Annotated in this window: 77 protein-coding genes, 1 tRNA gene and 2 pseudogenes; 43 read left to right on the forward strand and 37 right to left on the reverse strand. The window is 64.0% G+C overall.

Annotated features, from left to right (window positions below; genetic code table 11):
• From RBB42_RS28135 to RBB42_RS16290, 13 genes are all read left to right on the forward strand, one after another.
• Positions 1-284: Flp family type IVb pilin (locus RBB42_RS28135; protein ID WP_371932221.1), on the forward strand; the 284-nt coding region annotated here is incomplete at its 5' end.
• 187 nt (positions 285-471) lie between these two features.
• Positions 472-1,326, forward strand: a complete 855-nt coding sequence (cpaB, locus tag RBB42_RS16235) for a Flp pilus assembly protein CpaB (protein WP_305970334.1) — start codon at positions 472-474, stop codon at positions 1,324-1,326.
• 219 nt (positions 1,327-1,545) lie between these two features.
• Positions 1,546-2,982, forward strand: coding sequence for a type II and III secretion system protein family protein (locus RBB42_RS16240; RefSeq protein ID WP_305970335.1), 1,437 nt, complete (start codon positions 1,546-1,548; stop codon positions 2,980-2,982).
• 14 nt (positions 2,983-2,996) lie between these two features.
• A complete protein-coding gene (locus tag RBB42_RS16245) occupies positions 2,997-3,653 on the forward strand; it encodes an OmpA family protein (protein WP_305970336.1) in 657 nt (218 codons plus the stop codon).
• 330 nt (positions 3,654-3,983) lie between these two features.
• Positions 3,984-5,237, forward strand: coding sequence for a CpaE/TadZ family protein (locus tag RBB42_RS16250; protein ID WP_305970337.1), 1,254 nt, complete (start codon positions 3,984-3,986; stop codon positions 5,235-5,237).
• Between the two features lie 14 nt (positions 5,238-5,251).
• A complete protein-coding gene (locus RBB42_RS16255) occupies positions 5,252-6,688 on the forward strand; it encodes a TadA family conjugal transfer-associated ATPase (protein WP_305970338.1) in 1,437 nt (478 codons plus the stop codon).
• A 5-nt stretch (positions 6,689-6,693) separates the two neighbouring features.
• Positions 6,694-7,659, forward strand: a complete 966-nt coding sequence (locus RBB42_RS16260) for a type II secretion system F family protein (protein WP_305970339.1) — start codon at positions 6,694-6,696, stop codon at positions 7,657-7,659.
• Positions 7,660-7,672: 13 nt separating this feature from the next.
• Complete coding sequence (locus RBB42_RS16265) at positions 7,673-8,650, forward strand: type II secretion system F family protein (protein ID WP_305970340.1); 978 nt, start codon at positions 7,673-7,675, stop codon at positions 8,648-8,650.
• A 31-nt stretch (positions 8,651-8,681) separates the two neighbouring features.
• Positions 8,682-9,221: a tetratricopeptide repeat protein gene (locus RBB42_RS16270; RefSeq protein WP_305970341.1), complete on the forward strand. Its 540-nt coding sequence runs from the start codon at positions 8,682-8,684 to the stop codon at positions 9,219-9,221.
• Positions 9,222-9,306: 85 nt separating this feature from the next.
• A complete protein-coding gene (locus tag RBB42_RS16275) occupies positions 9,307-10,158 on the forward strand; it encodes a tetratricopeptide repeat protein (RefSeq protein WP_305970342.1) in 852 nt (283 codons plus the stop codon).
• Positions 10,159-10,163: 5 nt separating this feature from the next.
• Positions 10,164-10,667, forward strand: a complete 504-nt coding sequence (locus RBB42_RS16280) for a prepilin peptidase (protein WP_305970343.1) — start codon at positions 10,164-10,166, stop codon at positions 10,665-10,667.
• The gene (locus RBB42_RS16285) at positions 10,664-10,819 is read left to right on the forward strand and encodes a hypothetical protein (RefSeq protein ID WP_305970344.1); all 156 of its coding nucleotides are present in this window, start codon (positions 10,664-10,666) and stop codon (positions 10,817-10,819) included. Before RBB42_RS16280 ends, RBB42_RS16285 begins: the two co-directional genes overlap by 4 nt.
• A 389-nt stretch (positions 10,820-11,208) precedes the next feature.
• The gene (locus tag RBB42_RS16290; RefSeq protein ID WP_305970345.1) at positions 11,209-12,522 is read left to right on the forward strand and encodes a DUF8689 domain-containing protein; all 1,314 of its coding nucleotides are present in this window, start codon (positions 11,209-11,211) and stop codon (positions 12,520-12,522) included.
• Positions 12,523-12,557: 35 nt separating this feature from the next.
• On the opposite strand, the gene RBB42_RS16295 is transcribed toward RBB42_RS16290, so the two are convergent.
• Positions 12,558-13,574 (reverse strand): alpha/beta hydrolase family protein, encoded by a 1,017-nt coding sequence (locus tag RBB42_RS16295; RefSeq protein ID WP_305970346.1) that lies wholly within the window; start codon positions 13,572-13,574, stop codon positions 12,558-12,560.
• A 135-nt stretch (positions 13,575-13,709) separates the two neighbouring features.
• Here RBB42_RS16295 and RBB42_RS16300 point away from each other — a divergent pair, with 135 nt between their 5' ends.
• Positions 13,710-14,711: a helix-turn-helix domain-containing protein gene (locus tag RBB42_RS16300; RefSeq protein WP_305970347.1), complete on the forward strand. Its 1,002-nt coding sequence runs from the start codon at positions 13,710-13,712 to the stop codon at positions 14,709-14,711.
• 100 nt (positions 14,712-14,811) lie between these two features.
• Positions 14,812-14,888 (forward strand) — tRNA-Met (locus RBB42_RS16305).
• A gap of 118 nt (positions 14,889-15,006) precedes the next feature.
• On the opposite strand, the gene RBB42_RS16310 is transcribed toward RBB42_RS16305, so the two are convergent.
• From RBB42_RS16310 to eutB, 9 genes are all read right to left on the reverse strand, one after another.
• On the reverse strand, positions 15,007-15,504 hold the full coding sequence (locus tag RBB42_RS16310; RefSeq protein ID WP_305970348.1) for a pseudoazurin: 498 nt from the start codon (positions 15,502-15,504) through the stop codon (positions 15,007-15,009).
• Between the two features lie 310 nt (positions 15,505-15,814).
• Positions 15,815-16,855 carry a lipocalin-like domain-containing protein gene (locus tag RBB42_RS16315; RefSeq protein ID WP_305970349.1) on the reverse strand — a complete coding sequence of 347 codons (1,041 nt, stop codon included), beginning with the start codon at positions 16,853-16,855 and terminating at the stop codon, positions 15,815-15,817.
• Positions 16,845-19,241 carry an FtsX-like permease family protein gene (locus RBB42_RS16320; RefSeq protein WP_305970350.1) on the reverse strand — a complete coding sequence of 799 codons (2,397 nt, stop codon included), beginning with the start codon at positions 19,239-19,241 and terminating at the stop codon, positions 16,845-16,847. The genes RBB42_RS16315 and RBB42_RS16320 overlap by 11 nt, the downstream gene beginning before the upstream one ends.
• Positions 19,238-19,894: an ABC transporter ATP-binding protein gene (locus tag RBB42_RS16325; protein ID WP_305970351.1), complete on the reverse strand. Its 657-nt coding sequence runs from the start codon at positions 19,892-19,894 to the stop codon at positions 19,238-19,240. Before RBB42_RS16325 ends, RBB42_RS16320 begins: the two co-directional genes overlap by 4 nt.
• 153 nt (positions 19,895-20,047) lie before the next feature.
• Positions 20,048-21,418: an aspartate aminotransferase family protein gene (locus RBB42_RS16330; RefSeq protein ID WP_305970352.1), complete on the reverse strand. Its 1,371-nt coding sequence runs from the start codon at positions 21,416-21,418 to the stop codon at positions 20,048-20,050.
• A gap of 18 nt (positions 21,419-21,436) precedes the next feature.
• On the reverse strand, positions 21,437-22,912 hold the full coding sequence (locus RBB42_RS16335; RefSeq protein WP_305970353.1) for an NAD-dependent succinate-semialdehyde dehydrogenase: 1,476 nt from the start codon (positions 22,910-22,912) through the stop codon (positions 21,437-21,439).
• Positions 22,913-23,035: 123 nt separating this feature from the next.
• Entirely contained in the window at positions 23,036-23,515 is a 480-nt protein-coding gene (locus RBB42_RS16340) for an Lrp/AsnC family transcriptional regulator (protein ID WP_305970354.1), read from the reverse strand.
• Complete coding sequence (locus RBB42_RS16345; RefSeq protein WP_305970355.1) at positions 23,512-24,492, reverse strand: cyclodeaminase; 981 nt, start codon at positions 24,490-24,492, stop codon at positions 23,512-23,514. The genes RBB42_RS16340 and RBB42_RS16345 overlap by 4 nt, the downstream gene beginning before the upstream one ends.
• Positions 24,482-25,486: a hydroxyectoine utilization dehydratase EutB gene (eutB, locus tag RBB42_RS16350; protein ID WP_305970356.1), complete on the reverse strand. Its 1,005-nt coding sequence runs from the start codon at positions 25,484-25,486 to the stop codon at positions 24,482-24,484. Before eutB ends, RBB42_RS16345 begins: the two co-directional genes overlap by 11 nt.
• Positions 25,487-25,650: 164 nt before the next feature.
• On the opposite strand from eutB, the gene RBB42_RS16355 reads away from it, so the two are divergent.
• The 3 genes from RBB42_RS16355 to RBB42_RS16365 all read left to right on the forward strand — a co-directional run bounded on the left by RBB42_RS16355 (position 25,651) and on the right by RBB42_RS16365 (position 29,085).
• A complete protein-coding gene (locus RBB42_RS16355) occupies positions 25,651-26,835 on the forward strand; it encodes a M24 family metallopeptidase (protein ID WP_305970357.1) in 1,185 nt (394 codons plus the stop codon).
• 1 nt (position 26,836) lies between these two features.
• Positions 26,837-27,991, forward strand: a complete 1,155-nt coding sequence (argE, locus tag RBB42_RS16360) for an acetylornithine deacetylase (RefSeq protein ID WP_305970358.1) — start codon at positions 26,837-26,839, stop codon at positions 27,989-27,991.
• Between the two features lie 62 nt (positions 27,992-28,053).
• Positions 28,054-29,085: an L-idonate 5-dehydrogenase gene (locus tag RBB42_RS16365; RefSeq protein ID WP_305970359.1), complete on the forward strand. Its 1,032-nt coding sequence runs from the start codon at positions 28,054-28,056 to the stop codon at positions 29,083-29,085.
• Positions 29,086-29,150: 65 nt separating this feature from the next.
• Here the strand turns inward: RBB42_RS16365 and RBB42_RS16370 are convergent, their stop codons facing one another.
• From RBB42_RS16370 to RBB42_RS16395, 6 genes are all read right to left on the reverse strand, one after another.
• The gene (locus RBB42_RS16370; RefSeq protein ID WP_305970360.1) at positions 29,151-29,732 is read right to left on the reverse strand and encodes a DUF1190 domain-containing protein; all 582 of its coding nucleotides are present in this window, start codon (positions 29,730-29,732) and stop codon (positions 29,151-29,153) included.
• Positions 29,733-29,778: 46 nt separating this feature from the next.
• Positions 29,779-31,005 carry a glutathionylspermidine synthase family protein gene (locus tag RBB42_RS16375; protein WP_305970361.1) on the reverse strand — a complete coding sequence of 409 codons (1,227 nt, stop codon included), beginning with the start codon at positions 31,003-31,005 and terminating at the stop codon, positions 29,779-29,781.
• Positions 31,006-31,111: 106 nt separating this feature from the next.
• Entirely contained in the window at positions 31,112-31,849 is a 738-nt protein-coding gene (locus RBB42_RS16380) for an SDR family oxidoreductase (RefSeq protein ID WP_305970362.1), read from the reverse strand.
• Positions 31,846-33,171, reverse strand: a complete 1,326-nt coding sequence (locus RBB42_RS16385) for an FAD-binding oxidoreductase (RefSeq protein WP_305970363.1) — start codon at positions 33,169-33,171, stop codon at positions 31,846-31,848. Before RBB42_RS16385 ends, RBB42_RS16380 begins: the two co-directional genes overlap by 4 nt.
• Complete coding sequence (locus RBB42_RS16390) at positions 33,168-33,590, reverse strand: GtrA family protein (RefSeq protein ID WP_305970364.1); 423 nt, start codon at positions 33,588-33,590, stop codon at positions 33,168-33,170. The genes RBB42_RS16385 and RBB42_RS16390 overlap by 4 nt, the downstream gene beginning before the upstream one ends.
• 1 nt (position 33,591) lies before the next feature.
• Positions 33,592-35,091 carry a UbiA family prenyltransferase gene (locus tag RBB42_RS16395; RefSeq protein ID WP_306043730.1) on the reverse strand — a complete coding sequence of 500 codons (1,500 nt, stop codon included), beginning with the start codon at positions 35,089-35,091 and terminating at the stop codon, positions 33,592-33,594.
• A 258-nt stretch (positions 35,092-35,349) separates the two neighbouring features.
• Here RBB42_RS16395 and RBB42_RS16400 point away from each other — a divergent pair, with 258 nt between their 5' ends.
• Positions 35,350-36,666 (forward strand): aromatic ring-hydroxylating dioxygenase subunit alpha, encoded by a 1,317-nt coding sequence (locus RBB42_RS16400; RefSeq protein ID WP_305970366.1) that lies wholly within the window; start codon positions 35,350-35,352, stop codon positions 36,664-36,666.
• The gene (locus RBB42_RS16405) at positions 36,666-38,096 is read left to right on the forward strand and encodes a glutamine synthetase family protein (protein WP_305970367.1); all 1,431 of its coding nucleotides are present in this window, start codon (positions 36,666-36,668) and stop codon (positions 38,094-38,096) included. Before RBB42_RS16400 ends, RBB42_RS16405 begins: the two co-directional genes overlap by 1 nt.
• A 1-nt stretch (position 38,097) precedes the next feature.
• Here RBB42_RS16405 and RBB42_RS16410 read toward each other — a convergent pair whose 3' ends face one another.
• Both RBB42_RS16410 and RBB42_RS16415 read right to left on the reverse strand, forming a co-directional pair.
• Positions 38,098-39,066, reverse strand: a complete 969-nt coding sequence (locus RBB42_RS16410; protein WP_305970368.1) for a ketopantoate reductase family protein — start codon at positions 39,064-39,066, stop codon at positions 38,098-38,100.
• Between the two features lie 90 nt (positions 39,067-39,156).
• Positions 39,157-39,564, reverse strand: coding sequence for a DUF1801 domain-containing protein (locus tag RBB42_RS16415; protein ID WP_305970369.1), 408 nt, complete (start codon positions 39,562-39,564; stop codon positions 39,157-39,159).
• A gap of 243 nt (positions 39,565-39,807) precedes the next feature.
• On the opposite strand from RBB42_RS16415, the gene gst reads away from it, so the two are divergent.
• On the forward strand, positions 39,808-40,506 hold the full coding sequence (gst, locus tag RBB42_RS16420) for a glutathione transferase, Atu5508 family (protein WP_305970370.1): 699 nt from the start codon (positions 39,808-39,810) through the stop codon (positions 40,504-40,506).
• Here the strand turns inward: gst and RBB42_RS16425 are convergent.
• From RBB42_RS16425 to RBB42_RS16435, 3 genes and pseudogenes are all read right to left on the reverse strand, one after another.
• Positions 40,443-40,790, reverse strand: coding sequence for a TRAP transporter large permease subunit (locus tag RBB42_RS16425; RefSeq protein ID WP_305970371.1), 348 nt, complete (start codon positions 40,788-40,790; stop codon positions 40,443-40,445). The two genes, gst and RBB42_RS16425, sit on opposite strands and share 64 nt — an antisense overlap.
• Positions 40,787-41,320: a TRAP transporter small permease gene (locus tag RBB42_RS16430; RefSeq protein ID WP_305970372.1), complete on the reverse strand. Its 534-nt coding sequence runs from the start codon at positions 41,318-41,320 to the stop codon at positions 40,787-40,789. The genes RBB42_RS16425 and RBB42_RS16430 overlap by 4 nt, the downstream gene beginning before the upstream one ends.
• Positions 41,320-42,333 (reverse strand): annotated as a pseudogene (locus tag RBB42_RS16435) (TRAP transporter substrate-binding protein). Before RBB42_RS16435 ends, RBB42_RS16430 begins: the two are co-directional and overlap by 1 nt.
• 162 nt (positions 42,334-42,495) lie before the next feature.
• Here RBB42_RS16435 and RBB42_RS16440 point away from each other — a divergent pair.
• Entirely contained in the window at positions 42,496-42,672 is a 177-nt protein-coding gene (locus tag RBB42_RS16440) for a helix-turn-helix domain-containing protein (RefSeq protein WP_306043731.1), read from the forward strand.
• A 27-nt stretch (positions 42,673-42,699) separates the two neighbouring features.
• Complete coding sequence (locus RBB42_RS16445) at positions 42,700-43,509, forward strand: substrate-binding domain-containing protein (protein ID WP_305970374.1); 810 nt, start codon at positions 42,700-42,702, stop codon at positions 43,507-43,509.
• Positions 43,510-43,516: 7 nt separating this feature from the next.
• Here RBB42_RS16445 and RBB42_RS16450 read toward each other — a convergent pair whose 3' ends face one another.
• Positions 43,517-44,158 carry a TetR/AcrR family transcriptional regulator gene (locus RBB42_RS16450; protein WP_305970375.1) on the reverse strand — a complete coding sequence of 214 codons (642 nt, stop codon included), beginning with the start codon at positions 44,156-44,158 and terminating at the stop codon, positions 43,517-43,519.
• A gap of 117 nt (positions 44,159-44,275) precedes the next feature.
• On the opposite strand from RBB42_RS16450, the gene RBB42_RS16455 reads away from it, so the two are divergent.
• A complete protein-coding gene (locus tag RBB42_RS16455) occupies positions 44,276-46,321 on the forward strand; it encodes an FAD-dependent oxidoreductase (protein WP_305970376.1) in 2,046 nt (681 codons plus the stop codon).
• A gap of 88 nt (positions 46,322-46,409) precedes the next feature.
• Here the strand turns inward: RBB42_RS16455 and RBB42_RS16460 are convergent, their stop codons facing one another.
• The 4 genes from RBB42_RS16460 to RBB42_RS16475 are packed head-to-tail and all read right to left on the reverse strand — an operon-like array spanning position 46,410 to position 51,528.
• Positions 46,410-46,964, reverse strand: coding sequence for a sarcosine oxidase subunit gamma (locus RBB42_RS16460; protein ID WP_305970377.1), 555 nt, complete (start codon positions 46,962-46,964; stop codon positions 46,410-46,412).
• A gap of 10 nt (positions 46,965-46,974) precedes the next feature.
• Positions 46,975-49,965: a sarcosine oxidase subunit alpha gene (locus RBB42_RS16465; protein ID WP_305970378.1), complete on the reverse strand. Its 2,991-nt coding sequence runs from the start codon at positions 49,963-49,965 to the stop codon at positions 46,975-46,977.
• A complete protein-coding gene (locus RBB42_RS16470) occupies positions 49,962-50,264 on the reverse strand; it encodes a sarcosine oxidase subunit delta (RefSeq protein ID WP_305970379.1) in 303 nt (100 codons plus the stop codon). Before RBB42_RS16470 ends, RBB42_RS16465 begins: the two co-directional genes overlap by 4 nt.
• 10 nt (positions 50,265-50,274) lie before the next feature.
• Entirely contained in the window at positions 50,275-51,528 is a 1,254-nt protein-coding gene (locus tag RBB42_RS16475; protein ID WP_305970380.1) for a sarcosine oxidase subunit beta family protein, read from the reverse strand.
• Between the two features lie 95 nt (positions 51,529-51,623).
• On the opposite strand from RBB42_RS16475, the gene RBB42_RS16480 reads away from it, so the two are divergent.
• From RBB42_RS16480 to RBB42_RS16495, 4 genes are all read left to right on the forward strand, one after another.
• Positions 51,624-52,676, forward strand: a complete 1,053-nt coding sequence (locus RBB42_RS16480; RefSeq protein ID WP_305970381.1) for a GlxA family transcriptional regulator — start codon at positions 51,624-51,626, stop codon at positions 52,674-52,676.
• A gap of 177 nt (positions 52,677-52,853) precedes the next feature.
• Positions 52,854-54,095: an aromatic ring-hydroxylating oxygenase subunit alpha gene (locus RBB42_RS16485; RefSeq protein ID WP_305970382.1), complete on the forward strand. Its 1,242-nt coding sequence runs from the start codon at positions 52,854-52,856 to the stop codon at positions 54,093-54,095.
• Positions 54,096-54,099: 4 nt separating this feature from the next.
• On the forward strand, positions 54,100-55,185 hold the full coding sequence (locus tag RBB42_RS16490; protein ID WP_305970383.1) for an FAD-binding oxidoreductase: 1,086 nt from the start codon (positions 54,100-54,102) through the stop codon (positions 55,183-55,185).
• A 119-nt stretch (positions 55,186-55,304) separates the two neighbouring features.
• A complete protein-coding gene (locus RBB42_RS16495; RefSeq protein ID WP_305970384.1) occupies positions 55,305-56,861 on the forward strand; it encodes a trimethylamine methyltransferase family protein in 1,557 nt (518 codons plus the stop codon).
• A 23-nt stretch (positions 56,862-56,884) separates the two neighbouring features.
• Here RBB42_RS16495 and RBB42_RS16500 read toward each other — a convergent pair whose 3' ends face one another.
• From RBB42_RS16500 to RBB42_RS16515, 4 genes are read right to left on the reverse strand one after another with little or no spacing between them, the layout of a single operon-like run.
• Positions 56,885-58,225, reverse strand: a complete 1,341-nt coding sequence (locus tag RBB42_RS16500; RefSeq protein WP_305970385.1) for an NAD(P)/FAD-dependent oxidoreductase — start codon at positions 58,223-58,225, stop codon at positions 56,885-56,887.
• Positions 58,222-59,718 (reverse strand): aldehyde dehydrogenase, encoded by a 1,497-nt coding sequence (locus RBB42_RS16505; RefSeq protein ID WP_305970386.1) that lies wholly within the window; start codon positions 59,716-59,718, stop codon positions 58,222-58,224. Before RBB42_RS16505 ends, RBB42_RS16500 begins: the two co-directional genes overlap by 4 nt.
• Positions 59,715-60,638, reverse strand: a complete 924-nt coding sequence (locus RBB42_RS16510) for a dihydrodipicolinate synthase family protein (protein WP_305970387.1) — start codon at positions 60,636-60,638, stop codon at positions 59,715-59,717. The genes RBB42_RS16505 and RBB42_RS16510 overlap by 4 nt, the downstream gene beginning before the upstream one ends.
• Positions 60,635-61,357 (reverse strand): GntR family transcriptional regulator, encoded by a 723-nt coding sequence (locus tag RBB42_RS16515; protein WP_305970388.1) that lies wholly within the window; start codon positions 61,355-61,357, stop codon positions 60,635-60,637. The genes RBB42_RS16510 and RBB42_RS16515 overlap by 4 nt, the downstream gene beginning before the upstream one ends.
• Positions 61,358-61,556: 199 nt before the next feature.
• On the opposite strand from RBB42_RS16515, the gene RBB42_RS16520 reads away from it, so the two are divergent.
• The 3 genes from RBB42_RS16520 (at position 61,557) to RBB42_RS16530 (ending at position 65,374) form a co-directional block, all read left to right on the forward strand.
• Positions 61,557-62,510, forward strand: coding sequence for a GlxA family transcriptional regulator (locus RBB42_RS16520; protein ID WP_305970389.1), 954 nt, complete (start codon positions 61,557-61,559; stop codon positions 62,508-62,510).
• 638 nt (positions 62,511-63,148) lie between these two features.
• Positions 63,149-64,522 carry an ammonium transporter family protein gene (locus tag RBB42_RS16525; RefSeq protein WP_305970390.1) on the forward strand — a complete coding sequence of 458 codons (1,374 nt, stop codon included), beginning with the start codon at positions 63,149-63,151 and terminating at the stop codon, positions 64,520-64,522.
• Positions 64,523-64,654: 132 nt separating this feature from the next.
• The gene (locus tag RBB42_RS16530; RefSeq protein ID WP_305970391.1) at positions 64,655-65,374 is read left to right on the forward strand and encodes a FadR/GntR family transcriptional regulator; all 720 of its coding nucleotides are present in this window, start codon (positions 64,655-64,657) and stop codon (positions 65,372-65,374) included.
• An 18-nt stretch (positions 65,375-65,392) separates the two neighbouring features.
• Here RBB42_RS16530 and RBB42_RS16535 read toward each other — a convergent pair whose 3' ends face one another.
• Positions 65,393-66,694: an ABC transporter substrate-binding protein gene (locus RBB42_RS16535; RefSeq protein ID WP_305970392.1), complete on the reverse strand. Its 1,302-nt coding sequence runs from the start codon at positions 66,692-66,694 to the stop codon at positions 65,393-65,395.
• Between the two features lie 166 nt (positions 66,695-66,860).
• Between RBB42_RS16535 and RBB42_RS16540 the strand changes: the two genes are divergently transcribed.
• From RBB42_RS16540 to RBB42_RS16560, 5 genes are all read left to right on the forward strand, one after another.
• Positions 66,861-68,210: a trimethylamine monooxygenase gene (locus RBB42_RS16540; protein WP_305970393.1), complete on the forward strand. Its 1,350-nt coding sequence runs from the start codon at positions 66,861-66,863 to the stop codon at positions 68,208-68,210.
• Positions 68,211-68,593: 383 nt separating this feature from the next.
• The gene (locus tag RBB42_RS16545) at positions 68,594-69,844 is read left to right on the forward strand and encodes a sarcosine oxidase subunit beta family protein (protein ID WP_305970394.1); all 1,251 of its coding nucleotides are present in this window, start codon (positions 68,594-68,596) and stop codon (positions 69,842-69,844) included.
• A gap of 13 nt (positions 69,845-69,857) precedes the next feature.
• On the forward strand, positions 69,858-70,145 hold the full coding sequence (locus tag RBB42_RS16550; protein WP_305970395.1) for a sarcosine oxidase subunit delta: 288 nt from the start codon (positions 69,858-69,860) through the stop codon (positions 70,143-70,145).
• Entirely contained in the window at positions 70,142-73,093 is a 2,952-nt protein-coding gene (locus RBB42_RS16555) for a sarcosine oxidase subunit alpha family protein (protein WP_305970396.1), read from the forward strand. Before RBB42_RS16550 ends, RBB42_RS16555 begins: the two co-directional genes overlap by 4 nt.
• On the forward strand, positions 73,086-73,646 hold the full coding sequence (locus RBB42_RS16560; RefSeq protein ID WP_305970397.1) for a sarcosine oxidase subunit gamma: 561 nt from the start codon (positions 73,086-73,088) through the stop codon (positions 73,644-73,646). The genes RBB42_RS16555 and RBB42_RS16560 overlap by 8 nt, the downstream gene beginning before the upstream one ends.
• 5 nt (positions 73,647-73,651) lie before the next feature.
• Here RBB42_RS16560 and RBB42_RS16565 read toward each other — a convergent pair whose 3' ends face one another.
• Positions 73,652-74,641, reverse strand: a complete 990-nt coding sequence (locus tag RBB42_RS16565) for a GlxA family transcriptional regulator (RefSeq protein WP_305970398.1) — start codon at positions 74,639-74,641, stop codon at positions 73,652-73,654.
• Positions 74,642-74,795: 154 nt separating this feature from the next.
• On the opposite strand from RBB42_RS16565, the gene RBB42_RS16570 reads away from it, so the two are divergent.
• The gene (locus RBB42_RS16570; RefSeq protein ID WP_371931780.1) at positions 74,796-75,419 is read left to right on the forward strand and encodes a helix-turn-helix domain-containing protein; all 624 of its coding nucleotides are present in this window, start codon (positions 74,796-74,798) and stop codon (positions 75,417-75,419) included.
• 57 nt (positions 75,420-75,476) lie between these two features.
• Here RBB42_RS16570 and dmmC read toward each other — a convergent pair whose 3' ends face one another.
• The 4 genes from dmmC to RBB42_RS16590 all read right to left on the reverse strand — a co-directional run bounded on the left by dmmC (position 75,477) and on the right by RBB42_RS16590 (position 79,373).
• Entirely contained in the window at positions 75,477-76,544 is a 1,068-nt protein-coding gene (gene dmmC, locus RBB42_RS16575; RefSeq protein ID WP_305970400.1) for a dimethylamine monooxygenase subunit DmmC, read from the reverse strand.
• 11 nt (positions 76,545-76,555) lie between these two features.
• Entirely contained in the window at positions 76,556-77,542 is a 987-nt protein-coding gene (locus RBB42_RS16580; protein WP_305970401.1) for a PDR/VanB family oxidoreductase, read from the reverse strand.
• The gene (gene dmmA / locus RBB42_RS16585) at positions 77,539-78,147 is read right to left on the reverse strand and encodes a dimethylamine monooxygenase subunit DmmA (protein ID WP_305970402.1); all 609 of its coding nucleotides are present in this window, start codon (positions 78,145-78,147) and stop codon (positions 77,539-77,541) included. Before dmmA ends, RBB42_RS16580 begins: the two co-directional genes overlap by 4 nt.
• Before the next feature lie 77 nt (positions 78,148-78,224).
• Positions 78,225-79,373, reverse strand: a complete 1,149-nt coding sequence (locus RBB42_RS16590; RefSeq protein ID WP_305970403.1) for an aminomethyl transferase family protein — start codon at positions 79,371-79,373, stop codon at positions 78,225-78,227.
• Between the two features lie 250 nt (positions 79,374-79,623).
• Between RBB42_RS16590 and RBB42_RS16595 the strand changes: the two genes are divergently transcribed.
• The 6 genes from RBB42_RS16595 to glnT all read left to right on the forward strand — a co-directional run bounded on the left by RBB42_RS16595 (position 79,624) and on the right by glnT (position 85,797).
• Entirely contained in the window at positions 79,624-80,997 is a 1,374-nt protein-coding gene (locus RBB42_RS16595; RefSeq protein ID WP_305970404.1) for an ammonium transporter, read from the forward strand.
• 12 nt (positions 80,998-81,009) lie between these two features.
• On the forward strand, positions 81,010-81,228 hold the full coding sequence (locus RBB42_RS16600; RefSeq protein ID WP_305970405.1) for a hypothetical protein: 219 nt from the start codon (positions 81,010-81,012) through the stop codon (positions 81,226-81,228).
• A gap of 147 nt (positions 81,229-81,375) precedes the next feature.
• A complete protein-coding gene (locus tag RBB42_RS16605; RefSeq protein WP_305970406.1) occupies positions 81,376-82,305 on the forward strand; it encodes a class II glutamine amidotransferase in 930 nt (309 codons plus the stop codon).
• Positions 82,305-82,982, forward strand: coding sequence for a GXGXG domain-containing protein (locus tag RBB42_RS16610; protein WP_305970409.1), 678 nt, complete (start codon positions 82,305-82,307; stop codon positions 82,980-82,982). Before RBB42_RS16605 ends, RBB42_RS16610 begins: the two co-directional genes overlap by 1 nt.
• Before the next feature lie 7 nt (positions 82,983-82,989).
• Positions 82,990-84,336: an FMN-binding glutamate synthase family protein gene (locus RBB42_RS16615; protein WP_305970407.1), complete on the forward strand. Its 1,347-nt coding sequence runs from the start codon at positions 82,990-82,992 to the stop codon at positions 84,334-84,336.
• 105 nt (positions 84,337-84,441) lie between these two features.
• Positions 84,442-85,797 carry a type III glutamate--ammonia ligase gene (gene glnT / locus RBB42_RS16620; RefSeq protein ID WP_305970408.1) on the forward strand — a complete coding sequence of 452 codons (1,356 nt, stop codon included), beginning with the start codon at positions 84,442-84,444 and terminating at the stop codon, positions 85,795-85,797.
• Between the two features lie 154 nt (positions 85,798-85,951).
• On the opposite strand, the pseudogene glyA reads toward glnT, so the two are convergent.
• Positions 85,952-86,218, reverse strand: a pseudogene (gene glyA / locus RBB42_RS16625) (serine hydroxymethyltransferase); the annotation flags it as partial.

The raw sequence follows: 86,218 nt of genomic DNA on the forward strand, positions 1-86,218 counted from the left end.
CGCCCGACGGCGATCAGCTGACGGTTCAGGCGCGTGCCCGACGCGGCGCGCGCCTTTTTCACAACCGCATTTCTGCTTGTGCGGTTCCAGCCCGGAGTTACACCATGCGTGATCTGATTAAGGCCTTTGCGGCTGAGGAAGATGGTGCCGTGACCGTGGACTGGGTCGTTCTGACCGCCGCAATCGTCGGCTTCTGCATTGCAGCCTATACTGCCGCGGAAAACTCGACACTCGGCCTGCGCGACGGCCTCGCCGCCGAACTCGTCCGCCAAGACGACTTCTGACCCCCTGCTGCCACGACATTGGCAAGGGCGGCCCGCTGCGCGGGCCGCTCGTCATCATGTTCGCCACCTGCGGCGAACAGGCGTCGCCAAACCGCCCAGCGAGTGTCCCGTTCTTGCCTCATTCTCCCGCCAGGATGATCCGGGCCGGGAGACCGGCGAATCCCTTTTTGTCCAAGTGAGGTGACATATGCGACTCGTATTCGGACTAGTGCTGATCGCCGGCCTCGCCCTGGCGGGCTTTGCCGTCTACATGGCGCAGAATTACATCGGGGCCTATGAAAGCGCCCTTGCAGAGGAGCGCGCCAAGGCCGGCGCCTCTGTTCCAGTGGCCAAGGTCTTCATCACGAAACGCGCCATCAACTACGGCGAAGAGATCAAGCCAGAGGACGTGGTGCTGGCCCATTGGCCGCAGAAGGCCCTCCCCGAGGACTATTTCGACGAGGAAAACCCCTTCTTCATCGACGGTCAGGAACCGCGTCTCGCGATGCGCCCGATCGAGAAGGCCGAAGTGCTGATGAAGGTGAAAGTGTCCGAACCCGGCGGCGACGCGGGCCTGACCTCGCGCCTTGACCGCGGCCAGCGCGCCTTTGCGATCAAGGTCGACGTGGCTTCGGGCGTGTCCGGTTTCCTGCGTCCTGGAGACCGGGTCGATGTCTACTGGACGGGCCGCCTGCCCGGAGAGATCGGCGAACGCTCTTCCGGCGAGGTGACCAAGCTGATCCAGACCGGGATCCGCCTGATCGCAATCGACCAGACCGCCGATACCGAATACAACACGGCAACCATCGCCCGCACCGTGACCGTGGCCGCCAGCCCGCAACAGGTTGCCGCCCTTGCGCAGGCCCAGTCGACCGGCAAGCTGTCGCTGTCGCTGATGTCCCAGTTGGACGATACCGTGGCCGAGGCGATCGAGGTCGACCAGCTGTCGCTTCTGGGCATCGTGGCCGAAGAACGCGCCGAGAAGAAAGTGGACAAGACCTGCACCACCCGGGTGCGTCGCGGCGCCGACGTGGTCGAGATCCCGATCCCCTGCACCAACTGATCCGGGAAATCGAACGGCGAATTCAAACGCTTGAAAAGATCAGGCCCCCGCCGCGGCGGGGGCCCTTTTGTTGCGAAAATACCCGGCGTGTTGCGGGTTATCCACATAAGCCGGTTGGCTGAAGCCTTTGATTCTTGCAATAAAACACGAGATGACGCATGGTCGGGGAAAATGCAGGCGTCAGACCTGCGTCCGAGCAGTGATCGAGAGGCAGGTCACATGACCATTGACAGATTCCTGAAGACGGCCCTTTTGGGCCTGTCGCTTGCGGTTGCGCCGCTTGCGGCGCAGTACGCACAGGCGGACAACCTGCGCATCCTGCGCAATGGCACGCAACCGGTGCTCAACGTTCCGATGAACCGCGCGCTGGTGGTCGAAAGCGACGTTCCCTTTGCGGAACTGTCCATCGCCAACCCTGCGATCGCGGACATCTCTTCGTTGAACGACCGCAATATCTATGTGCTTGGCAAAGCGCCGGGCACAACGACGCTCACCATCCTCGACGCCGCCGGAGAGCTGATCTCGAACGTCGATATCCGGGTCTCGCCGGACGTGTCCGAGTTCAAGGAACGCCTGCGCCAGATCCTTCCACAGGAAAAGATCGAGGTCCGCACCGCGAACGACGGCATCGTGCTGTCGGGCACCGTCTCTTCGACCGCGCGGATGCAGCGGGCGCTGGATCTTGCCCAGCGGTATGCCCCCGAACGAGTATCGAACCTGATGTCCGTGGGCGGCGTCCAGCAGGTCATGCTGAAGGTCCGCTTTGCAGAGATGGAACGCACCGCCGCCAAAATGCTGCGAACCTCGCTGGCCACCGGCGGATCCGTCGCTGGCGGCGATCTCGGCCTTGAACTGGGCACGTTGAGCGCCGCCTCGGATGCGGCCGTCGACGCCGTCGCCGACAAGTTGGCGCCGCAGGGGCTGGACGTCGAAGGCGCGGTTCTCTTCGGTTTCAACGCCGGCGGGCTCGAAGTGGGCATCATGCTGGAGGCGCTGGAACGCAAAGGCATCGTGCGCACCCTTGCCGAACCCAACCTGACCGCGCTGTCGGGCCAGGAGGCCAAGTTCCTGGCGGGTGGCGAATACCCTGTGCCGGTCAGCCAGCAGAACAACACCATCACCATCGAGTACAAACCTTTTGGCGTGGAGCTGAACTTCATCCCCCGGGTGGTCGATGGCGACCTGATCAACCTCGAACTCGAGGCCGCGGTCTCGTCGATTGACACCAACAACTCGATCGTGCTCTCGGACATCTCGATCAATGGTTTCAAACGGCGCGAAACCTCGACCACTGTCGAACTGCGTGACGGTGAAAGCTTTGCCATAGCGGGCCTCTTGATGGACGATTTCACCGACCGGAACTCGCAATTGCCCTGGCTGGGTGACGTTCCGGTGCTGGGCGCCCTCTTTCGCAGCGCGGAATACCAGCGTTCGCAGTCCGAACTGGTGATCATCGTCACCCCGCACCTGGTGACGCCGACGCGGGGCGAATACCTGGCCCTTCCGACCGACCGCGTCGTGCCCCCGACCGAACGTGACCTCTTCCTGCGCGGCAAGGTCGCCGGCAAGCCGGGCCAGAAAGCCCCCAAGGCCGGCGCTGCGGGCGAAGTGGCCAAGCAGGACTTCACCGGGTCCTACGGATATGTGATGGATTGATGCAGAGGCGAATGATGATCAGGCTCCCCCTTTCCGCCGCGCTGACCGCGGGCCTCTTGATCGCCGGTTGCAGCCAAGCCCCTGTCGGGTTTGACCGCGAGGCGGGCGCGCTGATCGACACCGGTCACTTCGGCAACGCCACGATGAACAACCACCAGTTGATGACCGGCGAAAAGCAGGTCCTCTACGATCTGTCGCAGCGTTTCGCCTCCGAGGTCATGACCACGGTCAACTTTGCCTTCAACAGCGCCGTGCTGGACCACGGTGCGCGCGATACACTGCGCGAACAGGCCCAGTGGATTCGCCAATTCCCGGAAATCCGGTTCCGTGTCTACGGCCACACCGACAAGGTCGGCAGCAATGGCTACAACAAGAGCCTTGGCCTGCGGCGTGCCAATGCGGTCGTGAACTACCTCGTCAGCCAGGGCATCAGCCGTTCGCGGCTCGAAGCCGTCGTTTCCTACGGCGAGACACAGCCATTGATCGTGACCGAGGGCCGCGAACGCCGCAACCGGCGCACCGTGACCGAAGTATCGGGTTTTGTGTCCAGCCACCCCACGGTGCTGGACGGCAAATATGCCGAGGTCATCTACCGCGAATACATCAACAGCGCCGAGCCCAAGACGGGGCTGACCGGACAGCAGGGCCAGGACCTCGCGATCACCGAGTGACCCCGACAACGGACCGGCAAGGAAAGGGGCCAGACGGCCCCTTTTTTCATGTCCGCCCCTTGGGCGCCCATCCTGACCCCCGCCACACCCGCGTGAATTGAGCCGGAAATCCCCTTGACCACCAGAGGGGCGCGGCGGCGTTCCAGGCCCCGCCATCAGTCCCCGTTCACCGTACAATTTCGGTTTTTTAGCCCAAATGTTGCCTCGTTTGTGGGGGACTGTCGCCTTGGAGAACCAGTGCGTGCGCAAGACCCGAGTCGCGCACCGCGGGTCCGGGGGACAAGTCTTCGCCACGTTCACCCGGTCCGGCAAGAGTAAAGGACGACAGGCATGACCAACGCGACACCACAGCAAACGGAGCCGGCACCAATCGTCGCCTGCACCATCAGCCGCGACGTCCAGAACTTTGACCTGCTCATCGACGACATGGAAGCCCTGCTTGGCGAAGGCTGGGGGGACCTCGGGTTCGACGAGGCCACGGCCTTTCTGAACCAGCCGGACGGCCGGTCGCTGGAATTCGTGGCGATGGCCATCGACGCCATCGACGAGCCGGACTTGCCGATGTTGTCTCAGGTCATTCACGTTGCCAAGGAAATCGGCGTCAAGGTCATCCTGATCGCCGAGGACGTGACGCCCGCCTCACTGCATCAACTCTTGCGCGACGGGGCCGATGAATTCGTCCCCTATCCGTTGCCCGAAGGTGAGCTTGCCGGGGCACTCGAACGGCTGCGCCGCCCTGCACCCACTGCCGCACAACCCGACAGCGCGCCCGCCACCAATGCCGAGGGTGTCCGCCTGTCCGGCGGGGGCGACGGCGTACTGATCGCGGTGCACGGCCTTGCCGGTGGTGTCGGCGCGACCACCCTGGCCGTCAATCTTGCCTACGAGCTGGCAACAGGCGGCAAGGACAAACAGCCGAAGGTCTGCCTGATCGACCTTGGGCTGCAATTCGGCTCGGTCGCGACCTATCTCGACCTGCCCCGCCGCGAGGCCGTCTACGAAACGCTCTCGGACATCGAGGCGATGGACGGCGACAGCTTTGGCCAAGCGCTGGTCAGTTTCGAGGACAAGATGCAGGTGTTCACCGCGCCCTCGGACATCCTGCCGCTGGACATCATCGGCCCGGCCGAGATCAAACGCCTGCTGGACATCACGCGCGAGCATTTCGATTACGTCATCGTCGACATGCCCTCCACCGTCGTGCAGTGGACGGAAACCGTCCTGACCGAAGCACAACTCTATTTCGCGCTGATCGAACTGGACATGCGCTCGGCCCAGAACACGCTGCGCCTGAAGCGGGCATTGCAATCCGAGGATCTTCCTTTCGAGAAAATCCGTTTCGCGCTGAACCGCGCACCCAAATTCACCGACCTGCAGGGCAAGAGCCGCGTCAAGCGGCTGGCCGACAGCCTTGCGATTTCGTTGGACGTGCAGCTGCCCGATGGCGGCCGTACCGTCATGCAGGCCTGCGATCACGGGCTGCCGCTGGCCAGCCACGCTGCAAAAAACCCACTGCGCCGCGAAATCGTGAAGCTTGCCCAGCAGCTCAATGCCATCGGCGACAGCGACGCCGAAGCCGCCTGACCCAGGGGAAAAACATGTTCTCGCGCTACAAGAAAACCTCCGCTCCCGGCGCGCAGCCGGTCAAGGCCCCTGCCCCGGCGGCCCCCGTCGCCGCGCAGCCTGCCGCCCAGCCAGCCGCCGTGCGCCGCAAGGCGAAACCCGCCGCGCAGGCCGCCCCCGTGGACAAGGAAAAGAAGCGCAAGGAGCGACTAGGCGAGATCAAGCTGGAACTGCACCGCGCGCTTCTGGAAAACCTGAACCTTGCTGCGCTGGACAAGGCCTCGGAGGGCGAGTTGCGCGAGGAAATCAGCGCGATCGCCAATGAAACGCTGCAGGACAAGGGCGTCGTGCTGAACCGCGACGAACGCCGCACGATGATGGCCGACCTCTACGACGAGGTGAAGGGCCTTGGCCCGTTGGAGCCGCTGCTCAAGGACGAGACAATCTCTGACATCCTGGTCAACGGTCCGCAGCAGATCTTCATCGAACAGAGCGGCAAGCTGACGCTGTCGGACGTGACATTCAAGGATGAAAAGCACCTGATGCGGATCATCGACAAGATCGTCTCGGCCGTGGGCCGGCGCGTCGATGAATCGAACCCCTACGTCGACGCCCGTCTTGCGGACGGGTCCCGTTTCAACGCGATGGTGCCGCCCGTGGCCATCGACGGCAGCCTGGTGTCAATCCGGAAATTCAAGAAGGACAAGCTGGGCATCGACGACCTGGTCAACTTCGGCGCCTTCACGGAGGAAATGGCCGTCTACCTTCAGGCCGCCGTGGCCACGCGCCTGAACATCATCGTCTCGGGCGGTACCGGTTCCGGCAAGACCACCACGCTCAACGCGCTGTCAAGTTTCATCGACGACAGCGAACGCATCCTGACCATCGAGGATACCGCCGAACTGCAACTGCAACAGACCCACGTCGGCCGCATGGAAAGCCGCCCGCCCAACGTCGAGGGCAAGGGCGCCGTGACCCCGCGCGACTGCCTGAAGAACGCCCTGCGGATGCGCCCCGACCGCATCATCGTGGGCGAGACGCGCGGCGAGGAAGTCATCGACATGCTGCAGGCCATGAACACCGGCCACGACGGCTCGATGACCACGATCCACGCCAACAGCGCGCGCGACGGTGTGGCGCGACTGGAAAACATGATTGCGATGGCGGGCATCGAGATGCCGCTCAAGGCGATGCGCAGCCAGATCGCCAGCGCGGTCAACCTGATCGTCCAGGCCAGCCGCCTGCAGGACGGCTCGCGCCGGATGACCTCGATCACCGAGATCACCGGCATGGAAGGCGATGTGATTTCAATGCAAGAGATCTTTCGCTTCCAGCGTGTCGGCCTGACACCCGATAACAAGATCATCGGCCACTTCACGGCCACCGGCGTCCGCAGCGCCTTTGCCGAACGGTTCCGGATGTGGGGCTACGACGTGCCTGCCTCGATCTACGAACCCTTCAGACCGGAGTAACACCAATGCTCAGCGCAGAACCGATCATCTACGGCGGGATCTTCCTGGGCGTGCTGATCCTGGTCAACGGCGTCTATCTTGTCGCCTTCGGCAAGTCGATCAGCCTGACCAATCGGGTCAACCGCCGCCTGGAAATGCTCGACAAGGGCGAACGCCGAGAGGACGTGCTGGCCAAACTCCGCAAGGAGATGGACCAGCACATGCAAAGCCGCTCGCTGCCCATCTACTCGATGCTGGCCAGCAAGGCACAGAAGGCGGCGCTTGCCTTCACGCCGCAACAGTTGATCCTGGTCATGGTTGCCGCATCCGTCTTTGCCTTTGTCGGGTTGAGCATCGGGACAGAGGCCGGCGCCGCCGTACGCGCTGTCATGTCCGTCTTCATGGGCGTGGGCGGGGTCTATTTCTGGGTCAACCACCGGGCCAACAAACGTCTCAGCATGATCGAGGAACAGCTTCCCGACGCCGTGGAACTGATGGTGCGCTCATTGCGGGTCGGCCACCCGTTCAGCTCGGCCATTTCGATCGTCGCAAAGGAACTGAAGGACCCGCTGGCCACTGAATTCGGCATAATCGCGGATGAATCGACCTATGGCCGCGACGTGGGCGAGGCGCTGAAACACATGGCCGAACGGCTGGACATGCAGGACCTTCGCTTTCTCGCCGTGGCCGTGGCGATCCAGCAGCAGGCCGGCGGCAACCTCGCCGAGATCCTCGAAGGCCTGGCCAAGGTGATCCGCGCCCGCTTTCGCCTGTTCCGCAGGGTCAAGGCGATCACCGCCGAGGCGCAATGGTCGGGCAAGTTCCTGTCCGGTTTTCCCGTCGCCGCGCTGATCTTCATCCAGGTCGCCAAGCCCGACTACTACGACGAGGTGCTCGACCACCCCTGGTTCATTCCCGCCTGCTTCATCGTCGGCATCATGCTGGTCGCGAACATGATCGTCATGCGCTGGCTGGTGAATATCAAGGTCTGAGAAAGGCTGCCCCATGTTCGATACGCTCAACACGATGATCATCGATGCCCTGGGACCCGCCGGTCCGCTCATCGTGGTCGCAGGACTGGCGGCGCTCTTGATCGTTGCCACGATCCCGTTGTTCCTCAACTCGCGCCCCGACCCGTTGGAAAAGCTCAAGCAGGACGGCAAGAAACGTCTGGACGCGGAAACCCGCGCCGTGTTGCGGGAAAAGAGCAAGAACGAAAAGCTCAACAAGTACGCGCAGTTCCTGGAACCCCAGGACGCCAAGGAATATTCCGAGATCCGCACCAAGCTGATGCAGGCCGGCTACCGGTCCAAGGACGCGGTACAGATCTACTACTTCCTGCAATTCGCGCTTGGCATCGCCCTGCTCTGCGCGGGCGTCGTGTATTACATCTTCTTCATCGACCCAGAGACGGCAACGATGCAGACCAAGCTGATGTATATCCTTGGCCCCGGCTGCGTTGGCTACATGGCCCCCAAGTACTGGGTCAACAAGCGCGTCGCCAGCCGCCAGGAGCAGATCCAGCAGGGCTTTCCCGACAGCCTCGACATGATGCTGGTCTGCGTCGAGGCGGGCCAGTCGATGGACCAATCCATCGTTCGTGTCGCCCGCGAGCTGCGCAGTTCCTTTCCTCCGCTGGCCGAAGAATACGAGATCATCAGCTACGAGATGAAAGCCGGCAAGGACAAGAGCCAGGTCCTGAACGACATGGCTGACCGCTGTGGCCTGCCAGATATCTCCTCCTTCGTGACCGTGCTGAACCAGGCGGCGACCTTCGGCACCTCGATCTCAGAGGCGTTGCGGGTCTATGCGGGCGAAATGCGTGACAAAAGAGTCATGCGTGCCGAGGAAGCTGCGAACAAACTGCCGACAAAGATGACGCTGACCACTATGATGCTCACGGTGCCGCCGCTGTTGATCATTCTCGTGGGCCCGTCCGCGGTCGGCATTTCCGAGATGGGCTCCATGGCCGTGGGCAACTGACTGCATGAAACAGGCTCTATGGGCCGCCCTGATGATTCTGCCCCTGGCCGCCTGCACCGCAGGCGGCCCGCTTGCGCGCGAGGATCCCGCATCTCCCTATGCGCCCGGTCTCGACCCTCGGGGCGAAGCGGTGGACGGTTTGACTGTGGGCCACCGCCTGATGGCCGCGGGCCAGCACGAACTCGCGCTCGAGGCCTTTACACGCGCTGCCGCAGACCGGGGATTGACCGCCGAGGTGCTGATGGCGTTGGGGTCCGCCAACCTGGCATTGGGGCGCCTGCACCAGGCCGAACCGCTGCTGCGGCGCGCCGTCAAGGAAGAACCGGACTGGGCCGAAGCCTGGAACAACCTCGGCATCGTGCTGATCGAAAAGGGAGAGACCGCCGAGGCCTCCGAGGTCTTTCGCCGGGCCTATGCATTGGACAATGGCCAAAGTGACTCAATTCGCGACAATCTTCGCTTGGCGCTCGCAAAAATGGAAAATTCCGGTTATGGTGAGGAGTTAGAGCAAGAATACAAGATCGTACGTCGCGGGCATGGGGACTACCTGATCCGGCGCAGTGGCGGTTGACGGTCAATCGTCCCGAAAAACGGGGCACAAGAACAACCGCCGAAAAGGCGGGCGAGAGGCAGAGCAGCACAAGGACGCAGGCAAAATGCGCCATCCCATCATCGTTTCCCTCTGCGCGGCGGGCGTCGTCGCGCTGTCGGCCTGTGACAAGGGCATCGACACCGCTGAAATGGACCGCAAGTTCCAGGGCGTGAACGTCGTCGACGAAAGCGACCTGAACGAGGTCATGCTGACCGTGGGCGACCCGAACGAGGCCGTGTCCTATTTCCAGCGCACGCTCAAGGAAGACCCCGACCGGATCGACATCCGCCGCGGCCTTGCCAAGTCACTGGTCCGGGCCAAACGCATCCCCGAGGCGAAAGTGGCGTGGGCCAAGGTCGTCGAGCACGAGGAATCGACCGATGACGACCGCGTGCAGCTGGCCGATGTCCTGATACGCGCCGGCGAGTGGGACCAGGCGGAAAAGGTGCTGGACGCGATCCCGCCCACCTTCGAGACCTACAAGCGTTACCGGCTTGAGGCGATGATCGCCGACAGCAACAAGGAATGGAAAAAGGCCGACAGTTTCTACGAGGTCGCGGTGGGCCTGACGACCAAACCCGCCTCGGTGCTCAACAACTGGGGGTATTCCAAACTGACGCGCGGCGATCTGCCCGAAGCCGAAAAGCTTTTCCTTGAGGCGATCCGGCACGACGAAAAGCTGTACACCGCCAAGAACAACTTGGTCATGGCGCGCGGCGCGCAGGGCAAGTACATCCTGCCCGTCATCCCCATGACGCAGGTCGAAAAGGCCGAACTGCTGCACACCCTGGGCCTGGCCGCGATCAAGAGCGGCGACGTCAAGACCGGCAAGGCGCTGCTGCGCGAGGCGATGGAGACGCACCCGCAGCACTTCGAGGCCGCGGCCCGGGCGCTGGCGGCCCTTGACGAGGCCTGACGTCCATGTCCCTGAGTGCCGCCGCGGCCCTGTGGTTCCTGCCTTTCGTCCTGCCGATCTGTGTCTATATCTGCTACACCGACATGAAGGGAATGCGCATTCCCAACCATGCCGTCGTAACGCTGTTCCTGGTTTACCTCTTCATGGGCGTGGTCGCGCTGCCGCTTGACGCATATTTCTGGCGCTACTTGCATCTTGTCGTGGTTCTGGTGGCAGGTATCGCCCTGAACGCCGGCGGGGCGATGGGGGCCGGCGACGCGAAATTCGCCGCCGCCGCCGCCCCTTTCATCCACATCGGTGACCTGCGGTTCCTGATGGCCCTCTTTGCCGCCAACCTGCTGGCGGCCTTCGTGGCACACCGATTGGCAAGGCGCACGCCACTGCGCCGACTGGCGCCCCACTGGCACAGTTGGGAGGCCGGGTCGAAATTCCCGATGGGGCTCGCCCTTGGCGGGACACTGGCGATCTATCTTGGCCTCGGATTGTTCTATGGCCAGTCCACACCATGAACTGGGACCTCATCCTGTTCATTCTGGATGCGCCGCCCCCGGCGGTCAGTGATCTTCCCGGCGACTGGACGCCGGGAAGTTTTGAAACCGAGACCATCCGCAGAACCGTCTCGGCGACATTTCCAGAAACGGATTGGAGCGACCCAAGCTGAGGCCTTTTACGCGGCGCGGATTGGTCAATCGAAGTCAATACCGGCCAAGACGCCGTGACCGCTTCGATCTCTCTGCATGTACGCGGGGGCGCGGGGGCCTTTGACGCCATCATCACATTGATTGCGCATCCCGGTTGGTACGCAATGGACACCGTGTCTGGGGAGTGGCTGGACCTCATGGACCCACCGGAGGCCGGATTCACGGCCTTCCGCGTATTCCGAGATAGGGCGCTGGCAGACGCGGTACCACAGCAACCGACCCGCGGTTTCATCGGACGTCTACGACGCCTTGTGCGGGTCTGAGGTCCGCGTCTTTCCCTGACCCTGCCCCGCTGCCGCCACATTCCACCGGCACCTTTGCGGCAAAACCAGTTGAGGGCAGACACGACATGAACATGGAAACCGGCGCCGTCCTGGCCCCGCCGCAGCCGCGGCGGATTGAGGAAATGAAGCTTCCGCTGGTGATGATGCGTGACATCGTGCTCAAGACGATGTTCCGCAAGAACACCAACATCGTGACGGATCTTGCACGCACCGTCTGCCTCCCTGTGACGGTCGCGCAGGAACTGATCGACATGTGCCGCGGTCAGGGCCTGATGGAGGCGATGGGCACGCTTGGCCCCTCGGGAGAGGTTTCTTCCGAGATGCCCTACCAGTTGACCGACAGCGGCAAGGCGCGTGCGCTGGATGCGCTGGCGCAGTCGGAATACTTCGGCGCCATGCCGATCCCCCTCGATGTCTACGCCGAACAGGTCAAACGCCAGTCGATCCGCAACATCCAGATCACCCGCGATCAGCTGACCGGCGCGATGGGCCACCTGGTCCTGCCGGACGACCTGATTTCCAACCTCGGGCCGGCCGTTTCCTCGGGCAGGTCGATCCTGATGTACGGCCCGCCGGGCAATGGCAAAAGCTCGATCTCAAACGGCATTCGCGATGCGATGGGCGACAGGATCTACGTCCCCCGGGCCATCGAGTATTCGGGCCAGGTTATCACGGTCTACGACCCGATCGTGCATTCCAAGGCCGAGGATGACGCGGAAGATCCCAACGCGCTGCGACGCCGCGCACGGTTCGATCGCCGCTATGTCCTGTGCCAGAGGCCCACGGTCATCACCGGGGGCGAGTTGTCCCTGAACATGCTCGACCTCGTCTACAACCCGACAGCGCGTACCTACCAGGCGCCCTTGCAGCTGAAATCGACCGGCGGCATCTTCATCGTCGACGACCTAGGACGTCAGGCGGAACCGCCGCAGAAACTGGTCAACCGCTGGATCGTGCCGCTGGAGGAATCCAAGGACATCCTCGCGCTTCAATCAGGCGAGAAATTCGAGGTGCCATTCGACACCCTCGTGATCTTTTCCACCAACTTTCATCCGAACGAGATCTTCGACCAGGCCGCGCTGCGCAGGATCTTCTTCAAGATCAAGATCGACGGCCCGAACCAGCAAGACTTCCTCAAGATCTTCAGCCTTGTCGCCCGCAAGAAGAAGATGCAGCTGGACGAGGCCAGCCTCGTCCACCTGCTCAAGAACAAGTACCCGACGATCAAGAATGTCTATGCGAACTACCAGCCGGTCTTCCTGATCGACCAGATGATTTCCGTCTGCGATTTCGAGGGCATCCCCTACAAGATGACCCCCGAACTGATCGACCGCGCCTGGGGCAACATGTTCGTCAAGGACGAGAAGATCGTCAAATAGGCGCCTTGGGGGCCTGCACCGCCCCCCCTAGGTATTCACTCCAAAGCCATGAAATCGGCCACCGCGCTCAGGATCCGGGCGTGGACCTCACCGCGGTGCGCGCCCTCCGGGTCGGTACAGATCGGGTCCTCGCCCTCGTCCTTCAGGATCTCGGACGCGTTGGGCGTGCATTCCGGCAGGGCCGTGAAATGGATCGCGGGTGCGATCTCGACATACTCCGCCTGCGGCAGCCGCGCGGCGAAATCGCTGCCGTCCGGCCCCATGTCCGATGCGCCAAGACGCCGTTCCTTGCCAAGGTTGATCAGCAAGGTCGGCAGCGTCAGCTTTTCCACGCTGCTTTCCGTCGCGACAAAGGTAAAGGCCGGGTCGATCGCCATTGCCGCCGTCACGCGCGGATCGCGGGTATCGGCAGAGAACCCTGCGGGCAGATTGCGGAAATCAACGCCGCCCTTGTCGAAAAAGGCGCAATCGGTCCGCGCCGCGCCCCCCTCGCAATAGGGGGCATAGGCCCCCGCGTCGAACCGCAGCCCGGCCAACCCCAGCGCCGTCGCCCCGCCCAACGAAAAGCCCAGCGTATAGATCCGATCGGGGTCCACGGCGGCGGCAAACTCCGGTTCCGACAGGAACTGGTCCAACGCGGCGGCAAGGTCTCGCGCCCGCTCATCCAGCCGGACTGACCGGCGCGGAGAACTGTCGCCGCTGGTGCTGCCGGGGTGGTTGACGGCCAGGACGACCGCGCCGCGTTCGGCCAGCCCGGACAAGAGCCAGGCCATGCCGTCCATGTTCCCGCCCGATCCATGCGAGAACAGCACCAGCGGGCGCCGCCCCTCGGCGAAACGCGGCCCCATGAAGACCGGCACGCCCTTGAAGATCGCGTTGTCACCGATGCGGGTCACGTAGGTGGGGTTTGCGGCCGGGTAATAGAAACTGGCCTCCAGTGGCCTCGCACGATGCGCCGCGGTGACATCCATGCGGTCATGCCCGGGCAGTTGGTCTTGCGCCTGTGCGACACCCCCAAGGGCAAGCAATGCGGCGGTCAGAACATGTTTCATCAAGTGTCTCCTGTGATTGGCCTTGATGCCGTCACCCTTGCCCCTTGGACGCCTGCACGCGTCCTGAAACCGGTTTTCGGACGTGCGGAACGCGTTTAAGGACGTGCTGAAACACGCCTGACGAATGTTGTTCGCATGATTGCCCTGCCTTTGCCGCTGATCTTTGCCTTGCTGATCCTGTTCCTGCTGGTGCAGTCGCTGCGAAAGCGGGACCTGGGGCGCGAGGTGGCGGCGCTGCTCGCGCTTTGCGCATGGCAGAGCCTGGCGATCTCACTGGTGCACCACTACGGGCTGTACTGGCTGCATCCCTTGTTGCCGCTGGTCGCCTGTGCGCTGCCGCCGGTTGCCTGGCTGGCTTTTCGGGCCGCGCTGTTCGAACCGGTGAAGCCGGCGCAGGCGCTGCCACACGCACTTGCCCCGGTCTTTGGGTTGTTCTGCCTTCTGGCGGTCCCAGCCGCGCTGGATGCGACCGTGCCCTTTCTGTTCCTCGGCTACGGCGCTGCCATCCTCTGGGCCCTGCGCCCCGCCAACCCGCTGCCGCACGCGCGGCTGGACGCCGGCCCTTGGCCTGCCCGGATCTGGCAGGCGCTGGCTGCCGCGCTTATCCTCTCGGCCATTGGCGATCTGGTCATCGCGCTGGCCTTCATGGCGGGCCGCCCAGAGGTGCATGGTTTCGTGGTCAGCCTCGTTTCCTCGTTGTCGCTCTTGATGGTTGCCGCCTTGGCCCTGACCCGCGACGGCATGGCCCCTCCAGAGACCGAGACGCCCCAGCCCGCTGAGCCACCCGCCGCTCAGACCGACGATGGGATGCTGTTGGCGCGGTTGGACCGCCTTATGGCCGAAGAACACTTGTTCCTGGAACCCGACCTCACCCTGGCCCGTCTGGCGCGGCGGTTGCAGGTCCCGGCCAAGCAACTCTCCGCAGCGATCAATCGGGAGACCGGCGAAAATGTCTCGCGCCATGTGAACGGATACCGGATTCGCCACGCTTGCGATCTGTTGAACGATGGCATGACGGTGACGGACGCAATCTATGCCAGCGGCTTCAACACCAAGTCGAATTTCAACCGGGAATTCCTGCGCATCACCGGGCAATCGCCCTCTGCCTGGCGGTCGACAGTCCCTTCCGGGGCGTGACCAAAGGACAACATTCGCCTGCCCGGTCGTTCCCAGCGTTTTTTGGTGAAATCGGGCTTGACGGCGACGCGCGGCTTCCGTATCCGACGCTCCACTGCTTGGCGCGGTAGCTCAGTTGGTTAGAGCGAACGACTCATAATCGTTAGGTCGGGGGTTCGAGTCCCCCCCACGCCACCATATCCCCCTTGCCCGTCGAAATGCCCCTCTGGCCGGAGAGGCACTGGCTTTTCTGCAATGCAGAAACGAAAAAAGGGGAGGCGTGCCCCCCCTTTTCCAAACCGTTGCAAAGACCCGTTCAGGCGGACAGGTCCATGCCGTCCACCTCGGCCCAGATGTCCCCCCAGACCGCTCGTGCCTTGCCACGATGACGTACCGACTTGGCGGCTTCGAGATTGTCCATCATGCCTTCGCCCTTGACCACGATCAGGCCAACCATCCCGACGGCGTAGTGCGGCTGGCACTGGTAGCCGTAGAACCCAGGAGTGTCGAAGGTCACTTCGATCTCTTCGTTGATCCTGCCCCGAAACGGTTTCGCGCCCTCGGGGATCATGTCGTCTGCGGTCTGCGCGTTGTGGCCCCTGTCGGTGGCCAGGAACTTGACGCTATCGCCCGGTTCGATCACGGCGATGCGCGGAAAGAACACTTGTCGCAGTTTGCGGTCCTCGGGGTGCCGGTTCAGCATCTCGATTTCATGTGTCGTGGCCGCCAACACCCGACCGGGCAGGGTCAGGGCCAGCGAGGCCGAAGCCGCAGCAGAAAGAAGCGCGGTGCGTCGCGAAATGAAACGTGTCAAGTCTTCCTCCATCGGATTTGCACACCGGTCCCCTTGTGCAGGCCAGCGCGGGATGCCGGCACGTTGCGGCAATCCCCGGAACGTTGTCCAGCGCGGGCCAGCTCGATAGGCCGGTTTCTGCGACGTGAGATAGACCGTGCGGCCCGTCGGACACCCGGAACCGGGCCGGATGCGTCGCTTTGTCCGCGGTTCAGGCGAGGACATGATTCTCGCGGCAGACGCGGCCTGTCCGCTATGTCACTGGACTGAGATCTGTAGCTCCGCCGCACCAGCAGGACAAAGCGCAACGTCCGTGCGGGCGGCCATGCGCTCATTCGTAGCCCGTCATCTCCAGGTAACCGCGTCCCGCATGGCTGCCACTTACACGCACCGGCCCTTCCCAGTAGGGGATCGAGACCGCCATCCAGGCGTCGGGGTTCAGTGCCTCGACCGTCACGTCGATATTCCGGTCCGGCAGCGTCACGCGCCAGGTGACTGGCACCTCTCGCCCTGCCACCTCGGCGTTCCGCATCGGCTCTGCCGTCAGGGCGCCGTCTCCGTAGGGCTGCGTCGCACCGTCCGCGCCGATCCAGGTGGCCGATGTATAGGCGCTGCCATCGGTCTGGCGCAGTCGAAACCCCATCAGTTTGGCCCCCGTATCGAAGGACAGCGAAAACCAATCCCAACCCGATTGCGTGCTGCTGAGCGGCTGCGAGGAATATTCGCGATCCAACCAGGCCTCTCCGGTCACGGGCACAATCCCGTCGGGCAAATCAAGGCTGCCCTCGACACGGTAGAAGGGCTGCGAATAATAATAGCTGGCCTGTCCTTCCGCCGATTTCACCGAGAACCCCCCGTCGCCATGGAAAACCAGCGGGCCCTGCGCCTCGAGCCCAAGGTCATAGCGAAACTCGGTCCCGCCGGCTGTCAGCCTCACGTTGTCCAGCGTCTTTCCGACCATCTGCCAATCATCGATCCACGCATCAAATGGCTGGGCCGTAACACCGGCCTGACCGATCCCGCCACGGGCAATGCGTTCGGCGACATGGTGGGCATCGGGCGTTGTCACCGCAGCATGGGCGAACCAGACTTGGGGCGAACGCCAGCCCTCCCCCTCTCCGGGCGCGAGGGCCGAGCGGAACAGCGTCCACTGCACCCCGTAATCAGTGCCATCGGGGCCGGTCAGATTGGCCGTTACGTACCACCATTCGATGCGGTAATTCGGGTGCGGGCCATGATCGGCCGGAAAGTCAAAGACCGGATCCGGCGCGGGCATGGCAAATCCCGCTGCATCCGTGCCCAACCCGGCAAATCCCTGCCCCAACGCCGCCACCGGGCAAAGCAGCAGGAAAGCGATCAGCCTAGCGTTCATTGGCAAAGACCCTCAACAAGTGCGACACCGGCGTCCGCGCCATGCGCAGCGCCGGCCAGACTGCGGCCAGCGCCGCCGCCATCAGGGTCAACAGACCCAGTCGCGCATAATCCAGCGGAAAGAGATACATCGGCAGACGCCAACCAAAGGCCTGCACGTTGACCATCGCCAGCAGAACCCAGGCCAGCGCCAGCCCCAGAGGCAGGGCCAGAATAGCCGTCAGCGCCGCCAGCACCAGCGCCCGCACCAGTTCGACCCGTGCAAGCGTGCCGCGCGTCAGCCCCATCGCCCAGACCGGCGCAAGCTGCGGCAGGCGGATGGCGGATAGGGTCAACAGGCTCATCAGGATGGCAAAGCCCGCCGCTGCAAGGGTCAGGACATTGAGCGCCGCCGTCACGGTAAAGGTCCGCTCGAAAACGCCCAGCGAAAAGGCCTTGACCGTCGACTGGTCCACCACGCTGTCCGGCGGCAGGTCGAATGCCTCGCTCAGTGCGCGGCGCAGGTCGTCTGGCTCCATCCCCAGCACCCCGAACTGGCGGGGCGCCTCGTCGGGGAATATCTCGCTGAACCGCGCCTCGGAAATGACTGCCTGTCCCAGCGGGTTGCCGTAATCGCCATACACGCCGGCCAGCGGCAGGCGCAGGCCCCCGCCAAGCTCCAGCATGTCGCCCAGCCACAGCCCCGCGCGGCGCGCGAGTTGTTCGTTGACGATCACCGCCTGCCCTGCCGCGACCCGTTCCCAGGCGTCCGGTCCGGCATCGACAAAGGCCCAGTTGTCCTCATATGCGGGTCCGATCCGCGCGCCCATCAATTCTGCCGGGATCCCGTCCAGACGGCTGTCGACCCGAAGCAGGGGCAGGACCGTCGCCCCTCGAGCCTGCAGAAACGCCTCGATCCCGGCCATCTGTTCACGGTCATTGCCGCGGACATAGCTATCCGCGAACAGGCGCTGATCCAGGAAATCGATAAATGTCAGGCGAAAGCTGGACACCATCGTCGATACACCCACGTTAGCCGCCATCGCCAACAAGAGCGCCATGAGCGCAAGGCTGAGCCCGGGCAGTTGCTGGCGCGTGTCGGCCCAGAACCAGCCGCCGATCACACCTTTGGCACGCGACTGACCCAGCGCCAGAACCGCGCCAAGGATCAGGGGCAGCGCAAGTGCGGCCCCGATCAGCAGGCAACCCAACAATGCGAATGTGGCGATCAGACCGGCATCGGCCAGGGCAATCCCCGCCGCCACGGCCAAAAGCAGCATCGCCGCCCCGCCCTGTAGCCAGCGGCCCCGGCCCGCAGCCATCGCCCAGGCGCGCGGGCGGGCGCTGGCCAGGATCGGCAACCGGGCAATCCGCCAAAGCGCACCGGCCCCCGCCATACCGGCCCCCAGCACGGCAATTGCCAGCCCGGAAAGCCACCAGACCGGGCGCAATTGCAGACCGCCGGACACCTGCGCGCCATAGAGCCCCTCAAGCGTCGCGGCCACGTCCGGCAACAACAGGGCGGCCACGAAATAGCCCAGCACCACGCCGATCCCGCCTGCCAGCAGCGACAGGACCAGCAGTTCCACCAGCATCAGGACGATCAGGCGCCGCAAGGGCACACCCAAGGTCCGCAACGTCCTCACCATGCCGCGGCGCTGTTCAAAAACCAGGCCGATGGTGCCGTGCACGATGAAGATACCCACGGCAAAGCTCAGCAGGCCGAAGGCGGTCAGGTTAAGGTGAAAACTGCCGGTCAGCTGCCCTACGTCGCTGCCCGATTGCGCCGCGACGCGCGTCAGTCCCGGCGCGACCTCGTCAAGCGGCGGCAGGCCCAACGGCTGCTCTGGTGCAACGATCAGCCGGCTTAGGCTTTCTGGCCGGTCCAGAAGGCGCTGCGCCACCCCTACATCCGTCAGCGCCGTGTCCGGCGCAACAGACGGATCCGTGACGATCTCCTGCGGGAGGCCCGCCAGCCGCTCTGCCGTGGTGGCATTCGCGAAGAGCACGCCCACCGTCAGAAAACTGTCCAGATCGATGTCCCGGGTGCCACCGACAGGGCTGAGCGCACCCGGTGTGGTCAAGGGATCCAACCCGACCACCCGGATCCTGCCGCCATCGGTGCGCAGCACCCCTTCGATCACGGGCGACACCTGCCAGCCCGCCCGCCGCAGCGAGACGTAGGTCTCTTGCGGAAGGCTGTCCCCGGCCCTTGGCACCAGTTGGTCAAAGCGCCCCTCGCCCAACGTCGCGGCGGCGGCGTCGTAGCTGGCCCGTGCCTCGGCATTGATCGCCTGCACGCCGGACCACAGCGCCGTCGCCAAGGCAAGTCCGGCAAGAAAGGTAAAGAACTGCAGGGGATTGCGCCGCCAATGCGCGGCCAGCGCCTGCAGCACCGCCCGCGTCATGCCAATCGTCCTGCGCGCAGGTGAAGCTGGCGGTCCATCCGCGCGGCCACAGTCGGCGAATGGGTGACCACCATCAGCGCGGCGCCGGTTTCGCCCACCAGCGCCAGCATCTGATCCAGCACCTCTTCCGCTGTTGCCTCGTCCAGGTTGCCCGTGGGTTCATCCGCAAGGATCAACCGGGGCCGCGCTGCCAAGGCCCGGGCGATGGCGACACGCTGCTGTTGCCCGCCGGACAGCTGCTCTGGGTACTTGTGCCGGTGATCAACCAGTCCCAGCGCCTCGATCAGTCGCGCCACCTGCGCCGCATCCTCGCGCCCCGCCAGCCGTGCCTGGAAACGAATGTTGTCGAACACGTCCAGCGAAGGGATCAGGTTGAATTGTTGAAAGATCACCGCGACGTCCGAACGCCGCAGCGCCGCCCGCCCAGCCTCGTCCAGCGCGGCAACGTCACGCCCGTCGAACAGGACCTGTCCACCGTCGACAGTATCCAGCCCGCCGACGATGTGCAGTAGCGTGCTCTTGCCGGAACCGGACTCTCCCTGTAGCGACAGGGTCTGGCCGAGGTCCAGTGACAGGTCCACGCCGGACAGGACGGGAACCGGCCCCTCTGCTCCGGCAAAGCTCTTGGTAACGCCTGAAACTTGCAGCAACATGACCTGCCCTCCGACAGTGCGACATAGCCCCCTGCCGGGCTTAGCAAACCCATTCACGGCGCAACAGTCACAGACGAAAAAGGCGCCCCGTTGCCGGGGCGCCCTGTGGTCGCAGATCATCGTTCGCCCGCGCGGAGGCGATGCCGGTCCGGCTCAGCCCAGAACCTCCGCAACCGCCTCTGCGGTCTTGCCGGCGACCTCTTCGGCCTCTTCGCGGGTCAGGCAGAAGGGCGGCGCAAAGCCCAGGATATCGCCCTGCGGCATCGCGCGGCCGATCACGCCCCGCGACAGCAACGCAGCGGCCACGCTGGGCCCGACCTTTTTCGACGGGTCGAAGAAGGTCCGGCTGTCACGGTCGGCGACGAATTCCACCGCCGCCATCATGCCTTCGCCACGCACTTCGCCGACGTTCGGATGAGCATCCAGCGCATCGTGCAGCGCCTTCTGGAAATGCGCGCCCACGTCGCCCGCGTTCTGCACGAGGTTCAGCTCGTCCAGCAGCTTGAGGTTGGCGACACCTGCCGCCGCGCCGATGGGGTGGGCCGAATAGGTCCAGCCGTGACCAATGGGACCGTTTTCATCCGTCCCCTGCTCCAGCACCTTCCACATCTTGTCGCCGACGATAGAGCCGGAAAGCGGCGCATAGGCCGAGGTCAGGCCCTTGGCGATCGTGATCAGGTCGGGCTTCAGCCCGTAGTGATCCGAGCCCATCATGGTACCGAGACGGCCAAAGCCGGTTACCACCTCGTCGGCGATCAGCAGTATGTCGTGTTTCTGCAGCACTGCCTGGATCGCCTCCCAGTAACCCGGCGGCGGCGGAACGATGCCACCTGTGCCCAGCACCGGCTCGCCGATGAAGGCGGCGATGGTGTCCGCGCCTTCCCGTTCGATCAGGGCTTCCAGTTCTGCCGCGCAATGGGCGGTGAACTGTTCCGGCGTCAGGTCCAGGTTGTCGCGGCGGTAGTAGTACGGCGCCTCGGTGTGGATCACCTGGGTCAGCGGCAGGTCGAACTTCTTGTGGAACAGCTCGAGACCCGTCAACGAGCCGGTCATCAGGCCCGACCCGTGATAGCCGCGCCAGCGCGAGATGATCTTTTTCTTTTCCGGGCGGCCAAGGATGTTGTTGTAGTACCAGACCAGCTTGATGTTGGTCTCGTTCGCGTCAGACCCCGACAGGCCGAAATAGACCTTGGACATGCCCGCGGGCGCGCGATCGAGGATCATCTTGGACAGCGTGATGGACGCTTCGGTGCCGTGACCGACATAGGCGTGGTAATAGGCCAATTCCCTGGCCTGCTCGGCGATCGCCTCGGAGATGTCCTGGCGGCCATAGCCCACGTTCACGCAGTAGAGCCCGGCGAAGGCATCCAGCAGCCTGTTGCCCTCGCGGTCCTCGATATGGCAACCCTGCCCGCCGGTCACGACGCGGTTGGGCACGTTGCCCCGGGCGAATTCGGCCAGGTGGGTCGACGGATGGAAAAAGTTGTCGCGGTCCCACTGGTCCAGTTGATCGTTTCTAAGCATCTCGGCCCTTTCCTCGCCTCACGCCCAATCGCGGCAGACGTATTTGATGTCCATGAATTCTTCCATCCCCCGGCGAGCACCTTCGCGGCCCAGACCGGATTGTTTCGTCCCGCCAAAGGGAATTGGCGCGCCTGTCACCTTGGTACGGTTCACCGCCACCATTCCGAACTGCAACGCCCGGCTGAGCCGGTAGATGCGGCGCGGGTCCATCGAGTGGACATAGGCGACGAGCCCGTATTCGCTGGCATTGGCGCGGGCGACCACTTCATCCTCGGTATCGAAGGGCGTGATGGGCGCCACCGGGCCAAAGGTTTCCTCGCTCATGATTTGCGCCTCGTCCGGGACATCGGTCAGTACCGTGGGGTCATAGAACAGCGGACCAAGAGCGTTCCGCTTGCCGCCGCAGGCCAGCTTGGCGCCTTTTTCCAGCGCATCGGCAACATGCTCTTCCTGTTTCTTGACCGCCGCTTCGTTCATCAGCGGGCCGATGTCCGGGTCACTCATGCCCGCACCGATGCTCAGCGCCTTGGTGGCGGCAACGAATTTCTCGCAGAAGGCATCGTAGATGGGCCGTTCGACGTAGATACGGTTGGCGCCAAGGCAGTCCTGGCCAGAGGTGGCGAATTTCGCCTTGATCGTCTCGGCCACGGCCTCGTCGAGGTCCGCGCCCTTGAAGACGATCACCGGCGCGTGGCCGCCCAGTTCCATCACCAGTTTCTTGATCGTCTCGGCAGAGGCGCGGTACAGCAGTCGCCCCACCTCCGTCGAGCCGGTGAAGGAAAGCGCGCGCACGCGCTTGTCGTCGGTCCAGGGCGGCACCACGGTCGAGGCGCGGCCCGTCACCACGTTGAAGACACCGGGCGGGAAGCCCGCGCGCTCTGCCAGTTCGGCCAGGGCCAGCGCGCTGAAGGGGGTTTCATGGCTGGGATGGGCGACAACGGTGCAACCCGCCGCCAGCGCTGCCGCCGCCTTGCGCGTCAGCATGGCCGAGGGGAAGTTCCACGGCGTGATTAGTGCCGCCACACCCACCGGTTCCAGCCAAAGCTCGACCTCTGCGTCGGGCAGGTGGCTGGTGACGCCCTCGATGTTCGGGCGCTTGGATTCCTCGGCGTAATATTCGACGAAACTCGCGGCATAGTCGATCTCGCCTCGCGCCTCGGAGATCGGCTTGCCCTGTTCCAGCACCATGATCCGGGCGAGGTCTTCCTTGTGCTTGATCATCAGGTCGAACCAGCGCCGCAGCAATGCCGACCGCTCTTGCGGCAGCGTCACCGACCAGGCCGCAAAGGCACGTTGCGCTGCATCCACGGCGCCGGCGCTGTCGTCGGCGGTCAGGCTGGCAACCTCGCCGACCACGGCGCCGCTGGCCGGATCGGTCACCTGCAGCACCGCGTTGTCCCGCGCCGCGATCCACTTGCCCCCGACGTAGGAAAAGCTGCGGACCAGCGACTTGTCAGAGACTTCCTCACGCGCGGAAAGAACCGTCTGGGTCATGTCACACCTCCATTATCTGGGGTGCAGAATGTCCTGAAACCGGCACGGCCTGAGACCAAATTCACCTGCCAGACCAGAGAATTCCGCTCCAGAGAAGCCTTGTGGCAGTCCAGATCTTCGGTTTCAGTCGCCCAGAAGCGCGTCCAGCGGCGGCACGGCCGAAGATTTCACCGGCTTGGTAACGATATAGGTGTAGTATCGCGCCAGTCCGATCCGTGCCTCCAGCATGGCGTCGATGAGCCGCTGGTACGAGTCGATGTCCCGCGCAACAATCTGCAACAGGTAATCGAACCCGCCGCCAAGTGCCCAGCAGTTCACCACCTCGTCATAGCCCTGCATGGCGCGTTCAAAGCCCTGCATGCTGGCCGCCGTGTGGTCCGCCAGTTCAGCGGCGACAAAGACCGTGACATGGGGCGCAACGCGTTTGAGGTCGATCTCGGCCCGGTAGCCGGTAATCAACCCGGCCTGTTCCAGGCGCTTCAACCGCTCCCAGCAGGGGGTCGCCGAGAGGCCCACCTTGTCGGCAAGCGCCGCCTTCGTGATGCGGCCCTCCCTGGCGAGGACCGAGAGGATCTTGAGATCGCGGGCGTCCAGGCGGGTCATGTGGCGATCGTCGTCCCGGCGGCACCACGGACCTGCATCACATGGGTGGCAATGGCCGTATCCTGCGCACCAGTGCCGGTGAGGTCACAGATGGTGATGTCGTCGGGGTTGCGCCGGCCCCACGCTTTGCCCGCGATCACGTCGCCCAGTTCGACCGGGGACACCATCAGGCCCGCCGCCAGCGCGGCCTCCAGTTCGCCGCTGGTTTCGCATTGGCTGATCCGGTCACAGACATAAAGATCCGCCCGCGCCAGAGCCGCCGGTTCGATTTCGTTCTTGCCGCCCTGGTCCGATCCCACCGCCGTGATGTGCAGCCCCGGATGCAGCCAGTCGGCCTTGAGGACAGGTGCGCGCGCCGGTGTCGTGGTGATGACCAGTTGGCTTTGCGCCACCAGATCGCGGGCATCATTCATGACCTCGGCCTCGATCCCCAGCGCCTGCGCGATGTCCGCGGCACAGTCTGCGGCCTTGGCGGTGTCGCGCCCCCAGACCAGCGCCCGCCTGAAGGGGCGCACCAGATGTGCCGCCTGCATCTGCAAGCGCGCCTGCACACCGGAGCCAATCACCCCGGCCGTCGCAACCTGCGTCGGGGCCAGATGCCGCGCGGCAACCGCGCCTGCGGCGGCCGTGCGCACATCGGTCAGGTATCCGTTGTCCAGAAGCAGCGCCTCGACCAGCCCTGTCTTGGCCGAGAACAGGATCATCAACCCGTTCAGGCTGGGCAGGCCCAGCTTTGGGTTGTCAAAGAACCCGGGGCTGACCTTGATCGCGAAGCCGTCGAATCCCGGGATGTAAGCGGTCTTGACGTCGACCTCACCGTTCACTTGGGGCAGGTCCATCGACAGGATCGGCGGCATCACCACATCGCCCGTGGCCAGCGCCGCGAAGGCGCGTTCGACCACGTCCACCGCGGTCAGGTCCAAGGGAACGGCGGCGCGCAGGTCTTCCTCTGTCAGGATGGTCACGTCACGGCTCATAGCGCCTCCCCTTGATGGTCAGATCCCCCAACGTCACATCCTGCCCGGCCATGATCGCCGCGTGCAGTCCCATGTCGAGGTTGCGCCCGGTGATGATCGTGGCTGTCGGCCCGCGCAGGGCGACCTTGCCCGCCTGGACCGCCGCGATCCCCACCACGCAGGCCCCTTCGCATACGATGCGATCTTCGTAGTAGATTGTCTGGAGCGCGTGATAGATCTCTTCCTCGGTGACCAGCACCACGTCGTCCAGGTAGTCACGGCACAGAGGAAAGGACAGGCGGTTCTGCAGGCCGATCCCCCCGCCAAGACTGTCGGCGAGGCTGGCGACCTCCGTCACCTCGACCGGGTGCCCGGCCTGCAACGAGGCATACATGGCCGCGCCACGATCCATCGTGATGCCGATGACACGGATCCTGGGGTTGATCGTCTTGGCGGCAAAAGCAACGCCCGCCGACAGCCCGCCGCCGGAAAGCGGCACAAGGATCGTATCGAGATCGGGCCGTGCCTCCAGCAGTTCCAGGCCAATGGTGCCCTGCCCCGCGATCACCGCCGGGTCGTCGAAAGGCGATATTTCCACCAACCCTTCCTCGGCCACCAGACGCTCGGCCTCGGCCTGGGCATCATCCTGGCTTTGGCCCACGATGCGCGCCTCGGCCCCCAACGCGCGCACGCCTGCCACCTTGGCCTCGGGGGCCAGATGCGACATGCAGACCACCGCCTGCAATCCCTTGGCGCGGGCCGCATACGCCACACCGCGCCCGTGATTTCTCGTGGAACAGCAGGTCACCCCGGCGACGTCGCCCTCCAGTCCGAAAATCGCGTTCACCGCTCCGCGCAGCTTGAAGGCACCCACCGGTTGCGCGATTTCCAGTTTCAAAAGGAACTCTTGCCCAAAGCGCGCGTTGAGCGCCGAAGGGACCAAAGGCGTCCGGTCGGCGATCCCGGCGATCCGGGATCGGGCAGCAAGCACGCGGTCCAGCGTGAAATCGATCATTGTGCTCCCTGCCGGTCGTTTTCGGACCCAGTGGTGTCGGTCCCCCTTCTTGCACAATGACCAATCGCCACCTAGGACTTCAAGCTGTCCCATAAGGTTTTTCCTTGCAGTTCCTCCGTTTCGCCAAACCATGGCGGAACGGACAATGATAAGAGGTGCAGTATATGTCGGCCCCCAACCTTCCCTTCTCGCAGACCGAATACGACCGGCGCCTGCGCCTGGTCGAGGCCCGCATGGAAACGCTGGGGCTGGATGCGCTTTTTGTCGAGGACCCGTCGAACATGGCCTGGCTGACCGGCTATGACGGCTGGTCCTTCTACGTCCACCAGGGCGTTCTGGTCATCCCGGGCGAGGCGCCGCTGTGGTGGGGACGGTCGATGGATGGCTACGGCGCGCTGCGCACCGTCTGGATGGAACCGGACCGGATCCTTGGCTATGCCGACGACTACGTGCAGGCGACGGATATTCACCCGATGCAGGACCTCGCCGCACACATCCGCGCGCGTGGTTTGGACACGGGCCGGATCGGCGTCGAGATGGAAAACTACTATTACTCGGCCCGGGCACATGCGACGCTGGTCGAGGAACTGCCCGACGCGCGGCTGATCGACGCCACCGCGCTGGTGAACTGGCAAAGGGCCGTGAAGTCCAACGAGGAAATCACGTTCATCCGCCGCGCAGCCAAGATCTCGGAAAAGATGGTCGACGGCATCCTCGAGCGCGTCGAACCGGGATTGCCCAAGAACGAACTGGTGGCCGAAATCTACGCCGACGCGATCCGCGGGGCGGATGGACACTGGGGCGACTACGCCTCCATCGTGCCGCTGCTGCCGTCGGGACTCGACGCCTCTGCCGCGCATCTGACATGGGACGGGCGCCCCTTCGCCGAGGGCGAAGCGACCTTCTTTGAACTGGCCGGGTGTTATCGCCGTTACCACGCCCCCTTCTGCCGGACCGTCTTTCTGGGCAAGCCGCCGCAACACATGCTGGACGCGGAAAAGGCGCTGGTCGAAGGCCTGGAAATGGGGCTGGAGGCGGCGCGTGCCGGCAATACTGCCGGCGACATCGCCCGCGCCCTTTACGCCGCGCTGGCCAAGGGCGGCATCCAGCGCACCGGGCGCTGCGGCTATCCCATCGGCCTCAGCTATCCCCCAGACTGGGGCGAGCGGACCATCTCTATCCGCACCAGTGACGAAACGGTGCTGCAACCCGGGATGACCTTCCACTTCATGCCCGGCCTCTGGATGGAAGACTGGGGGCTGGAAATCACCGAATCCATCCTGATCCGCGAGGACGGGCCGGCGGAATGCCTCTGCGACCGTCCGCGCCGGCTTTTCGTCAAGGACTGACATGGACCTGCTCTACCGCACAGAGGAACTCCTGGGCGAGTTGATCGCCTTTCCAACCGTCTCGGCGGACGGCAACCTGGACCTGATCGCCTGGGCCGCGAACTATCTCAAGGAACTCGGCGCGACTTGCGACGTGACGCTGGACGAGACCGGGCACAAGGCCAATCTCTTTGCCACCTTCGGCCCCGAAGGCGACGGCGGTCTGGTCCTGTCGGGGCATTCCGACGTGGTGCCCGTCGAGGATCAGGAATGGTCCTCGGAGCCGTTTGTGATGGAAGATCGCGAAGGGCGGCTCTATGGGCGCGGCGCCTGCGACATGAAGGGGTTCATCGCCTGCGTGCTGGCGGTGGCCCCGCGCATCGCCGAATGGCCGCTGACCCGCCCGGTCCATATCGCGCTGACCTATGACGAGGAAGTGGGCTGTTTCGGTGCCCGCGCGCTGGTCGAGGACCTGCGCGCCCGCGAGATCCGCCCGGCAATGGCAATCCTTGGCGAACCGACGATGATGCGCGTCATCAACGGGCACAAGGGCTGCTACGAATACACCACCCACATCACCGGCTGTGCCGGACATGGGTCCGCCCCGGATCACGGGGTCAATGCCGCTGTCTGTGCGGCACGCTATGCCGGGCGGCTGATGGAACTGGAAGGCGAACTGCGGACCCGCGCCCCCGAGGGCAGCCCGTTCTCGCCCGCCTGGACCACGCTTAACATTGGCCGGATACATTCGGGCCACGCGCATAACGTCATTCCCGACCATGCCGAGATCGACTGGGAAATGCGCCCGGTCCAAAGATCCGACGCCGAGCACGTCCTGGCCGAAATCGACCGTTTCGCCGAGGAGATGCTGCCCGCGATGCTCTCGGTGCATTCCGAGGTCGCGATCACCCGTGAGGTCATCGCCGAAACGCAAGGGCTGCATCCGGTCAAGGACAGCGAAGTGGCGGAAATCGTTTCCACCCTGACCGGCGCCAATGGACTGGACGTGGTGGCCTTCGGCACCGAGGCGGGGCTGTTCCAGTCACTGGGCATGGATTGTGTTGTCTGCGGCCCCGGGTCGATCGAGCAGGCGCACAAGCCGGACGAATACGTCAGCCGCGACCAGCTGTCGGCTTGCTTGCACATGCTGCAGGGGTTGGAACGGCACCTGACCTGAACGCCCCTCGACAAGCCCCGGCCCGGTCCCCATCATGGCGCACGGAAACGGGAGGAGCCTGCATGAAGACCATCGTCGCCCACGGCGCACATGACCTGAGGATCGAGGACCGCGATATGCCCGTTCCGGGGCCCGGGCAGGTTCTGGTCCGGCTGGAGGCCGGCGGCATCTGCGGGTCCGACCTGCATTATTACCACCAGGGCGGCTTTGGTGCGGTCCGGCTGAAGGAACCGATGATCCTGGGCCACGAGGTTGCGGGCCGGATCGAGGACCTGGGCGCGGGTGTCAGCGGCCTGGCCAAGGGGCTGCGGGTCGCCGTGTCGCCATCGCGGCCCTGCCATGCCTGCCGGTTCTGCCATGCGGGCCAGCCCAACCATTGCCTGAACATGCGGTTCTACGGCTCTGCCATGCCCTTCCCCCACATCCAGGGCGCTTTCCGCGAGTTCCTGGTGGCAGATGTCGCGCAATGTGCACCTGCCGGGGACCTGAGCGCTGGCGAGGCGGCGATGGCCGAGCCTCTCTCGGTGGTGCTGCACGCCGCCCGCCGCGCCGGGGACCTTCTGGGAAAACGCGTGCTGGTGACCGGCTGCGGACCGATCGGGATGCTGGCGGTCCTGGTGGCGCGCGCTGCGGGCGCAGCCGAAATCGTGGCCACCGATCTCAGTGATTTCACCCTGGACATGGCGGCCCGCCTGGGCGCCGACCGCGTCGTGAACATGGGCAAACACCCTGACGGGCTGGCGCCGCTTGCGGCGGAGAAAGGGCAGATAGACGTGCTGTTCGAGTGTTCTGGCGCGGCGCCCGCGCTGGTCGCCGCGATCCCGGCGATGCGACCCGGCGGCGTGATCCTGCAGCTTGGTCTGGGAGGCGACATGACCCTGCCGGTGCAGGCGATCACCGCCAAGGAACTGGAGTTGCGCGGGTCTTTCCGCTTTCACGAGGAATTCTTTGCCGCCGTGGAATTGATGCGCAAGGGGCGCATCGACGTAAAGCCCCTGATCACCCATGAGGTCGCGCTGGATGAGGCGGAGGAGGGCTTCATGCTGGCCTCGGACCGCAGCCGGGCAATGAAGGCGCAGATCCGGTTTTCGTGACCGGCGACGAACGGATCAACGACCCGCTGCCACGCGAAATGCACACGTGCCGGCAGTGAACCAGGTCAACCGCCGAACCGCGTGCGGTCTCCTGCCGACTTGCCGAACCCGCCGCGAGAGAGCGCGGTGGCGCGGGACATCGGTTTGGCGCCGATGGTCGAGGCAGGGCGCGTGAACTGCGAGGTGCCAAGCTTGGTCGCGCCCTTGTTGCCCGAAAAGACACTGGAGCCTGCCGCATTGGTAAAGCGCCCGTCCTTGGTCTTGTAAAGCGGCTGCGCGGCGGACATGCCGGACCGTCCGCCCATCATGTTCCCGATCAGGTAGCCAGCCAGCAGCGGCATGAAGATGCTGCCGGAGCCGCCCTCTGTCACCGCCGCCTCGGGGCCGCAGGCGCCCGGGCCGTGCAGTTCCTCGCAGACCTCGCGGCTGTCGTAACGCGGCGCCGCCTCGACGTGCAGTTTCTCAGCTTCGGCAAACTGGATCTCACAGTCCTGCGCCGAGAACATGCCACCGCGCAGCGCCTCGTCCTTGCAGGTCTGGAGGTCGGGAAAGGCAGCGGCGTCCACCTGTTCCTCCTTGCATCCCGCGAGGGTAAAGGCCGCGGCGCCGACGATCGCGATGGCAACCCGTTTCGAACGTTTGGACATGACACTCTTTCTTTCTGCCGTATGGGCGGTCAGTTGGTTGCTCGGCTTATGCCTGAATGTAGTGGGGTTTGAACCGCGACAAATCCTGCGTGATACGGGAACGGTCCTCCCGGATGCCGATCCCGGCGCAGGCCTGCCCGACGATCCATGCGCCGACTACAGGCCGGAAGCCGTCGAAAACCGGCAGTGGCGCATAGGCCTGAACGATCCGGGGGTGTTCGGAATACTCGGTGTTCTGGGCCTCTTCCAGGATCTTGCCAGCCTTCAGGATCGAGACGGAGGCCCCTTCGCGCGACAGGATCGGCTTGCGCACATGGCCCGAGGCGAGGCCGGCTTCGGCCCGGGCGAATGCCTCTGCGACCCCGGCGGAGGGGCTGCCCCTGCGCTCCATCGCATCGGCCACGTCCGCTTCGAAGAAAGCCGGCAGCAGGTTGGGGTGGCCTTCGAACATCTGCCAGAGCACCGGCAATAGCCCCTTGTTCGACAACAGCGCCTTCCACGCCGGTTCCAGGAACAGGCACCCCGAGCCGTCGATGTGATCGGCATAATCGTCAAGGAAGAGGTCTTCCCATGGGTAAAGCTTGAAAAGGACGGCGATCCGGCGGTCCTTATCGTCGAGAAAGTGACCATCCGCGCTCAACCCGATCTTGTCGAGGTCGCAGTAATGCGCCCCCAGCCCCGCCTCACGCGCGGCCCATCCCATCGCCTCGACCGTGCCGTAATCCTCGGGGTTGTCCGCGACCGCCGTGAAATGCAGATCGCTGTTTTCCTCGAAGACCTCACCGAAACGAGCGACCAGCGCCTCGTGGATACCGTTGAACTGGTCCGTGCCCTCGGGCAGGACCCCTGCGCCAAGCTGGTCCTCCAGCCACTGCCACTGGAAAGCCGCGCTTTCGTAAAGAGAGGTCGGCGTGTCGGCGTTGTATTCCAGAAGTTTCGCCGGCCCCTTGCCGTCATAGGCGAAATCGAAACGGCCATAGATCTCCGGATCGTCCTGTTTCCAGCTGTCGGCCACCAGGTCACGGCGATTTTCGGGAATTGCCAGTTGCGCCATCAGGCGTTCGGAGGCGATGATTTCCGCGACCGCCTCACGGCACATGGAATGCAGTTCTGTCGCCGGGTCTTCGAGATCGTTTTCGATCTGGTCGAGCGTAAAGGCATAGGCCGAGCTTTCGTCCCAGTAGGGTTCTCCATGCATGTCCGCAAAGGTAAAGCCGACCTCGCTGGCGTGATCACGCCAATGCGGCCGCTCCGGCAAATGGATCTTCTGCACCTGTCTGCTCTCCTGTTGCGAAAGGCGCCTCGGTGATGGGGACTTCGGGGGCGGTACGCGATCCTGCAAGGGGCAGGTACGTCTCAGGCCGCCGGGGTGCCAGCCGTCAGATCTTGAGCTTCTTGAAAACCGGCTCGGGGATGTTGCGGATGATGGCCATGACCAGCCGCCAGATACCGCGCACATAGATCACGTTGCGCTGCTTTTGCACCGCCTTCAACACGGCGTGCCCCACCTCGTCGGGTTCGGCCGTCAGCTTTGCGGGCAGGTCCATGCCCTCGGTCATGGCCGTATTGACAAAGCCCGGCAGCACGGTGACCACATGCACGCCCGTCTTGGCCAGCCGGTTGCGAAGGCCCGAGAGGAAAGCCGTGAACCCGGCCTTGGCCGAGCCGTAGACATAGTTCGTGGCCCGCCCGCGGTCGCCTGCGACCGAACTGACGCCGACCAGCGTGCCGCTGCCCCGGGCCTCGAACCGGTTGGCAAGGAGGGCAAGGATGCCAGCGGGACCTTCGAAGTTGCTGCGCAGCACCAGCGATGCCTTGCCGAGATCCTGTTCGTTTTCCGACTGTTCGCCCATGTAGCCCACGACGCTGACCGCGATCTGCGGCAGTGCGGGCAGACTGTCGAGGAAGGGCGCAAAGCCGTCGCTGTCCAGCACGTCGAAGTCGTGCAGCGTGACCTCGACCCCATGGCGCAGGGCCAGGTCGGCGCGCACCTTGTCCAGGCTGCCGGCGTCGCGCGCGGCCAGCTGGATCGGGTGGCCCTGGGCGGCAAAAGCATGGGCGATGGCCTGTCCCATGTCGGAGCGGGCACCTAGGATCAGGACGGGCAGATCGGTCACAGGGAAAGCCTTTCGGATTGGGCAGAGGCAAAATGCGCCTTGAGACCACGGGTTTCGCGCATCTCCAGGAACTCTGACACGCGGTCATCGGCCTGACGCAGGGTTGCGGCGCGCATGCGGCTGTCCTTGGCCAGGTAGAACCGCCCGCCGTGGGCGACGGCGATGGCGTCAAGCCGTTCCAGCAGGTCCAGCGTATGCGATTTCATCGGGAAATCGAGCGCCAAGGTGTACCCCTCCATCGGGAAGGAAAAGGCGCTGTCCTGCGGGCCAAAGCGCTTCAGCACCGCAAGGAAAGATCCGGCGCCGGCATCGGCGATGGCCTGCAGCAGTTCGGTCAGCCCGTCGCGGGCCGAGGCAAGCGGGATCACGCATTGGAACTGGGCAAAGCCGCGGCGGCCATAGATGCGGTTCCATTTCAGCACCGAGTCGAGCGGGTAGAAATAGCTGTCCCAGTCGACCAGCGAGGTGCCCGCTTTCCATGCGCCCATGCGGTAATAGAGTTCATTGAAGGCGCGCACCGTCCAGCGGTTGAGCGCAAAGCCCGGAAAATCCAGTGGCACCGACAACTTGCCCTTGTGACCAGCGTCCAGCGGGGTCTCGGCCTTCTTGGGGTCCAGTTCTGCCCGTGTCGCATGCTCCCCCAGCATGACCAGCGAACGGCCAAGGTGCCGCCCCTGCCCCATGCAGTCGATCCAGGCGACCGAATAGGTATCATGGCCATGCGCCTCGAACATGTCCATCGCCGTGGCAAGGTCGGGCGCGGGGTGGATCGTCTGGCGGATCCAGGCGGTTTCAACGGGCCGCAGGCGGATGGCTGCGCGCAGGATCACGCCGGTCAGGCCCATGCCACCGATCGTCCACCAAAAGAGGTCGTCCTCATCCTTGCGGGAGGCGCGGCGCACCTCACCGTTTGGCCCCATGATCTCGATCCAGTCGACGCAGGCGCCGAAACTGCCCTCCACATGGTGGTTCTTGCCGTGCACATCGGCCGCGATGGCACCGCCCAGGGTGATGAGTTTCGTCCCCGGCGTCACCAATGGGAACCATCCACGCGGCAGGAAGGCGTCGATCACGTCGCCCAGAAGAACGCCAGCCTCGGCCACCAGCCGTCCAGTTTCGGCGTCAAATTCCAGCATGTGGTTGAAATGGCGCATGTCCAGCGTCAGCCCGGCCCCCACCGCGCTGTCACCGTAGGACCGCCCGTTGCCTCGGGCGATGACCGGACTGCTGCCGGTGACAAACGCTTTCACAGCGGCCTCGTCGCGCGGTGCGCGGACCTCTGTTTCGATCCGTGGAAACCGGCCCCATCCGGATAATTTCATGACATCGCTCCCAGCCGCGCGTCGGTAAAGACAAAGCGCCGGTCGAGATTGTACTTGATGACATACCCGATGGTGAGGCCGAGGACTGCGCCCAATTCGCGCATCACATCGGTTTTCCAGAATATCCAGAAGGCGGTTTCCGTCCCCCAGAAGACAGCCGTCGTCACGATCCCCATGAGAGTATATAGCGTGAACTGGCGCCCGTGCGCGCGCAGGCCGGTGGCGTCGTCGTAGAAGATCCAATGCTTGTCGAGCAGGTATTTGACCACCAGCCCCACCAGCGTCCCCGCCCCGACCGCAAGGGCAAAGGCGACGCCTCCGTCCCCCGCCAGCAGGACAAGCCGCTGGGTGACCAGATTGGCAAGCGTCGCAAGAACGGCAAAACCCGCGTAGCGCAGCAATAGCGTTCGGCGCGTCATCTCACAGCGCACCGATCAAAGCGAACCCGAAACACAGCATCACGCAAAGCTGGCTGACGCGGTCCCTTGCGGCAAAGACCAGCGGGTCATCGTGCATCTGGCCTCGATGGGCAATCATGATGGTCCGTGTGATCCAGTACAGCAGCACGGCCCCGATCCCCCAAAGCATGTAGGGCGCGTTGTAGAGATCGCTGACATCCGGCGAGTCGACATATAGCACAAGCACCAGAACCGAGACATAGCCCGCCGCGATGGCGATCATGGTGATGATCGGCAGGTCCCCGACGTTGTAGCCCCGCCCGCGCGCATGCAACGTACCGCGCCGGGCACTGTCGACCAGTTCCGCCTGTCTTTTCACCGCGGCAAGAGCCAGGAAAAAGAAGATCGCAAAGGCCAGCAACCAGACCGAAAGCGAAATACCCGTTGCCACGGCCCCCGCCACGATGCGCATGCTGTAGAGCCCCGCAAGGGTGCATATGTCGATCACCATCTTGCGCTTGAGGTTCAGCGAATAGGCCGTTGTCAGCACGAAATAGCCGCAGACCACCGCCAGGAAGACCGGGCTCACTGCCAGTGAGACCGCCGCGCCGGCAAGGAAAAGCGCAGGGGCCATGATCATCCCGTGCGGCAAGGGCACCGCGCCCGACGCGAAGGGGCGCCGCTTCTTGCGCGGGTGGGCGCGGTCGGCGTTCAGGTCGGTCATGTCGTTGACGACATAGACGCTGGAGGCCACCAGACTGTAGGCGACAAAGGCGGAAATCGCCATGAACACCGTCGCCGGATCGAACTGGTGTCCTGTCAGCATCGGCAGGAAGACCAGGATGTTCTTCAGCCACTGATGCGGGCGCAGAGTCTTGACGTAGGGCCGCAGCGTCCCCGGCTTGGTTGTCAGGTGCTCGACCTCGGGGGCGATGGCCTCTGCCTCGGACTGCAGCCGTTTCGAGGCGTTGACAGTCACCGCGCGGGCTGCCTGTTCCCAGACCGGCAGGTCGGAGGAACTGTCGCCCATGTAGACGTATTGCGCTTTGCCGAAACGATCCGCGAGAAAGGCCGCCTTCGCCTTACCCTTGAGGTTGCGCATCCCGTCAGAGCCATGCACCTCGTCGAAGACGCCCAGGTGTTCGGCAATCGCATCGGCCAGGCTCTGGTCCGCGGCCGTCACAAGCGCGGTGCGCCCGCCCTTTTCACGCCAGGCCTGGATATAAGCCAGCACGTCGCTGTCGAAAGGCAGGGTCGCCGGTTCCAGCCGGGCGGTTTCGGCAAGCCGCTGTTTCAGCGCCGCACGCCCCCGGGTCAGGGCCCGCATGGCGGTCAGGGCCACTGTCCAGTCGCGGCCGAACGCGGTCCAGAAGCTCTCGTACAGCATGTCGCTACGCAGCAGCGTCCCGTCGAGATCAACGACCAGCGTCAGCCCGGACCGATCGCGCAGCGGATCCTCTGCTGCCCCGCCCGACTGCCTTTCCGGGCCGCATGCTGGCTCTGCGTACATTATCCTGTCCATTCAGGTGTTTGGATCAGCCGATACCCTAGGCGCGCCGGCCTGTCACGTCGAGCGCAGAAAACCAGCGGCGTGGAATGTGTCCGGCGGGCCACAGGCCCGGCTCCGCCCGACCTCCGGTGCGGATCCACACCCTTGCCGGGCGAGCGATCTTGACCCTGCGGCACCCCTGCCACGGGCGGCGTTTATCTTGACGCCCCAACCACCTAACCGCCAAACTCCGGCCGAAAGCAGACAGCCAGAACGTGGGAGGAGAGCGGCATGATCAGTCAGGAGCTCAATGATCGATTGACGAGGGTGGGGCGGGATCAGCCCGCGGGCCAAGTCCTGCGCCGCTACTGGCAGCCTGCCGCCCTGAGCGATGAGCTGAAAGGCCCCCGCCCCGTCGTGCCGGTCACCCTGCTGGGCGAAAAGCTGGTGCTGTTTCGGGATAACGCGGGGGAACTGGGCCTGATCGGGCGGCATTGCCCGCACCGCGGCGCCGACCTGTGTTACGGTCGGCGCGAGGACAACGGGTTGCGTTGCCCTTTCCACGGATGGCATTTCGACCGGACCGGGCAATGCGTCGAACAACCCGGAGAGCCCGAGGGCTCGAAAATGCATGAACAGATCCGCACACCGGCGTATCCGCTGGTGGAACGCAACGGCATCGTCTTTGCCTACATGGGCCCCGGCGACCCTCCGCCGCTGCCGAACTTTGACTGTTTCCGCGCGCCCGACACCCATGTCTTTGCCTTCAAGGGACTGTGGGAGTGCAACTGGCTGCAGGCGTTGGAAGTCGGCATCGACCCGGCCCACGCGTCCTTTCTCCACCGCTTCCTGGAAGACGAGGACCCAAAGGACAGCTACGGCAAGCAGTTCCGCGACAGCGCGGCGGATACCAACATCCCCATGACCAAGCTGTTGCGCGACTATCCGCGCCCCGAGATCCGAGTCGAGGAAACGGAGTTTGGCCTGAAACTGACCGCACTGCGGCACATGGAAAACGGGCTGACCCATGTGCGCGTGACCAACCAGATCTTCCCCGAGGCGATCTGCATCCCGATGAGCCGCGAGATGACGATCACCCAATGGCATGTGCCCATCGACGACGAAAACTGCTATTGGTACTCGATGTTCACCAGCTTCGACAAACCGGTGAACAAGGAGCTGATGCGCGAACAACGGCTGAAGGAACACCGCCTGCCGGACTACGCGCCGCGGAAGAACAAGCGCAACGACTACGGCTATGACCCCGAGGAACAGGCGCGCGAGACCTATACCGGCATGGGGCTGGACATCAACGTGCATGACCAGTGGGCGGTCGAGAGCATGGGGCCGATCCAGGACCGCACCGACGAACACCTGGGCAAGACCGACGTGGGCATCGTCCGCTATCGCCGGATGCTGCGCGCCGCGATGGACGCGCTGGAGAAAGGCGAGGAAAGCGCGCTGCCGATGCGGGGCGCCGTTGATCCCGCCACGATCCGGGGACCGCTGTCCAACGATGCGATTGCCGACAGCGCCGATTGGGACGCGGCCAGCCTGCGCGCCGATGCCGAACGGCGCGACGCCTGTCCCTGGGACGCGGGGCTCTGATGCGGGACCACCTGGCGCAGGGCCGGCTGTGCCGCGACGGGCTGTTGCAGCCCGAGGCCGCCGCAGAGTTGATGGCGCGGGTCGATGCCGAGGGGATCGAGACCCTGCGCATGCTCTTTGCCGATGCCCATGGTATCCTGCGCGGCAAGACGGTCACGCGGCGCGGGCTGGAAGGGGCGCTGAAATCCGGTCTGCGGGTGCCCTCTACGCTCCTGCTCAAGGACCTGTCGCACCGGACGGTCTTTCCGATCTGGTCCGAGACAGGCGACACGCCGATGTCAGGCGCCAGCGACCTGTTGCTGGTTCCCCGGGTCGAAACCTTCTGCCCCCTGCCCCATGCGCCGCATTCGGCGATGATCCTCTGCCGGGTGCTGCGCACCGACGGTCGCACGCTTCCCTTCGTTCCCCAGACGCTTCTGCAAGGGGCCATCGACCGGCTGGCGACGCGCGGCATGAAGGCCGTCATGGGCCTCGAGGTCGAGTTCCAGGTGTTCGAGCCGGTGGAACCCGCGCTGGACCATGCCGACGCCACCATGCCGCCACGCCCGCCGTTGACGCGCGGCGTGAACCAGGGCTGGCAATATCTCACCGAGACCCGCTACGATGCCGCCGAGCCGCTCCTCGACCTTCTCCGGCGTAGCGCCGAGGCGATGGGCCTGCCTGTGCTCTCTGTCGAGGTCGAAATGGGGCCAAGCCAGTTCGAGTTCACCTTTGCCGCCGATGACCCGCTGACGATTGCCGACCGCGCGGTGCTGTTTCGCACGATGGTCAAAGAGGTCTGCGCACGCGAAGGCTACCTTGCCTCTTTCATGGCCAAGCCACGGTTGGAAAACGCCGCCGCCAATGGCTGGCACATCCACCAGAGCGTGACAGACATGGACGGACGCAACCTGCTGATCCCCGAGGTGGACGGCGCGCTGACGAACGTCGCTTTCGGCTGGATCGGCGGTCTTCTGGCCCATGCGCGCGCCTCCTGCATCGCGACGACGCCCACGGTGAACGGGTACAAGCGCTATGCGCCCTACCAGCTTGCGCCGAACCGGATCGGCTGGGGCGCTGACAACCGGGGCGCCATGCTGCGCGCTCTGATGGCGCCCGGGGACGCGGCCAGCCGGGTCGAGAACCGTGTGGCCGACAGTGCCGCAAACCCCTATTTCGCGCTGGCCTTCCAGATCCTGTCAGGGGTCGACGGGATCGAGGCCGGACACCGTGCCCCAGCCGCGCTTGAGAACCCCTACGACAACAGGGCAGAACATTTGCCCACCACCCTCGGCGAGGCGATTGCCGCCTTCGAAGGGTCACGGATGTACCGAGAGGCACTGGGCGAAGAAACGGTTGCCTACCTGGCTCGTCTCAAGCGGGCCGAGTGGGAGCGTTACCTGTCGACGATTTCGGAATGGGAGCAGGCGGAGTATTTCACGGCGTTCTGACTCATATTCCCAGTTCGGCGGCCAGGGCCTCCGGCGTCATCGCCCCCACCGCCGCACCGCCACGCGCGAGTCGGGCAGCAATCGAAGTTATGGCCGCGTTCAGGGGCGCATGGCCACCGTTGCGCCGGGCAATCAATGCCACCTCGCCGTTGAGGTAGTCCGTCTCGACCGCGCCCGCCCCCCGCAGAAAGCTCTGGGTGGTGGAGTTGCCCGCGCGGTCCAAGCCCTCGATCGGCGCAATTTCAAGCAGTGTGCCGCGACGCGGGTCGCCCTCGCCCATGTCCTGCCAGGACAGGCCCGCGGCCCGGAACACGGTTTCGGCCTCCTGACGCAGGGCGGACGTGATCTCGGGCGCCTTCACGCCCCGCCCCAAGACCGCCTCGACGATGTTGCCCAGGTTGACGATCAGCTTGCCGTACTTGTTTTCCATGACGGTCGCCGTGGCGAACGACCGGATGCCCGCCCCCGTCAGTGCATCGGCCAACGTCTTGTCCGCCGCATCGCAGCCACCCGGATAGCGGCCGATGTCGAAGACGCCGTAGTTGGGGCGTCCGAAACAGATCGCCTCATCCGCCGCGATGTACTCGGCGGGCAGCATCACGTTGATTCCATGCACGTTGTCGAAGAACCGCAAGGCCAGATCCTCGTTCGCGACACCGTTCTGCATGCAGAAGACCGGCTGCAAGACATACCCGGCGGCGCGCAGGTCGCCCAGCGCCGCAGCGCTGTCCTGGCTCTTTGTCGCCAGCAGGATCACGTCGTCGTCGCGCGGGGTCAGCTCTGTCGCCTGTTCGACCAGCTTTAGCGGCACCCGCTTTTCGCCCTTGTGACCACGCAGCAACAGCCCCTTTTCCCGCATCGCTGCCAGCCGCCGCCCGCGCGCAATGCCGATCACCTCGTGCCCGGTGAGGGCAAGCGCCGCCCCGATGACACCGCCGACCGCACCGACACCGAAAATCACGATCCGCATGATCACCCTCCTGCCTGCCCTTGCGGGGCGGACCATGCGGGTCCGGTCACAAGGGTGCAAGTGCTCTCACCTCGCGCGGCGGGAAGATCGTCAACGCCTGTGATAGCTCAGCGCCCCGGCAATGCAGATCCGCAGGGCCGATACGGGCAACGGCTCGGCCAGGGGCAGGTGCAGGGCGCGGTTGCCTTCGGCAGTCAGTTCTGGAAAGTGGTCTCGCCAAGTCGTGACCAGCGAAGTCTGGCAGTGCACCAGCAACTGCAAAACCTCCGGCACCTTCGGTTTCCAGGCAAGGCGCAGGGTCGTGCACGCACCGGTCGCCGCCGTCAGGAAGGCCGGCTCGCCCCATTTGAGGGTCTCGGTCAAGGGTCCCACAGAGAGGTTTTCGGCCTCGTCAAGGATCACCATGCGCAGCTGCATAAAGTGCGCCCGTGCCGCCGGCGGATACCCGACGACAACATCGGCAACCTCGACGGGCGGGGGCGCCATCATGGCAGCCATGCTGCGCGCCTTGCCCCGTGCCGCCCTGTCACCATCCGCATCTTCCGATCATCCGCGCCACGTCGTGACCACCCGCAAAATCCGTCGCCGCGATCCTGCCAGACCCGGCCCCGCTGCACCAGTCCGCGCGTCGCCATACGGGCGCGGGCGGCGGTCAACCGCAATACCTGTATCCGCGCGCCCCGAGGATGGCCCGGCAGGTGGAATCGGCATAACCTCGGCTCGATGATCGGAGGCTGTTCCATGTCCTACACGCTACTCTATTGGCCCATCCCCTTTCGGGGCCATGTTCCGCGCTTCATCCTCGCCCAGGCGGGGGCGGAGTGGGACGAGCCGGCCTTTGATGCCGTTCTGACCGCAAAGACCGCCCGCCCCGAGGACCAGCCGACACCCTTCATCGGTCCGCCCGTGCTGATCGACCATGACGCAGGTCGGGCCCTGTCGCAGATGCCGGCCATCTGCATGTACCTGGGACGCAAACACGGTCTGTCGCATGACCCGGACCTGGAATTGCGGCTGCTCTGCGATGCCTCGGACATCCTGCTTGAGATCACCTGCCATCACGGCGCCACCATGTGGACGCGCGACACATGGACCGCCTTCCGGGGCGACCGCTTGCCACGCTGGATGCAAGGGCACGAATGGCTGGTGACGGAAACAGGGGTCACGGTATCGGGAGGTTTCATCTCCGGCGCAGGGTCGCCGGGCCTCGCCGATCTCGTACTGGCGGCACTGTGGCACACGATGGCCGATCGGCTACCGCCCCTTCGGCCCCTGCTGCAAGATACCGCGCCGGTATTGGGCGCATTGGCGGACCGCGTTGCCAGCTTGCCCGCGCTGATGCGTCTGCGCGACGACTGGGCCGATTGCGCGGATGTCTACTGTGCAGGGCAGATCGAAGCCTCGCTGCTGGAGATGCTGAACGAGGACATGGAGAGATGAGCACGTTCGACGAAGACCTTTTCCTGAAAGGGCTGGATCATCCGCACCAGGTCGAACAGATGCGTCGTCACGCCGGTGGCGTTCAACAGGTTGGCGGCAAGGATGAACATTGGGACCGCCAGCAGGGGCAAACTGTCGAGCGCGTTCAGGAAACGCTGTGACAGGACCGCGATGGGCAGCCCCTGCATCACGATCACGACGGCCGAGGACAGTCCGAGGCAAACCGAGATCGGCGCGCCGACGGCCAGCAGTGCGAGAAACAGGGCGACGAGAATGAGGCTCATGTGGGCAGTCTGCTATCGTCCCTGGGATCGTGGTAGGGGTCGGTCGGGGCGCGTCCGGTCAGGGTGCGAGCAACACTGTGCAGGGCAACGGCCAAGAGGAACAGGCTGCCCGTCAGCGCGAGACTGTAGTAGACCCAGTTGGGCACGCGCATCGCAGGTGTCAGGAACTTACCCGCGCGCGGCAGAAATTCGGCGAAGCTCCAGAGCATCAGCGCGGCAAACCCCAGCGTGGCGATGTCCCCGATCAGATGCATGACCTTGCGCGCCCCCGGCGGCGAGGCATCGGGCAGCATAGAGACCGAGACCAGCACATGCCGCCCGGCGAGACAGGGCACGGAAAGAAACACCAGCCCGATGCCGGAGAACCGCGCCAGTTCGTCCGCCCAGGGCAACCCCAGGTCGTAGAAGTTGCGCGCGGCCACCTGCGTCACGACCAGGACGGCCATCAGCACCAGCAGGCCCATGCCCAGCGTGACCCCGATACGGGCGAACCGCGCGAGGATCGCACGGCCCGGTTCGATGCACGGCATCAGGCGACCGCCGCGATCTTCTTGTAAAGATCGCCGTATTCGGCGCCAAAACGTTCGTCGACCAGCTTGCTGACCGAGGCGCGGAAGGCATCCAGTTGCAGACCATCCTCGGCGCCGATCACGGTCATGCCAAGGTCGCGCAGCTTCTGGGTCTCGGCGTCTTCGTCGTCGAGGATCGCCCTAATCGCCTTTTGGCGGGTCTGCTCGGCAGCTTCGCGCACTGCGTCCTTTTGCGTGGTGTCGAGGCTCTGCCAGACGTCCTCGTTCATCACGACGACCTCGGCGTTGGACATGTGGCCGGTCAGCATCAGGTGCGACTGGACCTCATAGAGCTTGACGTTCAGCACCACGTTGACGGGGTTTTCCTGCCCTGGCACGACGCCGGTGGCCAGCGCGGTGGGCACCTCGGACCAGTCGACCGGCACGACAACGGCGCCCATGCCCTCGACCGCCGTGGTGTAGATCGGGAATGGTACGGCGCGGATTTTTGTCCCAGCCAGGTCCCCGGGCGACATGACCGCCTTGTTGCAGGTCAGGTTCCGGCGGCCAAAGTAGTGGGCGTAGATCACCCGCACATTGGCGGTAGCGATCAGGCCCTCGTTCAGCTCCTTCATGACCGGGCTTTCGACATCCGTCACCTTCATCAGGTGGTCGACGTCACGGTACAGCTACGGCGTGTCGAGCCCCGCAAAGGGTTGGTACAGCGACCCCAGCGCGCCGGCAGTGTTATGCGAAAAGGCGATGGTGCCCAGCGACACCGCCTCTGCCAGTTCCTGCAGCTTGCCCAGCTGGCTGTTGGGGAAGACTTGCACGCAGATGTCGCCGCCCGAGCTCTGGCCCAGCGCCTCGGCGAACCAGTCAGCCTGCGCGCCCGCGACAGAGGCGACCTCGTTGTTGTGGCCATAGCGCAGGGTCGTTGCGGCAAGGCCGGGACGCGCCAGAAACGGCATGGCCAAGGCACCGGCGCCGGTGGCCAACAGGCTGCGGCGGGTCAATCCTCGGGACTTCAGCATCGGGCCTCCTCCCGGATAATGATGGGTTTTGATGTTTCATCATGCCTTGGATGCGCCCAAATTCATGATTTCAACAGAGTTGACCAAGGTTATGGATATTCGGCACCTTTCGCCAAAGGATATGAAATGACGGGTTTTGAGGTCCGTCAAAAAGAGCACAGCATGACGGACAGCACGAAACCGCAGCTTGCCGACATTGCCGCACGCGCAGGCGTTTCGCTGGCGACGGTCGACCGGGTCATCAACCGCCGCAAGTGCGTCAAGGAGCGCACGCGCGGGAGGGTCTTGGAAATTGCCCGCGAGATCGGGTTCCTCGCGGCCGAGGACGCGGAACTTTAAGGCGCGGAACGCCCCTTGACCGTGGTCATGCTGCTGCCTGCGGGGTCAAATCCCTATCTGCGTCTGCTGGACGAATGGGTGAAGGCGCGGGTCGGACGGACCGGGATCAACGACCCCTTCCTGCGCTGTTTCTTCATCGACAGTTTCGACGCCACCGCGCTGGCCACAGCGTTGCGCAAGAACGCGGCCTGGGCCGATGCCATCGCCTTTTTCGCGATTGAACACCCGGAAGTGCGCGAAGCCACTCTTGAGGTCGCCGCCGGGGGAACCCGGCTTGTCACCATCGTGTCGGACCTGGGCACCTTGCCCGGCGTCGCGCACCTCGGACTGGACAATCGCGCCGTCGGTCGGACGGCCGGCCTGCTGATCGGACGCCTGGCGCATGTGGACACGGGGGCCGTGGCGCTGGTGGCCGGGTCACGCCACCACCGCGCCCGTTCGGAACGCGAGGCAGGCTTTCTCAGCATCCAGGAAGAGATGTTCCCGCACCTGCGCGTGATCGGCATGCGCGAGGGGCATGACGACGGGGGCGAGAACTATCGTCACACGCTCGCCCTGCTGGAACAGGCGCCGGACCTTGTGGGCATCTACAACGTGGGCGGATCTTCCAGCGGGATCAGCCGCGCCCTTCGCGAGCGTGACAGGATGGCTGTCACTTTCATCGGTCACGACCTGACCCCGGACACGCGCCGCGCCCTGCTGGAGGGCAGCATGGACGCCGTTTTCGACCAGGATCCGGACCTGTTGATCGACGCCGCGATCCGGGCGCTCCCACAGCCCGAAGCGCAACCGCGCCCCCTGCGGCTTGAAATCTATTTCCGCGAGAACCTGCCCTGAACACCCTCTATCCGGCCAGATCCGCATCCCCGTACCGTGCCTCGAATCGCGCCAGTTCGCGCGCATCGGGCGCCTGTCCGGTGAAGGTCTTTACATAGTTGGGGATCCGCGCCAGGCGCAGGCCGACATCCTCCTGCACCTGCATCGAGATATAGCCGATCTGCACCAGGTACATCGTGCGCGCTCGAACATCCGCTTCGCCCGGATCATAGCCGAACCTTTCGAACATCGCCCGGATGGCCGACAGGCGCAGCTCGTCCGCGGTGTTCACCTTGGCGGCGATGGCGTCGGACTGATGCGCCCACCCCCGCACTGCCAGGTCCAGCCGGGGCTCGAACCCGCCCCCGGGCAGGAATGTCCCGATCACCGAAAGCGCGGCCTCCGTGATGGTCTCTGCAAAACCTTCGGTCGCCTGGACAAGGCAGCGAGTGTTGATCCTGTCCCAATCGTCCAGCAGCGCCTGCAGCAGGGCCTCCCGGTCGTCGAAGAACCAGTAAAAACTGGTCCGCGATAGGCCAAGCTTGCTGGCCAGCGGCTGGATCTTCACCGCATCTATGCCCGATCCGATAAAGGCCTCTCTCGCCGCGTCGAGCCATAGCTCACGCGATCCGCGCCACCCTTTCGAACTCTCGTCTGTCTCCTGTGTCATGACGGATCTTCTAACAGCGCGATCGGGGTGTCACAAGAAAACTCGACACCGATGAACACAAACTTGACACAGGTGAACATTCCGTGCATCGCTGCCCCGTCAACCCGCGGAGGCCCCATGTCCAACGACCCTCTTCTGCAGCCCTACAAGCTCAAGCACTTGACGCTGCGCAACCGCATCATGACCACCAGCCACGAACCGGCCTACCCCGAGGACGGGATGCCCAAGGAGCGCTATGCCGCCTATCACACGGAACGGGCGAAGGCGGGAGTGGCGCTGACGATGACGGCCGGATCGGCCGCCGTGTCTAAGGACAGCCCCCCTGTCTTCAACAACATTCTCGCCTACAAGGACGAGGTCGTGCCCTGGATCCGCAACCTGACGGATGCCTGTCACGAACACGGCAGCGCGGTGATGATCCAGCTGACGCACCTTGGCCGACGCACCGCCTGGAACAAGGGCGACTGGCTGCCTTCCGTTTCGTCCTCCAAGCACCGCGAACCGGCGCACCGCGCATTTCCCAAACTGGCCGAGGACTGGGACATCGAGCGCATCATCGCGGATTTCGCCGATGCCACGGAACGAATGCAGGCCGGCGGCATGGATGGGGTCGAATTGCAGGTCTACGGCCACCTGCTCGACCAGTTCTGGTCGCCGCTCACCAATGACCTGGAAGGCCCCTATGGCGGTCGGACGCTCGAGTCGCGGATGCAATTGCTGGACGACGTGCTGGACGGCATCCGCAAACGGGTGGGCAAGGAATTCATCGTTGGTCTGCGCTATACCGCCGACGAGGCAGAAGCAGGCGGGATCACCCCCGAGGAAGGCCTCGAGATTTCGAAACGGCTCGCCGCCGGGGGCAAGGTCGACTTTCTGAACGTCATTCGCGGCCGCATTCACACCGACCCGGCCATGACCGACGTGATCCCGGTGCAGGGCATGAAGAACGCGCCGCACCTGGATTTTGCCGGCGCGGTCAGGAAGGCCACCGGCATGCCCACTTTCCACGCCGCCAAGATCCCCGACGTGGCCACCGCACGCCACGCCGTCGCGGCAGGGCTGCTGGACATGGTCGGCATGACCCGGGCCCACATGGCCGATCCGCATGTGGTCAAGAAGATCATCGAAGGGCGTGAGGATGACATCCGTCCCTGCGTCGGCGCCACCTATTGCCTCGACAGGATCTACGCCGCCGGAGAGGCGCTGTGCATCCACAACGCGGCGACCGGGCGCGAATTGACCATGCCCCACACGATCTCCCGTGCCGAGACCTGCAAGAAGGTCGTGATCGTCGGGGCCGGTCCCGCCGGGCTGGAGGCCGCGCGGGTCGCCGCCGAGCGCGGCCATGACGTGGCGGTGTTCGAGGCCCAGCCGGATCCCGGTGGCCAGGTCCGCCTGACCGCGCAGAACCCGCGCCGGCGCGAGATGATCTCGATCATCGACTGGCGCATGGCGCAATGTGCGGCGCGGGACGTCGAATTTCATTTCAACACCTGGGCCGAGGCCGAGGACGTGACCGCGCTGAACCCCGACGTGGTGATCGTCGCCACCGGCGGCATGCCCAACACCGAACTCTTCGAGAGCGGCAAGGAGCAGGACCTGGTCGTCACCGCATGGGACATCATCGCAGGCGACGTGAAACCCGGCCAGAACGTGCTGGTCTACGACGAAAGCGGCGATCACCCGGGCCTGATGGCCGCCGAGGTCGCCGCCAACGCCGGTGCCACGGTCGAGGTCATGACCCCGGACCGGACCTTTGCGCCAGACATCATGGCGATGAACCTGGTGCCCTACATGCGTGCGTTGCAGGACAAGGACGTGACCTTTACCGTCACCCGCCGCCTTCTGGACGTGGCCCGCGACGGCAACGAATTGAAGGCCGTGATCGGCACGGATTACAGCGACCTCAAGTCCGAGAAGCGTTATGATCAGGTGGTGGTGAACTATGGCACGCTGCCGATGGACGAGCTGTATTTCGACCTGAAACCGCTGTCCTCGAACGGTGGGGCCGTCGATTACGATGCGCTGATCGGCGGCCAGCCGCAGGCCGTGACCCGCGGACCCGTAGATGGCTTTCAACTGTTCCGCATCGGAGACGCCGTCAGCGCCCGCAACACGCACGCGGCGATCTATGACGCGTTGCGACTGGTCAAGGACATCTGAGGCCGCGCGGACCGGGCAGATATCCAACGAAAGAAGGGCGGCCCCTGGGCCGCCCTTTCCCGTTTCCCGGCGCGCCGGTTGGCGCGGGTCAGGCCGCTTCGGCGGCCAGTTCTCTTACGCCGGTCTCCAGCAGGTGCAGCAAGTGCGGCGCGAAGCTGTGCCAGACGTCCATGCGGAAAGCGGTTTCACCATCGCGCCACAGCACAACCGTCACCCCGTCGAAGTTGATCCGGCGCCCCTCGCCCACGGCGATACTGTCGGGATTGCGAGGCATCCCCAGCGTCAGCAGATCCACGGCGCGTGGCCCATCCAGCGCAAAGGTCACTTCGCGCCCCGACACGTCGACCAAGCTATGCGGCAGCACGCCGTAAACATCGTCGCAGGCCGCCTGAATGCCCGGCGCCAGTGTCTCGGGGGCCTGTAGCATCCATTCGTCAGGCCCCAGGCAGAGTGCCTGGCAATCGCCGGCCTGCGCGCGCTGACCGATCCGGACAGGCAGCGTCAGCCCCAGCGCCGTATTGAGCGGCGCAAGATCACCGCGCGCCCGCAGGGACATCCGTGCACAAGGCGCGGTCAGGCTGACCCGTGCTGCCGCGCTTTCAGCGAGGACCGAGGGCGTGAAAGAGGAAATCGGTGCGTTCATGACAGGCTCCTCAGATCTTCAGACGGGCGTTTTCGGGATCGACGAAAACCGTCGAGGTGATCTTTGCCGCGATGGTGCGGTCGGGCATCGGGATATGGACGGTACCCCCCATCTTGTCGTGCCCGCCTTCGACCAGGGCCAGCGCGATGGGACGGCCCGCCGCGTCCGAGTGATAGGACGATGTCACATGCCCCACCATTTTCATCGGCACCGGCTGGTTGGGGTCAAAGACGATCTGCGCGCCTTCCTCCAGCTTTGACTGGTCGTCGGTCAGCAGGCCGACCAACTGTTTGCGCCCCGGCGCGACAAGGTCTGGCCGCGTCAACCCGCGCATGCCGACGAAATCGGGCTTTTTCTTGCCCACGGCCCAGCCCATTCCGGCATCGTAGGGGGTCACCGTTCCATCGGTGTCCTGGCCGACGATGATATAGCCCTTCTCGGCGCGCAGGACGTGCATGGTTTCCGTGCCATAGGCGCAAATGTCGTACTGCTGACCCGCTTCCCAGAGGGTCTCCCACAGCTTGCGGCCCATCGGTGCGGGCACATTGACCTCGAAGCCGATTTCGCCGGTAAAGCTGATCCGGAACAGCCGCGCTGGCATGCCCGCCACCGTGCATGTCCGGCAGGACATGTGCGGAAAGGCCTCGTCGGTCAGGTCCACGCCCTCGACCAACGGCGCCAGAAGCTTGGCCGCGTTGGGGCCGTTCAGCGCGATGGTCGACCATTGCTCGGTGGTGGAGGTCAACCAGACATCCAGTTCGGGCCATTCGGTCTGGAGGTAGTCCTCCATCATATTCAGAACCCGCGCGGCGCCGCCTGTCGTCGTGGTGACGTGAAAGCAGTCGTCCGACAGACGGCCGATCACGCCGTCATCGCGGATGAAGCCATCATCGCCGCAGAGCAGGCCATAGCGACAGCGGCCCGGGGCCAACTTGGTCCAGGGGTTGGTGTACATGCGGTTCATGAATTCGACCGCATCCGGCCCCTTGACCTCGATCTTGGCCAGCGTGGAAGCATCGAAAATACCCAAGGATTTGCGCGTGGCGACGCATTCGCGGCGCACGGCGGCGTCCATGTCCTCGCCCGCCTTTGGGAAGTACCAAGCGCGGCGCCATTGGCCGACGGGTTCGAAGACAGCGCCGTTTTCCTCGGCCCAACCGTCGATCTGGGTCTTGCGCGTCACCTCGAAGTGTTCCCCCCTGTGGTAACCCGCGAAGGCCCCGAAGGAGGTGGGCGTATAGGGCGGCCGGAAGGTGGTCAGGCCCACCTGTGGCTGCTTCTTGCCCAGCGCGTCGGCGGCGATGTTCAACCCGTTGATATTGGACATCTTGCCCTGGTCGGTCGCCATGCCGTTGGTGGTGTAGCGCTTGACGTGCTCGATCGAACGCATCCCCTCGCGCACGGCCAGCCGCAGGTCCTTGGCGGTGACGTCGTTCTGGTAGTCGACAAAGGCCTTGGCCTTGCCCGGGCTGCGATCGGTCGGCAGTTCCTTGTGGGTGATGCCGGTGCCGGGGCGGTCCGCCGCGACGGCATAGACCAGTTCCGCAGGTGCCCTGCCCAGCGCGTTAGCCACCTCGCGCCCCTTCGCGGCGCCGTCGTTCAGCGCCGCCTCGATACCCCAGAGGCCACGGCTTGCGCCCGCGATCACGCAGTCCTCGGGCGTATCCTTGGGCAGGAAGGTGGTCAGGTCGTCGTCCCAGGCCAGCGAGCCCTTGGTGTGCGAGAACAGGTGCAGCGATGGCGTCCAACCGCCGGACATCAGCACGGCATCGCAGGCGATGGTGTAGCCATCGCCGACCGTGCCGCCCTTGACCGGGTTCACGCGCAGGGAATTGACCCTCAGGCGCCCGGTGGTTCCGGTGGCCGTGTGCGCCAGCTTGACCTTGATGCCGCGTTCCCGCGCACCGGCCAGCAGATCGTCGCGAACGGTGTCGCGCGTGTCGACAATAGCCTGCACACGGGCCCCCGCATCGGCGAGGTCGAAGGCCGCATACCAGGCAGAGTCATGCGCGGTCAGGACAACCGGCTTCTTGCCGACCAGAACCCCGTATCGGTTCAGGTAGGTCTGGGCCGATCCAGCCAGCATCACCCCGGGGCGGTCATTCCCGTGGAAAACCAGCGGCTTTTCCAGCGCGCCCTGCGCCAGCACGACCTGCCGCGCCCGCACCCGCCACATGCGTTCGCGCGGCGTGTCAGTGGGCAGGTCCGGCAGGTGGTCGGTCAGCTTTTCGACCATGCCGATCATGTTCTGATGGTAATAACCGATGGCCGTGGTCCGGGTCATGATCCGCACACCAAGGTCCTTCAGCGCCGCGGCTTCTGCCGCCAGCCAGTCCCAGGCGGGGTTTCCGTCGATCTGCGCCTGCGGCTCGGACAGCAGCGTTCCGCCCACCTCGGCGTTTTCATCCACCAGCACGACCTTCAGCCCGTCCACCGCTGCCGCGCGGGCGGCGGCAAGACCGGACGGACCGGCCCCAACGATCAGAACGTCGCAATGCAGGTAGCGCGAGGCGTAGTGATCCGGGTCTTCCTCGGTCGGCGAGACACCCAGACCGGCAGCCGCGCGGATGAAGGGCTCATAGACCTTGTGCCAGAAATTCTTGGGCCACATGAAGGTCTTGTAGTAGAAACCCGCCGAAAACAGCATGTAGGCGGCGTCGTTGACCGCGCCGATGTCCCATTTCAGGCTGGGGTACTTGTTCTGCGAGGTCGTCTCCAACCCCTGCCAGATTTCCTGCACGGTGGCGCGCGTGTTCGGCTCGAACCGGCCCTTGCCGCGACGGGTGCCGATCAGGGCGTTCGGCTCTTCCGATCCGGCGGCGACGGCGCCGCGTGGGCGGTGATACTTGAACGACCGGCCCATCAGGTGCACGCCATTCGCCAGCAGCGCCGAGGCGACCGTGTCGCCCTGCGCGCCCTTGTAGGACTTGCCGTCGAAGGTGAACGTGACAGGCCGCCCGGTGTCGACGCGGCCTTTTCCCGCAACGCGAAACTGGCTCATTTCAGGCCCTCCGTCAGGCTGGAGAGGTCGGGGCGCGGGGCACCCGCCTTGTAGGTGGTCAGGAACTTGTCCGAAACGGTGTCGCGCACGGCGTTGAAGAACCGTCCGCAGCCGTGGAAATGCCGCCAGCGTTCGTAATGCGGCCCCTTGGGGTTTTCACGGATGAACAGGAATTCCTGCCACTGGTCGTCACTCTGGCCAGAGGGATCCTCGGGGCGGATGACATGCGCCTGGCCGGCATAGGTGAACTCGGCCTCGGGCAGCGTCTCGTCGCAATAGGGGCAATGGATCAGAAGCATGTCGATATCCTCAGTGAGCCACAGCCGCGGCGGCGGCTTCGTCGATCAGGCGCCCGGTGCGGAATCGTTCCATCGTGAAGGGCGCGTTGATCGGGTGCGGTTCGTTCTTGGCGATGGTCCAGGCAAAGGTATGCGCCGCGCCCGGCGTCGCCTTGAACCCGCCGGTGCCCCAGCCGCAGTTGACATAGAGTCCGTCGACCGGCGTCTTGGAGATGATGGCGGACCGGTCCGGGGTCACATCCACGATGCCGCCCCATTTGCGCAGCATCCGCATCCGGTTGAAGATCGGGAAGACCTCGGTGATCGCTGCGACGGTATGTTCGATCAGCGGCAGGCCGCCGCGCTGGCTGTAGGACGTGTATTGGTCAGTGCCCGACCCGATCACCAGTTCGCCCTTGTCGGACTGGCTGATATAGGCGTGCACCGCGTTCGACATGACGACACAGGGGAAGATCGGCTTGATCGGCTCGCTGACCAGCGCCTGCAGCGGGTAGCTTTCCAGCGGCAGGCGGACACCGGCGGTTTCCATCACGACAGAGGTATGCCCGGCGGCCGAGACCGCGACCTTCTTGGCCTTGATGAACCCCTTGGCGGTCTCGACACCGGCAACCGATCCGTCCGCGTTGCGGCGGATCGCCGTGACCGGGCAGTTCTGGATGATGTCGACGCCGCGCATGGCGGCGCCACGGGCATAGCCCCAGGCCACCGCATCGTGCCGCGCTGTCCCCGCGCGTTCCTGCAGGGCGCCGCCCATGACCGGGTAACGCGCGTTCTGCGAGATGTTCAGCGGCGGGCAGTAGTCCTTGCACTCCTGCGGGGTGAGCCAGCGGTTGTCGACACCGTTCAGGCGGTTGGCGTGAATGTGCCGCTTGAAGCTTTGGACGTCATGCACGTTGTGCGCCAGCATCAACACGCCGCGACGCGAATACATGACGTTGTAGTTCAGATCCTGGCTGAGGTTTTCCCACAGGTCGACCGCGTGATCGTAGAGGCGCGCACTCTCGTCATAGAGATAGTTCGACCGGATGATCGTGGTGTTGCGGCCAGTGTTGCCGCCCCCCAGCCACCCTTTGTCGATCACCGCGACATTGGTGATGCCGTGCTGCTTCGCCAGGTAATAGGCCGCGCCCAGACCATGACCGCCCGCGCCGACGATGATCACGTCGTATTCTTTCTTGGGCTGGCTGTCGGGCCATTGCTCGGTCCAGGCCTTGTGGCCGGTCAAGGCGTTCTTCAGCAGGCTGAAGGCACTGAAATGGGTCATGGTCGGCACCTCTGGGGAATACTGCCGCGCAGACCTACTGGCGTCTTGCGCGGCACGTCGGTATGATTGCGCCATCCAACCTGCAGGTTTGCGCCATGCCCGAACGCACCGGATCGACACCGCCCGCGGCTGCACCACGCAAGCGGCTGAGCGTCGCCTTTCTGCTGGCCGACAGATTCACCCTGTCCGCCTTTGCCAACTTCGTCGACGTCCTGCGGCTGGCCGCGGACGAGGCGGACATGTCGCGGCCCATCCTCTGCGATTGGGCGGTTCTGTCGGACACGATGACCCCGGTGCGGTCCAGTTGCGGGGTGCGTGTCACGCCGGACACCTCGCTGCGCCGGGCGGGCAAGTTCGATTACATCGTCGTGGTCGGCGGCGTGATGAGCGACAAGCCCGCGTTGAGCCGGGCGGAAAGCGCCTTTCTGAGCGCGCGGGCCGAGGCCGGAACGCCGGTTGTGGGCCTGTGCACCGGGGTCTTCCTGCTTCACGAGGCCGGGTTGCTGGATGGCTATCGCTGTTGCGTCAGCTGGTTCCACCATCAGGATTTCGTCAATCGTTTCGACGCGGTCCAGCCGGTCTCGGACCAGATCTTCGTCGTCGATCGGGATCGGCTGACCTGTTCCGGCGGGCACGGCTCGGCCCACCTTGCGGCCTTTCTGGTCTCGCGTCATGTCGGGCAGTCCGCGGCCATCAAAAGCCTCAACATCATGATGATCGACGAGGCCCTGCGCGGGGACGAGGCCCAGCCGGGCCAGCAGACGGCGCGCGCCCCCAAGGACGACCTGGTGAAACGCGCGATCCTGCGCATGCAGCAGAACATCGAGGTGCCGCTGTCGATTGCTGCGCTCGCCCGGCAACTGGGGGTCGGCAGGCGGACGCTGGAACGGCGTGTCCTGGCCGACCTGGGGCAGCCGCCCTCCAAGGTCTATCTGGACATCCGGCTGGATCGCGCCCTTCAGAAACTGCGCAACACGGATGATCCGGTGGCCGAGATCGGGCTGGCCACCGGGTTCTGCGACGGCACCCACCTGGCGCGGGTGCTAAAGGCGGAACGCGGCTTTGCCCCGGGCGAATACCGCAAGGCCCAGGCCAGCCCGCAAGACGACCTGCCCGCCGTCGGCGTCCTGCTGAATCCTAGGGGCTGAACACCTCCGGTCGCAAATTGGATATGCGGAGTCGCAATTCTCGACGTGGCGGAAACCGCCGCGTGCGATTGCGACGTCAGAGGCACGGGGTCGGTCCGCCGACTCGCCGACCTTATCGACATTTCAACGCGACCAACCTCCCGCCGCTGGGCGGGCACACAGCAGAAAAGGTGCCGAATGCTGCGCGAATCCGATGTTCTTTCGACGTTGATGCGCCGAAAGCCCGATTATTCCCTCGCACAGGAGCTGTATTGCGATCCGGGCGTGTTCCAGGCCGACATGGACCGCATCTGGTACCGGGAATGGCTCTTTGCGATCCCCTCCTGCGAGATCCCCAAGCCCGGCAACTACATCGTGCACGAGATCGGCGCCTATTCCGTCGTCATCGTGCGTGGCAACGACGGTGAAATCCGTGCCTTCCACAACTCGTGCCGTCACCGCGGATCGGTCCTGTGCAAGACCAGGAAGGGCACCGGCCCCAAGCTGGTCTGCCCCTATCACCAGTGGACCTACGAACTGGATGGCCGCCTGCTGTGGGCGCGCGACATGGGCCCCGATTTCGACGCCTCGCAACACGGGCTCAAGCAGGTGCACTGCCGCAACCTGTCGGGGATGGTCTACATCTGCCTGGCCGATGACGCCCCCGCCATCGACGAGCTGGCCGCGGAAACCGCGCGCTACCTGGCGGCGCATGACCTGGAGAATTCCAAGGTCGCCTACGAAAGCACCATCGTCGAGCGGGGCAACTGGAAGCTGGTCTGGGAAAACAACCGCGAGTGCTATCACTGCTCGGGCAACCACCCCTCGCTGTGCCGCACCTTCCCCGAGGACCCGCGTGCCATCGGCAATGACGAAAGCGCCGAACTGACCGGCCTGCAGAAAGAACACAGCGAACGCTGCGAGGCGGCGGGGGCCCCCTCGGCCTTCAGGATGTCGGGGCTGGGCGACTGGCGTTTCGTGCGCACGCCGCTGCTGGACGCCGGTGAAAGCTATACGATGGACGGCAAGGTCGCGGTGACGAAACCCAATTCCAACCTGCCGTTCCGGAACGCCGGTTCGCTGTTGAAGTTTAAGTATCCCGCCACTTGGAACCACTTCCTGTCGGATCACGTCCTGCTGTTCCGCGTCACGCCGATCAGCGCGACGGAAACCGAGGTCTGCACCAAGTGGCTGGTCCACAAGGATGCGGTCGAAGGCCAGGATTACGACCTCAAACGCCTGACCGAGGTCTGGATCGCGACCAACGACGAAGACCGTGAAGTGGTCGAGAACAACCAGCGCGGCATTCTCTCGCCCGCCTACCAGCCCGGCCCCTATTCGCCGACCCACGAAGGCGGCAACATCCAGTTCGTCGACTGGTACGCCAACACGATGATCCGCGCGATCACCGGCGGCGTCACCCCGATCGCGGCGGAGTAAGGGCATGGGACTGGACATGGACCTTACCGCCTCGGCGGATGACGGCATCTGGACCGATGCAGAGCCGCTGGTCTGCTGCGCGGTCGTGCCCGAGGCACCGAACACGGCAACCTTCAGCTTCGTGTCGCCCTCGGGCGCGCAGTTCAGCTATGACCCGGGGCAGTTCCTGACACTGGAACTGCCCGTTCCGGGCGGCACGGTCTGGAACACCTACACGATCTCATCTTCGCCTTCGCGGCCATTGACCATCGCGGTCACGGTCAAGGCACAGGCAGGCAGTGTCGGCACACGCTGGATGCTGGACCACCTGCAACCGGGGATGAAGATCAAGGCGATCGGCCCGGCCGGCATCTTCTCGCTGCCGCGCAAGGAGCAGAAGAAATACCTGTTCATCTCGGCCGGTTCCGGCATCACGCCCTCGCTGTCGATGACGACCTACCTGTATGACCGAGGCACCAACATCGATGTCACCTTCGTGCATTGCGCGCAGCGCCCGCAGGACATCATCTCGCGTCAGCGGCTGGAACAGATGGCCTCGCGCGTGCCATCGCTCAAGCTGTTCTTCATCGTCGAAGAGGACGACCCCTATCGCGTCTGGACCGGGCTGCGCGGGCGGCTCAACCAGCTGATGATCGGCCTGATCGCGGGCGATTACCTGGAGCGCGAGGTCTATTGCTGCGGGCCAGAACCCTTCATGAATGCCGTGCGCGAAATGCTGATCGCGCTTGGCTATGACATGGACCGCTACCACCAGGAGAGCTTTACCGCGCCGGTCAAGGAAGAAGAGCAGCTGCCCGAGCATGACGATGTCATCCCGGACGAGGCGGCCAGCGCAAGCATCGCCTTCGCCCGTTCCGAGGTTGCGGCAGATTGTACCGAAACCGACACCGTCCTGGCGGTCGCCCGCGGCGCCGGCATCGTCATCCCCTCGGGCTGCACCTTTGGCGTTTGCGGAACCTGCAAGGTCAAGAAGACCTCCGGCGAAGTACACATGGTTCATAACGGCGGCATCTCCGAGGACGACATCGAAGACGGTTACATCCTCGCCTGCTGCTCCAAGCCCATCGGCGCCGTCGAACTCGACGTCTGATCCTCTCTGGCCCGCTCCGGCGGGCCGGAGTCGTTTGTCGTGGCACCTGCTTCGGAAACCGGCACGCTAGCACCGGCTGCGCGGCGGCATGATCTTCCCAAGCCAGAGGAGATCCCGCGATGACCGAGACAATGCCCCGCCCCCGCGCCCGTTCCGGCGGACGTTCTGCCCGCCGCACGCTGCGCAGCACGCGTGACCTGCGGATGCTGCCGGGGCTGACCCGGGGCATCCCGCTTTGCGAGGTGATGGACAGCGCCCAGGTCGAGCGTATCGACGCGGCCTCGATGGACATCCTCGAAAACGTCGGCGTGATGTTCCGCGACCCAGTTGCCCTTGCCGATTGGACGGCGGCGGGCGCCAAGGTGGTGGGCGAGATGGTCTACCCGGACCGTGGGTTGATCCGCGACCTGATCGCCACGATCCCCGCCGACTTCACATATTCCGCGCGCAACCCGGCCAACAACCTCCGCCTCGGCGGGCCGCATTCGATCTTTGTCCCGATGACCGGCGCGCCCTACCTGCGCGACCTGGACGACCAGCGGCGCATCCCGACGCTGGATGACCTGGCCATGTTCCACAAGCTGGCGCACATGCTGCCCGGCCTGCATTCCTCGGCCCATCACATCGTCGAACCCTGCGATCACCCGATCAGCCAGCGGCACTTGCGCATCACCTATTCGTCCATGAAACACTCGGACAAGACCTTCATGGGCATGACCACCTCGCCCAGAAACGCCGAAGACGTGATGGAGATGTGCGCGATCCTCTTCGGCGCGGAGTTCATGGAGGAGAATCCGGTCACCACGGGTAACTGCAACGGCAACTCGCCGCTGGTCTGGGACGAAACGATGCTGGGCGCCATGCGCGCCTTCTGCAGGCGCAACCAGCCGGTTCTCTGCTCGCCCTTCGTGCTGGGCGGGGCCAACACGCCAGCCAGCGTGCCAGCCACTGTTGCGCAGCTGAATGCCGAGGCACTGAGCGCGCTGGCCTATACCCAGATCATTCGGCGCGGCTGTCCGGCAATCTACGGCCATTACCTGTCGACCGTCTCGATGAAATCCGGTGCGCCGATGGCCGGCACGCCGGAAATCAGCCTGATGAACTTCATGATCGGGCAGATGGCGCGCCATTACGGCGTGCCCTGGCGGACATCGAACACGCTGGGTGGGGCCAAGACCTTTGACGCACAGGCGGGCTATGAAAGCGCCACGACGCTGTCATCGGTGATTCACGCGGGCGCCAATTACATCTGGCACTCTGCTGGCTGGAACGAGGCCGGGATGCATTGTTCCGTGGCCAAGTTCGTCGTCGATGCCGAGCAATGCGCGATGGCCTACCGCATGGCCGAGGGACCAAGGTGGGAGGATTTCGAAACCGCGCTGAAGGCGGTGCCCGATGTCGGTCCGGGCGGGCATTACCTTGGCCATCCGCACACGCTCGAGCACTTCCAGAAGGCCTATTTCATGCCTGAACTGTTCGACAACAACTCGATCGAACAGTGGGTCGCGGAAGGATCGAAGGAAATCACTGCGCGAGCGCTGGAATTCGCCCGGGAACTGCTGTCGGAATACCAGGAGCCCAAGCTGGACGTGGCCAAGGACGAAGCGCTGCGAGACTACATCGCGCGGCGCGAACTGGAGATCCCGCCCGCCGATGCGCTGAACCAGGAATACTGACCAACGTGCCGAAGGCGCGGCACCTATTCGTGCCTCGCGCGCCATTCCTTGTAACGCAGTACAGCGTTGGCGCCGATCTGCTGGAAAGGCTGCGGCGGGAGGCGTCCGGGCCGCGCCTCGGCAGTAAAATGACGGGTGATGGCGCTTTCGACACCGCAGGCCAGTTCCGCCGCGCCGATCCCTGTCAATGTGCCGCGCGCGGTGCCCAACCCGTTCTGCACGCAGCCCGAGAACAGCCCCTCATCCAGCCTGCGCATGACCGAGACTCCGTTGAGCGTCAGGCAGAGGTGTCCGGCCCAGGAGTATTCCATCCTCATGCCGCGCAGTTGCGGGAAACGGTCGTCAAACTTGCGCTGCATGACCCGCGACGCCCGCGCAACGTGGCCCGCACCGATCCGGCGCCCCGGCGCCAGCGTGGCGCAGGTGCGCGTAACGATGCGGTTGCCGCCTTGTCCGGTGTCGATGCGGCGCACGGTGGTGCCCATCGGGTCCGAGGGCGTGATGCCCCATCGGCTTTGCCCGCCCAGACTCCTCAGCGCCTCGGCGTCCAGTTCCGGCGTCATTACTGCGTAGAGGAATAGTTGCATCAGCCGCCCTTTCTCGAAACCGAAGCTTTCGAGATGGCCGTTGACGGTCAGGATCACGCGGCCCGCGCTGACCGCGCCACCCGGAGTGTCGAGGCGCCAGGCTGCGCCTTCGCGCGCCAGCGCCTTGACCGGGCTTTGTTCGTGGAGCGTCACGCCAGCGCGCGACAGCCCGGCGGCCAACCCGCGGATATAGCCCGCGGGCTGCAGCATGACCGTGCCGGGCGTATACAGTCCCGACCGGTAGTGCGCAGAGCCGGTGAGATCCCGCATGTCCTGCGCGTCGAGCATTTCGGAGCTTTCGCCCAGAGTTTCCAGGTGCGCGGCATAGCTGCGGTTGTGCGCCTGGGCTGTGTCACTGGCCGCGCCGTTCACTTTGCCCGCGCGGTCAAAGTAGTTCCGGTCGATGCCATAGTCTTCCACCGCGGCGCCGGCGAAACCGATGGCCTGCCGGTTCAAGTCGATCATCGCCCGGTCGTCCCCGGCCCCTGCATAATCTTCCGATGTCAGTTCATGTGGCAAATCGATCATGAAGCCCGAATTGCGCCCGGCAGAGCCTTCGGCGATACGCCCCGCCTCCAGCACGACAATGCGCGCCCCCGGGTCGATCTGCTGCAGCCGCCGGGCCGCCGACAGTCCGGCAAAGCCCGCGCCAACGACGACCACGTCGGCGGTCTTCGCACGCTCTAGCGGCGCGTAGGTCGGCGCGGGACCAAGGATCGCGTTCCAGGCCGCCGGCCCGGGAAGGGCCGGCAGGCGGGTGACACTGCGTCGGATCAATTCACCGCCTCATCCGCATCATCGGAAAGGTCGATCCAGATGGTCTTGAGCTGGGTGTATTGGTCATGGGCGTGGATGCCGTTATCGCGTCCGCCAAAGCCCGAGGCTTTGAACCCGCCGAACGGTGTCGCGCTGTCGCCCTCGCCAAAGCTGTTGACGGTCACGGTCCCCGCCCGCAGGGCCCGCGCGCCACGGATCGCCCGCTTGACGTTGGCGGTAAAGATCGAGGCGGCGAGGCCGTATTCCGTGTCATTGGCCATAGCGATCGCCTCGTCGAAGCTGTCCACAGTCAGCACCGACAGAACCGGACCAAATATCTCTTCCCGAGCCTGGAGCGCGTCCGGAGCGACCTCGAGGATCGTCGGCTCGACAAAGCCGTTCTCGGCCTTGCCGCCCATCACCACCTTCGGACCCTTGCCCAGGTAAGACCGAACCTTGTCGAAATGCGCCGGGGAGACAAGCGCGCCGACCCGGTTCACCGGGTCGAGAGGATCGCCCATCGGCCATTCCCGGGCATGGGCTTTGATCCGTTCCAAAAGCGCGTCCTTGACGCCCTTCTGCACGATCAGGCGCGAGGAGGCGGAACAGTTCTCGCCCATGTTCCAGAAAGCGCCATTAACCACATGCGCCGCGATCCGATCCAGGTTCTCGGCATCCTCCAGCACGACAGCGGGGTTCTTGCCCCCCATTTCCAGCGTGACTTCCTTGAGGTTCGACTCTGCCGCGTAGCGCAGGAACCGCCTCCCGGTCTCGGTCGACCCGGTAAAACTGACCGCATCCACGTCCATGTGACGGCCCAGCGGTTCGCCCACCTCGGGCCCCGCCCCCGGCAGCACGTTGAACACCCCCGCAGGCACACCCGCCTCCATCGCCAGTTCGGCAACGCGCAACGCGGTCAACGAGGTCTCTTCGGCCGGTTTCACGATCACCGAACAACCCGCCGCAAGCGCCGGGCCGATCTTCCACGCCAGCATCAGCAGCGGAAAGTTCCAGGGCAGCACGAGGCCGACGACCCCCACGGGTTCACGCACGACCATCGCGATGTGATCGTCCGAAGCGGGTGAGACATGATCATAGATCTTGTCGATCAGTTCCGCGTGCCATGTCAGGCAGTGTATCGTTTCGGGCACGTCCACTGTCTCGCAGTCGAAGATCGTCTTGCCACTGTCGAGACTTTCGATCACCGCCAGCTCGCGCGCGTTGCGCTTCATCTGCTTGGCGAGCCGGATCAGCACCTCCTTGCGCTGACCGGGATGCAGACGCGACCAGCGGCCATCCTCGAAGGCGTCGCGCGCCTTCCGGGCGGCGAAATCCACATCTTCCGGGCCGCAGGCCGCAACCTTCGCCAGCACCTCGCCCGTTGCCGGGTTCGTGCTGTCAAAGGTCTTGCCCGATTGCGCGGGACGAAAGCTGCCGTCGACGAAAGCCTGGGTCGGCAGGGTCAGCCCGGCTGCGATGGCCTTGTATTCCTCACGGGTCAAAAGATCACTCATTCTGCTGCCTCCGCCTGCGTTTCGGCCTCGATCTCGGCCACGGTACGTTTCAGGACGCGCACCACCTGTTCCAACTGCCGCTTGTTATCCTTGTTGAGCGGCCGCAGCGGAGGTCGCGGCGGACCGGCGTACTGGCCCATCATCTCGCAGCCGTGTTTCACGCACTGAATGAACTTGCCGCCCTGTTCCAGCACCCGCATCAGGGGCATCATCGCCGACATGATCCGGCGGCCCTTGTCGAAGTCGCCTTCGACCCGGCAGGCCCGCCACAGCGCGATGTGTTCCTGCGGCAGGAAATTCGACCCGGCGCAGACCCAGCTGGTCGCGCCCCAAGCAAAGAACTCCAGCGCCTGGTCATCCATGCCGCAGGACATCTGGATATGCGGGTAGTCGCGCGCCAGAAGGTGCACACGGTTGATGTCGCCCGAGCTTTCCTTGATCGCGCAGAAATTTCGGCTGCGGCCCACCCGGTCGAGGAATTCCTCGCCCATGTCGATGCCCATGCGGCCCGGGTAGTTGTACAGCATGATCGGCAGATCCGCCGCTCGGTCAACGGCCAAGGCGTTCAGCGCATTCTCGCGCTCGGTCGGGACTGCGTAGGGCGGCGAACCGACAAGCAGGGCATCCGCCCCGATCCGGGCCGCGTGTTCCGCCATCGCAACCGAGTCCTCCAGCCGTATCGCCACGGTGCCGACGATCAGCGGAACGCGGCCCCCGATCACCTCCCTCGCAAAGCTCGCGATCTCCTGCCGCTCTGTCAGGGTCTGAGCATAGTATTCCCCCGTTGAACCGCCATTGATGAGACCATGCACGCCGGAGGCAATCAGGTATTCGATCTGGGCGGCCAACGCCTCCCGGTCGATGCTGCCATCCTCGCGATGCGGCGTGATGACAGGCGTATAGATGCCGTCGAACTTCATTTTGCTCCTTTCCGCATCCCTGCGCCCGGCGCGGGGCCAAGCGGGATCTGCATTCCCATAGGCGTGACAAAGCTTTCGATCTCCGCCCGCGACAGTTCCCAGTGGTCCAGCGCAAGCTGGCCCGCCCCCTCGGCATCGCCCTGCTCGATCAGGGCGATGAACTGGTCGTGCTGATCCGCAGCGACGCTGCGCTGTTCGGCCATCGCGCGGTTGCGCGGGTTGTAGAAGGACATGCCGATCCGCGTGTGGTCGATCAGCAGGCGCCGCAGACTGGGCGTCAGGAACTCGTTGTCGGCCATCTCGCCGATGATGGCGTGAAAGCGCTGGTTCATCAGCGCGCGTTCTGCGGTGTCGCCATCGCGGATCGCCTTGCGAAAGAGCGTCTGCGCGTCCTTCAGCTGCATCACCTGCGCCTCGGTCGCGTTCTCGGCCGCAAGCCGTGTCACCGCCGCATAGAGCATCGGCGCCGCCATGAAGAAGTTGCGCATCGTCTTGTGCGTCATCGGCGCAACCTGCGCGCCCCGGTTCTTGTGCAGGACGACATAGCCCTCACCCGCAAGTTGGTTCAGCGCCTCACGCAGCGGCGGACGCGAGATGTCATAGGCCCGCGACAGTTCCGCCTCGTCCAGGTAGCTGCCAGGTTCGAAGGCCTGCGTCAGGATCCTGCGCCGCACGTCCTCGACGCACCGGGCCTTCTTGCTGATCGCCTCCTCGCTCATGCCTTCAACTCCGTTCCGGTCCACTCGGGCGCTTGCCGTGTCGACACCCCTTGCCGTTCGCCTACCCTTGAAAATACAACTTGTCTACAATAAAAATCCATGACAGCAGACAAGCGGCGGATCATCATCGCATCACGCGACGATCTGCCGATCCCATGCGCCACTGGCCGTCCGGCCCTGCGAGAAAGCACCAAGGGGAATGACCCAGACCCAGCACATCGTCTTCGCCCTGGTCGAAGATTTCACGCATATCGCCTTTGCCTGCGCCGTGGATCCGTTGCGGATCGCGAACCTGATTTCCGGTCGGCCCTTGTATCGCTGGACCTATGCCTCTCTCGACGGACAGAACGCGTGCAGCTCGGACGGAACGCAGATCGCGGTACACCACGGGTTCGACGACCTGCCCCAGTGCGACCGCCTTTTCGTTCTGTCAGGTATCGGGATGCAGGCGCAGGATCACACTGCCCTGCTGACAGCGCTGCGCCGCAAGGATCGCCTCACCCGGACACGGATCGGCGCACTTTGTTCCGGCAGTTGGGTACTGGCCAAAGGCGGCTTCCTGAACGGGCGCGATGCCGCGATCCACTGGGAATATCACGACAGCTTCATGGAGAAGTTCCCCGAGGTGAACCTGTTGCGCAATGTCTTTGTCGCCGATGCAAAGCACCCCACGGCCTCTGGCGGGACCGCCACGGCAGACCTGATGCTGCACCTGATCGCAGAGGACCACGGTCAGGATCTCTCGGTCGCGGTGGCGGATCAGATGGTCTACAACGCCGTGCGCGAAGCAACCGCCGCACAGAAGGTCTCGCTCCAGTCGCGCAGCGGCATGCGTAACCCACATCTTGCCGCCGCCATCACCCGGATGCGAGATCACCTCGACAGCCCGATTTCACCCACGATCATCGCGCAGGACCTTGGAATCTCGACCCGGCAACTCGAACGGCTCTTCGGCAAATACCTGAACGCCTCGCCGAAAAAATACTACATGGAGATGCGGTTGGAACGGGCGCGGCACCTCCTGGTCCAGACCGAGATGTCGATCCTCGATGTTGCCCTTGCCTGCGGTTTCGAAAGCCCCGGCCATTTTGCGCGGGTTTACCGGACCGCCTACGGCGTGACGCCCATGATGCAGCGCGGGCGGCTGTCATAGATCGCCGAGGGCCCTGCGTCATTGATTCTCGGGCGACCGCCGGGCGGCCAGCAATCCACTTACGTCAGCACACCGCACAACCATTGGCGGCGGGAAAGCCCACGTTTAAAGCAGAACGCCCGCGATCCGAGCACAAATGGAGCGCTTGAACCTGGCCTTATGCCGATGGACGGCTTCAAGCCGCCAAACCCCTGAATTTCGGCTCAACTTCGGCAACCAATGGGCTGTTCCATCTCAGATTCCGCTTGTGACGGGCCGGAACGATGGCCTGCCATACGGCCCAAGGCGCTCAGCGAATGGACCAATTTTGCAGCAGACGCCAGCAGCGCTGACAAATCAGGCAAAAACCCATAAGTATCTAATTTAAAGTACTAAAATACAGACACCGCACATCGTGCACCCGCAAATTTCGGCACCACTCCCATCGCTCGTTAGAAAAATTGTTTCTCTTGAGTGAATGTTTTGTTTGAAAAGTGCCAATTTTTCGTCATCATAACCGCAGGTCCATTCAACCGCGAATGTGGTTCAAAATGGTTACCAGCTCGCTGGCATTGGTCTTCCGTTGCGTTTTTCGGTGTCAGCCAAGTGAGCCGGCCAAGAAAGACCGGAACAAGACAAAGTCCAAGAGGGAAGACGAAATGTCACTCGACGTAAGCACAATATACGCCGAACAAGTCACACTGAATTCACTGGTCCAGAACCTCCTTTACGGCTCTGGCACCGTGGGGGCGATCCTGGTCGTCGTGGGGCTGTTGCTGATCGACGCGGGCACCGCCCGCCGCAAGAGCCTTTTCAACTCTACAATCGAGAAGACGCTGGGCTTTTTCCTCGGCTTCGCGACCTATTACGTCATCGGCTTCGGCTTTTGGGCGGCGCAGTATTACATCATGGAAGGCGCGACCATGATGGACAGCATCAAGGACTGGTGGCTGGGCGGCGGCCTGACCAATGTTCACGCCCACGCGCTGGACCCTGCGGTTTTCCCCGGTCTGAACACCTTCCAGATCTTCATCTTCTTCCTCGCGGTCTTTGCGGGCATCATCAACATCCTGTTCCACTTCTCTGTGTCCGAACGGATGAAGCCTGCGGCCTATTATATCGTCTGTGTGGTCGCGGCGGTCGTGTCGTCGATCCTCAGCTGGGCCACCTGGGGGTCGGTCGGTCCGCTGACCAACGCGGGTTTCCACGACTTCTTTGGCGTTGGTTTTGTCTACATGTTCCCGGCAGGCATGGCGCTGGTCTTTACCCCGATGCTGGGCAAGCGCCCGGGCATGATGGAACCGCATGCTCGCGTGTCGGCCTACCTTGCGCCCAGCATCGGCCTCTGCGCGCCCGGCCTGCTGCTGATCTTTGCCGGTCTGCCGATGGTCATCCTGTCGTGCCTGTTCTTCTTCGATCCCGAAGCCCTGGCGGTCAGCGTGACGATGGCGGAAACCAGCGTCGGCGTGGCCCTGAACAACTACGCCCTTGTCTGGGCAGGCGGCGCCATCACCGGCATGCTGCTGGCCTACAAGTCGGGCAACTATGCCTACACGCTGCTGGGTCCGCTTGCCGGGTATGTCGCAGGCGCCTCGGGCTTTGACGTCTACATGCCCTGGCAGGCCTTTGTCCTGGGCCTTGTTGCACCATTTGCATCCTACATCGTCTACGAGTTCACGCTGAAGCGCGGCATCGACGAGCACAAGCTGTTCCCGCTGTTCATCGGCGCGGGCATCACCGGCATGGTTGCGCTTGGCCTCTTCAAGGCGGGCACCCCGCGCGGTGGTTACCTGGGCATCGAGGAAGGCGCATATGCCTTCCAGCACGGTGAAATCTCGCTGATCATGCAACTCGCCGGCATCGTGGTCTGCCTAGGCACCGGGGTAGTGACCGCCCTGGTCCTGTCCGTGATCCTCAAGGCCACCGTGGGCCTGCGGGTCGACGACGACGACCAGATCGACGGGCTGGACAAGGTCTACTGGGACCTCGAACCGGATGTCACCACCCACGCGGACAACGTCCCGCGCAGCTGACGCCAAGCCCCCAAGGAAAGGCCCCGGACGTCGCGCCGGGGCCTTTTTGCATTCGACGCAGCTTGTGGCGGGTTGAACCCATGTCATACCATGCTGCACAAGCACAGCCGGACAGCCCTTACGGACATTCAGATGCCGAACACGAAAAATGCCGACATAGCCCCCGACCACGCCATCGGGGAAACCGTGCGCATCGTTGTCGACAAGCTGTTGGTCCGGATCCAGTCAGGCGAATACCCCCCTGACTCGCGCCTGCCCAGCGAGCGTGCCCTCGCGGCGGAACTGGGAGTGTCGCGCAACACCGTACGCGAGGCGCTGGACGTCCTAGAAAGCCGCGAGTTGATCCGTCGCCGGCAGGGCAGCGGCAGTTTCGTGACATACCAGTCGCACCGGACAGAGGCCCCGATGCCCGGATCGGTCGGCGAACGCACCAGCCCGCTGGATCACCTCATCGTCAGGTCGATCATCGAGCCGGAAATGACCCGCATGGCGGTGATGAACATGACCCCCAAGGATCTCGACGGACTGGCGCAGGTCGTGGCCCAGATCGAGACCGTGCGCACCGATCTGAATGAGTTCATCCGCTGCGAGGAGGAGTTCTATCGTTCCATCGCACGGGCCACGCGCAACCCCTTGCTGGAAGCCTGCTACGAGCTGACCATCGAGGTCTGCCGCCAGAGTTTCCGAACTGCCTTGATGCGCAAGCACCTCACGCCCGGGCGTATCCAAAGCTACCAGGCGCGGTTCAACTCTCTGTTCAACGCCATTGCGACGCGCGATGTCGAGGCGGCCGTCGAGATCACGAAACTGCACCTCGTAGAAGAACAAAAACTGTTCCTGCACGACGGCTGATCGCGGCGCCCCGCCCCGTCAGTCGATGATTTCCCGCGCCGTCAGGCCCGTTTGTATGTCGCCCATCTCGACCCGCTGCTGCCAGAGTTGCCCGACCCTGCCCATGTGGTCCCGAAGCAAATCTTCGTGGCGATCCAACCAGTCAGGGACTGAAAGGAACTCGGCGATCCTCGCCCGGCCCTCGCGCAGGCGCACCACGGGCCAGTCCCCGATCAGGGCATTGTCGATGCCGAACATATGCTCGCCCCACCAGCGCGCGGGGCCAAAAGCATGGGTGACCGGCTCCATCTGTTTCATGGTGGTCAGGACGGATACGGGGTGCACCGAGGCAACCTTTTCCACCGCCGCGTGCCAGATTTCCAGGATGGCGACATATTCCCAGCTCACCGCGCTCCAGGTCCCGGGATACCGGCTGTTGTATTCCTTGAAAAAGGCGCTCGGCTTGTTGAAGAAGAAGGCCTTGCGCGCCAGTTTCGGGTCGTCGAAATCCGGAAACTGGAACAGCGTTCCCTCCATGAAACGCTCGGAGGTGCGGGCCACGATGCGTTCGTAGTTGTCCAGCGTGCAGGACAGGATCCGTCCTTTGAACCCCTGCTCAAAAGCGTATTCCGTCATCGCGTGCACCATCGGCGTGTAGCTGGTGCACCAGCACAGGACATCGGGATCCGCAGCCAGCATCGGCCCGACGATTTCGGCCACGTCGGTCTGTTCGGGATCGTACTGGATGTCCTTGACCACCGGCAGCCCCTCCGCCTCGAAGGCCGCGCGATAGGTGGCGGTCGATGGCAGCCCCAGAGCGTCCTTTTGGCTGCACATCGCAACGCGCCGCCGGTGCGGCTCGTTCTTGGCCAGCCATGCAACCCCGGTCACATTGTAGACCGGATGCACCTCCGACGGCGCGATCAGGTAGCGCGTGTCCGGCGAAAGATCGCTGGGCAAGAGCGTTGAGGTCAGGACCCGGTTTTCCGTCAGGAAGTTGCGCAAGGGGGTGAAGGTATCTCCGCCCAGCATCATCAACAGCTTGACCTGCTCACTCAGCACCAGGTGGCGCGCGCCCTCCATCGCCCTTTCGGGCTCGTACCCGCAATCGAAGGGAACGATCCGCAACGGGTACCTGCGGCCGCCGATCAGGATGCCACCGGCCTTGTTCAACCATTCCGCCCAAAGCTGCACCCCATTGAGCCCCGGCAGCCCCCAGGAACTGACCGGACCGGTCAGTGGAGCCAAAAACCCGATGCTGACAGGCTCGCTCATGCCCACCCGATCGGAGGGAAACATGGACGTCACGGCGATACGATGGGCGAAGCTGGAGTTGAGCATACCAATTGCTACCACTCAAACCGCCCATCTCAAAACATGATTTTCTATATTCGAAGGGAAATTTGTTGCCTGAAGTGAAAAATTATTGACAGGACGCCAGAACAATGGCCAGATTTGGCCCAACCAAAAAGAACCAATTGATGCCTGTCAGACATGGGAGACAGATATGACCAAGAAACGCGTCGCAATCATCGGAGCGGGCCCGTCCGGACTGGCCCAGCTTCGCGCGTTCCAGTCCGCCGCGGACAAGGGCGAAGAGATCCCCGAGATCGTTTGCTTTGACAAACAGGACAACTGGGGCGGCCTGTGGAACTACACCTGGCGGACCGGCCTGGACGAAAACGGCGAACCGGTCCACTGCTCGATGTATCGCTATCTCTGGTCCAATGGCCCTAAGGAAGGTCTTGAATTCGCAGACTATTCCTTCGAGGAACACTTCGGCAAGCAGATCGCGTCCTACCCGCCGCGCGCCGTGCTGTTCGATTACATCGAAGGCCGCGTCAAAAAGGCAGGCGTGCGCGACTGGATCCGCTTCAATTCCGCCGTGCGCTGGGTCAACTACAATGCCGATACCGGCATGTTCACGGTGACGGTCCATGACCACGCCAAGGACCATGTCTACTCCGAGGACTTCGATCATGTGATCTGCGCCTCGGGCCACTTCTCGACCCCGAACGTTCCCTATTACGAGGGATTCGAATCGTTCAACGGTCGCCTGGTCCACGCGCACGACTTCCGCGATGCGCGTGAATTCTCGGGCAAGGACATCCTCGTCGTCGGGTCTTCCTACTCGGCAGAGGACATCGGGTCGCAGTGCTGGAAATACGGCGCCAAGTCGATCACCTCCTGTTATCGCAGCGCGCCGATGGGCTTCAAATGGCCCGACAACTGGGAAGAAAAGCCGGCGATGGAGAAGGTGGACGGCAACACCGTGTATTTCTCGGACGGCACCACGCGCGACGTGGACGCGATCATCCTCTGCACCGGCTACAAGCACTTCTTCAACTTCCTGCCGGACGACCTGCGCCTGAAGACGGCGAACCGCCTTGCCACCGCGGACCTCTACAAAGGCGTGGTCTACGTCCACAATCCCAAGATGTTCTACCTCGGGATGCAGGACCAGTGGTTCACCTTCAACATGTTCGACGCACAGGCATGGTGGGTGCGCGATGCGATCCTCGGCAAGATCGACCTGTCCAAGGTCTCGAAGGACGAGATGCTGGCAGACGTGAAGGAACGCGAGACCCGCGAAGAGGCGGATGACGACGTGAAATACGCGATCCGCTACCAGGCCGACTACATCGAGGAACTGGTGGCCGAAACCGACTACCCCAGCTTCGACATCGACGGCGCCTGCCAGGCCTTCTACGAGTGGAAGAAGCACAAGGCAGAAGACATCATGGGCTTCCGCAACAACCGCTACAAGTCGGTGATGACCGGAACGATGGCCCCCGTCCACCACACGCCTTGGAAGGACGCGCTGGACGACAGCATGGAAGTCTACCTGCGCAACTGATGCAAATGGCGTCCGGGACATCCAGTCCCGGACTGACCCGGGGCGCGCGGCACCTTTCGCTCCCGCCGCGACTGCTCCCTTTTCGCCGGGTTCACAACGGGCCATGCCCCGCGTGTCCCCGGCGCTTTCATGTCCGATAACGCGACCCGCCTTTAACCGAAACGCCCGGGACTTGCCTACCGAGTGCGCGTCTGACGTTTCAAAGGAATTTCGGGCGATAAAATCACCGAAAAGAAAATTACTTTCCCAATGGTGGTGAATTCAGGCACTTCCACCGGCAGAGATTTTAGGGCCTCATGTCCGATTTGTACCCGTTTCCGTCTGATCGGGGCAGCGACTCCCGGCAGAGGATATCGGAAGATGGGACAAAGGAGTCCGAATCTATGCACTACTCAGGGTTCAAGGTCATCAAGGAAGCGCTCACCGGCCATCGCGGCTGGGGTCCGGCTTGGCGCGATGCCACGCCAAAGGCGCAGTATGACTATGTCATCATCGGTGGGGGCGGCCACGGCCTGGCCACCGCCTACTATCTGGCCAAGGAGTTCAAGCAGGCCCGCATCGCGGTGCTTGAAAAGGGCTGGATCGGCGGCGGCAACGTGGGCCGAAACACCACGATCATCCGCTCCAACTACCTGCTGGACGGAAACGAGCCTTTCTACGAGTTCTCGCTGAAACTTTGGGAAGGGCTGGAGCAGGAATTGAACTACAACGCGATGGTCAGCCAGCGGGGCATCCTGAACCTGATCCATTCGGACGCCCAGCGCGACGCCTTCATCCGGCGCGGCAACGCGATGCTCCTGAACGGCGCGGACGCCGAACTGCTGAGCACGGCACAAATCGTCGAGCGCTATCCCTTCCTGAACGTGAACAACGCACGCTTCCCGATCAAGGGCGGACTGGCCCAGCATCGCGGCGGCACGGTACGCCACGACGCGGTGGCCTGGGGCTATGCCCGCGCCGCCGACCGGCGCGGCGTCGACATCATCCAGAACTGTGAAGTCACCGGCTTCCGGATCGAGAATGGCACCTGCAAGGGTGTCGAGACCTCGCGCGGTTTCATCGGCGCGGGCAAGGTCGCTTCCTGTGTCGCGGGCTCCTCCTCGCGACTGATGGAAAAGGCCGGGATGCGGCTTCCGATCGAAAGCCACGTCCTTCAGGCCTTTGTGTCCGAAGGTTTGAAACCCCTCCTCCCTGGGGTGATTACCTTCGGCGCCGGCCACTTCTATTGCAGCCAGTCCGACAAAGGCGGGCTGGTCTTCGGCGGCGACCTCGACGGCTACAACTCCTACGCCCAGCGCGGCAACCTGCCCGTGGTCGAGGATGTCTGCGAGGGCGGCATGGCGATCTTCCCCAACCTTGGCCGGGCACGCCTGCTGCGCATGTGGGGCGGGATCATGGACATGTCGATGGACGGCTCGCCCATCATCGACCGCACCCATATCGACGGTCTCTATTTCAATGGCGGCTGGTGTTACGGCGGCTTCAAGGCCACCCCGGCCTCGGGCTATGCCTATGCGCATCTGCTGGCCACCGACACCCCGCACAAGACCGCCACCGCCTATCGCTTCGATCGTTTCGCCACCGGCCACATGATCGACGAAAAAGGCATGGGCAACCAGCCCAACCTGCACTGAGCGAGGACCGGACATGCTGATAAACCACCCCATCCTCGGCCCCCGCGACGCTGCCGAGTTCGTCTACAAGGGCGATGCGATGCTGATCCACCGACCCGACTGGCAGGCGGACGATGCGCTCGCACAGTTCACCGACTACGGCTACCTGCGCGACAACCCGGCGGGCCTGCACCGCGAGTTGTGGTTCCACGAACAGGGCGACCGGTCCTGGCTGGTCGTGACCCGCAACACCACCACCCATGAAATCACCAAGGTAGAGCTGGCGCGCGATGTCGCGCGGGCCGAGGGGCGCTCCAGATGAGTGACAAGAACCGACTGAACGGCGGGTTGATCGAACGCAACAGGCCCATGTCCTTCACCTTCGACGGCACGCGATACAACGGCTACGCTGGTGACACGCTGGCCTCGGCTTTGCTGGCCAACGGCGTGCGGCTGATGGGCCGGTCTTTCAAGTATCACCGCCCGCGCGGCCCCCTGACCGCGGGTTCGGAAGAGCCGAATGCCATTGTCGAATTGCGCAGCGGCGCCCGCAAGGAACCGAACACCCGCGCCACCACCGCAGAGCTGTTCGACGGACTGACCGCCAATTCCCAGAATCGCTGGCCATCCTTGAAGTTTGACGCGATGGCGGTCAACGACCGGTTGTCGACCTTCTTTGCTGCCGGGTTCTACTACAAGACCTTCATGTGGCCTGCCGCCTTTTGGGAAAAGCTCTACGAACCGATGATCCGCCGCGCCGCCGGTCTGGGTACGCTTTCGCATGAGCCGGACCCGGACAGCTATGACAAGGGCTTCCTGCACTGCGATGTCCTGATCATCGGCGCCGGCCCCGCCGGTCTTGCCGCCGCCCTGACGGCGGGCGAATCCGGCGCCCGTGTCATCCTGGCGGACGAGGATTTCCTGCTGGGCGGTCGGCTGAACGCGGAAAACGGCCTGCTGGCCGACGAGGATGGCGTGGCCTGGGCCGCGCAGGCCGTCGAGCGCCTTCACTCCATGCCCAACGTGCGGGTCATGCCGCGCAGCACCGTGATCGGCGCCTTCGATCACGGCATCTATGGCATGGTCGAGCGGGTCAGCGACCACGTCGCAGAGCCCGCCGCCGGCAAACCGCGCCAGATCCTGTGGCGGATCTATTCCAAGCGGGCGATCCTTTCCGCCGGGGCCACCGAACGGCCCATCGTCTTTGAGAACAACGACCGCCCTGGCATCATGCTGGCCTCGGCCATGCGCAGCTATGCCAACCGTTGGGCAGCGACACCGGGCAACGCGGTCGCCGTCTTCACCAACAACGACGACGGACATCGCACCGCCGCCGATCTGCACGCCAAGGGTGTCAAGGTCACGGTGATCGACACGCGCCCCGACGCTGGCGTGAGCCCGGACTACGAAATCCTGTCCGGGGCGCAGGTCATCGACACCAAGGGGCGGCTCGGCCTGAAATCCGTTGACGTGCAACTGGCGAACGGTGGCACGCGAACGCTCTTTGTCGATGGTCTGGGCGTCTCCGGCGGATGGAACCCGAACGTCCACATGACCTGTCACCAGCGCGGGCGTCCGCAATGGGACGACGGCCTTTGCGCCTTTGTGCCGGGTGGCACGATGCCCACCGGTCTGATCCCGGCGGGCGCGGCAAATGGCGCCTTCAGCACCCATGCCGCGCTGACCTCCGGGCAGGATGCCGCGGCCACCGCCCTGGGCGACTTGGGCCTTAACGTCACACGGCCTGACCTGCCGGGCGCGGAGGACGCCCCGGTGCGAGTCGCGCCCTTCTGGCACGTCAAGGACGCCAAGCGCGCCTGGGTCGACCAGCAGAACGACGTGACCGCAAAGGACGTGAAACTGGCCCACCAGGAGAACTTTACCTCGGTCGAGCACCTCAAGCGCTACACGACGCTGGGCATGGCCACCGACCAGGGCAAGACTTCGAACATTGCAGGTCTGGCCATCATGGCAGAGGTCGCAGGCAAGCAGATCCCCGAGGTCGGCACCACGATGTTCCGCCCGCCCTACACCCCCACCGCCATAGGCGTGCTGGCCGGCCGGTCGCGGGACAAGGACTTTCGCCCGGTCCGCAAGACGCCCAGTCACTACTGGGCCGAGGAACAGGGCGCGGTCTTCGTCGAGGTCGGCATGTGGCTGCGGGCGCAATGGTTCCCGAAACCCGGTGAAACTCATTGGCGCGAAAGCGTTGACCGCGAGGTGCTGCAGACCCGGAAATCGGTCGGTGTCTGCGACTGTACCACGCTGGGCAAGATCGACGTGCAGGGCACCGACGCTGCAGAATTCCTGAACAAGATCTATGCCAACGGCTTTGCCAAGCTGGCCGTGGGAAAAACCCGATATGGCCTGATGCTGCGCGAAGACGGCATCGCGATGGACGACGGCACAGCCGGTCGCCTGGCCGAGGATCACTTTGTGGTCACGACCACCACGGCCAATGCTGTTCCGGTCTTCCGGCACATGGAATTCGTGCGCCAGTGCCTGTACCCGGACATGGACGTGCAGCTGATCTCGACCACCGAGGCCTGGGCACAATACGCCGTCGCCGGTCCCAACTCGCGCAAGCTGCTGCAAAAGATCGTCGACCCCGAATTTGACATCTCGAACGAGGGCTTCCCCTTTATGGCCTGCGGCGAGATCACGGTCTGCGGCGGGTTGCGGGCGCGGCTGTTCCGGATCTCCTTCTCGGGTGAACTTGCTTTCGAAATCGCGGTGCCCACGCGCTATGGCGACGCGCTGATGCGCCGCCTGATGAAGGAAGGCAAGGAGTTCGACGTGACCCCCTACGGCACCGAAGCGCTGTCCGTCATGCGGATCGAAAAGGGCCACGCGGCGGGCAACGAGCTGAACGGGACCACGACCGCCTTCAACCTCGGCATGGGCCGGATGGTCTCCAAGAAAAAGGACTCGATCGGCTCGACCCTGTCGGAACGTCCGGGCCTGAACGAGGAGGACGCGCTGAAACTGGTTGGGTTCAAACCGGTCAACGCGGAACACAAGGTTCCGGCCGGTGCACACCTGATGACCAAGGGCACGCCCGTGGATGCGGCACATGACCAGGGCTATGTGACCTCGGCCTGCTATTCGCCGAACCTCGGCTGCCACATCGGCATCGGCTACCTGAAATCCGGCGATACCCGCCTGGGCGAGGTCGTGCGCCTCGTCAGTCCGCTGACCGGGGTCGATCACGACGTCGAAGTCGTCAGCGCCCATTTCGTCGACCCAGAGGGGGAACGTCTCCGTGCATGATCTGAAACCCATCACCCCGCTTGGCGCCGCAAACCCGCGCGTCGACAATATCGGCCCGCTCACCCTGACCGAGATCACTTCGGTCGCCCTGGCCTCGGTCGCCGCGCGTCTGGGGTCCGAGGAGCCCACCCGCAAGACTCTGGGCGAGCTGATCGGGGCCGAGGCCCCTGCCCCGTCACGCCATGCGGGCGACATGTTGACGGCGTTCTGGACCGGACCGGATCAGTGGATGGTCGAGGCCCCCATCGCCACGCACGAGGATCTGGCGCATCGGCTGGTCGCGGCCTTTGGCGCCAGCGCCAGTGTGACCGAACAGACCGACGCCTGGTGCCGCTTTGACCTGAAAGGCGAAGACTACCCGTCGGTGATGGAACGGCTTTGCGCTATCGACCTTGCCAACTGGCAAGGCGGCGAGGTGCAGCGGACCACGATCGACCACCTGGGATGTTTCGTGCTTGCGCGCGATGCCCGCACCCTGTCGGTGATCGGGCCACGCAGTTCGGCCGGTTCCCTTCACCACGCGCTGATCACCGCCTGCCGGTCAGTGTTCTGAACGGATCAGACCGAGGGCACCGGACGGTTGCCCTCGGTTCTGTAAAGGTTGATCCGTTTGCGATCCTCCTGCGGACTCAGCCCGTATTCCGCCCGGTAGTGACGGGTGAAATGCTTGGCGCTGGCATAGCCAACCGCCGCCGCCACATCCGCCACCGCGTCGTTGGTATACATGACGATCTGCCGGGCCGCCTGCATCCTGAGCCAGCGAAAATAGGTGGTCGGGTTCTGCCCTGTCGCCTGCTTGAAGCTGCGTTCGAGGTGGCGGGGCGAAATCTCCAGCCGTTCCGCCAGTTCGGCCACGGACACGGGCGTCGTCATGTCGGCGGCAAAGACCTCGATCGCGCGTGCCACGATGGGCGACAGGTCATCCTGGATGCTGCCGGTCAGATGGACCGGCACCGATTGCTTGACCCCGATCTTGCGCATCATCGGATGCTGGAACCAGCAGGCCACCTCTGTCGCCACGTGGCCACCCAGTGCCGCGTCGATGAACCCCAGTGCCAGGTCAAAGGCCGCGGCCGCGCCAGAGGCCGTGACGCAACGTCGTGACACCTCGATGACCTCGTCGCTGTGGGGAATGTCCGGAAATTCCGTGGCAAAGGCAGCCTCGTAGCACCAATGCACGGATAGTCTTTCGCCCGTGACCGCACCACTTCGGACCAGCGGAAAGACCCCCCCGCTGATCGCGCCGAGGGTGCAGCCATGTCGCCCGAGCCGCCTCAGGTGCGCTGCACTGCGCGGGTCGGCAAACTCGACTGCCGGTGCGGAGAGCAGCAGCAGATAATCCACCTCATCCACGTCTTCCAGCAATGTCTGCGGCTCGAACGGGATGCCCGCGCTGGACTGCACCGCCCGGGGGACTTCGGCCACCAACGTCCATTCAAAGGCGGTGGTGCGCGAAATCTCGTTCGCCGCGCGCAAGGGTTCGATCACCGATGTCAGGCAGGCCATCGGGAATCCCGGGAACAGGAGGAAGCCGATCTTCTTCGTCATCAGAACCAATCTCCGACCAATCCGACCAATTTTTAACCACAGGAATATTTTTTTGCAATGGAGTGAATTTCCGCTACATTGGGAACATATACAAGTGACCGGAATTTGAGGCCAAATCCAGAGAGACCGCATGAACGTAGAGTCCCCGAAACCCATGACCAAACTCATCCAGGACCCGCACAGCCTGCGCGAGGAACGAGAGAAGGTACTGGAGGTCGCCATCGGTCGCGAAGTCCGTGCCTATCGCAAACAGCAGGGGATCACGGTCGCTGAATTGTCCCGGCTGACCGACCTGTCCATCGGGATGCTGTCCAAGATCGAGAACGGCAACACCTCGCCGTCTCTGACCACCCTGCAAACACTGGCCAATGCCCTCTCGGTCCCGTTGACCGCCTTTTTCAAAGGCTACGAAGAACGCCGCGAAGCCGTGCACACCAAGGCCGGCGAGGGCTTGGAAATCGAACGGGCCGGCACCCGGGCCGGCCATCAGTACAACCTGCTTGGTCATATCGGCTCCAATTCCAGCGGTGTGATCGTCGAACCCTATCTCATTACGCTGAACACCGAATCCGACACCTTCAAGACCTTCCAGCACGACGGGATCGAGATGATCTACATGTTGGAGGGCAAGCTGGGCTACCTGCATGGCAACCAGCACTACCCGCTGGAGCCGGGCGATACGCTGTTCTTTGACGCCGACGCCCCGCATGGCCCCGAGGTGCTGACCGAACTGCCCGCACGCTATCTCTCGATCATCTGCTATCCGCAAAAAACCTGATCACCGGCTCCGGTGACGCAAAAAGCCCCCGCACTGCGGGGGCTTTTCCGTTTTCCGTCACTTTTGCAGCGGCGGTTCGGTGTCGAGGTCAGGCCAGACACCGGGAGAGGTCGGCAAGCCATCGTCATACTGGCTGAGATAGTCCAGCATTTTCGGGCGGTTGTCGATGAAGCCCTTGTAGGTCGCCAGTTCCTCCGGCAGGTCGCGGATCACCCGATGCAGGCGGCGCCCCCATTTCGGGATGGTCACGATGTCCTGAAAGGCGATCAGGTAGCAGCGGATCGGGAACAGCAGCGCGTTGGAGCGCGGCAGCCGGTAGAAGGTCTGCAACTCGACCCGCAGGTGCTGTTTGGACCCGATGTTTTCCGGCGTGAGGGTCGATTTCTGCACCCCCCACTTGTGATAGTTCTCGGGCGAGGTATCCAGCAGCGGGTTGACCGTCATGGTCCAGTTCAGCCGCCGTGCCGGGGCGCCCTGCTGGATGTTGAGCAGGAATTTCAGCGCCCGCTTGAAGATCCCCATCTCATGCGCCAGCGGCACCGGTGCGTGCCACTCGAAGAAATCCATGCCGATGTCGAAATCCAGGCTCCAGTCCGCCTGGGTCGTGATCATGCCCGCGTCCATGTAGAGCATGTCGTTGCGCTGATCGAGCACCGCGAAATCACCTTGGGCCTGCCGTGTGATGTATTCCAGCGGCCCACAGGGCAGCGTCGTCTCATCAAGGAAGGTGAACGTATGGTCGATCCCCATCGGCTTGTTGATCCAGCGCCAGCGGTCACCGTCGCGGTGCAGCTCGAACAGGTCAGGGTAGTCCTCGGACTTGGAGACCATGATCAGTTCCAGAGTGTCCCAGCCAGCCAGCGTCATGTGCGGCAGCGACTGGCACCGCAGCGGATCCTCGGCCAGCACGATGGCGCGGTCCCGCATTTCCGAAACGTAATGTTCGTCCACGTCGAACCGCTTTTCGTAGACCGACCCCTCCGGGCCGCCCCGATGCTGTTCCATGTTCACCGAATACATGTAGCTGTCTTCGTGGAACGGGAACGGAAAGCGCTTGATGGCCCAGTCCGAATTCCGGAACGAGTAATCGTCGCGGAAGGTCTCTTCGTTGAATTGAATCGTCATGGTCGCTCCCCCTATCGGTCCAGAACCAGCGTCTTGCCGACAAAGCGGCTGACGCAGGGCATGATCTTCTTGCCGCTGGCGTGTTCGTCGTCATCCAGCCAGTGATCGCGGTGGATGAACTCGCCATCGGCCTCGACGACATCGGTCTCGCACTGACCGCAGGCACCGCCACGACAGAGGAAGGGCGCCTCGACGCCGCACCGTTCGATCGCTTCCAACAGGCTTTCGTGTTCGCCAACCTGGATGGTAATGTCGGACTTGCAAAGGCGCACCTCGAAGGGTTTGCCGGGCTGGGGGGCCAGGAATTCCTCGGAATGCACGTTTTCGTCCGGCCAACCGTGCGCGGCGGCGGTCTTGTGCACCCACTGGATCATGCCCTGCGGTCCGCAGACGTAGACATGCGTGCCAAGCGGCTGACCGTCCAGCAGATCCTCCAGCGCGATCGCCTGCTTCTTGTCGTCGTAGTAGACATGCACCTTGTTCGGATGCCGCGACGTCAGTTCGTCGGCATAGGTGCCCAAGGCCTCGCTGCGGCAGGCATAGTGCAGTTCCCAGGCGCCACCCATCCGTTCCAGGTGCGCGATCATCGCCATAAAGGGCGTGATGCCGATGCCGCCGGCAAGGAAGACATGCTTGCGGCCGCGCAGGTCCAGCGGAAACAGGTTCACCGGGTAGCTGATCGTCATCGGATCGCCGACCTTGACCTTCTGGTGCATGAACAGCGACCCGCCACGACCCTCGTCATCGCGCCGGACAGAAATGGCGTATTTGCTGGGATCCGCCGGATCAGACATCAGCGAATACGGGTTGAGCCGCGTGCGGCCGTCGTCATTCATCTCGACCACGGTATGCGCCCCGGCCGAGAACGGCGGAAAGGGCTGGCCGTCACGGCGCGTGAACTCGAACCGGGTGACCAGATCGTTCAGGGGGACGATGGCGCTGACCTCGACCTCGATCTTCTCGGCGCCTGCCTTGGCTTTCTGGGGGGCAGCACTCATTTGTATAGCTCCACGGGTTCGGGCACGTTTCCGGGATCCTCGGCGTCCACCCGGACACCCTGGAAGGCGGCCAGCCGACGCGAGTAGTGATCGCGTACAAACAGGTTCAGCCCGCAATGCGAACAGACGAAGGGATCGGTCATCACGTCCTCTGTGATGCCCTTGCAGTGCACGCATTGCATCCGCCGCGCGACAGAACCGCGATGTTCGGTCTGAATCGCGGAATGCGGGATACCGGCGGTCATCGCCTCGTTCTGCGCCTGCCCCATCAGCCCCTCGGTCCCGGTCAGGTAGACCTGCAGACCCATGTGTGCGTCCGACAGCACCCGGCGGATGCGCTGGACAGAGGCCTCGTAGGTCGGACCGACATAGAACTGCGCCGGTTCCAGCGCCTTCAGGCGATCGACATAGGTCTCGCCCGTGGCCTTGGGGATGTAGATGATGTGCGCCGCGCGAAAGATCGACGCGTCCAGCGCCGCGAGGTCCAGCAGGGCCTCGGCGCCCTCGGCATCCGCGATCATCAGATGCGCCTTGCCCGGCCGCGGTTCAAGCGTGCCATAGACAGGCCGGCTCCGGATACTTTCGGGGAATTGGAACTTCGACATGCTGCCGTGTCTCCCTTGGGATTCTTGGTGGCAAAAAGGCGCGGCCCCGGGGGTCGCGCCTTCTGCATGGCCGGGCGTCAGCCCTTGGCGGTGCGGATCTTCTTGTCCTTGTCGTAGAAGGGCATTTCCTCGGCGACACAGGGGATTTCGGTGCCATCCGCGTTGCGCACCGTCATCTTGGTGCCGGGCACCGCGCAATCGACCGGCATCCGCGCGATCCCGACCGTGTGGTCGAACAGGTCCGACCGCATGCCGTAGGTCACGACACCAACGGGCTTGCCGTCCTTGAGCAGCTCGGCGCCCTCGTCTGCGGCGGTGGTGCCTTCGAGGCGGACACCGTAGATCTTGAACCGCTCCTTGCCTTGCAGCGCGTAGTGGTTCTCGGCGCCACGGAACCCCGTCTTGCCGGGGGAGACGGTGAATTCCAGCCCCAGTTCCCACAGCGAGTCGCCGCAGGCGCTGCCATCGGCAAAAGGATAGGTTTCCGAGTTGTCGCCCGGATAGAACAGCAGGTAGCTTTCGGTCCGCAGCAGGTCGAGCGTCGAGAACTGGACCGGGCGGATGCCCATGTCCTTGCCGTCCTCGAGAATTGCATCCCACAGCTCGATCGCGTGGCGACCTTCGCAGAAGATCTCGTAGCCGCGTTCGCCGGTGTATCCTGTGCGCGAGATCATGACCGGCTTGCCGAAGAGCTTGGTCTGGATGATGCCAAAGTACGCAAGGTCGCGGATGCCGGGAACGTGCTTTTCGAGGAAGTCGACCGCCACGGGGCCCTGCAGCGACATGTCGTGCAGATCGTCATCGAAGATCATCGAAACGTTCTTGCCATAGGCCGCCATCGCCAGGCTTTCATGGCCGGTACCGGTGCCGTGGACCAACAGCCAGTAGTTGACCGAGACGCGATAGATCACGCAGTCGTCGATGAACAGGCCGCGATCATCCAGCATCGCGGCATAGACCGCACGGCCCGGCATGAGCTTGTCCACGTTGCGGGTGGTGGCGCGGTCGATCACCGCCGCCGCATGCGGGCCGCTGAGGTGGACCTTCTTCAGGCCGGACACGTCCATCAGGCCGGCCTTGGTGCGCACCGCTTCGTAGTCTGCCTTGGCGCGTTCGTCGGTGTGGTCATAGAACCATGCGGTTCCCATGCCGTTCCAGTCTTCCAGTTCACCACCGATTTCCGCATGACGCTGAGCCAGCGCCGACGTCCTGTAGATGATCGCCATTCCTTGTCTCCCTGACTCTTAGGTTTGGAGATATTGAGACCGATCCTCCGGAAAAAATCAATACCCGGGTTAAGATTATTTTCCTGCCGGGAAACGCGTCAAATACATGACAACCGGAACAACCATAGGGCAAGCGAGGCATATTTCCACCCTGAGAGTGAAATAAATTTGACATGATGAATGAACTTCGCTTCCCATTGGTGAAATAAGTTGCACTAAAGTCAAGATCCAACAGACAGGGAGATACATAATGGATGGCAACCTGAACGCCCTGACCACGGTGTTCACCGAGTTCTACTACTGGGTGACCGTGGTCTTCATGTTCCTGATTCACGTCGGGTTCTGCATGTACGAGGTCGGTGCAAGCCGTCGACGCAACCACATGCACACACTGATGAAAAACGTCATGGTGATCCCACTGGTCACCGTCACGTTTTTCTTCTTCGGCTGGTGGATCTACTGGGCCTTCCCGATGTTCCCCTTCTTCGGCGGGCTCGACCACGAGATGGGCTCCGGCAATCTCCCCTGGGCTCAATCGATGGGTCCGAACGCCGCGGATCGAATCACCGGAGTGTTCTGGGCGGCCTTCCTCCTGTTCTCCTGGACGGCGGCCTCGATCGTTTCGGGTGCCGTGATCGAACGCATCCGCTCGTCCGCACTTTGGGTGCATGCGGTGCTGATCGGTTCTGTCTGGTGGATCATCGATGCGGCCTGGGGCTGGCATTATGATGGCTGGATGGTGAAGTTCCTCGGCTATCACGACGCTTATGCATCCGGCGTGATTCACGCGATCGCCGGCGGCTATGCCCTGGGCGTGATCGCGGTTCTCGGCCCGCGCATCGGCAAATTCGCCAAGGACGGCACGCCGCGAGACATTCCCCCGCACAACCCGTGGATGCTGACCATCGGCATCTTCCTGATCTACACCGGCTTCTGGGGCTTCTACGCGGCCTGCAACGTGCCCGTGATCTCTCCTGAAGGCATCGGCGGCCAGATCACCGGCACCACCTGGACGGCCACCAACATCTACCTGGCGCCGACCTCGCTGTCCGGGATCACCTTCAACTTCCTGATGTCGCTTTCGGGCGGCTTGATGGCGGCCTATCTCGTGTCCAAGGGCGATGCTTTCTGGACCTTCTCCGGCGGTCTTGCCGGGGTCATCACCGCCTCCGCGGGCAATGACCTTTATCACCCGGTGCAGGCAATGCTGATCGCCGCCGTTGGCGTGGTCATCGTCTACCGCCTGCACTTCTGGGTCGAACGCCGGTTCAAGCTGGACGACGCCGTCGGCGCCGTCGCGGTGCATGGCTATGCCGGTTTCGTGGGGCTGATCATCGCGGGCTTCGTGCTCTGGGGTGCGCCGTCCTCGCCGTATGAAGGCTATGCCACGGTCAACCCGCTGGGTCAGTTCATCGGAGCGATGATCATGTTCTTTGGCCTCGGGTTCCTGCCTGCATTCGCCGTGTCCAAAATTCAGGCGGCAATGGGCGTGTTGCGGATCCCCGAGGAGGTCGAGCTTGAAGGCCTCGATTACGCCGAACACCATGCCTACGAAGAAGCCAAGGAGGCCATCATCGAGGCCGACAAGGCCCACCTGGCCGCCAAACTCACCCCCGCAGAATAAGGAGCGTCCACTATGTCCTCGATTGGTTACGAAAGCTGGGCCGTAGACCTGGCGGATGTCGGTCCGATCTATCCTTTCCAGGGATCGGAAATGCTGATGGTCGCGCTTGGCGTGATCTTCTGGCTGGGCTGGCACCGGATCCAGTTCGTGCGGGAAAGCGAGCACCTGAAACGTGCCAAGCAGCGCGCGCTGGACCACGAGAAGGTCCAGCAAAGCGTCGAACGGTACTGATCCCGAGACCGGCAAGGGTGGGCTGATCGCCCACCCTTGCCTCTCAGGAAAATTTTTTTCATCTTAGTTGCGGCATCGCGTTTCCGGTGCTAGCCTGAACCGGTCAGCCCGATCCGGGTAGAATCAAGAAAGTGGAGCGACACCAGAATGTGCGGAATTGTCGGACTGTTCCTGAAGGACAAGGCGCTAGAGCCCCAGCTGGGTGCCTTGCTCACCGATATGCTCATCACCATGACCGATCGCGGCCCCGACAGCGCCGGGATCGCGATCTATGGCGCCGAGGACACCTCGGCCTCGAAACTCACCGTCCAGGCCGAAGACCCGGACGCGTCCTTTGACGGCCTCGCGGACAAGATGGCCGCGGCGCTGGGTGGCAAGGTCACGCTGACCCGCAACGACACCCACGCGGTGCTGCAGGTCCCCGCCGGCAAGGCGGACGAGGCCCGCACCGCCCTGCGCGAGATCGCACCCGAAGTCCGCGCCATGTCCTTTGGCGATACCCTGGAAATCTACAAGGAAGTCGGCCTGCCCAAGGACGTGGCGGCACGTTTCGACATCGCCAAGATGTCGGGCACCCACGGCATCGGCCACACCCGCATGGCCACCGAATCCGCGGTGACGACGCTGGGCGCACACCCGTTCAACACCGGCTCTGACCAGTGCCTGGTGCACAACGGCTCGCTCTCGAACCACAACTCGCTGCGCCGCAAGCTGCAGCGCGAGGGCATCCATATCGAAACCCAGAACGACACCGAGGTCGGCGCCGCCTACCTGACCTGGAAGATGCAGAACGGCGCGACGCTGGGTGAAGCTCTCGAAGCCTCGCTCGAGGATCTCGACGGTTTCTTCAACTTCGTCGTCGGCACCAAGGACGGCTTCGGCGTCGTCCGTGACCCGATTGCCTGCAAGCCCGCCGTCATGGCGGAAACCGATCAATACGTGGCCTTCGGTTCCGAGTATCGCGCGCTGGTGAACCTGCCGGGCATCGAAACAGCCCGCGTCTGGGAACCCGAACCCGCGACCGTTTACTTCTGGACCCACAACCAGGCCCCCACCCCGAAAAAGAAGGCGGCATGATGCAAACTTACGATCTTCAAGCCAACAGCCTGCGCGACCTGAACGCCGCGCTGCATGCCCAGGCCAATGACACCAACCAGACCAGCTGGGAAATCGTGAACCCGCGCGGCAGCCACGCCGTCGCCGTGGGGCTGGACGCGCCAATCGAGGTCAGCGTCAAGGGATCGACCGGTTACTACACAGCGGGCATGAACAAGCAGGCGACCGTGCATGTGCACGGCTCTGCCGGCCCCGGCGTGGCCGAAAACATGATGTCCGGCACCGTGGTCATCGAAGGCGACGCCAGCCAGTACGCCGGCGCCACCGGACACGGCGGCCTGCTGGTCATCAAAGGCAACGCAAGCTCGCGCTGCGGTATCTCCATGAAGGGGATCGACATCGTGGTGCACGGCAACGTCGGTCACATGTCCGCCTTCATGGCCCAGTCGGGCAACCTGGTTGTCTGCGGCGACGCTGGCGACGCCCTGGGCGACTCGATCTACGAGGCGCGCCTCTTCGTGCGCGGCTCGGTGAAATCGCTGGGCGCCGACTGCATCGAAAAAGAGATGCGGCCCGAACATATCGAAATCCTGCGTGACCTGCTGGAACGCGCGGGCAGCGATGCAAAACCGGAAGAGTTCAAGCGGTACGGCTCGGCACGCCAGCTGTACAACTTCAAAGTCGACAACGCGTATTGAGGGAGACATGAGCGTGAAAGACATCAAGGACAAGACGCCCCCTCGGACAATGCCAATCCAGTCGGCGACCTTTTCGAACCCGATCAACGCCGAGATCCGCCGCGCGGCGGCCACCGGCATCTACGACATCCGCGGTGGCGGCGCCAAGCGCCGGGTCCCGCACTTCGACGACCTGCTGTTCCTCGGCGCCTCGGTCTCGCGTTACCCGCTCGAAGGCTACCGCGAGAAATGCGACACCAAGGTGACCCTTGGCACGCGCTTCGCCAAGAAGCCGATCGAACTGGACATCCCGATCACGATTGCGGGCATGTCCTTCGGGGCTCTCTCTGGCCCCGCGAAAGAGGCTCTCGGCCGCGGCGCATCGGCGGCGGGCACATCGACCACCACCGGTGACGGCGGCATGACCGTCGAGGAACGCGGCCATTCCACCAAGCTGGTCTACCAGTACCTGCCCTCGCGTTACGGGATGAACCCCGACGACCTGCGCAAGGCGGATGCGATCGAGGTCGTGGTCGGCCAGGGCGCCAAGCCCGGCGGCGGCGGCATGTTGCTGGGTCAGAAGATCTCGGACCGGGTTGCCGACATGCGCAACCTACCCAAGGGCATCGACCAGCGCTCGGCCTGCCGGCATCCGGACTGGACCGGCCCGGACGACCTGGAGATCAAGATCCTCGAACTGCGCGAGATCACGGCCTGGGAAAAACCGATCTACGTCAAGGTCGGCGGCACCCGCCCCTACTACGACACAGCGCTTGCGGTGAAGGCCGGGGCCGACGTGGTGGTTCTTGACGGTATGCAGGGCGGCACCGCCGCAACCCAGGACGTGTTCATCGAACATGTCGGTCTGCCGACGCTGGCCTGCATCCGTCCCGCCGTTCAGGCGCTTCAGGACTTGGGCGTTCACCGTGAGGTGCAGCTAGTGGTCTCCGGCGGTATCCGGAACGGCGCGGACGTGGCCAAGGCCATGGCCCTGGGCGCCGACGCGGTGGCCATCGGCACCGCCGCCCTGATCGCGCTGGGTGACAACGACCCGCGTTGGGAATCCGAGTACCAGAAGCTGGGCACCACCGCCGGCGCCTACGACGACTGGCACGAGGGCCAGGACCCGGCGGGGATCACCACCCAGGACGCCGAACTGCAAAAGCGTCTCGACCCGATCGAAGCCGGGCGGCACCTGCGCAACTACCTCAGCGTCATGACGCTGGAGGCGCAGACCATCGCCCGCGCCTGTGGTCACAACAACCTGCACAACCTCGAACCCGAGGACCTGTGCGCGCTGACGATGGAAGCGGCGGCAATGGCCCGCGTTCCACTCGCCGGCACCGAATGGTACCCAGGCAAACCCGGCTTCTGAACCAACACGGCGCGGCCTCTAGTAAGAGGCTGCGCCGCTTCACAAGATGGGGCGCAAACAAGACGACGCCCATCGCGACACGATAGGACAGAGAGGATGACAAAAATGGCAAAAGATCAGGCCGCGCCGGACGCAAAGATCGACCTCGCCACCTACGCCGCTGAACGCGGCGTCAAGTATTTCATGATCTCCTTCACCGACCTCTTCGGTGGACAACGGGCCAAGCTGGTGCCTGCGGCGGCCATTGCCGACATGCAGGAAGACGGCGCCGGATTTGCCGGGTTCGCGACCTGGCTTGACCTGACACCGGCCCATCCCGACATGCTGGCCGTTCCGGACCCCTCCTCTGTCATCCAGCTGCCCTGGCAGCCCGACGTGGCCTGGGTGGCCGCCGATTGCGTGATGGAAGGCAAGCCCGTCGAGCAGGCGCCGCGCAACGTGCTGAAGCGCCTGATTACCGAAGCCGCCGAAGAAGGTCTGCACGTCAAGACCGGCATCGAGGCCGAATTCTTCCTGCTGACGCCGGAAGGCGACGAGATCTCGGACCCTTTCGATACCGCTGCCAAGCCCTGCTACGACCAGCAGGCGGTGATGCGCCGCTACGACGTGGTGCGCGAGGTCGGCGACTACATGCTGGACCTCGGCTGGAAGCCCTACCAGACGGACCACGAGGACGCGAATGGCCAGTTCGAGATGAACTGGGAGTTCGACGACGTTCTCAAGACCGCCGACCAGCACTCCTTCTTCAAGTTCATGGTCAAGTCGGTCGCCGAAAAGCACGGCTACCGCGCAACCTTCATGCCCAAACCCATCGAAGGCCTGACCGGCAACGGTTGCCACGCGCATATCTCGGTCTGGGATGCGCCCGGTGACGCGGCCAAGGTCAACGTTTTCGCAGGCGACGGCGAAGGCCAGACCGGCGAGGTCGGCCTGTCGGAGCGCGGCAAGCACTTCCTTGGCGGAATCATGAAACATGCCAGCGCGCTGGCTGCGATCACCAACCCGACGGTCAACAGCTACAAGCGCATCAACGCACCGCGCACCATGTCCGGGGCCACCTGGGCGCCCAACACCGTGACCTGGACCGGCAACAACCGCACGCACATGGTGCGCGTCCCGGGCCCCGGCCGCTTCGAACTGCGCCTGCCCGACGGCGCCGTGAACCCCTACCTGCTGCAGGCGGTGATCATCGCGGCGGGCCTGTCGGGCATTCACTCCAAGGCCGATCCGGGCAAGCGTCATGACATCGACATGTACGCCGAGGGCCACAAGGTCCGTGGCGCGCCCAAGCTGCCCCTGAACATGCTCGACGCGATCCGCGAGTATGACAAGGACAAAGAGTTGAAGAAAATGATGGGGGCGGATTTCTCGTCGTCCTACATCAAGATGAAGATGCAGGAGTGGAACTCCTTCGTGACCCACTTCAGCCGCTGGGAGCGCGAGCATACGCTCGACATCTGAGGCGTCCCCCCTCGCCCAGACCCGAAAGGCCGCTGCCATTCGCAGCGGCCTTTCTCTTGTTGGCTCAGACAACCGTAGTGCTGACGGAAAAAGGCGGACCACGATACCATCGTGATCCGCCATTTCCGGGCTCCGAGGAAGGATGTGGGGGGCCTCAGAGCTCGGGATAGATCGGGAAGCGTTTGCAGAGGGCGGCGACCTCGGCGCGGACCTTGGCCTCGACCTCGGCGTTGCCGTCCTCGCCGTTGGCGGCCAGGCCGTCGACGACCTCGATGATCCAGTCGGCGATCTGGCGGAACTCGGCCTCGCCGAAGCCGCGGGTGGTGCCCGCCGGCGATCCCAGCCGGATGCCGCTGGTCACGGTGGGCTTTTCCGGATCGAAGGGCACGCCGTTCTTGTTGCAGGTGATATGCGCGCGGCC

The organism is Mameliella sp. MMSF_3455, from assembly GCF_030733205.1.
Classification (GTDB): domain Bacteria; phylum Pseudomonadota; class Alphaproteobacteria; order Rhodobacterales; family Rhodobacteraceae; genus Antarctobacter.

Bases quoted from the DNA above. Each gene is read 5' to 3' on its own strand.
- RBB42_RS16415 (WP_305970369.1), bottom strand. From the start codon at position 39,564: ATGGCTGCCATGATGGCGCCCCCGCCCGTCGAGGTTGCCGATGTTGTC.
- gst (WP_305970370.1), top strand. From the start codon at position 39,808: ATGTCCTACACGCTACTCTATTGGCCCATCCCCTTTCGGGGCCATGTT.
- RBB42_RS16295 (WP_305970346.1), bottom strand. From the start codon at position 13,574: ATGAAACATGTTCTGACCGCCGCATTGCTTGCCCTTGGGGGTGTCGCA.
- RBB42_RS16570 (WP_371931780.1), top strand. From the start codon at position 74,796: ATGACCAAACTCATCCAGGACCCGCACAGCCTGCGCGAGGAACGAGAG.
- RBB42_RS16505 (WP_305970386.1), bottom strand. From the start codon at position 59,718: ATGAGTGATCTTTTGACCCGTGAGGAATACAAGGCCATCGCAGCCGGG.
- RBB42_RS16465 (WP_305970378.1), bottom strand. From the start codon at position 49,965: ATGAGCCAGTTTCGCGTTGCGGGAAAAGGCCGCGTCGACACCGGGCGG.
- RBB42_RS16260 (WP_305970339.1), top strand. From the start codon at position 6,694: ATGCTCAGCGCAGAACCGATCATCTACGGCGGGATCTTCCTGGGCGTG.
- RBB42_RS16300 (WP_305970347.1), top strand. From the start codon at position 13,710: ATGATTGCCCTGCCTTTGCCGCTGATCTTTGCCTTGCTGATCCTGTTC.
- RBB42_RS16525 (WP_305970390.1), top strand. From the start codon at position 63,149: ATGTCACTCGACGTAAGCACAATATACGCCGAACAAGTCACACTGAAT.
- RBB42_RS16255 (WP_305970338.1), top strand. From the start codon at position 5,252: ATGTTCTCGCGCTACAAGAAAACCTCCGCTCCCGGCGCGCAGCCGGTC.
- RBB42_RS16520 (WP_305970389.1), top strand. From the start codon at position 61,557: ATGACCCAGACCCAGCACATCGTCTTCGCCCTGGTCGAAGATTTCACG.
- RBB42_RS16470 (WP_305970379.1), bottom strand. From the start codon at position 50,264: ATGCTTCTGATCCATTGCCCCTATTGCGACGAGACGCTGCCCGAGGCC.
- RBB42_RS16345 (WP_305970355.1), bottom strand. From the start codon at position 24,492: ATGAGCCGTGACGTGACCATCCTGACAGAGGAAGACCTGCGCGCCGCC.
- RBB42_RS16490 (WP_305970383.1), top strand. From the start codon at position 54,100: ATGGGACTGGACATGGACCTTACCGCCTCGGCGGATGACGGCATCTGG.
- RBB42_RS16405 (WP_305970367.1), top strand. From the start codon at position 36,666: ATGCGGGACCACCTGGCGCAGGGCCGGCTGTGCCGCGACGGGCTGTTG.
- RBB42_RS16390 (WP_305970364.1), bottom strand. From the start codon at position 33,590: ATGACGCGCCGAACGCTATTGCTGCGCTACGCGGGTTTTGCCGTTCTT.
- glnT (WP_305970408.1), top strand. From the start codon at position 84,442: ATGGCAAAAGATCAGGCCGCGCCGGACGCAAAGATCGACCTCGCCACC.
- RBB42_RS16320 (WP_305970350.1), bottom strand. From the start codon at position 19,241: ATGACGCGGGCGGTGCTGCAGGCGCTGGCCGCGCATTGGCGGCGCAAT.
- RBB42_RS16510 (WP_305970387.1), bottom strand. From the start codon at position 60,638: ATGAAGTTCGACGGCATCTATACGCCTGTCATCACGCCGCATCGCGAG.
- RBB42_RS16425 (WP_305970371.1), bottom strand. From the start codon at position 40,790: ATGAGCCTCATTCTCGTCGCCCTGTTTCTCGCACTGCTGGCCGTCGGC.
- RBB42_RS16530 (WP_305970391.1), top strand. From the start codon at position 64,655: ATGCCGAACACGAAAAATGCCGACATAGCCCCCGACCACGCCATCGGG.
- eutB (WP_305970356.1), bottom strand. From the start codon at position 25,486: ATGATCGATTTCACGCTGGACCGCGTGCTTGCTGCCCGATCCCGGATC.
- RBB42_RS16540 (WP_305970393.1), top strand. From the start codon at position 66,861: ATGACCAAGAAACGCGTCGCAATCATCGGAGCGGGCCCGTCCGGACTG.
- RBB42_RS16290 (WP_305970345.1), top strand. From the start codon at position 11,209: ATGAACATGGAAACCGGCGCCGTCCTGGCCCCGCCGCAGCCGCGGCGG.
- RBB42_RS16340 (WP_305970354.1), bottom strand. From the start codon at position 23,515: ATGACCCGCCTGGACGCCCGCGATCTCAAGATCCTCTCGGTCCTCGCC.
- RBB42_RS16605 (WP_305970406.1), top strand. From the start codon at position 81,376: ATGTGCGGAATTGTCGGACTGTTCCTGAAGGACAAGGCGCTAGAGCCC.
- RBB42_RS16275 (WP_305970342.1), top strand. From the start codon at position 9,307: ATGCGCCATCCCATCATCGTTTCCCTCTGCGCGGCGGGCGTCGTCGCG.
- RBB42_RS16430 (WP_305970372.1), bottom strand. From the start codon at position 41,320: ATGCCGTGCATCGAACCGGGCCGTGCGATCCTCGCGCGGTTCGCCCGT.
- RBB42_RS16450 (WP_305970375.1), bottom strand. From the start codon at position 44,158: ATGACACAGGAGACAGACGAGAGTTCGAAAGGGTGGCGCGGATCGCGT.
- RBB42_RS16400 (WP_305970366.1), top strand. From the start codon at position 35,350: ATGATCAGTCAGGAGCTCAATGATCGATTGACGAGGGTGGGGCGGGAT.
- RBB42_RS16325 (WP_305970351.1), bottom strand. From the start codon at position 19,894: ATGTTGCTGCAAGTTTCAGGCGTTACCAAGAGCTTTGCCGGAGCAGAG.
- RBB42_RS16535 (WP_305970392.1), bottom strand. From the start codon at position 66,694: ATGCTCAACTCCAGCTTCGCCCATCGTATCGCCGTGACGTCCATGTTT.
- RBB42_RS16590 (WP_305970403.1), bottom strand. From the start codon at position 79,373: ATGGCGATCATCTACAGGACGTCGGCGCTGGCTCAGCGTCATGCGGAA.
- RBB42_RS16250 (WP_305970337.1), top strand. From the start codon at position 3,984: ATGACCAACGCGACACCACAGCAAACGGAGCCGGCACCAATCGTCGCC.
- RBB42_RS16565 (WP_305970398.1), bottom strand. From the start codon at position 74,641: ATGACGAAGAAGATCGGCTTCCTCCTGTTCCCGGGATTCCCGATGGCC.
- RBB42_RS16365 (WP_305970359.1), top strand. From the start codon at position 28,054: ATGAAGACCATCGTCGCCCACGGCGCACATGACCTGAGGATCGAGGAC.
- RBB42_RS16545 (WP_305970394.1), top strand. From the start codon at position 68,594: ATGCACTACTCAGGGTTCAAGGTCATCAAGGAAGCGCTCACCGGCCAT.
- RBB42_RS16495 (WP_305970384.1), top strand. From the start codon at position 55,305: ATGACCGAGACAATGCCCCGCCCCCGCGCCCGTTCCGGCGGACGTTCT.
- RBB42_RS16555 (WP_305970396.1), top strand. From the start codon at position 70,142: ATGAGTGACAAGAACCGACTGAACGGCGGGTTGATCGAACGCAACAGG.
- RBB42_RS16240 (WP_305970335.1), top strand. From the start codon at position 1,546: ATGACCATTGACAGATTCCTGAAGACGGCCCTTTTGGGCCTGTCGCTT.
- RBB42_RS16485 (WP_305970382.1), top strand. From the start codon at position 52,854: ATGCTGCGCGAATCCGATGTTCTTTCGACGTTGATGCGCCGAAAGCCC.
- argE (WP_305970358.1), top strand. From the start codon at position 26,837: ATGGACCTGCTCTACCGCACAGAGGAACTCCTGGGCGAGTTGATCGCC.
- RBB42_RS16315 (WP_305970349.1), bottom strand. From the start codon at position 16,855: ATGAACGCTAGGCTGATCGCTTTCCTGCTGCTTTGCCCGGTGGCGGCG.
- RBB42_RS16285 (WP_305970344.1), top strand. From the start codon at position 10,664: ATGAACTGGGACCTCATCCTGTTCATTCTGGATGCGCCGCCCCCGGCG.
- RBB42_RS16410 (WP_305970368.1), bottom strand. From the start codon at position 39,066: ATGCGGATCGTGATTTTCGGTGTCGGTGCGGTCGGCGGTGTCATCGGG.
- RBB42_RS16355 (WP_305970357.1), top strand. From the start codon at position 25,651: ATGTCGGCCCCCAACCTTCCCTTCTCGCAGACCGAATACGACCGGCGC.
- dmmC (WP_305970400.1), bottom strand. From the start codon at position 76,544: ATGACGATTCAATTCAACGAAGAGACCTTCCGCGACGATTACTCGTTC.
- RBB42_RS16370 (WP_305970360.1), bottom strand. From the start codon at position 29,732: ATGTCCAAACGTTCGAAACGGGTTGCCATCGCGATCGTCGGCGCCGCG.
- RBB42_RS16445 (WP_305970374.1), top strand. From the start codon at position 42,700: ATGCTGCTGCCTGCGGGGTCAAATCCCTATCTGCGTCTGCTGGACGAA.
- dmmA (WP_305970402.1), bottom strand. From the start codon at position 78,147: ATGTCGAAGTTCCAATTCCCCGAAAGTATCCGGAGCCGGCCTGTCTAT.
- RBB42_RS16265 (WP_305970340.1), top strand. From the start codon at position 7,673: ATGTTCGATACGCTCAACACGATGATCATCGATGCCCTGGGACCCGCC.
- RBB42_RS16580 (WP_305970401.1), bottom strand. From the start codon at position 77,542: ATGAGTGCTGCCCCCCAGAAAGCCAAGGCAGGCGCCGAGAAGATCGAG.
- RBB42_RS16245 (WP_305970336.1), top strand. From the start codon at position 2,997: ATGATCAGGCTCCCCCTTTCCGCCGCGCTGACCGCGGGCCTCTTGATC.
- RBB42_RS16600 (WP_305970405.1), top strand. From the start codon at position 81,010: ATGTCCTCGATTGGTTACGAAAGCTGGGCCGTAGACCTGGCGGATGTC.
- RBB42_RS16515 (WP_305970388.1), bottom strand. From the start codon at position 61,357: ATGAGCGAGGAGGCGATCAGCAAGAAGGCCCGGTGCGTCGAGGACGTG.
- RBB42_RS16270 (WP_305970341.1), top strand. From the start codon at position 8,682: ATGATTCTGCCCCTGGCCGCCTGCACCGCAGGCGGCCCGCTTGCGCGC.
- RBB42_RS16550 (WP_305970395.1), top strand. From the start codon at position 69,858: ATGCTGATAAACCACCCCATCCTCGGCCCCCGCGACGCTGCCGAGTTC.
- RBB42_RS16455 (WP_305970376.1), top strand. From the start codon at position 44,276: ATGTCCAACGACCCTCTTCTGCAGCCCTACAAGCTCAAGCACTTGACG.
- RBB42_RS16280 (WP_305970343.1), top strand. From the start codon at position 10,164: ATGTCCCTGAGTGCCGCCGCGGCCCTGTGGTTCCTGCCTTTCGTCCTG.
- RBB42_RS16480 (WP_305970381.1), top strand. From the start codon at position 51,624: ATGCCCGAACGCACCGGATCGACACCGCCCGCGGCTGCACCACGCAAG.
- RBB42_RS16475 (WP_305970380.1), bottom strand. From the start codon at position 51,528: ATGACCCATTTCAGTGCCTTCAGCCTGCTGAAGAACGCCTTGACCGGC.
- RBB42_RS16595 (WP_305970404.1), top strand. From the start codon at position 79,624: ATGGATGGCAACCTGAACGCCCTGACCACGGTGTTCACCGAGTTCTAC.
- RBB42_RS16385 (WP_305970363.1), bottom strand. From the start codon at position 33,171: ATGAAATTATCCGGATGGGGCCGGTTTCCACGGATCGAAACAGAGGTC.
- RBB42_RS16615 (WP_305970407.1), top strand. From the start codon at position 82,990: ATGAGCGTGAAAGACATCAAGGACAAGACGCCCCCTCGGACAATGCCA.
- RBB42_RS16440 (WP_306043731.1), top strand. From the start codon at position 42,496: ATGACGGACAGCACGAAACCGCAGCTTGCCGACATTGCCGCACGCGCA.
- RBB42_RS16330 (WP_305970352.1), bottom strand. From the start codon at position 21,418: ATGCTTAGAAACGATCAACTGGACCAGTGGGACCGCGACAACTTTTTC.
- RBB42_RS16335 (WP_305970353.1), bottom strand. From the start codon at position 22,912: ATGACCCAGACGGTTCTTTCCGCGCGTGAGGAAGTCTCTGACAAGTCG.
- RBB42_RS16395 (WP_306043730.1), bottom strand. From the start codon at position 35,091: ATGGACAGGATAATGTACGCAGAGCCAGCATGCGGCCCGGAAAGGCAG.
- RBB42_RS16610 (WP_305970409.1), top strand. From the start codon at position 82,305: ATGCAAACTTACGATCTTCAAGCCAACAGCCTGCGCGACCTGAACGCC.
- RBB42_RS16460 (WP_305970377.1), bottom strand. From the start codon at position 46,964: ATGAACGCACCGATTTCCTCTTTCACGCCCTCGGTCCTCGCTGAAAGC.
- cpaB (WP_305970334.1), top strand. From the start codon at position 472: ATGCGACTCGTATTCGGACTAGTGCTGATCGCCGGCCTCGCCCTGGCG.